This is a genomic window from Acidiphilium sp. C61, assembly GCF_905116885.1.
In the GTDB taxonomy this organism is placed as follows: Bacteria; Pseudomonadota; Alphaproteobacteria; order Acetobacterales; family Acetobacteraceae; genus Acidiphilium.
The window spans coordinates 2392501-2507324 of sequence record NZ_CAJHNI010000005.1; the positions used below are offsets into that span (position 1 = coordinate 2392501).

At 66.3% G+C, this 114824-nt stretch carries 100 protein-coding genes, 3 tRNA genes, 2 rRNA genes and 2 pseudogenes (2 of these 107 only partly in view); 71 read left to right on the forward strand and 36 right to left on the reverse strand.

The window, feature by feature from the left end:
- The 4 genes from HUW10_RS14095 to HUW10_RS14110 form a co-directional block, all read left to right on the forward strand.
- Positions 1-1453 (forward strand): 23S ribosomal RNA (locus tag HUW10_RS14095) (it extends 1285 nt beyond the left edge of the window).
- A 91-nt stretch (positions 1454-1544) separates the two neighbouring features.
- Positions 1545-1659: ribosomal RNA gene (gene rrf, locus HUW10_RS14100) — 5S ribosomal RNA — on the forward strand.
- A gap of 31 nt (positions 1660-1690) precedes the next feature.
- Positions 1691-1767, forward strand: a tRNA-Met gene (locus HUW10_RS14105).
- Between the two features lie 94 nt (positions 1768-1861).
- Entirely contained in the window at positions 1862-2356 is a 495-nt protein-coding gene (locus HUW10_RS14110) for a hypothetical protein (RefSeq protein ID WP_174503295.1), read from the forward strand.
- A gap of 7 nt (positions 2357-2363) precedes the next feature.
- On the opposite strand, the pseudogene HUW10_RS14115 reads toward HUW10_RS14110, so the two are convergent.
- Positions 2364-3248: pseudogene (locus tag HUW10_RS14115) on the reverse strand (IS256 family transposase); the annotation flags it as partial.
- A gap of 15 nt (positions 3249-3263) precedes the next feature.
- On the opposite strand from HUW10_RS14115, the gene HUW10_RS14120 reads away from it, so the two are divergent.
- Positions 3264-4109 (forward strand): thiamine pyrophosphate-dependent enzyme, encoded by an 846-nt coding sequence (locus HUW10_RS14120; RefSeq protein ID WP_201712619.1) that lies wholly within the window; start codon positions 3264-3266, stop codon positions 4107-4109.
- Entirely contained in the window at positions 4109-5074 is a 966-nt protein-coding gene (locus tag HUW10_RS14125) for a PfkB family carbohydrate kinase (RefSeq protein ID WP_174504077.1), read from the forward strand. Before HUW10_RS14120 ends, HUW10_RS14125 begins: the two co-directional genes overlap by 1 nt.
- A gap of 266 nt (positions 5075-5340) precedes the next feature.
- On the opposite strand, the gene istB (HUW10_RS14130) is transcribed toward HUW10_RS14125, so the two are convergent.
- Positions 5341-6096 (reverse strand): IS21-like element helper ATPase IstB, encoded by a 756-nt coding sequence (gene istB, locus HUW10_RS14130; protein ID WP_174502216.1) that lies wholly within the window; start codon positions 6094-6096, stop codon positions 5341-5343.
- An 11-nt stretch (positions 6097-6107) separates the two neighbouring features.
- A complete protein-coding gene (istA, locus tag HUW10_RS14135; protein ID WP_174502215.1) occupies positions 6108-7649 on the reverse strand; it encodes an IS21 family transposase in 1542 nt (513 codons plus the stop codon).
- A gap of 178 nt (positions 7650-7827) precedes the next feature.
- Here istA (HUW10_RS14135) and HUW10_RS14140 point away from each other — a divergent pair, with 178 nt between their 5' ends.
- The 6 genes from HUW10_RS14140 to iolG all read left to right on the forward strand — a co-directional run bounded on the left by HUW10_RS14140 (position 7828) and on the right by iolG (position 13572).
- Positions 7828-8628, forward strand: a complete 801-nt coding sequence (locus HUW10_RS14140) for a 5-deoxy-glucuronate isomerase (RefSeq protein WP_174504078.1) — start codon at positions 7828-7830, stop codon at positions 8626-8628.
- Positions 8625-9452 carry a class II fructose-bisphosphate aldolase gene (locus HUW10_RS14145; RefSeq protein WP_174504079.1) on the forward strand — a complete coding sequence of 276 codons (828 nt, stop codon included), beginning with the start codon at positions 8625-8627 and terminating at the stop codon, positions 9450-9452. The genes HUW10_RS14140 and HUW10_RS14145 overlap by 4 nt, the downstream gene beginning before the upstream one ends.
- Before the next feature lie 148 nt (positions 9453-9600).
- Positions 9601-10563, forward strand: coding sequence for a substrate-binding domain-containing protein (locus tag HUW10_RS14150; RefSeq protein WP_174504080.1), 963 nt, complete (start codon positions 9601-9603; stop codon positions 10561-10563).
- 81 nt (positions 10564-10644) lie between these two features.
- Positions 10645-11712: an ABC transporter permease gene (locus HUW10_RS14155; RefSeq protein WP_174504081.1), complete on the forward strand. Its 1068-nt coding sequence runs from the start codon at positions 10645-10647 to the stop codon at positions 11710-11712.
- Position 11713: 1 nt separating this feature from the next.
- The gene (locus HUW10_RS14160) at positions 11714-12517 is read left to right on the forward strand and encodes an ATP-binding cassette domain-containing protein (protein WP_174504082.1); all 804 of its coding nucleotides are present in this window, start codon (positions 11714-11716) and stop codon (positions 12515-12517) included.
- A gap of 62 nt (positions 12518-12579) precedes the next feature.
- Entirely contained in the window at positions 12580-13572 is a 993-nt protein-coding gene (gene iolG / locus HUW10_RS14165; RefSeq protein WP_174504083.1) for an inositol 2-dehydrogenase, read from the forward strand.
- Between the two features lie 192 nt (positions 13573-13764).
- Here the strand turns inward: iolG and HUW10_RS18345 are convergent.
- The 3 genes and pseudogenes from HUW10_RS18345 to HUW10_RS14175 form a co-directional block, all read right to left on the reverse strand.
- Positions 13765-13866 (reverse strand): annotated as a pseudogene (locus HUW10_RS18345) (IS5/IS1182 family transposase); the annotation flags it as partial.
- Between the two features lie 112 nt (positions 13867-13978).
- Positions 13979-14740 (reverse strand): c-type cytochrome, encoded by a 762-nt coding sequence (locus tag HUW10_RS14170; protein WP_236656403.1) that lies wholly within the window; start codon positions 14738-14740, stop codon positions 13979-13981.
- Positions 14741-14844: 104 nt separating this feature from the next.
- Positions 14845-15522: a c-type cytochrome gene (locus HUW10_RS14175; RefSeq protein ID WP_174504085.1), complete on the reverse strand. Its 678-nt coding sequence runs from the start codon at positions 15520-15522 to the stop codon at positions 14845-14847.
- A gap of 421 nt (positions 15523-15943) precedes the next feature.
- On the opposite strand from HUW10_RS14175, the gene HUW10_RS14180 reads away from it, so the two are divergent.
- Together HUW10_RS14180 and HUW10_RS14185 are read left to right on the forward strand one after the other, a co-directional pair.
- Positions 15944-16183, forward strand: coding sequence for a hypothetical protein (locus HUW10_RS14180; RefSeq protein WP_174504086.1), 240 nt, complete (start codon positions 15944-15946; stop codon positions 16181-16183).
- A 60-nt stretch (positions 16184-16243) separates the two neighbouring features.
- Positions 16244-16531 (forward strand): hypothetical protein, encoded by a 288-nt coding sequence (locus tag HUW10_RS14185; RefSeq protein WP_236656404.1) that lies wholly within the window; start codon positions 16244-16246, stop codon positions 16529-16531.
- Between the two features lie 396 nt (positions 16532-16927).
- On the opposite strand, the gene HUW10_RS14190 is transcribed toward HUW10_RS14185, so the two are convergent.
- The 5 genes from HUW10_RS14190 to HUW10_RS14210 all read right to left on the reverse strand — a co-directional run bounded on the left by HUW10_RS14190 (position 16928) and on the right by HUW10_RS14210 (position 20393).
- Positions 16928-17143 carry a hypothetical protein gene (locus HUW10_RS14190; protein WP_174504088.1) on the reverse strand — a complete coding sequence of 72 codons (216 nt, stop codon included), beginning with the start codon at positions 17141-17143 and terminating at the stop codon, positions 16928-16930.
- Positions 17140-17415, reverse strand: a complete 276-nt coding sequence (locus HUW10_RS14195) for a hypothetical protein (RefSeq protein WP_174504089.1) — start codon at positions 17413-17415, stop codon at positions 17140-17142. Before HUW10_RS14195 ends, HUW10_RS14190 begins: the two co-directional genes overlap by 4 nt.
- A 384-nt stretch (positions 17416-17799) precedes the next feature.
- On the reverse strand, positions 17800-18006 hold the full coding sequence (locus HUW10_RS14200; RefSeq protein WP_174504090.1) for a cold-shock protein: 207 nt from the start codon (positions 18004-18006) through the stop codon (positions 17800-17802).
- Between the two features lie 534 nt (positions 18007-18540).
- The gene (locus HUW10_RS14205; RefSeq protein WP_174504091.1) at positions 18541-19026 is read right to left on the reverse strand and encodes a hypothetical protein; all 486 of its coding nucleotides are present in this window, start codon (positions 19024-19026) and stop codon (positions 18541-18543) included.
- Positions 19027-19508: 482 nt separating this feature from the next.
- Entirely contained in the window at positions 19509-20393 is an 885-nt protein-coding gene (locus HUW10_RS14210) for an SDR family oxidoreductase (RefSeq protein WP_174504092.1), read from the reverse strand.
- 92 nt (positions 20394-20485) lie between these two features.
- On the opposite strand from HUW10_RS14210, the gene HUW10_RS14215 reads away from it, so the two are divergent.
- The 4 genes from HUW10_RS14215 (at position 20486) to istB (HUW10_RS14230) (ending at position 25174) form a co-directional block, all read left to right on the forward strand.
- A complete protein-coding gene (locus HUW10_RS14215; RefSeq protein ID WP_174504093.1) occupies positions 20486-21304 on the forward strand; it encodes a helix-turn-helix transcriptional regulator in 819 nt (272 codons plus the stop codon).
- A 269-nt stretch (positions 21305-21573) separates the two neighbouring features.
- Positions 21574-22614, forward strand: a complete 1041-nt coding sequence (locus HUW10_RS14220) for a LacI family DNA-binding transcriptional regulator (RefSeq protein WP_174504094.1) — start codon at positions 21574-21576, stop codon at positions 22612-22614.
- Positions 22615-22850: 236 nt separating this feature from the next.
- Entirely contained in the window at positions 22851-24350 is a 1500-nt protein-coding gene (gene istA / locus HUW10_RS14225; protein WP_174503341.1) for an IS21 family transposase, read from the forward strand.
- Positions 24347-25174 carry an IS21-like element helper ATPase IstB gene (gene istB / locus HUW10_RS14230; RefSeq protein WP_174503342.1) on the forward strand — a complete coding sequence of 276 codons (828 nt, stop codon included), beginning with the start codon at positions 24347-24349 and terminating at the stop codon, positions 25172-25174. Before istA (HUW10_RS14225) ends, istB (HUW10_RS14230) begins: the two co-directional genes overlap by 4 nt.
- Positions 25175-25237: 63 nt before the next feature.
- On the opposite strand, the gene HUW10_RS14235 is transcribed toward istB (HUW10_RS14230), so the two are convergent.
- The gene (locus HUW10_RS14235; RefSeq protein ID WP_174504095.1) at positions 25238-25891 is read right to left on the reverse strand and encodes a glucokinase; all 654 of its coding nucleotides are present in this window, start codon (positions 25889-25891) and stop codon (positions 25238-25240) included.
- A gap of 221 nt (positions 25892-26112) precedes the next feature.
- Here HUW10_RS14235 and HUW10_RS14240 point away from each other — a divergent pair, with 221 nt between their 5' ends.
- The 8 genes from HUW10_RS14240 (at position 26113) to HUW10_RS14275 (ending at position 34481) form a co-directional block, all read left to right on the forward strand.
- Positions 26113-27411, forward strand: coding sequence for an MFS transporter (locus HUW10_RS14240; protein ID WP_201712621.1), 1299 nt, complete (start codon positions 26113-26115; stop codon positions 27409-27411).
- Between the two features lie 107 nt (positions 27412-27518).
- The gene (locus tag HUW10_RS14245) at positions 27519-28595 is read left to right on the forward strand and encodes a glycoside hydrolase family 68 protein (protein WP_201712622.1); all 1077 of its coding nucleotides are present in this window, start codon (positions 27519-27521) and stop codon (positions 28593-28595) included.
- 281 nt (positions 28596-28876) lie between these two features.
- Entirely contained in the window at positions 28877-29899 is a 1023-nt protein-coding gene (locus HUW10_RS14250) for an ABC transporter substrate-binding protein (RefSeq protein WP_174504096.1), read from the forward strand.
- A gap of 25 nt (positions 29900-29924) precedes the next feature.
- Positions 29925-31481: an iron ABC transporter permease gene (locus HUW10_RS14255; protein ID WP_174504097.1), complete on the forward strand. Its 1557-nt coding sequence runs from the start codon at positions 29925-29927 to the stop codon at positions 31479-31481.
- Positions 31478-32533 (forward strand): ABC transporter ATP-binding protein, encoded by a 1056-nt coding sequence (locus HUW10_RS14260; protein ID WP_174504098.1) that lies wholly within the window; start codon positions 31478-31480, stop codon positions 32531-32533. Before HUW10_RS14255 ends, HUW10_RS14260 begins: the two co-directional genes overlap by 4 nt.
- A 143-nt stretch (positions 32534-32676) precedes the next feature.
- On the forward strand, positions 32677-33297 hold the full coding sequence (locus HUW10_RS14265) for a TetR/AcrR family transcriptional regulator (RefSeq protein WP_174504099.1): 621 nt from the start codon (positions 32677-32679) through the stop codon (positions 33295-33297).
- A gap of 84 nt (positions 33298-33381) precedes the next feature.
- Positions 33382-33942, forward strand: a complete 561-nt coding sequence (locus HUW10_RS14270) for a carboxymuconolactone decarboxylase family protein (protein ID WP_174504100.1) — start codon at positions 33382-33384, stop codon at positions 33940-33942.
- Between the two features lie 17 nt (positions 33943-33959).
- A complete protein-coding gene (locus HUW10_RS14275) occupies positions 33960-34481 on the forward strand; it encodes a redoxin domain-containing protein (protein WP_174504101.1) in 522 nt (173 codons plus the stop codon).
- 43 nt (positions 34482-34524) lie between these two features.
- Here the strand turns inward: HUW10_RS14275 and bhcR are convergent, their stop codons facing one another.
- On the reverse strand, positions 34525-35364 hold the full coding sequence (gene bhcR / locus HUW10_RS14280) for an HTH-type transcriptional regulator BhcR (RefSeq protein WP_174504102.1): 840 nt from the start codon (positions 35362-35364) through the stop codon (positions 34525-34527).
- 160 nt (positions 35365-35524) lie between these two features.
- On the opposite strand from bhcR, the gene bhcA reads away from it, so the two are divergent.
- The 3 genes from bhcA to HUW10_RS14295 all read left to right on the forward strand — a co-directional run bounded on the left by bhcA (position 35525) and on the right by HUW10_RS14295 (position 39087).
- Entirely contained in the window at positions 35525-36715 is a 1191-nt protein-coding gene (gene bhcA / locus HUW10_RS14285) for an L-aspartate--glyoxylate aminotransferase BhcA (protein ID WP_174504103.1), read from the forward strand.
- A gap of 323 nt (positions 36716-37038) precedes the next feature.
- On the forward strand, positions 37039-38796 hold the full coding sequence (locus HUW10_RS14290) for a cytochrome c (RefSeq protein WP_174504104.1): 1758 nt from the start codon (positions 37039-37041) through the stop codon (positions 38794-38796).
- A 12-nt stretch (positions 38797-38808) separates the two neighbouring features.
- The gene (locus HUW10_RS14295) at positions 38809-39087 is read left to right on the forward strand and encodes a high-potential iron-sulfur protein (protein ID WP_174504105.1); all 279 of its coding nucleotides are present in this window, start codon (positions 38809-38811) and stop codon (positions 39085-39087) included.
- Between the two features lie 43 nt (positions 39088-39130).
- Here HUW10_RS14295 and HUW10_RS14300 read toward each other — a convergent pair whose 3' ends face one another.
- Entirely contained in the window at positions 39131-39721 is a 591-nt protein-coding gene (locus tag HUW10_RS14300; protein ID WP_174504106.1) for a heme-binding protein, read from the reverse strand.
- Positions 39722-40105: 384 nt separating this feature from the next.
- On the opposite strand from HUW10_RS14300, the gene HUW10_RS18705 reads away from it, so the two are divergent.
- From HUW10_RS18705 to HUW10_RS14380, 16 genes are all read left to right on the forward strand, one after another.
- Entirely contained in the window at positions 40106-40192 is an 87-nt protein-coding gene (locus HUW10_RS18705; RefSeq protein WP_174504897.1) for a potassium-transporting ATPase subunit F, read from the forward strand.
- Positions 40193-40197: 5 nt separating this feature from the next.
- Positions 40198-40338: a hypothetical protein gene (locus tag HUW10_RS14310; protein ID WP_174504107.1), complete on the forward strand. Its 141-nt coding sequence runs from the start codon at positions 40198-40200 to the stop codon at positions 40336-40338.
- 27 nt (positions 40339-40365) lie between these two features.
- Entirely contained in the window at positions 40366-42063 is a 1698-nt protein-coding gene (gene kdpA / locus HUW10_RS14315; RefSeq protein WP_174504108.1) for a potassium-transporting ATPase subunit KdpA, read from the forward strand.
- Positions 42064-42074: 11 nt separating this feature from the next.
- Positions 42075-44111 (forward strand): potassium-transporting ATPase subunit KdpB, encoded by a 2037-nt coding sequence (gene kdpB, locus HUW10_RS14320; RefSeq protein WP_174504109.1) that lies wholly within the window; start codon positions 42075-42077, stop codon positions 44109-44111.
- Between the two features lie 15 nt (positions 44112-44126).
- Positions 44127-44726: a potassium-transporting ATPase subunit KdpC gene (gene kdpC / locus HUW10_RS14325; RefSeq protein ID WP_174504110.1), complete on the forward strand. Its 600-nt coding sequence runs from the start codon at positions 44127-44129 to the stop codon at positions 44724-44726.
- Positions 44727-44785: 59 nt separating this feature from the next.
- On the forward strand, positions 44786-47395 hold the full coding sequence (locus HUW10_RS14330; protein ID WP_174504111.1) for a sensor histidine kinase KdpD: 2610 nt from the start codon (positions 44786-44788) through the stop codon (positions 47393-47395).
- The gene (locus tag HUW10_RS14335) at positions 47392-48087 is read left to right on the forward strand and encodes a response regulator transcription factor (RefSeq protein ID WP_174504112.1); all 696 of its coding nucleotides are present in this window, start codon (positions 47392-47394) and stop codon (positions 48085-48087) included. The genes HUW10_RS14330 and HUW10_RS14335 overlap by 4 nt, the downstream gene beginning before the upstream one ends.
- A 135-nt stretch (positions 48088-48222) precedes the next feature.
- The gene (locus tag HUW10_RS14340) at positions 48223-49416 is read left to right on the forward strand and encodes a transporter substrate-binding domain-containing protein (protein ID WP_201712623.1); all 1194 of its coding nucleotides are present in this window, start codon (positions 48223-48225) and stop codon (positions 49414-49416) included.
- Positions 49416-50015: an ANTAR domain-containing response regulator gene (locus HUW10_RS14345; protein WP_174504113.1), complete on the forward strand. Its 600-nt coding sequence runs from the start codon at positions 49416-49418 to the stop codon at positions 50013-50015. The genes HUW10_RS14340 and HUW10_RS14345 overlap by 1 nt, the downstream gene beginning before the upstream one ends.
- A gap of 186 nt (positions 50016-50201) precedes the next feature.
- Positions 50202-51083 carry a nitrilase family protein gene (locus tag HUW10_RS14350; RefSeq protein ID WP_174504114.1) on the forward strand — a complete coding sequence of 294 codons (882 nt, stop codon included), beginning with the start codon at positions 50202-50204 and terminating at the stop codon, positions 51081-51083.
- Between the two features lie 71 nt (positions 51084-51154).
- Positions 51155-52408, forward strand: a complete 1254-nt coding sequence (locus HUW10_RS14355) for a substrate-binding protein (protein ID WP_174504115.1) — start codon at positions 51155-51157, stop codon at positions 52406-52408.
- A gap of 144 nt (positions 52409-52552) precedes the next feature.
- Complete coding sequence (locus HUW10_RS14360; protein WP_174504116.1) at positions 52553-53425, forward strand: branched-chain amino acid ABC transporter permease; 873 nt, start codon at positions 52553-52555, stop codon at positions 53423-53425.
- Between the two features lie 8 nt (positions 53426-53433).
- Positions 53434-54444, forward strand: a complete 1011-nt coding sequence (locus tag HUW10_RS14365) for a branched-chain amino acid ABC transporter permease (RefSeq protein ID WP_174504117.1) — start codon at positions 53434-53436, stop codon at positions 54442-54444.
- Positions 54437-55165: an ATP-binding cassette domain-containing protein gene (locus tag HUW10_RS14370; RefSeq protein WP_174504118.1), complete on the forward strand. Its 729-nt coding sequence runs from the start codon at positions 54437-54439 to the stop codon at positions 55163-55165. The genes HUW10_RS14365 and HUW10_RS14370 overlap by 8 nt, the downstream gene beginning before the upstream one ends.
- A complete protein-coding gene (locus HUW10_RS14375) occupies positions 55159-55857 on the forward strand; it encodes an ABC transporter ATP-binding protein (protein WP_174504119.1) in 699 nt (232 codons plus the stop codon). The genes HUW10_RS14370 and HUW10_RS14375 overlap by 7 nt, the downstream gene beginning before the upstream one ends.
- Before the next feature lie 23 nt (positions 55858-55880).
- The gene (locus HUW10_RS14380) at positions 55881-57413 is read left to right on the forward strand and encodes an amidase (protein WP_174504120.1); all 1533 of its coding nucleotides are present in this window, start codon (positions 55881-55883) and stop codon (positions 57411-57413) included.
- 131 nt (positions 57414-57544) lie between these two features.
- Here HUW10_RS14380 and HUW10_RS14385 read toward each other — a convergent pair whose 3' ends face one another.
- Positions 57545-59089, reverse strand: coding sequence for an NAD(P)/FAD-dependent oxidoreductase (locus HUW10_RS14385; protein ID WP_174504121.1), 1545 nt, complete (start codon positions 59087-59089; stop codon positions 57545-57547).
- 203 nt (positions 59090-59292) lie between these two features.
- Between HUW10_RS14385 and HUW10_RS14390 the strand changes: the two genes are divergently transcribed.
- On the forward strand, positions 59293-59934 hold the full coding sequence (locus HUW10_RS14390; protein ID WP_174504122.1) for a 2-hydroxychromene-2-carboxylate isomerase: 642 nt from the start codon (positions 59293-59295) through the stop codon (positions 59932-59934).
- An 8-nt stretch (positions 59935-59942) separates the two neighbouring features.
- On the opposite strand, the gene HUW10_RS14395 is transcribed toward HUW10_RS14390, so the two are convergent.
- The 11 genes from HUW10_RS14395 to HUW10_RS14445 all read right to left on the reverse strand — a co-directional run bounded on the left by HUW10_RS14395 (position 59943) and on the right by HUW10_RS14445 (position 71978).
- Positions 59943-60824: a hypothetical protein gene (locus HUW10_RS14395; protein ID WP_174504123.1), complete on the reverse strand. Its 882-nt coding sequence runs from the start codon at positions 60822-60824 to the stop codon at positions 59943-59945.
- Positions 60825-60961: 137 nt separating this feature from the next.
- On the reverse strand, positions 60962-63592 hold the full coding sequence (locus HUW10_RS14400; protein WP_174504124.1) for an HAD-IC family P-type ATPase: 2631 nt from the start codon (positions 63590-63592) through the stop codon (positions 60962-60964).
- Positions 63579-64595 (reverse strand): sodium:calcium antiporter, encoded by a 1017-nt coding sequence (locus tag HUW10_RS14405; RefSeq protein ID WP_174504125.1) that lies wholly within the window; start codon positions 64593-64595, stop codon positions 63579-63581. Before HUW10_RS14405 ends, HUW10_RS14400 begins: the two co-directional genes overlap by 14 nt.
- Positions 64592-65608, reverse strand: a complete 1017-nt coding sequence (locus HUW10_RS14410) for an AI-2E family transporter (RefSeq protein WP_174504126.1) — start codon at positions 65606-65608, stop codon at positions 64592-64594. The genes HUW10_RS14405 and HUW10_RS14410 overlap by 4 nt, the downstream gene beginning before the upstream one ends.
- 296 nt (positions 65609-65904) lie before the next feature.
- The gene (locus HUW10_RS14415) at positions 65905-66540 is read right to left on the reverse strand and encodes a hypothetical protein (RefSeq protein ID WP_236656407.1); all 636 of its coding nucleotides are present in this window, start codon (positions 66538-66540) and stop codon (positions 65905-65907) included.
- A 145-nt stretch (positions 66541-66685) separates the two neighbouring features.
- The gene (locus tag HUW10_RS14420) at positions 66686-66982 is read right to left on the reverse strand and encodes a hypothetical protein (RefSeq protein ID WP_174504127.1); all 297 of its coding nucleotides are present in this window, start codon (positions 66980-66982) and stop codon (positions 66686-66688) included.
- Positions 66983-67219: 237 nt separating this feature from the next.
- A complete protein-coding gene (locus HUW10_RS14425; RefSeq protein ID WP_174504128.1) occupies positions 67220-68386 on the reverse strand; it encodes an acyl-CoA dehydrogenase family protein in 1167 nt (388 codons plus the stop codon).
- Positions 68387-68400: 14 nt separating this feature from the next.
- Entirely contained in the window at positions 68401-69183 is a 783-nt protein-coding gene (locus HUW10_RS14430; protein ID WP_236656408.1) for an IclR family transcriptional regulator, read from the reverse strand.
- A gap of 218 nt (positions 69184-69401) precedes the next feature.
- Complete coding sequence (locus HUW10_RS14435; protein WP_174504130.1) at positions 69402-69992, reverse strand: carbonic anhydrase; 591 nt, start codon at positions 69990-69992, stop codon at positions 69402-69404.
- Positions 69993-70195: 203 nt separating this feature from the next.
- Entirely contained in the window at positions 70196-70864 is a 669-nt protein-coding gene (locus HUW10_RS18550) for a DapH/DapD/GlmU-related protein (protein WP_174504131.1), read from the reverse strand.
- Positions 70857-71978: a DegT/DnrJ/EryC1/StrS family aminotransferase gene (locus HUW10_RS14445; protein WP_174504132.1), complete on the reverse strand. Its 1122-nt coding sequence runs from the start codon at positions 71976-71978 to the stop codon at positions 70857-70859. Before HUW10_RS14445 ends, HUW10_RS18550 begins: the two co-directional genes overlap by 8 nt.
- A 51-nt stretch (positions 71979-72029) precedes the next feature.
- Between HUW10_RS14445 and HUW10_RS14450 the strand changes: the two genes are divergently transcribed.
- Entirely contained in the window at positions 72030-73151 is a 1122-nt protein-coding gene (locus HUW10_RS14450; RefSeq protein WP_174504133.1) for a glycosyltransferase family A protein, read from the forward strand.
- Positions 73152-73195: 44 nt separating this feature from the next.
- On the opposite strand, the gene HUW10_RS14455 is transcribed toward HUW10_RS14450, so the two are convergent.
- Complete coding sequence (locus HUW10_RS14455; protein ID WP_174504134.1) at positions 73196-75124, reverse strand: DEAD/DEAH box helicase; 1929 nt, start codon at positions 75122-75124, stop codon at positions 73196-73198.
- Positions 75125-75238: 114 nt separating this feature from the next.
- Here HUW10_RS14455 and HUW10_RS14460 point away from each other — a divergent pair, with 114 nt between their 5' ends.
- The 12 genes from HUW10_RS14460 (at position 75239) to HUW10_RS14510 (ending at position 87885) form a co-directional block, all read left to right on the forward strand.
- Complete coding sequence (locus HUW10_RS14460) at positions 75239-76312, forward strand: type III polyketide synthase (protein WP_174504135.1); 1074 nt, start codon at positions 75239-75241, stop codon at positions 76310-76312.
- A gap of 7 nt (positions 76313-76319) precedes the next feature.
- Entirely contained in the window at positions 76320-77021 is a 702-nt protein-coding gene (locus HUW10_RS14465) for a methyltransferase domain-containing protein (RefSeq protein WP_201712624.1), read from the forward strand.
- Entirely contained in the window at positions 77018-78133 is a 1116-nt protein-coding gene (locus HUW10_RS14470; protein WP_174504136.1) for an NAD(P)/FAD-dependent oxidoreductase, read from the forward strand. Before HUW10_RS14465 ends, HUW10_RS14470 begins: the two co-directional genes overlap by 4 nt.
- A 115-nt stretch (positions 78134-78248) precedes the next feature.
- Positions 78249-78800 (forward strand): RNA polymerase sigma factor, encoded by a 552-nt coding sequence (locus HUW10_RS14475; RefSeq protein WP_174504137.1) that lies wholly within the window; start codon positions 78249-78251, stop codon positions 78798-78800.
- Positions 78797-79225 (forward strand): hypothetical protein, encoded by a 429-nt coding sequence (locus HUW10_RS14480; RefSeq protein WP_174504138.1) that lies wholly within the window; start codon positions 78797-78799, stop codon positions 79223-79225. Before HUW10_RS14475 ends, HUW10_RS14480 begins: the two co-directional genes overlap by 4 nt.
- Positions 79222-79866 (forward strand): periplasmic heavy metal sensor, encoded by a 645-nt coding sequence (locus HUW10_RS14485; RefSeq protein ID WP_236656409.1) that lies wholly within the window; start codon positions 79222-79224, stop codon positions 79864-79866. Before HUW10_RS14480 ends, HUW10_RS14485 begins: the two co-directional genes overlap by 4 nt.
- Positions 79867-79954: 88 nt before the next feature.
- Positions 79955-80143, forward strand: a complete 189-nt coding sequence (locus HUW10_RS14490) for a hypothetical protein (RefSeq protein WP_174504139.1) — start codon at positions 79955-79957, stop codon at positions 80141-80143.
- 48 nt (positions 80144-80191) lie between these two features.
- On the forward strand, positions 80192-80458 hold the full coding sequence (locus HUW10_RS18360) for a hypothetical protein (protein WP_236656411.1): 267 nt from the start codon (positions 80192-80194) through the stop codon (positions 80456-80458).
- A gap of 13 nt (positions 80459-80471) precedes the next feature.
- Complete coding sequence (locus HUW10_RS14495) at positions 80472-81875, forward strand: DUF1800 family protein (protein WP_236656412.1); 1404 nt, start codon at positions 80472-80474, stop codon at positions 81873-81875.
- Between the two features lie 5 nt (positions 81876-81880).
- On the forward strand, positions 81881-83134 hold the full coding sequence (locus HUW10_RS14500; RefSeq protein ID WP_174504141.1) for a DUF1501 domain-containing protein: 1254 nt from the start codon (positions 81881-81883) through the stop codon (positions 83132-83134).
- Between the two features lie 87 nt (positions 83135-83221).
- The gene (locus HUW10_RS14505) at positions 83222-84811 is read left to right on the forward strand and encodes a cryptochrome/deoxyribodipyrimidine photo-lyase family protein (protein ID WP_174504142.1); all 1590 of its coding nucleotides are present in this window, start codon (positions 83222-83224) and stop codon (positions 84809-84811) included.
- Between the two features lie 320 nt (positions 84812-85131).
- Positions 85132-87885, forward strand: coding sequence for a glycosyltransferase (locus tag HUW10_RS14510; protein WP_174504143.1), 2754 nt, complete (start codon positions 85132-85134; stop codon positions 87883-87885).
- Here the strand turns inward: HUW10_RS14510 and HUW10_RS14515 are convergent.
- From HUW10_RS14515 to HUW10_RS14535, 4 genes are all read right to left on the reverse strand, one after another.
- On the reverse strand, positions 87828-88868 hold the full coding sequence (locus HUW10_RS14515; RefSeq protein ID WP_174504144.1) for an NAD(P)/FAD-dependent oxidoreductase: 1041 nt from the start codon (positions 88866-88868) through the stop codon (positions 87828-87830). The two genes, HUW10_RS14510 and HUW10_RS14515, sit on opposite strands and share 58 nt — an antisense overlap.
- 138 nt (positions 88869-89006) lie before the next feature.
- Positions 89007-89729 (reverse strand): bacteriochlorophyll 4-vinyl reductase, encoded by a 723-nt coding sequence (gene bchJ / locus HUW10_RS18365; protein WP_307781124.1) that lies wholly within the window; start codon positions 89727-89729, stop codon positions 89007-89009.
- Positions 89726-91360, reverse strand: a complete 1635-nt coding sequence (bchE, locus tag HUW10_RS14530) for a magnesium-protoporphyrin IX monomethyl ester anaerobic oxidative cyclase (RefSeq protein WP_236656413.1) — start codon at positions 91358-91360, stop codon at positions 89726-89728. The genes bchJ and bchE overlap by 4 nt, the downstream gene beginning before the upstream one ends.
- 351 nt (positions 91361-91711) lie before the next feature.
- Positions 91712-92539 (reverse strand): IS5 family transposase, encoded by an 828-nt coding sequence (locus tag HUW10_RS14535; RefSeq protein ID WP_174502765.1) that lies wholly within the window; start codon positions 92537-92539, stop codon positions 91712-91714.
- Positions 92540-92657: 118 nt separating this feature from the next.
- On the opposite strand from HUW10_RS14535, the gene HUW10_RS14540 reads away from it, so the two are divergent.
- The 5 genes from HUW10_RS14540 (at position 92658) to HUW10_RS14560 (ending at position 99340) form a co-directional block, all read left to right on the forward strand.
- Positions 92658-93095 (forward strand): hypothetical protein, encoded by a 438-nt coding sequence (locus HUW10_RS14540; RefSeq protein ID WP_174504145.1) that lies wholly within the window; start codon positions 92658-92660, stop codon positions 93093-93095.
- Positions 93096-93257: 162 nt separating this feature from the next.
- The gene (locus HUW10_RS14545; RefSeq protein WP_174504146.1) at positions 93258-96818 is read left to right on the forward strand and encodes an autotransporter-associated beta strand repeat-containing protein; all 3561 of its coding nucleotides are present in this window, start codon (positions 93258-93260) and stop codon (positions 96816-96818) included.
- 220 nt (positions 96819-97038) lie between these two features.
- Positions 97039-97470 (forward strand): carboxymuconolactone decarboxylase family protein, encoded by a 432-nt coding sequence (locus HUW10_RS14550; protein ID WP_174504147.1) that lies wholly within the window; start codon positions 97039-97041, stop codon positions 97468-97470.
- 79 nt (positions 97471-97549) lie between these two features.
- Entirely contained in the window at positions 97550-98380 is an 831-nt protein-coding gene (locus HUW10_RS14555; RefSeq protein ID WP_174504148.1) for an N-acyl homoserine lactonase family protein, read from the forward strand.
- A gap of 36 nt (positions 98381-98416) precedes the next feature.
- Positions 98417-99340 carry an SMP-30/gluconolactonase/LRE family protein gene (locus HUW10_RS14560; protein ID WP_174504149.1) on the forward strand — a complete coding sequence of 308 codons (924 nt, stop codon included), beginning with the start codon at positions 98417-98419 and terminating at the stop codon, positions 99338-99340.
- A gap of 135 nt (positions 99341-99475) precedes the next feature.
- Here the strand turns inward: HUW10_RS14560 and HUW10_RS14565 are convergent.
- A tRNA-Ser gene (locus HUW10_RS14565) sits at positions 99476-99568 on the reverse strand.
- A gap of 262 nt (positions 99569-99830) precedes the next feature.
- On the opposite strand from HUW10_RS14565, the gene HUW10_RS14570 reads away from it, so the two are divergent.
- Positions 99831-101309, forward strand: coding sequence for an oligosaccharide flippase family protein (locus tag HUW10_RS14570; protein ID WP_174504150.1), 1479 nt, complete (start codon positions 99831-99833; stop codon positions 101307-101309).
- Between the two features lie 16 nt (positions 101310-101325).
- Here the strand turns inward: HUW10_RS14570 and lipB are convergent, their stop codons facing one another.
- Positions 101326-102012 carry a lipoyl(octanoyl) transferase LipB gene (lipB, locus tag HUW10_RS14575; RefSeq protein ID WP_174504151.1) on the reverse strand — a complete coding sequence of 229 codons (687 nt, stop codon included), beginning with the start codon at positions 102010-102012 and terminating at the stop codon, positions 101326-101328.
- Positions 102013-102036: 24 nt separating this feature from the next.
- On the opposite strand from lipB, the gene HUW10_RS14580 reads away from it, so the two are divergent.
- The 5 genes from HUW10_RS14580 to HUW10_RS14600 all read left to right on the forward strand — a co-directional run bounded on the left by HUW10_RS14580 (position 102037) and on the right by HUW10_RS14600 (position 108782).
- A tRNA-Leu gene (locus HUW10_RS14580) sits at positions 102037-102122 on the forward strand.
- A 222-nt stretch (positions 102123-102344) separates the two neighbouring features.
- Positions 102345-104618, forward strand: coding sequence for an NADP-dependent malic enzyme (locus HUW10_RS14585; protein ID WP_174504152.1), 2274 nt, complete (start codon positions 102345-102347; stop codon positions 104616-104618).
- Positions 104619-104795: 177 nt separating this feature from the next.
- Positions 104796-106730, forward strand: coding sequence for an acetate--CoA ligase (acs, locus tag HUW10_RS14590; RefSeq protein WP_174504153.1), 1935 nt, complete (start codon positions 104796-104798; stop codon positions 106728-106730).
- 13 nt (positions 106731-106743) lie between these two features.
- Positions 106744-107589 carry an alpha/beta fold hydrolase gene (locus HUW10_RS14595; RefSeq protein WP_236656414.1) on the forward strand — a complete coding sequence of 282 codons (846 nt, stop codon included), beginning with the start codon at positions 106744-106746 and terminating at the stop codon, positions 107587-107589.
- A gap of 425 nt (positions 107590-108014) precedes the next feature.
- Complete coding sequence (locus HUW10_RS14600) at positions 108015-108782, forward strand: HpcH/HpaI aldolase/citrate lyase family protein (RefSeq protein WP_371808647.1); 768 nt, start codon at positions 108015-108017, stop codon at positions 108780-108782.
- A 176-nt stretch (positions 108783-108958) separates the two neighbouring features.
- On the opposite strand, the gene HUW10_RS14605 is transcribed toward HUW10_RS14600, so the two are convergent.
- The 3 genes from HUW10_RS14605 to HUW10_RS14615 form a co-directional block, all read right to left on the reverse strand.
- Entirely contained in the window at positions 108959-111484 is a 2526-nt protein-coding gene (locus HUW10_RS14605) for a TonB-dependent receptor (protein WP_174504154.1), read from the reverse strand.
- A 79-nt stretch (positions 111485-111563) separates the two neighbouring features.
- The gene (locus HUW10_RS14610) at positions 111564-112853 is read right to left on the reverse strand and encodes an adenylosuccinate synthase (RefSeq protein WP_174504155.1); all 1290 of its coding nucleotides are present in this window, start codon (positions 112851-112853) and stop codon (positions 111564-111566) included.
- A gap of 4 nt (positions 112854-112857) precedes the next feature.
- Positions 112858-113994: an ATP phosphoribosyltransferase regulatory subunit gene (locus tag HUW10_RS14615; RefSeq protein ID WP_174504156.1), complete on the reverse strand. Its 1137-nt coding sequence runs from the start codon at positions 113992-113994 to the stop codon at positions 112858-112860.
- Between the two features lie 150 nt (positions 113995-114144).
- On the opposite strand from HUW10_RS14615, the gene HUW10_RS14620 reads away from it, so the two are divergent.
- Positions 114145-114824, forward strand: the 5' end (the start) of a protein-coding gene (locus HUW10_RS14620; protein WP_174504157.1) for an MBOAT family protein. Its footprint extends 778 nt past the window's final position; only the first 680 of its 1458 coding nucleotides appear in the window; the start codon lies at positions 114145-114147; its stop codon lies beyond the right edge, outside the window.

Sequence of the window (114824 nt, forward strand, 5' to 3'; positions counted from 1 at the left end):
CCAAGGGTTCCTGCGCAAGGTTAATCCGCGCAGGGTGAGCCGGCCCCTAAGGCGAGGGCGAAAGCCGTAGTCGATGGGAAGGGGGTGAATATTCCTCCGCCTGCTGGAAGTGACGAATGCGAGATGTTGTCTGTCCTTATCGGATTGGGCGGGCTTTTTGAGCATTCCGGGAAATAGCTCCAGCGTATAGACCGTACCCTAAACCGACACAGGTGGACTGGTAGAGTATACCAAGGCGCTTGAGAGAACGATGTTGAAGGAACTAGGCAAATTACTCGCGTAACTTCGGGATAAGCGAGACCCGTATGTGGGCAACCATGTGCGGGTGGCACAAAAGAGGGGGTAGCGACTGTTTAGTAAAAACACAGGGCTCTGCGAAGTCGAGAGACGACGTATAGGGTCTGACGCCTGCCCGGTGCCGGAAGGTTAAGAGGAGAGGTGCAAGCCTTGAATTGAAGCCCCGGTAAACGGCGGCCGTAACTATAACGGTCCTAAGGTAGCGAAATTCCTTGTCGGGTAAGTTCCGACCTGCACGAATGGCGTAACGACTTCCCCACTGTCTCCAGCATCGGCTCAGCGAAATTGAATTCCCCGTGAAGATGCGGGGTACCCGCGGTCAGACGGAAAGACCCTATGAACCTTTACTGCAGCTTTGCAGTGGCATCAGAAGAGTGCTGTGTAGGATAGGCGGGAGGCATTGAAGCATGGGCGCTAGCTTGTGTGGAGCCAACCTTGAAATACCGCCCTGCGCGCTTTTGATGTCTAACCGTGGCCGGTTATCCCGGTCCGGGACCCTGCATGGTGGGCAGTTTGACTGGGGCGGTCGCCTCCTAAAGAGTAACGGAGGCGCGCGATGGTGGGCTCAAGCCGGTCGGACATCGGCTGTTGAGTGCAATGGCATAAGCCCGCCTGACTGCGAGAGCGACAGCTCGAGCAGAGACGAAAGTCGGCCATAGTGATCCGGTGGTTCCACGTGGAAGGGCCATCGCTCAACGGATAAAAGGTACTCTAGGGATAACAGGCTGATCTCCCCCAAGAGTCCACATCGACGGGGAGGTTTGGCACCTCGATGTCGGCTCATCACATCCTGGGGCTGGAGCAGGTCCCAAGGGTTCGGCTGTTCGCCGATTAAAGTGGTACGTGAGCTGGGTTTAGAACGTCGTGAGACAGTTCGGTCCCTATCTGCCGTGGGTGTTGGAGACTTGAGAGGATTTGTCCCTAGTACGAGAGGACCGGGATGAACATACCTCTGGTGCATCGGTTGTCACGCCAGTGGCACAGCCGAGTAGCTAAGTATGGACGGGATAACCGCTGAAAGCATCTAAGCGGGAAACCCACCTCAAAACTAGGTCTCCCTGAGGGTCGTGAGAGACCATCACGTTGATAGGCCGGGTGTATAAGCGCGGTAACGCGCTCAGCTAACCGGTACTAATCACCCGATAGAACTTGAATATCTCAACCACCCCCACCATGCACAAACACCAACACAACTCACACAACACACCAAATTCACACCAGTCCATAGTCTACGATAGATTGGACGACCTGGTGGCCATTGCGGGGAGCCTGCACCCGATCCCATCCCGAACTCGGCCGTGAAAACCCCCAGCGCCCATGGTACTGTGTCCTAAGGCACGGGAGAGTAGGTCGCCGCCAGGTCCTCCAATCTATCGTAAAATAAATCATCACCCGCGGGGTGGAGCAGCCCGGTAGCTCGTCAGGCTCATAACCTGAAGGTCACAGGTTCAAATCCTGTCCCCGCAACCAACGGAACCATAATACTAGAACTACTAAAGCCCGTAGCAGAAATGCCGCGGGCTTTTTGCTGTTCAACCGAAGCCTCAGCCGGGCAGTCCGCAAGATGCATGAACGCCGCAAGGTCGCCGCGCAGTTCCAGGCGGTACTTGCCGCGCCCTTCCTCCGGATACAGCGTGATCGCATCGATCAGCGCACGCAGCGCTTCCGCCGCTGCCGCCATTGTGTCAGGGTCGGCCAAAGCCTGTTCCAGCAGTTCAACCCGACGACGATAGATTCGGGGCAGATTTGTGTTCAGGTCGGGCATTGGCTCAGGCGACGCTTCGCGCTGCTGTTCCGCCACGATCTCGTCCTGCTTCGCTTCAAGCTTGCGCAGATCTTCAACGAGGCTTCGGCTCCCGCCAATCTCCTTGATCGTATCCAAGATCGTCTTGATTTGCCGGGCGACCTTGGCCTGTTCAGCTCCCAGACGCGCCCGTCGTGCAGCTTGTTCGCGGTTCGCTGCATTCACCTCGGAGACATAGCTCTCAACGAAACGCTCAACCAGTTCGGGAGGGTCACGTCCGTCGATGTGGTGGAAATTATAGATGGGTTAAGGTGACCGTGGATCATTCGGCTGCGGTGGCGATCTGGGGTGGAAATACCTCGATTGCGTGCGGTGTAAGTTCGGCCATTGGCTCGGTCTGCATGTAGCGATTTTGTGTTTGCCACTCGTCGTTCTGCTCGAGGAGCACGGCGCCCACGAGCCTGATGATGGCGGCTTCGTTTGGAAAGATGCCGACGACATCAGCGCGCCGCTTGACCTCCTTGTTCAGGCGTTCGATCGGGTTGGTAGAGTGGATCTTGACCCTGTGTTGCACGGGGAAGTCCATGTGGGCGAGGACATCGACCTCGCTATCATCGATAAAAGCGGCGAGCTTGGGCCATTTGGCGCGGAGCTGGTCGGCGGTGTGGCGCAGCGTCTGGCTAGCGCCAGCCCGGTCAGGCTGAATGAAGGCTTGGCGGAGCGCCGCCGAGACCATGCTCTGCTGGCCCTTGCCGACATAGGCCAGGGCATTGCGCATCCAGTGAACGCGGCATCGTTGCCAGGACGCGCCCATGACGCGGCGGATTGCGGACTTGAGGCCCTCGTGCGCGTCGGAGATGACCAGCTTTACCTGACGCAGACCGCGGCGCACCAGGCTCTTGAGGAAGGCAGCCCAGAAGGTCTCGGCCTCGCTGGGGCCGATGTGCAGCCCGACGATCTCGCGCTTGCCTTCGGTATTAGCGGCCACGGCGATTATCGCAGCCACCGAGACGATGCGCCCTCCCTCGCGCTGCTTGAGGTAGGTGGCGTCGAGCCAAAGATACGGCCAGTCACCGGTCAGCGGGCGCTCGAGGAAGGCGTTCACCCGCTCGTCGATATCCTTGCACAGCTTGCTCACCGTGCTCTTGCCAATGCCACTCAGCCCCATGGCCTGCACCAGGTCGTCGACGCGTCGGGTGGAGACGCCGCCAAACACCTCTCCGTGCCGCTGGTTTGCGACGCCAAGGCCGGCCTCGCCGCGCTGTCGCAAGCGCTCGGCGACTATCGCGCACCTGTTTCATGGCTGGCTTCGGCGCAAGCAAGGCGGCGGGACTGGAACGACTACGTCGCATCGAACACGGCGCCGCGAAATGGAACGCCGAGCTACGCGCAGGCGATTGGCGCCGTCAACGCGCGCTGCACGCCGCGCGACCGGATCGTCACCGCGGCGGGTGGATTGCCCGCCGAGCTGGCCGCCAACTGGCGGACGCTTGGCATCGGCACGGTCGATATCGAGTTCGGATTTTCTTGCATGGGCTACGAGATCGCCGGCGGCTGGGGGGCAAGGATTGCCCAGGCGGAACTGGACACGGACGCGGAGACCATCGTCTTCGTCGGCGATCGTTCGTATCTTCTGATGAATTCGGACATCTATTCCTCCGTGCTCACCGGCCACAAGCTGATCATCATCGTGCTCGATAACGGCGGGTTCGCGGTGATCAACAAACTGCAGAAAAACACAGGCAACGCCAGCTTCAACACGCTGATTGCCTATTGCCCGACGATTCCGCAGCCCTTCACCGTCGATTTTGCCGCGCATGCACGCGCGCTTGGCGCGGTGGCCGAGCATGTTTCATCACTCGACGCGTTCGTCGCTGCCTTCGACCGCGCGCGTGAGGCCGACCGGACCGCCGTGATTGTCATGCGCGTCGATCCGGTCGAGGGCTGGACCGAGCGCGGTCACGCCTGGTGGGAAGTCGGCACGCCTGCAATCAGCTCCCGCGCTGAAGTGACCGCCGCGCGGGCGGCGATCGAAGCCGGACGTGCAGCCCAGCGCAGGGGGACGTGATGCAACTGCCCTGGCACCGCTCCAACCGTGATCGCTTCGTCGTCCTTGGCCGGGTTGGGATGGATCTGTATGCCGATCCGCCGGGTTCGCGGATCGATCACGCCGGGCGATATGTCGCGGCCATCGGCGGTTCGGCTGGTAATATCGCGGTCGGGCTGGCGCGACAGGGGGTTACAGTTGGGTTGGTGACATGCGTTTCGGATGACGCGGTCGGCCGGTTCTGCCTCGCCGAGTTATGCCGCTACGGCGTGGACACACGCCATGTCAGCATGATTGGCGGAGAGACAAGAACATCCCTTGCAGTAACCGAAACGGTGGCTGTCGACTGCCAGACAGTCCTCTACCGAAATCGGGCGTCTGACCTCTTCCTGCGTGACTCCGATGTCCAATCCATCGGGTTTGCCGATGTCGTCGCCCTTGTCGTGACGGGAACAGCACTCGCGGCCGCCCCCTCCCGCGGTGCCGCCAGGAGGGCGATGGCCCTTGCGCGCGCCGCCGGCGCTCACATTGTCCTTGACATAGACTATCGCGCCTATTCCTGGACCACGCCAGACGAGGCCGCGGACGTGTGCAGGGATGCGGCACTGCTGTCCGACATCGTCATCGGCAATGATCTGGAGTTCGGGCTGCTTGCGGGCGGGCCCGCGCTCGGGATGGATTTCGCCGCGGATCTGGTGAAGCGCGGCGCGATTTTTACCATCTACAAGAAGGGGGCGGAGGGCTCGGTCACCTATGCCGGCGACGCCAGTTTCGTAACCCCGATCTTTCCAGTCACGGCACTCAAACCCACAGGTGCGGGCGATGGCTTCATGGCCGGCCTGCTCGCGGGGCTCGCGCAGGGCGAGGCGCTGGACATCGCCGTGCGGCGCGGATCGGCCACCGCGGCACTGGTCGTCGCTGGCATTGGCTGCGCACCGGCCTCGCCTGACGAGGCAACGCTCAGGCGCTTCATTCAATCCTTCTAACGGACATGGACCGGATCCCTCATGCATACCGCACCGTACGAAAACATGAACCAGCCAATCGTCAACATCGATCATCCGCTGGTGCCGCTGGTCTATTTGCGCATTCCGGTGATGATGAACGGTCAATCCGTTCGATCGTGAACACCGATTCCGGCGATCATGAACACCTGCTCGCTCTGGCCTGAACGGGGCCTGACGGGCGGCCGGCGGTCATGGTGGATCGCTGCCACTGACGGTTGCGCCGTCTCATTTTTCCGTGGGGTTCGTCAAGCGCCCTGATCGGATTGTGTGGTGACGGCGTGACGCTTGCGCAGGCTCGGTCCCTTCAGTTCGATGCGATGGGCGCGGTGCACGACGCGGTCCAGGATCGCATCTCCCAGGGTGGGATCCCCCACCAGGTCATGCCAGCGATTCACGGGCACCTGGCTGGTCACCAGCAGGGAGCCCTTTTCATAACGATCATCAACGATTTCCAGTAGGTCGCGGCGCTGCTCGGCGGTCAGGGGCTCGGGTCCCCAATCATCGATGATGAGCAGGCGGGTGCGTTCAAGGGCCGCCAACATCCGGGGCAATCTTCCTTCGCCGCGCGCCGTCGCGAGTTCGGCAAACAGGCGTGGCGCCCGCCGATAGAGGACCGAGAAGCCCTCCCGGCACGCCTTGTGGCCGAGCGCGCAGGCGAGCCATGATTTGCCCACGCCGGTCGGGCCGCTGATGACCAGATGCTGGCTGTGCGAGATCCATTCGCAACCGGCAAGTTTGTGGAACAGGGCTCGGTCCAGACCGCGCGGTGTCCGGAAGTCAGTATCCTCGACAACCGCATTCTGGCGCAGCCGCGCCTGGCTCAGCCTGCGGGCGAGGCGCTTGTTGTCCCGGCTGGTTGCCTCACGGTCGACCAGCAACCCGAGCCAATCCTCGCGGGTCAGATCGTCAGCCGCCGATTGGTTCTGCATCTCGATGAACGCGTCGGCCATTGCCGTCAGGCCGAGGCCGCGCAGGCGCTCCACCATGGGATGGATCAGCATCTTGTTTCCTTTCAGTGATAGTAGCCGGGGCCACGGATGTTCTCGTGGAACAGGCTGGGTTGTTCGGTCTTGTCCGTGGTCTTCCTCTCCTGAGCATTCTTCAGGATCGCAGCGACCGAGCCGTAGGAGCGGGTTCCGAGTGCCAAGGCACGGGCGCAGGCGGCATCCAGCCGCTCGGGGTCGTAGCGCTTTGCCAATCCGAGGATGCCAATGCAGGAGCGGAACCCCTGTTCGGGATGCGGGCGCGAGCGCAGGATGATTTCGACCAGGGCGGCGGTGTCGTCACCGACCGCAGTGGCTTCGCGCAATATCCGTTCGTGGGTCCAATCGCGATAGCGCCGATGCGAACTCGGCATGTGATCCGCGATTGTGGTCGGCCGGTGCTGGCGGAAGCTGCGCTGGTGCGTGGCCACCAGCTTGCCCCGGTGGAAGATTTCCACCGTCTTCGCCGTGATCCGTGCCTCTACTGTTTCGCGGATCAACCGGAACGGCACCGAGTAAAAGTGCTTGTCGATCTCGACATGGTAATCGAGGTTCACGCGGCAGCGCTTCCAGTCCGCGTATTCGTAAGGCGTGGGCGGCAGTGGTTGCAGGGCCGGGCGGTCGAGCTGCTCATAGAGCGCCCGCCGGTTGGTGCCCCAGCCGCGCATCGGTCGATCGTTCACCTGATCGACCAATTCGCGAATCGCCTGGTTCAATTCAGCCAGCGAGAAGAAGCGGCGGTTGCGCAGCCGTGCCAGGATCCAGCGCTGGACCACCTGCACGCCGACCTCGGCCTTCGCCTTGTCCCGCGGCTTGTAAGGCCGCGCCGGAATGATCGCGGTGCCGTAATGCGCCGCCATGTCGGCGTAGGTGCGGTTCACCGTCGGCTCATAAAAGCACGCGCGCGTGATCCCCGCGCGCAGATTGTCGCTGACGATCTGCCGCGGCGTGCCGCCAATCGCGGTCAACGCGTTAACGTGCGCGCCGATCCAGTCCGCCAGCCCCTGGCTCCAGGTCGCTTCGGCGTAGATGAAGCTCGAGGCACCGAGTACGGCAACAAAGATTTCGGCCCGCCGGATCTCCCCGCTCGCCCCATCGATCACTTCCATGGCGTGGCCAGCGAAGTCGACGAACAGCCGCTCTCCCGCCATATGCACCTGGCGCAGCGTCGGCTTCAGACGACCCACCCATTCCCGGTAGAGATCGCAAAACCAGGAGTAGCTGAACCCGTCCTGGCCGCCGGTGCCGGCCCGGTATTCTTCCCACAGCAGCGACAGCGTCACATTCGGCCGGCGCAATTCACGATGCACCGCCGCCCAATCCGGCACCGGCCGGCGGTCCGGCGCAACATCCGGCAGCGGCGGATATAGCAGCGTCTCAAGCTGCGCGTCGCCAAGGTCTTCAGGCAGAGGCCAATTCAATCCCGCCAGCCGCGCCCGGCTCAGGTAACTGTTCACAGCTCCTACGCTCAGACCCGTACTACCCGCAATCGCTCGCTGGCTCAGTCCCTGCGCAAATCGCAGCCGCAAAACATCACGTATCTTCCGCATCGACAATCTCTCTCCCGGCATTCCCATCCCTCGCTGCTCAGCAAAGGATCGGGATTACCCCTGGTTGAAGACTGTCAGCAGCGGCGCCCCACCATCGCACTCCAGGACACGTTCATGAGCACCCGAACCGGTGTTCACGATCCGCCGGAATCCGCGTTCATGATCAACCGGATTAGGCGTTCACAATCAAACGGAATCGATGTTCACAATCAACCGGAACGCGCAGGTCTATTTCAATATCGTCAAGTTGAATGGCGGCGAACGCTTTGAATCGACAACCCCGGGCTACGAAACCTGCATCGTGCCCGCAACCGGGACAATCGACGTGGCAACTGCCGGCCACACCTTCGCCGATATCGGCAAGCGCCGTTTGAATGTCTGGGACGGTGAGCCCGAAGGTGTCTATGTCGGTGCGGGCGAGACTGCGATCATCACCTGTACGCAAGGACCCGCCGAGATTTTCATCGCCGGTGCGCGCTTTGACAAGGTTTTGCCGCCCTTCGCCGTCCGTGCCGCCGACATCGACCCCGTGCGATACGGCTCGGACGAGACCAAGACGCATCGCAAGATCAAGCACATTCTCGGACAGAAATATCATGACCGGGTTGGCAGGCTGCTGGTCTCCGAACTCTACACCGTCGGGGCCGGCGGATGGTCCGGCTTTCCGAGCCACAAGCACGACACGGATCGTCTGCCCATCGAGAGCCGCCACGACGAGGCGTATAATTTCCGCTTCAACCCGCCACGCGGCTCCGGCTTGCAGATGCTCCAGAGGGAGGATGGCAAGCCTGGAGATGCCTATCACATCGTCGATGGCTCAACGATCCTGCTCGACAAGGGATATCACCCCTGCTGCGCGCTCCCGGGGTACGAGATGTATTACTTCACCATCCTGGGCGGGCTGTCGCAACGGCCGCTGATCCAGTTTTTCCAGCCCAGCCATGCCGATCAGGTTGAAACCATTCCCGGCATCAAAGACATGATCGCCAAGTTCAAATGACAGTCGCGACCCTGCGGGATGTGCTGACGCCATGCCTTGATGACAATACGGCTGTTGCCGGCCTTGTCGTTCTGGGGTGGGAAGATGCCGTGGCGTATGTCCGGGCGGCGGAACATCTGGGCCGCCCGGTGATCTTGCAGGCAGGGCCGGGTAGCCGATCCCATACGCCGCTGCCTGTTCTCGGCGCGATGCTCCGCAATCTCGCTGAAAGGGCGGCAGTTCCGGTCGTGATTCATCTCGACCATGGCGACAGCCTCGATGATTGCAAGCTCGCGTTCGAGAGCGGCTTCTCGTCGGTGATGTTCGCCGGATCTGGCCTGCCATTGGGGGAGAATATCGACAAGACCGGCGAGATCTGCGCCTGGGCCCACGCACATGGCCTTTCGGTGGAAGGCGAACTCGGCTTCGTCGGCTATCAGGATGGCCACGAATCCAGAGGAACGGACCCGCAGGATGTTGGCGGCTTCGTTCGGGAAGCTGCAGTGGATGCGCTCGCTGTTTCCGTCGGCAACCGCCATCTGATGACATCGCCCGGGGCAGAGATCGACCTCGATCGCCTCGCGGCAATCGAGGCTGCTTCGCCCGGCTTGCCTCTTGTGTTGCACGGGGGGTCTGGCATCGGGCGCTCGATGCGGAAATTCGTCGCCGCAAATACGAATGTCTGCCAGGTCAATATCGGAACAGAGTTGCGCATGGCGTTTGGTGCTTCCCTGCGCCGTATCCTGTCAGAGGACATGTCGGCATTCGATCGTATCCGGATTCTGGAGAAGACGATCGCGCCGGTATGTGCTGCGGCGCAGAGCGCCATGACCTCGCTGGTTTAGCTATTTTTTAGCCAAAATTTTCCAAATGAAAAATACTTGAATTAACGGGGAATTTGATGGCGTATTTTACAAAATATTTGAATAATATTTTAGGATATAAATAAAATACCCGCTTCAATCGAGTTCTTCACATGAGAGGATAGCCAAGATGAGTGCACGTAAAATCAATACAAGGCCGAATGTTGTGGTGGGTGCGGTGTGTATGTCAGTGGCTCTTGCGGGAGGAATGCGGGTGGCTTCGGCGCAGCCGCATGAACTGACATTTGCAATGGTCACGCACGCGCAGACAGGTGACGCCTACTGGTCGATCGTTCGCAAAGGTGCTGAAGCCGCCACGAAAAACGATCATGTCAGGCTCATCTACCAGAACAATCCGAACGCCGCCGGTGAAGCGCAGCTCATCACCAATGTGGCTCAGCAACATGTCGATGGCATCGCTGTCACGATTCCCTTCCCTGATGCTGAAATTCCGATGCTGAAGAAAGTGGAGACGGGCGGCATTCCAGTCGTCGGGCTCAATGCGGGATTGAATGTCTGGAAGAAGGCCGGCTTGCTGATGTATGTCGGCGAGGATGAAACGATCGCCGGAGAGGCCGTTGGAAAGCGCCTCAACATGCTCGGCGCCAAGCATGTGCTCGTGGTCGATCAGTTGCAGGGCGCAACGAACCTCGAGGATCGCTACGACGGGATCAAGAAGACCTTCCATGGCCAGGCCGAGGTACTGTATCTCAGCGGTTTCGACATGGCCGTTGCACAGTCGCGGATTGTCGCGAAGCTGCAGCAGGACGACGCCATCGATTATGTGGTGACGCTGGGTGCACCCTTCGCGCCGACGGCGATCCAGGCTGTCAAGATGGCGAACAGCAATGCTAAGGTTGCAACTTTCGACCTCAGCCAGCAAGCGGCGCAGCTGATCCAGCAGGGCAAGCTGCAATTCGCCGTGGATCAGCAACCTTACGTGCAGGGCTACGAGGCTGTCGATTTCCTGTGGTTCTACAAGACGAATGGCGATGTGGTCGGCGGCGGAAAGCCGGTGTTGACCGGCCCGACCTTCGTGACATCGAAGAACGTCGCGGCGGTGTTGAAGTTCACCAAGCGCGGCACCCGCTGATCCTGGCCCGATCCTGAGACTTCCTGCCGGCTGGCGCCGATGAGGGTGCCAGCCGTGCAAAGCCCCGGGATGGGAGGAGAGATGATGACGATGACCAATGGCACGATGACCGGAAACGACGCGTCGCGCGCTCAGCGCCCGCCTGTCGCAAAGCAGGCCTTCTGGCGGAAGACGCTGAAGCGACCGGAGGCCGGCGCGCTAGGTGGGGCCATACTTGTCTTTCTTCTGTTCTTCGTGGTCGCGCCGCCATTCCGGCAGATTGATGCGCTCACGACGGTGCTCTACCAGTCAGCGACGATCGGGGTTCCCGCAGTTGCGGTTTCGCTGCTGATGATCGGCGGCGAGTTTGATCTGACGGCAGGTGTCGCGGTGACGACGTCCTCGCTCGCAGCGTCGATGTTCGCGACACAGGTAGCGGGCAATCTGTGGGTGGGGATCGCGCTCGCGCTGCTGGTCTCACTGGCGATCGGCGCGCTGAACGGCTACCTGCTGATCCGCACGCGGCTGCACAGCTTCCTCGTCACCCTGTCGACCTTCCTGATGCTGCAGGGGCTGAATATCGCGCTCACCAAGGTGGTGACGGGAAATGTCGCGACCGGCGATATCAGCCAGCTTCCCGGCTTTGCCTCCGCTCATGCGATTTTTGCCTCGACGGTCCGCATCGGCAATGTCGATGTCAGCATCGCGATCCTCTACTGGTTCCTGTTCATCCTGGTGGCGACCTGGCTGCTGCTGCGCACGCGCTTCGGCAACTGGATCTTCGCCGTGGGCGGCAGTGACGAGAGCGCGCGGGCGGTGGGCGTGCCGGTGCGGCGGATGAAGATCGCACTGTTCATGCTGGTGGGCCTCAGTGCCTGGTTTCTCGGCATGCACATGCTGTTCGAATACAACGAGGTGCAGTCCGGCGCGGGTGTCGGCAACGAACTGCTCTACATCGCGGCGGCGGTGGTTGGCGGCTGCCTGATGACCGGCGGCTATGGCTCGGCGATCGGCTCGGGCTTCGGGGCGTTCATCTTCGGCATGACGACGGAAGGGGTGATCTATGCCGACTGGGACCCCGACTGGTTCATGTTCTTCGTTGGCGCGACCTTGCTGACAGCGACGGTGGTCAATACCTGGCTGCGCTTGCGGGCGAGCGGAGGGAAGTGAGATGAGCGAGAGATGTGCGCCGATCATCCAGCTTACCGATATCGGCAAGAGCTACGGCAATATCAGCGCGCTGCGCGGTGTGAGCATGACGGTGCGCAGCGGCGAAGTGACCTGCGTGCTGGGCGACAATGGCGCCGGCAAGTCGACGCTGATCAGCATCATTGCCGGGCTGCGCGAGCACAGCGCCGGCACCTACGCGGTGGATGGCGAGGCGGTAACGTTCGGCTCCCCGCGCGAGGCGCTGGATCGCGGCATCTCCGCGGTCTACCAGACGCTGGCGCTGGTGCCGCTGCTGCCGATCTGGCGGAACTTCTTCCTCGGGTCCGAACTGACCATCGGGCGCGGCCCGTTCCGCCGGCTCGACATCTCCGCCATGTGGGAGATCACCGACCGTGAACTGCGCCGGATGGGCATCAACGTCGCCGATCTCGACCAGCCTGTGGGCACGCTCTCGGGCGGGCAACGGCAGGTGGTGGCGATCGCGCGGGCGATCCATTTCGGCGCGCGCGTACTGATCCTCGACGAACCGACCGCGGCTCTCGGCGTCGCCCAGTCCGGCCTCGTGCTGCGTTACATCGCCCAGGCGGCGCGCGAACACGGCACAGGCGTCATCTTCATCACCCATAATCCCCACCACGCCTACATGGTCGGCGACCATTTCATCATCCTCGCCCGCGGCGAGGTCGAACTCGACGCCGCCCGCGACGGTCTCACCCTCGAGAACCTCATGTTCCACATGGCAGGTGGCGCCGGGCTCAACGCGCTCCAGCACGAACTCAACCGGTCGCAACCGGGAGATACATGAATGTGGTGCGCTTCTCATCATTGCTGGCATCAATCACGCTGCATTATCGCGGAGATCGTCGAATGCTGAGGGTTGCCGTTCTCGGCGCCGGCCGTATCGGCCGGGTCCATGCCGCCAATGCCGCCGCCAACCGGCGGGCGGAACTCGTTGCCATCGCCGATCCGTTCGGAAGCGCGGCGGAGGATCTCGCGCGGGAACTGGGCTGTGCTGCGTCGACCGATCCGGAAGCCGTGCTGGCGCGTGCCGATGTCGATGCCGTGGTGATCGGCACGCCGACCGACACGCATGTCACGCTCATGCTCGCCGCGGTGCGCGCCGGCAAGGCCGTGTTGTGCGAGAAGCCGATCGATCTCGACATCGCCAGGGCGGATGCGGCCGTCGCCGAGGTCGAGCAGGTCGGCGGACGGGTGATGCTGGCGTTCAACCGGCGCTTCGATCCGGCATCGCAGGAGTTGCGCCGCGCGATCGAGGCCGGGGAGATCGGCGAAGTGCGTCAGGTGATCATCACCAGCCGCGACCCGGCACCGCCGCCGCGCGCCTATCTCCAACATTCCGGCGGGATTTTCCGTGACATGGCGATCCATGATTTCGACATGGCGCGCTTCCTGCTTGGCGAGGAGCCTGTCGAGGTGATGGCGACGGCGAGCCGGCTGATCGATCCTGACCTGGCGGAAATTGGTGACTTCGACACGGTGATGGTCAATCTGCGTACGGAGTCCGGCCGGCAGTGCCACATCAATTGCTGTCGCGCTGCAGTATATGGCTATGACCAGCGCTTCGAGGTGTTCGGCTCGGCGGGAATGCTGATGAACGACAATTTGCACGCGACCACGGTGCGCCGCTGGAGCGGTGCGGCGACCGACGCGCGCGAGCCGCTGCTGAACTTCTTTCTCGAACGCTATGCCGACGCTTACCACACCGAGTTCGAGATGTTCCGTGCTGCGGTCGAAACCGGCGCGCCGATGCCGGTGACGCCACGCGACGGCCGGCAGGCACTATGGCTCGCCGATTGCGCGCTCGAATCGGCGTTGACCGGCCGCGCGGTTCGCGCCTGAATCGGGACTCCACATCAACCTCTCGCGTACTCCAATCTGGATTTGCGGGGATTTAGAGCATCGTCCGATCAGATAGAATCATCTGATCGGATAAAGATGCTCTATTTATCAACAAGATAGAGCACTACATCCGATCCGGAAGGATCGGAAAGTGCTCTAAGATTCCCATTCGGGTGTGGCTGCGATTCACGCTGTGCGTGGAACGATTTGTATGCTGGTTTTATCGATTTTGGCGAGGCGTCGATTGAGCTTGGGTCCGGCATAGCCGCCGTCGGCAAATACATCCCACGGCCACACTCAATTTAGAGCATCATCCGAGTGGGGCGGCAGACGTGGCGGCAGGGCGATGCGGGCGGCCTTGAAGGCTGTGGCCGCAGCGGGACCAGCTGCGGTGCGGACCTGCCAATCATTTATTCGATCCGAGCAGATGGCCGTTCACCGTGCGTCCATACATCGAGAACTTGCTATCGTGGAATGCCTTCCGTGTTGCCGCGACGCTGTCGGAGAAGCGCGGATCCTGCGGCCGATCGTGGCTGTCGACATATTGCGCGACGTCCCAGGCTTGCTGGACGCTCAGTGTGCCGACGGCGCCCAAGGGCATGTTGGCATAGATGAATTCGGCAGCGTTCTTCACGCTGCCCATGCCGGCGCCCCAGTTGAAGGACTTCGCGCCCCAGAGCGGCGGGAAGACGGTTTGTCCGCGCGCATATTGCCCCTGCCCGCGGGCCCCGTGGCACAATGAGCAGTCCTCGCGATAGACAATCCTGCCGCGAGCATAGTCCGGTGTTTCCGCTGGCGCGGCTAGCCTGGGGTAGCCACGGCCGGCGAGGTGCGCGCCTGTCGGCGCGTTTGTGGCGAGCCAGAAGGAATAAGCTTCGAGCGCGATGATTGTCTTGCTGTCGAGCGCTGGAACTTTGCCGTTCTCGCTGAAGCGGAAGCAGCCCTGCAGCCGCATGCCGAAATTGTTGACCTTGCGGTTCTTTTGCCGGTATGCCGGATAGCCCGTGTAGGCGGCCCACATCGGTGCCGAACCGGCGAGGCGGCCGGCATCCAGATGGCAGTTGCTGCAGTTCAGCGCGTTGCCGATCACGCCATGGGCATAGACCGTGGTATGACGGAAAATATTCTCGCCAAGTTTGACGGCGTCGCCGAACGGGCCTTTGGGCATGTCGGCGCGCGGCGGCGGTGAAAACGAGGGTTGTGTGGGGGTGGTGGCCAGCGCCGCGGCGATCGGCAGTTGAGCGGCGAGAAGTGCGGCGATTGTCCGACGGATCATTGTTTGCCTCCGTCCGCCACAAGGCCGGGCAGGGTGGTCGGGTTCGGCGACAAGCTGGCATAAAAGGCGCTGACCGCAGAAATCTCGGCCGCCGACAGCTGTCTCGTTACATTGCTCATCAGGTGGAGCGGCTCGCCTGTGCGGCTGCCATTCTTCCAGGCAGTCAGTTGCGCCGAGATGTAGGATTGCGGCTGCCCTGCAAGGCGCGGGAACGCGACGCCGACACCGATACCGAAGGGACCGTGGCAGGAATCGCAGGCAGGAACACCTGTCAGTTTGCCGCCCCAGGCACCGTTCATGGCAAGGGCTTCGCCCTGGGTGTTCAGGTTCTTCGTCGGCTCGGGCGTGGCGGGTACCGGCAGCGTCGCATAATACGCGGCGATGGCCGCGCGCGCCTTGGCATCGAGTGGATTTGCCATTGACTGCATTACGGCGTTCTTGCGTTCGCCATGCTTGAAGGCGGTGAGTTGCCGCTCGATATACGATGCCGGCAGGCCTGCCAGGGCTGGAAAGCCGGCGCTCAGGTTGCCCATGCCGTTGACACCGTGGCAACTAGCGCATGTCGCGATTTGTGGCGGTGCCGCTGCAGCGCCGTTTCCAAAGGATATGGAACTGCCGAGGAGAGCCATGCTGATGACAGCAAATCTCGACGATCTCTGATGGCGCATTTGCATCGACGATCTCCTTCGTTTCCAGGATCCCCTAAAATAATATAAATAATCAAATTGCTTGGGAGATCAAATATATCACTAAATTCGATAATTTAGATATAAAAATTATTTGCGCCTAGCGGTGCCTTGAAAACATGGCCTCATCTGCCCCTTCTCAATGGCTCGTGATCTGTTTTGGAGCGGTCGGCGATCGTGTTGGATCATACCAGGCTGCTGCGAATATGTCTTGGCATTCCGCGGGTATGATGAGGTCGACGAGTTGTCCGATTGCGGCCGAAACCGGACTGGCGGCTTTCGGGCAGAGGGCGTAAGACGTCGATATCCAGTCATGGCGTGACAGAGCAGCAGATCGCCGCTGTTCTGAACGCTGGGCTTTGAATGGCGCGTCGAAGCGCCCCCGCGAAATTTCAGGAAAGCATGCAGGATGGTAAAGCGCCGCAAGGAGGAAGAAATCGTGGGTGTGCTCGAGTTCGAAGGCAGGGACAGCGAGGACTCGGAAGTCATGAGCTGGCTGGCCGAGCACAAGGCGCGGAACGGGGGCAAAATCCGGATGAGCCGGGGGAGCACCGGCGTCCGAGTTGCATTCAGCAAAGCGGCAGATATGGCGTTCTGGCAAGAACGGTCGATGCAAGCGAGCAAGGGGAAGCGATCATCGCGTTCCTGAGCCTCGTTCATATCACGGAGGATATCTGCAGTGACAAAGGAAGAGCTGACCGATTGGGCATTGGCGAATGGCTGGCGGATCATCGCCGGCCATCCCAGCCTGACAAAGCCGGGCGCGCCCAACGATCCCATCGTGCGTCTCGTGATGAAGGCGACGGTCGTCAATCTCGAAGTGCGCAAGCCGGCGGGAAAATGGGAAAAAGTGGCTGGTGAGAGCTACGCCGATGTCGTGGCGGGCGCGGAAGACGAGTTGCCGCATGGCCTTGGTTTCGAAAAAGTCCCAAGCATCACGCTGCTGATGCAGAAAAATCGCGACGATATGGTATTCGCGCGGTTCAGCGGCAGATAGCGTGCCTCCCTGGAGCCCGATCACGGGCCTCCGCATTCCCTGCCGCCGCCTCTTGGCATGCGATGATCCATCGGCGCGGCAACGGCCTGTGGTGGCTACCGCCCTTGGCGGCCGTAGCGATTGAATGGCAAAAGTATCAAGGCCACTTACTCGTTGACGTCGGGCCATAACGATACTGTTTTCAGCCTTGTCGACACGATCGTCATACAATCGTCGTGGGTTGGTGGTAGGTGATCGGCCAGGTCGGATGGATTTCTGCCGGGCCGGTTTACGACAACTGACATCTCGCGAAATGGATCAGTGGCGTTCGGCTTGACCCAGAATCAGTTCGACGTCTCTTGCTGGTTCGAGTGTCGTCCGTGATGCCCCAACGACCCGTATCGAGGTTTGAGGACGTCAAACAGGGCTGCGTGCGATCGATTTGATGGCGTCTCGGACTTTCCCCGAAGACCGTTCGATCTCCCGATCCTGTGTCTCGATCTCGGCCTTCACTGCCTCCTCGCTGTCCGGACCATCGACGATCGACTTCAGGATCTTGCGGCGGGAACTGCGGCTGCCATCGGCATAAGTCACGTCGAACATGACCATTGCTCTATCGATGCGGCGTTTCATTGCTTTACCGCATCTTCGGAGAGTTCTGTCGCATCGGCATCAACTGGAGCAGGTGTTCCCGTCGTCTGGGGCGCGATATCACTGTCCAGGCCAGCCTTGCGCCGGAACACAGCATCTCGCCTTTCCTGATCTTTGGCTTCCTTCTTCGCCTGCTTAAGACGATTGCGCTCTGCGCGTTGCCCGCTGTAATTCTGCCTGAAGACCACTTGTATTTCCCTTAATCTCCGGAACAAGACATCAATTGGGTCGATCCGACCCAATTCAGCGCTCATGCTCGGGAGCTATCTGGCTGTTGTTGAACTGCGGCGTAGAGATGCCGGCGTTTCGAAACTCAATGCTGATCATGGACGCCAGGATACATACTGGATCTCAATGATCCACAACCTTCCTGACCGACAGCGTGACGGCATTATGCAGAATGATCCGGGATATTCTACAGCACGTTCCGATCCATCTGATCGGATGATGCTCTAGTCACGATCCCAAATCCACGAAGTATCAGCGAGGCATATGCTGCCGGGCGTTCGTTGGTCCGTGGCCGATCATATGAATCCGGGGAGACAAAGCTGAGGCGCTGCAAATGCTCGTTGCACGACTAGCTTCGGACCATCAGAAACACCCCATCGGCTAGCCGATGGGGTGCGATAGACATCAGCTCAGGCGGCCTTCAAATTCACGGCCGACATTTTACCCTGCTGGCCACGCTGCAATTCGTAATTCAGCTTTTGTCCTTCATTGAGGCTGCCCAGCCCCGCGCGTTCGACATCCGACACGTGGACAAACACGTCCTTCGAACCGTCGTCCGGCATGATAAATCCATAGCCTTTTTGGGAATTGTACCATTTAACCGTGCCCTGGGACATGGCGTATCTCCATCGTTTCGGCGGTCCGCAGGATGCAGACCTATTTACCTTCCAAGAGGGGAAACCGACGGATCAGCGCCGCATGTGAGGGTACACAAACCCCGGCAAGAAAAGTGCCGGGCCAGACTATGGGCGCATAGGGGCAAAAACACAACACTGGTTCAGGAAGGGACTTCGAGGGGCCGCTGTGTGCCTTTATGCCTGAGGTCGGGTTCGAGTTCCGATATCATCGTCTGCCGGTCGCTTCCATGTGACCGGCCCCGATGAATGGTCCGAGATAAAAGTTGAAGCATTTCCCCCTCCATCGCCACGGCCGGCCGTCGGTGAAGCGAAGCGGCGGAGGAGGGCGGCCGTGCTGCCATCATCTGGCGAAGCGGCCTGGAAAAACCGCATCGGGAGTCCGTATACGTCCTAGCCAAAAAACGCGACGTTAGAGCATGTTCCGACCCTTTCGGATCGGATATAGTGCTCTACCATATTGTTAAGTATAGCATCCTTATCCGATCAGATGACTCCATCTGATCGGATGGTGCTCTAGACGCCTTGCTGATGTACGCAGCGATCCATAACTCCGGCGATCTGTCGGGCCCCATTCATATTGAGGGTCCAAGTCACCGGATGGGTGAACATGATTCGCAAATGTGCGCGCTTGCTGTTCATGAGCGAGTCAAAAGTCTTCTCGCTGATATTATCCGTCTTGACCAAATGCTGTGTGGCGACACGCGCAGATTGACTGGAATCAACGCCATTGACGTTTACAATCATTTGCAGGTTTTTGCCTTTTCTGGACAGATGCCACTGCGGCTTGTAGGCATACATATGTACCCCTGCATGGTCGAACCGGAATCCGAACGCGCCACCATCCCTGAAGGTTTCTTTCATCACGCAAAATTTCTGTGACGGGCTATTGCCCCCCATTTCGGCCGACCAGGCACCGATATGAGCGAGTTCGCGCGATGCAAAAGCCGCTTGCGTGGCGGCGAGCAAAGACGTGGTGGCAACGGCGGTCAGCGCGAGCATCCGCAAGGCAGAACAATGCTTCAATTTTCAAGGTCCTTACGATTGAGAAAAGAGAAAGTCGAATGCAACTTTTAGTTAAGTTATATAGCATGTCACGAAAACGTGTATATGCCTCGGCGTATCGTGTCGTCAATCGAGGGTGACTGGGATATGGTGGATGTGCGGCCGTCGACGATTTTGAGATTGCCCTGTCGCCGGCTTCGGTGTTTGGAGCACTTTCCGATCCTTCTGGTTCGGATTTATACCCAATCTCATAAGCCTTGACTCATGAGATTGGGTATGTGTGCGGGTTGGCGGGCGGCGCGCGCGAACGCAAAGACCCGATACTATGGGTCGCGATCAGCGAGACACGGTATTAGAGCTCTATCATGCTGATAAACCGAGCATCTTTATCCGGCTTGATGATTCCGTATGGTCGGGTGATGCTCTAGCGGCTGTGTCTGCATCGGGAGATGGCAACTATGGCCGGCGTCTGAGGCAGGTCAAACATCAAAATAACCCGGCCTGCTGATATCGGCGATCAGACCGATCTGGGTAGGCTTCCATCCCAGCCATTGCTGCGTGAGCGCACTTGAGGCAGCGCCATCCATTCCAGCGAACATCGCCATCACACCGAAATGAGCGGCGGCCTCTTCCTGCGGGATCGAGACAACCGGTAATCGCAGATGGCGACCAATAATCTCTGCAATGTCGCGTGCCGTCACACCCTCATCCGCGACGGCGTGATAGCTGGTACCGGCCCGGCCTTTCTCCAGCGCCAGCCGGTATAATCTCGCCACATCCAACCTGTGTGCGCCGGACCAACGGTTGCTACCATCGCCAATATAGGCGGAAAAGCCTTTCTCCTGCGCGATATTGAGAAGGTAGTTGACCAAGCCGCATCTGCCATCGGCGCCATGCACCTGCGGCAGGCGTATCGCCATGGCGCGCACGCCGCGCGCAGCGAGGGCCAGACCTGAGGCTTCGGATACGCGTGGCAAGCCTGGCATCACGGCATCCTGTTCCGTGGCGAGCCGTCCCGGCGCCACAAGCAACGTCCCGGAGGTAACAATGAAAGGTTTGTCCGATCCGGCCAGAACGTCGCCCATCGCATCGATGGCGTGTTTATCGATCTTTCCGTTCTCCGCGAATTTCGAGAAATCGTGAATGAAGGCAAGATGGATGGTGCCATCCGTTTCCTTGGCACCTTTGCGCAAGCTCTCGAGGTCTTCAAGGGAACCGCGATGAACTTCAGCGCCCAAAGCCTCAAGCGCCTTTGCATTATCGTCGGAGCGGGCGAGGCCGAGCACCTCGTGCCCGTTCCCGATCAATTCCCTGGTTGTGGCGGTGCCGATAAAGCCGGAAGCACCGGTGACGAACACACGCATGAGACCTCTCCTGTTAAAACAGGAAAGATATTGCTAGACCATTTATCGGGGTAAAGTAGTGATCTTATAATGGTATAATGACCAACAGGATAATGGGCACGAACGCGCTTGGAAATTATCTGAAGGACCGTCGCGCGAGGCTCGATCCTGCCGCTTTCGGCTTTACACCGGTACGGCGGCGCACACCGGGGCTACGCCGGGAAGAAGTGGCGCAGCGCGCGAATGTGAGCACCACCTGGTACACCTGGTTGGAGCAGGGGCGCGGCGGAGCCCCCTCCGCCGATGTGCTGGACCGCATCGCCCGCGCCATGATGCTGACCGATATCGAGCGCGAACACCTGTTTCTGATTGGGTTGGGCAGGCTGCCGGAAGCCCGCTATCGTGCGCCTGAAGGGATCACCCCACGCTTGCAACGCGTGCTCGACACGCTTGACCATAGCCCCGCTTTCATCCGGACGGCGACCTGGGACGTGATTGCCTGGAACAAGGCCGCCGCCGCGGTGATGACCGACTACAGCACGCTGCCCGACGGGCAACGCAATGTGTTGCGCATGATGTTCCGTGATTCGCGCGTTCGAGCAGCCCAATCCAACTGGGAAAGCGTTGCGCGCTATGTGGTGGCGTCGTTCCGCGCGGATGTGGCCCGCGCCGGCGCGGCACGTGACGTCCAGTCACTTGTCGATGAGCTGAGTGCGACCAGCCCCGAATTCGCGGCATTGTGGGCCGACAACGATGTGCAAGCGCACGGCGATGGCGTGAAAATCTTGCATCATCCTCTCGCCGGTCCGCTCTCGATGGAGTTCTCGGGGTTCGCGGTAGACGGTCGGCCCGATCTCACCATGGTGATCTACAATCCCGCAACGGCCGAAGATGCTGACAAGATCGGGAGATTACTCAAATCAAAGCCATAGAGCATCATCTGATCAGATGATGCTCCTGCGCCCTCGCTCGTGTCATGTGGGTTGCTGGCCCCTCGGTTCCGAGCGCCCTTTGCATCGGCAGGGGGCATTTCGACATAGTGGACACCGCGGTGCTATTGAAATCCGAGGTCATGCGCGTGGAGCGCTCCTGTTCCGGATCCGCTTCCGGGTGGGCGCCGCCCGGCGCCGGGCCTGGTTGGCAGTGCCCACTGCAATCGTGTGGAAAAACGAAATAGGGTAACGCTTACGTGTCAAGAAAAATGTCTGATATCGCCCGTCTTGCCGGCGTCTCCGAGGCGACTGTCTCACGGGCATTGCGGGGCAGTACGCTCATCAGCCAGGCGACACGCGAGAGAATTCGCGAAATTGCAGAAGCTGTCGGCTATACGGTCGACAACACGGCCCGGAACCTGAGGCTGCAAAGAACCGGCACAATTACCGTCGCCGTTCCTTTGCACCATGAAGTCGATCAGGGGATATCGGATCCGTTTTTCCTTGAAATGTTAGGCTTCCTGGCCGATGAGCTGGCCGATCGCGGCTATGATCTCCTGCTGCGAAAAATCGGCGCCGCCGAACCGAACGGGCTCGCCAATCTGGTGATCGAACGGCGCAGCGACGGCATCCTGCTCATCGGGCAGAGCAATCAGCACGCGCAGATCAAGGCGATGGCCCAGCGCTACAAGCCGCTGGTGGTCTGGGGCGCCAATATGGGGGATGAGTCCTACATAACCGTGGGGTCCGATAACCGCGCCGGGGCGAGGATGGCGGTCGAGCACCTGCTCGCACTCGGCCATCGTCGAATCGCCTTTTTCGGCGACCGTGAACTGCCGGAAGTGGCCGCGCGTTTCGACGGCTATCATGAGGCTCTCGCCAAGGCCGGCGTGAGCCTGGATCCTGCCCTGGAGTGCCGCGTGACGTTCAGGAAAGCGGGGAGCCACGTCGCGATCAGCGAATTCCTCGCCAAAGGGACGCCATGTGATGCGGTGTTCGCCGCGTCCGACCAGCTGGCGGGTGCCGCGATCAACATCTTCGATCGTCATGGTCTGAATGTCCCGCGCGACGTTGCGGTCGTCGGGTTCGATGACCTGATGCTGGCCGCGGCCTACACGCCCGCCCTGACGACAGTTCACCAGGATCTGGCGGCCGGGGCCCGCCTGATGGTGAGCAAGCTCTTCAAGCGGATGGCGGGGGAAGAGGTGCGTTCCAGCATCGTGCCGGTGCGTCTGATCGTCCGTGCATCCTGCGGCGCAAGTGTTGCACCTCGTCCGCGCCGCCGCCGGGGAAAGCTTGCGACAGCCTGATCGGAAAGGCGTTGTGCAAACGTTTGCGTAAATTTCCGAGTTTTTGGACAAGTGCCTAATTAATAAGGCATTTTCTGTCCGAAATTATCTTGCAATCGATTGTTGTGTTAGATAAGATGTACGCGGCGGTGGAAAAGTAGGCCATGTAGCGGCGGCATAATGCTGCTGCGTGGCGGGGCAAAAGCCGGCCACTTGTAGAGTTGCCTCTTTCGGAATGGAGGGAGAGGCGACGGGGGATGTATTCGGTGGAGGTTTATGCGGCGGTTCGGCAATTTGTATTTGTCGAGGGGCGGAGCCGTCGGGAGGCTGCGCGTGTTTTTGGTCTGAACCGTGAGACGGTAGCGAAGATCTGCCGGTTCTCTGTGCCTCCAGGATATCGGCGCGAGCGGCCTGCTGCGAAGCCGAAGCTTGGGCCTTTCATTCCGGTGATCGACGCGATCCTGGAGGCTGATCGGGGGGCGCCGGTGAAGCAGCGTCACACGGCGCAGCGGATATTTGAGCGTCTGCGCGACGAGCACGGCTATACGGGCGGCTACACGGTGGTGAAGGATTACGTCCGTCCGGCCCGGCTGCGGCTGCGCGAGGCATTCGTGCCGCTGTCTCATCCGCCGGGGCATGCGCAGGTGGATTTTGGCCAGTGCATTGGCTTCATCGGCGGTGTGCGGACGGTGATGCACGTCTTCTGCATGGACCTGCCGCACTCGGATGCCCCGTTCGTGAAGGCATATCCGGCGGAGACGACGGAGGCGTTTCTGGACGGCCACGTGTCGGCCTTTGCCTTCTTTGGCGGGGTGCCGCTGTCGATCCTCTACGACAACACGAAGCTGGCGGTGGCGCGGATTCTTGGCGATGGCCAACGGACGCGGACGCGCGCCTTCACGGAGTTGATCAGCCACTACCTGTTCAGGGACCGGTTTGGCCGCCCTGGCAAAGGTAACGACAAGGGTAAAGTCGAGGGTCTGGTGAAGTATACGCAGCGGCGCTTCATGACGCCGCTGCCGCATGCGGTGAGCTTCGATGCCCTGAACGCGGCGCTGGAAGCGCGCTGTCTGGCGCGGCAGGATGAGCATGCCGGACGCCATGAAGAGACGATTGGCGAGCGGTTGCTGCGCGACCTCGCGGCATTGAGGGTGTTGCCGGCGGGACCGTTCGAGCCCTGCGAGAAGAAGCCGGCGCGGGTCTCGTCGACGGCGCTGGTCCGCTACCGGATGAACGACTACTCGGTGCCGGCGAGCTATGCCTTCCGGGACGTATTGGTCAAAGGTTTCGTCGATCGGGTGCTGGTCGTGGCCGGAGCTGAGGTCATCGCTCGCCACGAGCGGGTGTATGGCCGCGGCGAGTTCATCTTCGATCCGCTGCATTATCTGGCGCTGATCGAGCAGAAGCCTGGGGCGCTGGATCAGGCGGCCCCCTTGCAGAACTGGGCTCTGCCGGAAGGGTTTCAGAGGATCCGGCGACTCCTGGAGGCGCGGATGGGGAAGCGCGGGAAGCGGGAGTTCATCCAGATCCTGCGGCTGATGGAGGTGTTTCCGCAGACGGTTGTCTCGGCCGCGGTGAATGATGCGATGCGGCTTGGCGCGATCGGTTTTGACGCGGTCAAGCAGCTGGTTCTGGCACGGGTCGAGCAACGGCCGGCACAGCTGGACCTGACGCGCTATCCCTATTTGCCGGCGGCGCATGTGCGGATGACCTCTGCCGCGGACTATGGCGTCCTGCTGAGCCGAGACGCGGCATGAGCGGCGCGATCGAGACGCCGCAGGTGCTGCTGGCGCATCATCTGAAGGCGTTGAAGCTGCCGACCTTCCTGCGCGAATATGCCAAGGTCGCTGCCGAGTGCGCGAAGGATCGCGCGGATCATCCGAAATTCCTGCTGCGGCTGGCGGAGCTGGAACTGCTCGATCGCGAACGCCGGCTGGTGGAGCGGCGGATCCGTGCGGCGCACTTCCCGGCGGTCAAAAGCCTCGATACCTTCGACTTCACCGCGATCCCGTCGCTGAACAAGATGCTGGTGCTCGATCTGGCGCGCTGCGACTACATCAATGCCCACGACAACATCATCGCTCTCGGGAATTCCGGCACCGGCAAGACGCATGTCGCTCTGGCTCTTGGTCTGGCGGCCTGCCAGCGCGGACTGTCCGTGGGGTTCATGACGGCGGCTGGCCTGGTGCACCAGCTGATGGAGGCACGGGACGAGCGCCGTTTGCTGAGACTGCAGGCGCAGCTTGCCAGTCTCAAACTCCTGATCATCGATGAACTGGGTTACGTGCCGTTGTCGCAGACCGGTGCAGAATTGCTGTTCGAGGTGTTCAGCCAGCGGCACGAGCGCGGCTCGACCATCGTCACCTCAAACCTGCCCTTCGAGGATTGGACGAGCGTCTTTGGCGCCGAACGGCTGACCGGCGCGCTGCTCGATCGTCTCACGCACCACGTCCAGATCCTGGAGATGAACGGCGAAAGCTACCGCCTGAAGCAATCCCGCGCCCGGCGCCGGAAAGATATCGAAAAGACCGGTGACGACCTGCCTCATGATCCTGAGACCGGCGAAATCAACGACAGCTGATACCCACCGCCAAGCAGGCTGCGGATATGAGAACGGCCCCTGCAGGGGCCGTTCTCATATCCGTCACGTCACAATCCAGTGGCTGGTTTTTACGCCGCCACGCCGGCCTGGTTTTGATCCGCCGTTGACACGTTCGATTGAAACGCGGGGATATCGGCTGCGGAGTCTTGTCAGCAGATAATCCTCGAACCGGTCGAGAGGCGCGAAATCGATATGTCCTCCCTCGCCACTGACGATGAAGGTCTGGCCGGCTTCGCGGAGAATATGCGACACCCCAAGCCCCGTCCCAGGGCCGATGACGCTGATCACTCCGCTTTCAGGAAGCGGCCTGCCCGGGCCGGTGAGATGCGAAAACCCCTCGGGCGGAAGATGTGCAACCGCATGGCCAACGGCAGAGAAATCATTGAGAAGGATGATTGTGTCGAGGCCAAGCTCGTCGCGCAGATGCGCGGGTTGAATCAGCCAGGAGCTGTTAGTCAATTTCACGACATCTCCGGATACCGGCGAGGCGACGGCGATGCTCGCGTCCCTTGGTAGCGGCGTATCCTGGCTGCGGGCGAAGGCCTCCCAGCAGAGACGAAGCGATGCGAAATCGTTTGTCTGCAGCGTGACCGGCGGTGAAAGCGACGCAACTTTCCTTGCGTGCAGCTGCGCCCGCGCGAAGCGCGCATGCGTGCCGCCGATATCGGCAACGACGATTTCCAGCGTGTCTTCCATGGCGTTTCCCAATTCATCCGGACAAACAAACAAACTGTAGTGCAATCGATTGCAGGCGTCGAGTGTTTATGCCATATCTCTGGGGTGTCATCCGATCGGATGGCGTTCTCGGATTGGATAAAGATGCACTGCCTATCAACGATATTGAGCACTCTCCGGTCCATCGGGGTCGGGTCGTGCTCTAACAAGGCCGCATAGGCCATATGGGTGGAACGAGAGACGTGACCGAAGTCGCAAATGGCGAGAAGTCAAAGCCAATTCTGTCATTTTGGCGCATTTTATTGATGAATTTCGGCTTTTTGGGTCTGCAGTTCAGCTTCGGCTTGCAGCAGGGAAATATGGGCCCGATTTACAGCTATCTCGGGGCCAGTCAGGCGGTGTTGCCGTTGCTCAATCTCGCGGGCCCGGTAACGGGCCTGCTCGTGCAGCCCTTGATCGGGGCGCTCTCCGACCGGACGCGAACCCGTTGGGGGCGTCGCGTGCCGTATTTTATTGTCGGCGCGCTGATCTGCAGCCTCTGCTTGTTTGCGATGCCCTATAGCGGCTCGATCGCAGTCGCTGCGGCGCTGCTCTGGATTTTGGTGGCGGCCAACAATGTCACGATGGAGCCATACCGCGCCTATGTTTCCGACCGCCTGTCGGCCGATCAGCGCGAATTGGGGTTTCTCACGCAAAGTTCCTTTACCGGTCTTGCTCAAACTCTCGCCTATGCTGCGCCAGCCGTCCTGGTGATCCTGGGCGTCGGCCGCAACGCGGTGGCCGCCAACGGGATACCGGTTGTCACCCATATCGTCTTCGTGATCGGGGCGGTGGTTTCGATTTCGACCATTCTCTGGTCGGTTCTCGCCGTCCCCGAATTGCCAGCCCCACCGGTCGAGGCACGGCATTCGACGTTCGGTGAGATATTCAGCGCCATTCGGGAAATGCCCGGCCCGATGCGCCGTATGGGGTTGATGAGTCTTTTTCAATGGTATGCGATGAGCTGCTACTGGGGCTATGTCATCTATTCAATATCCGAGACCGTATATGATACGAATATTGCTGCATCCAGCGGGTTTCGCAGCGCAGTTCTGACGAATGGCGACATTGGCGCATTCTACAATCTGATTGCGGCCGTTGCCGCCTACGCAATGGTGCCCGTCAGCCGCAGGTTCGGCCCTGACAAGGTCCATGCGCTGTGTCTGGTCGCCGCAGGCCTGACGATGCTCGCCATCCCCTTCATCCACGATCGCGACTGGCTTTTCGTCGCTGCGATCGGCGTCGGCCTGGGATGGGGAAGCATCATGGGAAATCCCTATGTCATGCTCGCGGACTCGATCCCAGCTGCCCGCACGGGCGTCTATATGGGGATCTTCAACATGTTCATCGTCATTCCGATGATCCTGTTCAGTATCACGATGCCTCTGATCTACAGCACGCTCTTCCATGATCATGCGCCCGACGCGTTGTTGTTCGGCGGCGTGCTGATGTTCCTTGCGGCAGGGTCCACGATGTTGGTGCGCCCTGGCGTCCGCTCCTGAGCTCTTGGAATGGAAACAATATGTCTGTCACTCAAATAGTCGAAATGGCTCGCGGGCCGAGCCTGTGGCGTCCAGACCATGTCGCGGCGGTCGCCGTGCGGGAGGACATGGTGCCGCCGGTCATCGGGGCAGGGGATGTCGTGCCGGTCTTGCCCGGCATGGACGTATGGGACATGTGGCCACTCGCCCGTCGCGATGGGATGACGGTCGACATTGCGGGGGCCACGTTGTGGTTTGCCCTGGCCGCTCCCCGCTACCCGGACCCGATCGAGCGCCATGGTCATGCGCGCATACATCTGCTGATCCTGCGCGACGGAACATGGCATGATGGCGGGCCGGTATTCCAGAACGGTTTCGCGCCGGGCAGCCGCGACTGGTCCGGTTCGGCGATCCTCGATGAGGACAGCGGGCGTGTCACACTATTCTTCACCGCCGCCGGCCGGGCCGGCGAGGCGCGCCTCACCGTCGAGCAGAGGCTTTTCAAGACCAGCGGAATGCTTGACCGGTCGGGCGCATATCCGTGCATCGTCCAATGGTCGGCGCCGTACGAATTCGTTGTCAGCGATGACAGGATTTACACCCTCGTCAATCAGGCGGAGGGCGTGCCCGGCGAGCTCAAGGCGTTTCGCGACCCGGGATATTTCCGTGATCCGACTGATGGCAACGAATACGTCCTGTTCGCGGCGTCGTACAAGCCATCGTCGCACAAGAACAATGGCATGATCGGCATTGCCCGATCCGAAGATCGTTCGATGATGCGCTGGACCCTGCTGGATCCGTTGATCACGGCGGATGGTGTTTGCAACGAGCTTGAGCGCCCTCACGCCGTGTCATATCGCGGGCAATACTATGTCTTCTGGTCGACGCAGGCGAGCGTGTTCGAACAGGGCGGGCCGGTGGGGCCAACCGGGCTGTATGGCATGGTCGCACCCTCCCTGTTCGGGCCGTACCGGCCAATCAACGGCTCCGGGCTGGTGCTGGCGAATCCGCCATCGGAGCCCACTCAGGCGTATAGCTGGTGGGTCATGGGCGATCTCTCCGTGACAAGTTTCGTCGATTATTGGGGGCTTCGGGGACGGAAGCTGGCCAATCATCCGGAATTGGCCAGATCACAGTTCGGCGGTGTGCCCGCCCCGTTTCTGCAACTCCGCCTCGACGGCGATCGTGCGTGGCTCGAGGGGTGAGCCACGATCCGAACCGCGTCGGGCATTGCCGGCGGCTGCACTTTTCGGGCGGTTGGAATCATGGAGACGCGGAAGTCGGCTGTTGGGGCCGGCGCTGTGCTCCCCGACCGCCCTTGCGCCGGCCATTGGGGGCGCGATTTGATGACACTACAGTGAAACTTGCCATAGCGAGTGACATCTTCTTGAGCCACGTGCCGGTGCCGATTGTCCGCCTGCATTCCGCCCTATAGACGCTCGGCGGTGTTGTTGACGAAACCGACAGGCGGGGCAGGGAGAGCGTGATGCAACGGCTGATTGCGGCAGGGTTCGGCGTGGCCATCATCGTCATCGCGGCGGTTCTGCTCTGGCCCGCATCGACCGCCGGACTCGTGCTCTACGCCGCGCTCGACTACGCGCCCGCGATGGGCAAGGCCTTCACGAAAAAAACCGGAATCCCCGTCCGCGTCATCCGCCTGTCGACCGGCGCGCTGCTGGCGCGGATCACCGCCGAGGGCCATCATCCGGACTGGGACATCGGCTGGTTCGACGGCGCGACCGCCGCCGTCTCGCTCGATCAGGCCGGCCTCCTGGCCCACGGGCTGCGTCCGCCGGTGCAACTGACCGCGACCGGCCGCTCCATGCTGCCGCCCGACGGTGCCTATGTCCCCACCGGCTTCACACTGGCCGGCGTGTTCGTGATGAACAAATCATCCACCCTCCCGCCGCCGACGACCTGGGACGATCTCGCCGCGCCGCCCTATCATGGCGTCGTCGGCATGAACGATCCGGCGATTTCCGGGCCGACCTACCCCGCGCTCGCCGGCATGCTCAAGCACGCGGGCGGCTGGCCGCAGGGCAAGGGCTTCATCACCGCGCTCAAGGCCAACGGGCTCCAGGTGTTCGCCAAGAACGACGCGACGCTGGCCGCCCTGCGCAACGGCACGATCAAGCTGGCGATCGTCCAGTCCTCCGCCGCCGTGAACGCGGCAAGCAACATCGATCACGATCTCACAGTCATCTATCCGCGCCCCGCCTACGTGCTGCCGAACGTCATCGTCCTGCCGAAGGGCTTGCATGGCCGCGCGCTGCGCGAGGCGAAGGCCTTCATCGCCTTTGCCGAAAGCCCCGCCGGTCAGGCCATCCGCAAGCACGAGGGCGAGGGCGACAGCTATTACTGGCCGGTCACCGCGCGTTCCGCACCCCGCCACGCCCTGCCGGCGCTGACGACGCTCGATCTCGCAACGCTCGACGCGACGCGCTGGGGGGCGCGGGAGAAGTCCGTGCTGGCCTGGTTCGCGCACGCGATCGATGGGGCGGGATCTTGACCGCGGCGCACGGAGCCGGCTGCCGATGAAATTCGGCGCCGCCGGCCTGCGTGCCGCGATCATGGCAGGGCTGATCGCGACCTTCTTCGTCTACCCGCTGGTCCGCCTGCTGGTCATGCCGTTCCTCTCCGGTCACGGCGCGGCCGGGAACTGGCCGGCCTTCGTCGTCTCCCTGCTGCTCTCGGTCGGCACCGCGATCATCGCGGCACCGCTCGGCGCGGTCTTCGCCCTCTTCACCACGATGGCAGAGGGCCCGGTCGCCCGCGCCGCCACGCTGACGCTCTGGGGCCTGTTCCTGACGCCGAGCTACATGCTGACAACCGGCTGGATGATCATCTTCAGCAGTCACGCCCTGCGCGCCACGCTGGCCGGGCAGGCCTTCTTCGGCGTCGGCGGCCTGCTGATGCTGTACGTGGTCAAGGCGCTGCCGTTTTCTGCCCTGGTTGCGCGGGCGACCCTCGCCGCCGCCGATTCCGCCCCGGCCGAGGCCGCCGCGATCCACGGCGTCCCCTTCATCCTGCGCGTCCGCATCGGCCTGCGCCTGCTCGCCCCTTCGATCGCGGTCGGCTTCGCCATCGCGGTGATCGAGACGATGCAGGAATTCGGCATCCCGGCGACGCTGGGCGTGACCAGCCATGTGCCGATCCTGACCTACGCGATCTACCAGCACCTCGCCGAAACCCCCACCGATTTCGCCGGCGCCTCGATCCTGTGCTGGCGCCTGATCGCCGTCGCCGCGGTGTTCGGCGGCCTCGCCATGGCCTGCCGGCGGCAGGGTGCGGCCATCCAGCACGGCCGCATGCGCCCGCCCGCGCGGCAGCGGCCAACGCTGCGGCGCGAACTGGCCTTCGCCGCGCTCACTGGCCTGTTCGCCCTGGTCGGCATCGTCATCCCGGTCGTGGCATTGTTCGTCCGCGCACTCCAGCCGCTGGCGGCATCCATGCCGCATGCTGGCGCGGTGCTGCGCTCGCTCGGCTTCGGCATGGTCGGCGCGACGATGTCGCTCGGCGTCGCCGTGTTGATCCTGCGCCTGCGCGCCGCCGGCGCCCGCCGCATGATCGCGGTGCTCGACGTCGCCCTTGTCGCCAACATGGCGGTGCCCGGCCTCGTGCTCGGCGCGGGCTACATCGTCGCCTTCAACAACGATTTTCTCCCGCTCTACGGCAGCCGGCTGTTGCTGCTGATCGGCTACACCGCCGGCATGGCGCCGCTCGCCCTGCGCATGATGCAGGGCGCGTTGGATGATCTCGACCCCAATCTGGTGGCGGCCGCGCGGCTGCACGGCCTGCCGCGCCTGACGCGGCTGGTGGATATCGAGGGCATGCTGCTGATCCGCCCCTTCACCTACGCCTACCTGCTGGTCGCCGCCGCGATCATGTTCGAATTGCCGGTCTCCGAACTGCTCTATCCGCCGGGGGCCACGCCGCTCGGCGTCGCCATCGTCACCCTCGACCAGATGAGCGACTACGCCGCCTCGGCGCGGCTCGCCCTGTTCGGCCTCGCGGCAATGGCGGGGCTCGCCCTCGTGCTCGCGGCCGGCGTCACCCTGCTCGCCGCGCCGCGGCGCCTGCGCCCGGCATGAGCGCCGCACTCGCCATCGAAGGTGTTGCCGTGCAGCGCGGTGGCCGCCTGATCGTCGAGGAGGCGGCGCTGAGCCTGTCCCCCGGCGAGTGCGTCGTACTCGCCGGCGAGTCCGGATCGGGCAAGACCAGCCTGCTGCGGGTGATCGGCGGGCTCGACCGGCCGGCCCGCGGCACCATCCGCATCGCCGGCGTCGTGGTGGACGATGCCGCCGCCACCTTCATCCGCCCCGAATTGCGCGGCCTTGGCATGGTGTTCCAGGATTTCGCGCTGTGGCCGCATCTCTCCGTGCTGGAGAACGTGGCGGTGGTGATCCGCGATCGCGTCGGACGGGAGCGCAAGGCGCTCGCCCTGCTCGACCAGTTCGGCGTCGCCTCCTGCGCCGGCCGCCTGCCGGCAACCCTGTCCGGCGGGCAGCAACAACGCGTCGGCCTCGCCCGCGCGCTGGCCGCAGCACCTCGCCTGCTGATGCTCGACGAACCGTTCTCCAGCCTCGATGTCGAAACCAGGGAAACCCTGCGCACCGAACTGCGTGCGCTGATCGTCGAAACCGGGCTGGGCGCGCTCTGCATCTCGCACGATCCGGCGGACATCGCCCGCCTTGCCGACCGTGTCGCCCTCCTCGAAGACCGTCGCCTGACGTCCTGCACCACGCCGGATGCCATGTTCGCCCGGCCGGCAACCCCCTATGCGGCACGTCTCGCCGGGCTGTGCGGCGGTGTCGAGGTGGAGGTGCGGCAGGCGGGGAGCGACGCCGCCATCGTCCTCGGCAGCGCGCTGCTCGCCATTCCCGGCGGTGGCGCCCGCCTCGCCGGTGCCGCGCAGGCGCTGCTGTTCTGGCCGCGCGGCGCGCTGGCCCTCGCCGCCGAGGGCGTGCCGGCCACCTGCATCGGCGCGCATTTCGAGGCCGGGCACTGGCAGGCGCTGCTGCGGCTCGACGGCCTTGCCGCGCCGGTTCCGGTCCAGTGTACAAGCCCGCCGCCGCGCGGCGCCGTCGCCCTGAATGTCGCTTCCGACCGGCTCCACCTGTTCCCGTCCAGCCCGGCCGGATAATCGCGTTCGGCCGCGCGGTTGGGCGTTAGAGCACTTTCCGATGCTTTCGGATCGGATGATGCTCTGGCAGGTTGCCGGCACAGCGCCCCCCTCACGCCCCGCCGGAGTTGACCGACCGGTCTGTTTCTGCTCTATCCAGACGCATGCGCGCTGCCTCGATCTCGACACGGGACACCTTGATCGACACGGCGACCGAGCTTTTCCTCGGTCGCGGCTTCGGTCTTGTCGGCACGAACGAACTCTGCGCGGCGAGCGGGATCAACAAGGGTACGTTCTATCACTTCTTCCCCTCGAAATCGGCGCTGATGGTCGCGGCCATCGATCGGTACAGCGAGCGCTTCGCCGCCGAATTCAACGATATCGCCCTGTCCGGCGCGCCGGCGTCCACCCGGCTCGAACGCTTCTTCGATGTGCCGGCAAAGGCGAACCGCGCGTGGAAAAGCACGCATGGGTTCGCCCAAGGGTGCCTGATCGGCAATATCAGTCTCGAACTCGCTGTGGTCGATCCCGACGTGCAGCACGCCATCAAACGGGCAATCGCGCGCTGGAGCATGCCCATCGGCCATGTCATCAACGCGTTGGTCGCAGAAGGGACATTGCAGGACATCGATCGTGCCGCAGCCGCGGAGATCGTGATCGCCCTCATGCAGGGCGGTATCCTGCTTGCGAAAGTCCACAACGACCCGTCCAGGATCACGATACTCGCGCCCGGCGCCCTGTCGCATCTTCGCGCCTTGGCCTCGTCCCGACCTCCAGCTTCATGAAGATGCGACAAGCTGGCGAATGGGACCTTTTCTTACCCCTCGAATCAACTGATCGGTCAGTTGATATCTAACCCGGAGATTCCCATGCCCAACATGCCTCAGCTCGACCCGAAAGCCGCGTCCGGCGCGACGAAGGAAGCCTTCGATGAAGCCACCCGCCAGTTCGGCGGCGTGATCAACCTGTTCCGCGTTGCCGGCAACGCCCCCAACGTCCTCAAGGGCTTTCTTGCCCTGAACAGCAACATCAATGACGGCATCGAGCTCAGCGGCAAGCAGGTCGAGCAGGTGGCGATGCTCGTCTCCGCGCTCAACAGCTGCGATTACTGCGTCAACGTCCACATGAAGGTGGGCACCATGCAGGGCGCGACCGAGGCCGAAATGCTGGATGCGATGGAAGGCAAGGCCGCCGACCCCGCCACCCAGGCCCTGCTCGACTACACGAGCGAGGTGGTGCGCCACCGCGGGCAGGTGAGCCCCGAAACCCTCGCCCGTGCCCGCGACGCCGGCTTCTCGGACAAGGCGCTGCTGGAGACCGTCGGTGTTATCGGCCTCTACACCCTGATCCAGTATGTGCGGCACGTTGCCGATCCCGAGCACGATTTCCCCGCGGTCACCCAGTTCAAATCCGACCGCCTCGCCGCCTGAACAACAGGAGACAGATCATGCAGACCACACCCAAGCTTCATCCCGGGCAGCCCTTTACGCCCGTCACCTTCAAGCAGCTCGACGGTGCGGACGTCACCTTCGGCGCGCCCGGTTCATGGCAGGCGCTTTTCGTGATCCGCGGGCAGCACTGCCCCATCTGCAAGACCTTCCTCGGTGAAATCGAGGCGCAGCGCGGCGCCCTCGCCGAGCTCGGCGTGTCCGTCGCGGCCGTCTCGGCCGACAGCGAAGCCCAGACCCGCCTGACCGAAGCGGCGGCGAAGCCCGGCTTTCCGCTGCTCTACGGCATGGATGAAACGGCGATGAAGGCGCTCGGCCTCTACGTGTCCGAGCCCCGCTCCGCCGAGGAAACCGACCATCGCTTCCCCGAACCCGGCCTGTTCGTGGTCAACCCCGAGGGCGAACTGCACCTCGTCGACATCTCCAACGCCCCGTTCCTCCGCCCGAATCTCGACCGTCTGGTCGCCGGGCTGCGCTTCGTGATCGGCAAGAGCTACCCTGTCCGCGGCACCTTGGCCTGATCGCGGTTCACCTTACCCAGCAGGCGGGCGAAAGGCGCCCGCCTCATTCCCGCCGCCGGCCGCCGATGCCCGCTGTCACCGCCTGCGCCGCCTCCATCACTGATGACGCAAGGCCGGCAATCGCCGAATCGGGCATCCGCGACGATGGCCCCGAGATCGACAGCCCGGCAATTGCCTCGCCATGCATGTCGAAGATCGGGGCGGCGATGCACCGCATGCCCTCGTCCCGCTCCTCCGCATCCACCGTATAGCCGCGCGCCCGCGTCGCCGCGAGATCGTCCATCAGCGCGTCGTGCGTGGTCAGCGTGTGGGCGGTGAAGCGTGCAAGCCCATGGCGGGCGATGATCGCGGCGCGCCGCCCCTCGTCCATCTCCGCGAGCAGCGCCTTGCCGATCCCCGACGCATGCATCGGCGCCGTCGTCCCCGGCGGAAAGAAAGCCCGCATGTTGGCATGGGTCTCGACCTGGCTGACGAACAGTATCAGCCCGTTCCGCTCGATCCCGAGATTCGCCGTCTCGCCGGTGCGTTCCGCGAGGTCCCGGAGCGCCGGCCGCCCCCGCTCGACCAGCGAGGTCCGCCGTAGGAAGCGCGAGCCGATCAGGAAGGCGCCGGCGCCGATATGCCAGGTCTGGCTCAAGGCCTCGAAATCGACGATGTCGCGCGCCTCCAGCGTGAACAGGACGCGATAGACGCTGGCCGGCGACTGGCCGAGCGCCGCGGCCAGGTCGGAGAGCGTCGCGCTGCCCATCTTGCTCAGCCGCTCCAGCACCTCCATGGCGCGGTCGAGCGACTTGATCTGGTTCTGATTGGTCGTGTCGGCCCATGCGCGCGGGCGTCCGCGGGCGCGGCGTTCGGTGCCGGCAGGCTCGGGCGGCCTCGTCATCGGTCCTCCTGGTCGGGCAGTTGCCCCATGATGAAAAAAACAACCCGATGATTCAATTCAACTTTCTGCTGAAATCACGATTTTGAAAAATATTTTCAAAAAAATTGCGTGCTGTCGAGCGTCTCCCTATATTTTTCCCAACCGACGAAGGATCCGCCCGATGAGCCTGCAAAACCCTGTCTTCATCCCGGGGCCGACGAACATTCCCGAAGCGATCCGCAAGGCGTGCGACATGCCGACCATGGATCACCGGTCGCCGGCTTTCGCGCCGATCCTGCAAGCGGCGCTCGCCGGCTGCCGCGGCGTGATGAAGGCGGCGCACGGCGAGATCTTCATCTTCCCCGCGACGGGAACCGGCGGGTGGGAAACCGCGATCTCCAACACGCTCAGCGCCGGCGACACTGTTCTCGCCGCCCGCAACGGCATGTTCAGCGACCGCTGGATCAAGATGTGCCGGCGCTTCGGCCTCGAAGTCATCCAGGTCGACGTGACATGGGGCGAGGGGATTCCGCTGCCCCGCTTCGCCGAGCTTCTGCGCGAGGACAAGGCGGGCCGGATCAAGGCCGTTCTCGCCACCCACAACGAAACCGCGACCGGTGTCGTCTCCGACATTGCCGGCCTGCGCCGGGTGATGGACGAGGCCGGCCACGATGCGCTGCTCCTCGTCGATGGTGTGAGCTCGATCGGCTCGATGCCGTTCGAATTCGATGACTGGCGCGTCGACGTCGCGGTAACCGGCTCGCAGAAGGGTTTCATGCTGCCCCCGGGCCTCGCCATCACCGCGTTCAGCGACAAGGCGCTCGCCGCCAGCCGGGATGCGAAACTGCCGCGCAATTTCTTCAATATCGACGACATGCGGGCCACCAACGCCGCCAACGGGTATCCCTACACGCCGCTGGTCGGGCTCCTGAACGGGCTCGCGCTGTCGAGCCGGATGCTACTCGATGAAGGGCTCGACAACGTCTTCGCCCGCCACGCAAGGATCGCCAATGGCGTGCGCGCCGCGGTCGCCGCCTGGGGCCTGGCACCATGCGCCGCAGCACCCGAACTCTATTCGAACTCGGTTACCGCCATTCGCGTCCCGCACGGGTTCGACGCCGCGCGCATCGTCACCCACGCCGCCGACCGCTACGGCATGGCATTCGGCGCGGGGCTCGGCGATGTCGCCGGCCAGGTCTTCCGCATCGGCCATCTCGGCATGCTGACCGATGCGATGGCGCTCTCCGGCCTTGCCGTCGCCGAGATGTGCATGGTCGATCTCGGTCTCGACATCCGCCTCGGCGCCGGCGTCGCCGCGGCCCAGGCGCTCTACCGGCACGGCAGCGCGCAGATGAAGGAAGCCGCCGACTGACCCGCCTCACCGGCCCACGCGACCGGCAGGGTACGTGCCGGTTTCGCCGCGTCGGACTCTGCATACATATAAAATGAATTGAAATCGTAACGAAAAATCGTGCAGTGGCGATCCGGTCACGATTCCGTCAGAATTAGAGCATCGTCCGATCAGATGGAGACATCTGATCGGATAAAGATACTCGGTTTCTCAATATGATAGAGCACTACATCGGATCCTTGAGGATCGGAAAATGCTCTAATGCCTTTTTCCCGTGACTGACCAATCCCGCCGTTGAAACCGGGTCGCGCCGTTCCTCATGGAATATGAGGAAGGAGATGCGGATGCCCGGAATGCCCCACCCCAGCACGAGACTCATCCTTGGCGGTCTCGCCGCCGCCCTCGTCGCCGCCCTGGCCACAGCCTTGTGTGTCACCGCCAGCGCCACTCCGCCCGCCGTACAACCTGCCGCCGTAGCCGGCGTGGCAAGCTGGCCTGCGGCGGCAACCGATGTCGCGGCGACGCCTCGCCCCGGCATGGCGGGCACCGCTCTGCCGCTTCCGGTCAACATGCCGAAAGATCCCCGAAAGGCGGCAATGGTGCGCAGGGGATTCTTCCTCGTCGTTGCCGGCGACTGCCTGCCCTGCCACAGCGTTGCCGGCGAGCCCGCTTTTGCCGGCGGCCGCGCGGTCGGCACACCCTTCGGCACCGTCTTTTCCCCCAATATCACGCCGAGCAAACGATTTGGCATCGGAGCATGGACCGACCGCCAGTTCTGGCGCGCGATGCATGACGGCATCGAGCCCGGAAGCTCGCTCGTCGTGTTTCCGAAATACGAATACCCGGTGATGCCCTACACCGCCTATTCGAAGCTCAGCCATGCCGACGTGATGGCGATCAAGGCCTATCTCGACACTCTCGCGCCAGCCGCGATCCCTGACCGGCCGGACACGATGGCCTTCCCGGCGGATCTGCGGGCCGGCCTGCTCGCCTGGCGGCTGATGTTCTTCCATCCGCATGCGATGAAATATCAGCCCGGCTGGAGCCGCAATGTCCGGCACGGCGCCTATCTCGTGCAGGCGCTCGAACATTGCAGCGCGTGCCACACCCCGCGCAATCTCGCGATGGCGACGATCCCCTCGCGCCAACTCGCCGGCGGCCATATCATCGACCAGGGCTGGTACGCGCCGAACATCACCGACTCGAAATCGGACGGGATCGGCGCCTGGTCCCGGCGGGCACTCCTCGCCTATCTGCGCGAGGACGGCGACATGCGCCAAGGCGCGCCCTTCGGCAAGATGAAAACGGTGGTCGATGACAGTCTGAGCCGGCTGCCGAAGCGCGATGTCAACGACATCGTCGACTATCTGCGGACGGTGCATCCGCAGCAGAGCGCGTCGGCGGGGCCGGTCCTCGCCGCCTCGCTCGCGCGCGGGAAACACCTCTATCACGCCGAATGCGCCCGCTGCCATGGCGACGATGGGCGAGGCGTCACCGCCAACATTCCGAATCTCGCGCATAATGAGGCCGTCTGGAACGGCCCGGCCGACGACCTGGTCAGCATGGTCCTCGGCGGGTTCCAGCCCTGGCATCCGGGCCAGTCCTCCATGCCGCGTTTCGGCGCGATGCTCTCGGATGCGCAGATCGCGGCGATCGCCAATTATGTCCGGACCAGCTGGGGCAATCGCGGCATTGCCGATGCCACGGCGAACACCGTCGCAGCACTGCGCCCGCTCAAAACGATCGAGGTCGATCTCGATACCGGCAGCATGACGGCGACCCTGTCGCAGGGCGGCAAGGCCCGCCGGTTCACCGACATCTCGGGCCGGATCTGGATCGATGGCAACCGCACCGATTGTCGCATGACCGCTTCGCTCTCGGCCCAGTATGGCAGGCGGCCGGTGCGGCTCGCGGGCGCCTGCGCCGCCCAGGGCAACCGGCTGATCGGCCGTGCGACGATCGGCGGGGACACGCACCCGATGACCCTCGATCTCAGACAGGTCTACCGCCATGACCGGCTGGTGGCCGTGGCCCTTACCGGCGGGCTTGGCGGCGGGCGCAAGCTTGCGGCGCGCATCGCGCTGAGCACCGCGAATTACTGACGGGAGCGTATCATGACCCTTTCAGCCCCAACCCGCCGTCATGCCATTCTTGCCGCCGCCGCGGGCCTCGCTGCCCTGGCAACCCGCGCGCGGGCGGCGGTCGGCACGATGGTGCCCAGCGTTTCGAAGGGAGCGGTGGGCTATGTCGACAGGTCGCGCCATGGCGAAGTCTGCGGCGCCTGCGTCTGGTTCAAGCCGCCAGCACCGGGTTCGACGGCGAGCCACTGCCACCTCGTCGCCGGCCGGATCAGCCCGGCGGGCTGGTGCGAGGCATGGATGAAGCGGGGCTAGAGCACTTTCCGATCCATCCGGATCGGAAAGTGCTCTAGCCGTCCTATCGGCGCTCGACGGGAACGGCGACTTCGTTGCGGCGCAGCCAGGGCAGTGTCCAGGGCGGATCGTAGAACCAGGCGACGACGCGTCCCTCCGGCTTCCAGGGGGAGTGCGCCAGCGTCGCGAGCAGCCTCTCGCTGTGCGTCGCGACCGCATGCGCGCCAGGACTGCCGGAAAAGCGCAGCACCGCCATCGTCACGGCAGGAACCTCGACGAGGTGGACCATCGGGTCGCGCGGGCGAGGGGCGGTGGCCATCGTCATGCCGGCCGGCATGAAGAAGCGGATGGTCCAGCTGCCGTTGCCGCCCTGCTGGGCGACCGGCGAGGTCATCGCGATCCTGCTGCCGCCAGCGCCATCCTGCTCGACCGGCGCAGTCATCGCGATCTTGCCGCTGCCGCCACCCGGTTTCGTGTTGGCGCCGAAAATATAGGCGGCGAGCCGACGAAATCCGGTCGAGCGGGAGTCGATCTCCCCGCCCGAGACGGTCGTCTCCGCCGCAAGCCGCGCTGCGTAGGCGCGAAGCTGCACCGCGCCCACCTGTCCGGTGACGCTGTAGCCGGGCTGCGGCGTGCCAGACCGGATTCCGAACACGGTACATCCTCCAAGGAACAGGAGCGTGGGCAAAGCGGCAATCTTGCGCATGGTGAGAGAGGACATGGTGTATCGGACCGGATGTGCAATCAGTGGGGGCGGAATACGATATCCGCATATCATGGAGCACCTCTGCCCGACAGGACGGAGTCGTCCGATCGGATGATGCTCTATACGATTTCTATACACTCTCGCCCGAATTCGGCCTCGAATCTTTACCGTCCCGCCGCCCATACTCCGGATCGCTCAGCCACCGGACCACAAGGCACATTCGGGATCACGCATCATGCCAGACCTTCTTTCACTCTGCCTCGCAGCCGCGATGTTCGCCGCCTTTCTCCTCTATGTGAACGCCTGTGACACAATCTGACGGACGCAGCCAAGGTGATCGATCTCTGGCTCTCCGGCGTCGTCGCCATGCTGGTCCTCGCCTATCTCGTCTGGACCCTGCTGCGGCCTGAGGATTTCTGACCGCAATGGATGTCGCGGCGAACATCACCGGCCTCGTCTCCGATGCCCTGATCTGCCTCGGCAGCGCCTTCGCCATCGCTCTCGCTCTCCTGTGGATCTGGCAGGTGGCCCAACAGCTTGTCCGCCGCCATCGGCAGGACCGGTAGCGCCACGGAAACGGAACTTTCCCCATCATGACCCTGCACGGACTCGGGTTCATCGCCCTCGCGCTCGCCCTCGTCTTCGCCTGCGCCGTTTCGCTCGGCGCCTGGCTCGCCCGTCTCTATCGCGGCGAGCTTCGCTTCCTCGCGGCGATCGAAGTGCCGCTCTACCGGCTTTGCGGCATCGATCCCGCCCGCCAGATGAGCTGGAGCGCCTATGCGGTGGGCCTGCTGCTGCTCGGCCTCGTCCATTTCCTGCTGCTCTACGCGATCCTCCGGCTCCAGTATTTCCTGCCCTTCAACCCCGAACACATCACGGGCATGAGCCCGAGGCTCGCCTTCAACACCGCGATCTCCTTCGCCACCAACACCAACTGGCAGGCCTATGCGCCCGAGAGCCAGATGTCCTATGGCGCACAGATGTTCGGCCTCGCCGTGCATAATTTCCTCTCCGCCGCCGCCGGCCTCGCCGCGGCGGGTGCGCTCATGCGCGCCTTTGCCGGCGGTGGCCTCCGCACGCTTGGCAATGTCCATGTCGATCTGGTCAGGATCACCCTCTATCTCCTGCTGCCGGTCGCCTTCATCGCCGCGATCCTGCTGATCGCCTCCGGCGTGCCGATGACGCTCGCTCCCGCTGCCCATGTCCACGCCCTCGCGGGCGGGGTGCAGACCATCGCCCGCGGGCCGGTCGCCCTGCAGGAGGCGATCAAGGAATTCGGCACCAATGGCGGCGGCTTCTTCAACGCCAACGCCGCGCATCCGTTCGAAAACCCGACCGCCTGGACGAACCTTCTGGAAATCTGGCTGATCCTCGTCATCGGCTTCGCCCTGCCGATCGCCTTAGGCCATGTGGCGGGGCGGCGGCGCGATGGGCGGGCGCTGTTCGTCGTGATGGCGGTGATCCTCGCCTGCGGCATGCTCGGCGCCTATGCGGCGGAGGCGGCGAACAACCCCATCCTCGTCCATGCCGGGCTGGCAGCGCATCCCGGCAACATGGTCGGCAAGGAGGCGCGCTTCGGCATCGCCCAATCCACCAGCTTCAACATCGCCGCAACCGGCACCTCAACCGGCGCGGTCAATTCGGTGACGGACAGTTATCTCCCGCTCGGCGGGCTGGCGGCGCTGTTCATGATGCAGCTCGGCGAAATCGCGCCCGGCGGCGTCGGCTCGGGGCTGTATGGCATCGTGCTCTTTGCCCTGCTCGCGGTGTTCGTCGCCGGGCTGATGGTCGGCCGGACGCCGGAATATCTCGGCAAGAAGATCGAGGCGCGGGAGATGAAGCTCGCGATGCTCGCCCTGCTGGTGCAGACGCTGGTCATCCTCGTCGGTGCCGGAGTCTCGCTGTCGAGCGCGTCGGGGCTGGCCTCGCTCGCCAATGCGGGGCCGCATGGCCTCACCGAAATGCTCTATGGCTGGACCTCGGCCACCGAGAACAACGGCAGCGCCCTGGCCGGCCTGTCGGCCAACACAACGCTGCTCGATTACGGGCTGGGCATCGCCATGCTGCTCGGCCGCTTCGCGGTGATGATCCCGGTGCTCGCGATCGCCGGCTCGCTCGGCGCCAAGCCGCTTCTGCCGCATTCCGAGGGCACGTTCCCGACCGACGGCCCGCTGTTCATCGGCCTGCTGATCGGCGTCATCGTGATCCTGGTCGGGCTGCAATTCATGCCGGCCGACCTGCTCGGCCCGATCGTCGAGCATTACCTGCTGCTCGCCGGCAAGACCTTCTGAGGAGCGCCGCCATGCCCCGCAACGCCGAGACGATCGGGCTGTTCGATCGCGATATCCTGCTCCGCGCGATGGGCGATGCCCTCGCCAAGACGAACCCGCGAACGCTGATCCGCAACCCGGTGATCTTCGTCACCGAAATCATCGCCCTGCTGACGAGTTTCGTCGGCCTTCATGAACTGGTCTCAGGCCGCGCCGCCGCCTTTTCGATCGTCATCGCGATCTGGCTGTGGATCACGGTGCTGTTCGCGACCTTCGCCGAAGCCGTCGCGGAAGGCCGCGGCCGGGTGCGGGCGGAAAGCCTGCGGCGCGCGCGCAGCGACACGATGGCGAAGCGGCTCGATGATCCGGCGGACCGCGCCGCCTTCACCCTCATCCCGGCGCCGCAATTGCGCCGGGACGATCTCGTGCTCGTCGAGGCCGGAGACCTCGTTCCCGCCGATGGCGACATCGTCGAGGGCATCGCCAGTGTCAACGAAAGTGCCGTGACCGGCGAATCCGCCCCCGTCATCCGCGAGGCCGGCGGCGACCGCTCGGCGGTGACGGGCGGGACCGAGCTGGTGTCGGACTGGCTGGTCGTCCGCGTCACCGCCGAGCCGGGTTCGAGCTTTCTCGACCGGATGATCGCCCTCGTCGAAGGGGCGGCGCGGCGCAAGACCCCGAACGAGATCGCGCTCGATATCCTGCTCGCCGGCCTGACCATCGTGTTCGTGATCGTGGTCGTCACCCTGCCTGGCTTCGCCGCCTATGCGCACGCCCGGCTCGGCATTGCCGAACTCGCGGCGCTGTTCGTCTGCCTGATCCCCACCACGATCGGCGGGCTGCTCTCGGCCATCGGCATCGCCGGGATGGACCGGCTGGTGAGCTTCAATGTCATCGCGACCTCGGGCCGCGCCGTCGAGGCGTCCGGCGATGTCGACACGCTGCTGCTCGACAAGACCGGCACGATCACCTTCGGCAACCGCATGGCCTCGGCTTTCCATCCGGTGCCGGGTGTGGAGGTGCGGCGCATGGCCGCGGCGGCGGCCTTGGCCTCGCTCGGCGACGAAACCCCGGAGGGGCGGTCGATCGTGCGGCTGGCGCGGGAGGAATTCGGCGCCGATCCGCTGCTGCCGGAGGGGGCGGTCGTCGTGCCATTCAGCGCGAATACAAGGCTCTCGGGCATCGATGCCGGGGAGCGACGCTGGCGCAAGGGGGCGGTCGACTCCGTTCTCGACCTCGTGGGCGGCGCCGCGCCGGAAGCGTTCGCCGCGGCGGTGGACCGCGTCGCGCGGGCCGGCGGCACGCCGCTCGGCCTGGTGGCGGAGGGTGCGCTGCTCGGCGTCATCGAGCTGAAGGACATCGTCAAGCCGGGAATCCGGGAGCGGTTCGAGGCGCTGCGGCGGATCGGCATCCGCACCGTGATGGTCACCGGCGATAACCGCGTGACAGCGAGCGTGATCGCCGCCGAGGCCGGGGTGGACGACGTGATCGCGCAGGCGACGCCGGAGGACAAGCTCTTCTACATCCGCAAGGCGCAGGCCGAGGGGCGGCTGGTCGCGATGTGCGGCGACGGCACCAACGACGCCCCGGCGCTGGCGCAGGCGGATGTCGGCGTCGCGATGCAGACCGGCACGCAGGCGGCGCGCGAGGCGGGCAACATGGTCGATCTCGACAGCGATCCGACGAAGCTGATCGAGATCGTGCAGATCGGCAAGCAGCTGCTGATCACCCGCGGCGCGCTCACCACGTTTTCCATCGCCAACGACATCGCGAAATATTTCGCGATCCTGCCGGCGATCTTTGCCGCGCGCTACCCGCGTCTCGGCGCGCTCAACATCATGGGCCTCGCCTCGCCGCAAAGCGCCATTCTCGCGGCGGTGATCTTCAACGCGCTCATCATCGTCGTGCTGGTGCCGCTGGCGCTGCGCGGTGTCGCCTTCCGCCCGATGGGGGCGGCGGCGCTGCTGCGGCGCAACCTGCTGATCTACGGGCTCGGCGGCATCGTCACACCTTTCGTCGGGATCAAGCTGATCGACCTGATCCTGAACAGCTTCCACATTTTCAGCTGATCGAGCGAGGCCGTCATGTTGCGCGAACTCCGCCCCGTGGTTTCCCTTGTCGCCGTCTTCACCCTGCTGCTCGGGCTGGCGGCGCCGCTCGCGCTCACCGCGCTGGCGCAGCTCGTCTTTCCCTTCGAGGCGAATGGCAGCCTGATCCGCGTGCATGGACAGGCGGTCGGCTCGGCGCTGATCGGGCAGGATTTCCACGGCGCGCGATGGTTCCACTCCCGCCCCTCGGCACTGACCGCAACCGATGCGAAAGGCCACATCATCGCGACACCCTATGACGCGGCCGAATCCGGCGGCTCCGATCTCGGGCCGACCAGCCGGGCGCTCATCGCCCATGTCGCCGCGCGGATCGCCGCCTATCGCAAGGCCTACGGCCCGGGGCCAGTGCCAGACGACGCGGCGACCTCCTCGGGCTCGGGCCTCGATCCGGACATCTCGCTGGCGAATGCGCTGCGGCAGGCGCCTTCGGTGGCACGGGCGCGAGGGATGAACGCGGCGATGCTCCTGCGCCTCGTCCGTCGCCTCGCCACGCGGCCGGCCTTCGGCGTGATCGGCACCGCGCATGTCGACGTGCTGCGGCTCAACCTCGCCCTGGCGGCGCGCCCGCCGGCATGACGCGGCACGCTCAGGCACGGGGGCTTGCGCCCCTGCTGGGGATGGCGTGATCATTCCGCATGGGATCCGCATCGCCCGAGACCCGGCCCGATCCTGACGCGCTGCTCGCCCGCGCGAACGGCGACGGGCGCGGGCAGCTCAAGATCTTTCTCGGCGCGGCCCCCGGGGTCGGCAAGACCTGGGAAATGCTGGCTGCCGCGCGGCGGCGCTTCGAGACCGGAACGGATGTCGTCGCCGGCCTGGTCGAGACGCACGGGCGCGCCGAAACCGCCGGCCAACTCGGCGACGTGCCGCTGCTGCCGCGGCGCATCGTCCCCTATCGCGGCCGGCTGCTGGAGGAATTCGATCTCGATGCCGCGCTGAAGCGGTGCCCGGCGCTGCTGCTGGTCGACGAACTCGCCCATGCCAACGCCCCCGGCCTGCGCCATGCCAAGCGCTGGCAGGACGTGGCGGCACTGCTCGATGCGGGGATCAATGTCTGGACCACGTTGAACGTCCAGCATCTCGAAAGCCTGAACGACCAGGTGGCGCGGATCACCGGCATCCGGGTGGCGGAAACCCTGCCCGACACGGTGCTCGGCCTTGCCGACGAGATCGAACTGATCGACCTGCCGCCGGAGGAATTGCGAACCCGGCTGAAGCAGGGCCTGGTCTACCGGCCGGATGTCGCGCGGCGGGCACTGGGCGGCTTCTTCCGGCCGGGCAATCTCGCCGCCCTGCGCGAGATGGCGCTGCGGCGGGTGGCGCAGCATGTCGATCGCGACATCGCCGCCTATATGCGCGCGCAGGCGATCGCCGGGCCCTGGCCTGCGGCGGAGCGGGTGATGGCGGTGGTCGAGGCCGGCGCGGCGGCCGAGCAGGTGGTGCGGCACGCCGCGCGTCTGGCCGAGGCGCTGCGCGCGCCGTTCTTCGCCTTCCATCCCGAGCGGGCGGTCACCGGCCCGGCCGTGCAGCCGGCGCTCGATCTCGCGATCCAGCTTGGCGGCACCGTCGAGACGACGACGAACGCGGATGTATTCGCAGCCCTGCTGGACGCCGCGGCGCGGCAGAACGTCGCGCATATCGTGATCGCGCGTGGCGATGGAGGGTGGCGGTGGCGGTGGCGGCGCAGCCTCGCGGCACGGCTTGCCCGCTTCGCACGCGCCTATGCGCTGCATGTCGTGCCCGATCCGGCAGCGCATCGCCCGGCCCCGCCGCATCGCGCGCCGCCGCCGAAGCTGGTGCCCTTCGGCCTGAGCCTCGCCATCATGATCCTGACGACCCTCGGCGGCTTCGCCCTGCGCGGCGTGCTGCCGGCCGAGGCGATGGGCTACGTGTTCACCGCGATCGTCGTCGGCATGGCGAGCCTGTATGGCCGCAGCGTCGGCATCTTCGCCGCGCTGACCGGCTTTGTGCTGTGGAACTTTTTCTTTCTCGCCCCGCTCTACACGTTTTCGGTCACCAACCCGCGCGACGTGACCGCGCTGTTCGCCTTTCTCGTCGTCGGCGTGCTCACCGGCTCGCTGGCCGGCCGGGTGCGGGCGGAAGCCGAGGCGGCGCGCATGCGGATCGAGGCGCTGCGACGGATCACCCTGTTCGGCCGCGCTTTGGCGCAGGTCTCGGACGAGGCGGGGCTGGCCGCCGTGGTGGAAGCGGAGGCGCGGGCGCTGGCTGGCGAGGCGGTGCTGCTCATCGCCCGGTCGGATGGCCTGCCCGCCGCCGCCGGCTTCGACGAGGCGGCGCTGGCGGCGGCGGAATTCGCCTGGCGCAACCGTGTCGCCACCGGCATGGGCACGACGACGCTGCCGGGTTCGGCCTGGCGGTTCCAGCCGCTGGCGACCGAGGCCGGGGCGATCGGCGTGCTCGGCGTGCGGCCCGAAACCCCGCCCGCCGAGCCGGTGATCCAGACGCTCGGCGCGCTCGCCGACCAGGCCGCGCTGGCCGCCGAGCGGCTGCGCCTGGCCACCAGCGCGGCCGAGGCGCGGGCGCACGAATCCACCCAGCGCCTGCGCACGGCGCTGCTCTCCTCGCTCTCGCACGACCTGCGCACGCCGCTGACCGCGATCCGCGGCGCGGCCGAGACGCTGGCGGACGCCGATGATAACCTGCCGGAGGCAACGCGGCGGGACCTGCTGGCCAGCATCGTCCAGGATGTCGGGCGGATGACGCGGTTTCTCGCCAACATCACCGGCATGGCGCGGATCGAGACCGGCGAGATCGTCGCCCGGCACGAGCGGGTCGATCTCGCGCCGGTGGTGGAGCACGCGGTCGCGCGGGTGAGGGAGGCGTTCCACACCGCGGTCAACATCCCCGACGACGCGGCAACCGTGCGCGCCGACCCGGCGCTGCTGGAGCAGGTTCTGGTCAACCTGCTGGAGAACGCGGTGAAATACGGGCCCGAGGGCGGGGCGATCTCGGTGTTCGCGCGCCGCACCGCAGACAGCGTCGTGCTGTCGGTCGCCGATGAGGGGGTAGGGATTCCGCCCGAGGATCTGCCGCATGTGTTCGACAGTTTCTTCCGCGTGGTGCGCGGCGACCGCGTGGCGCCCGGCACCGGGCTGGGGCTGGCGATCGCGCGAGCCTTCGTCGAGGCGATGGGCGGGACGATCGCCGCCGAAAGCCCCCGGCGCGACCTGCCGGCGGACGGGCTGCCGGGGACGATCATCCGCGTGGAGCTGAAACAGCCATGACCGGGGCGAAACGCATCGAGACCGGCCGCGTGCTGGTGGTGGACGACGAGCCGCAGATCCACCGCTTCCTCAAGCCGGCGTTGGAGGCGGCGGGATATGTCGTGCTGCGGGCAGACCGGGGGGTGGAGGCGTTGCGGCTGGCGGCGACGCTGGTGCCCGATGTGATCCTGCTCGATCTCGGCCTGCCCGATCTCGATGGGCAGGAGGTGATCGTGAAGCTGCGCGAATTCTCCGAGGTGCCGGTGATCGTGCTCTCCGCGCGCGACCAGGAAGCACAGAAGATCGCCGCGTTCGATGCGGGGGCAAACGACTATGTCGAGAAACCCTTCGGCCTTGGCGAGCTTCTCGCGCGCATCCGCAACGCCTTCCGCCTGATCGCCACCGGGCAGGGCGTGCCGACCGAGGTGATCGCATTCGAAGGATTGCGGATCGACGAGGCGGCCCGCAGTGTGCGCCTCGATGGCGCGGAGATCCATTTCACGAAAACCGAATTCCGCATTCTCGCTGCCCTGGTGCGGCATCGCGGCAAGCTGGTGACGCATGACGACATCCTGCGCGCCGGCTGGGGCGGGGTGCACGATTCCGACCGCACCTACATCCGCATCTATATCCGCAACATCCGCCAGAAGCTCGGCACCTTCGCCGACAACCACATCCGGACCCGGCAGGGGCTCGGCTACATCGTCGAGTAACCCCGCCTTGCGATCAGCGTCGCGTTGCCTGAGCGGGGCGGGCGGAAGGCGGGGGATGTCCGCTTGCATCGCAGGATCGACACCTGCACTATCGGCGCCGGACAGTCTTGTCCGTCCAGGTTCAAAGAGGGTTGCTTGCAGAACGATACGCTCGCCAATAATCGGGATTCATGGCGGGTCGGAATCCTGTTTTCACGCTCGGGCGTGATGCGGATTCCCCAATCCGAGCATTTCTTCGGCACCGCGCTGGCCATCGAGGAGGTGAATTCCGCCGGGGGCATTCTCGGCCGTCCCGTCGAGCCCATCGCTTACGATCCCGGTTCGAACCCCGTGGCCTATCGCGAGCTTGCCGAGCGCCTGCTCATCGACGACGGCGTGCAGATCATTTTCGGCTGTTCGACCTCCGCCGAACGCAAGGCGGTACTGCCATCGATCGAGCGCTGGAACGGTCTGTTGTGGTATCCGTCATTATACGAAGGTTTCGAATACTCGCCGAACATCATCTATACGGGTGCGGTTCCGAACCAGAACAGCATCCAGCTTGCCAGGTATCTCGCCAGGCAACACGGATCGCGGATCTTCCTGATCGGCTCCGACTACATCTACCCGCGCGAATCCAACCGGGTGATGAAGGAACTGGTCGATGCGGCGCAGGGCGAAATCGTCGGCGAGGAGTATTTTCCCCTCGTGCTGGCCGATCGCAGCTTCGGTGAAACGCTCGATCGGCTCTGCCGTATCCGGCCGGACGCGATTTTCTCCACGCTCGTCGGCGAAGCCGGTATTTCATTCTATCGCCAATATGCCGAGACGAAGCTGTTCGCCGCGGGCATCCCGATCGCCAGCCTGACCATGGCGGAGGGCGAACTCGCCGAGATCGGCGGCGAGCGTGCCGCGGGGCATATCACGGCGGCGCCCTATTTCTCCACCGTGGAAACGCCGGCGAACCGGCAGTTCAACCAGCGCTTTCGGGCGAAGTTCGGCGAGTCCCGCCCGATCAGCATGTATGCCGAAGCCGCCTATTGCCAGGTGCATCTGTTCGCGCAGGCCCTTGCGGCTTGCGGCACCACCAACCCGCAGGTGCTCGCCCGGGAAGCGCTCGGCGCGGAGTTTCACGCGCCCCAGGGGCTGGTGACGATCGATCCCGACAACAATCACGCCTATGTCACCCCGCGCATCGGAATCGCCGCGGCGGATTGCACGTTCAGGATCGTCCACGAGGAGGCCGAGCCGGTCAAACCCGACCCCTACCTCGTCAGCTACGATTACGATCTCGACGGCTTCGCCCCTCGCGGCCCGGGGCAGGCCGGCGCAAGGGAACTCCCGGCGTGATGGACCTGCGGATCCTTCGCGAGCTGCGGGACTTGCGGGTTCTCATCGCGCATCCGCATGACGGGGATGGCGACGAGCTGGTGCGCCAGCTCCGGCGCATCGGGTGCGATGTCAGCCATGTCTGGCCCGCGGCGGCGAAGGCGAGCGAACGCGCCGATGTCGTCTTCTTCCTCGTCGAGCACGAATCCGCGACGCATCGCGGCTTCAATTACGACGACACGAGCCTGACCCGGATTGCCGTCGTCAACGCGGAAAGTCCGCTGACATTGCGCGCCCTGATGGATGCCCGCGTGCATGCGGTGATCATGAAACCGATCCGCCCGATCGGCATCCTCACCAACCTCGTGCTCGCGCGCGCGCTGCAATCCTACGAGGCGAAGCTGTCCTCGAAAGTGGCCAAGCTCGAGGAGACCATGAAATCGCAGCGCCTCATCGCCAAGGCCACCCGGATCATCATGGCGAAGGAGTCGATTTCCGAAAACGAGGCCTACACCCTCCTTCGCCGCCAGGCCATGAAGAAGCGCGTATCGATGGCCTCGATCGCCGATGCCGTTGCCCGCGCCGAGGAATTGCTCGAAGGCATCCGCAACGCGCCCTGATGTTCCAAATTTTTAGTTGACAGCGGTCGCATGGGCAGAACAACATGATCGCTGCCCCGGCAATGGATGCCGGGGAACGGCAAGCAGGGTTGCTTGCCACCATATCAAGGGCAAGTCAGCCCTCGTCCCGCTTCCGTCACGTCACGGGGGCCGGCCGAGGGCTATTTTTTTGGGGAGTGCTGTCTGATGGCGGAGCAGTCCGGAAGCCACAACATGGTGCGGGTGGCATGCCTCCAGATGGAGCCGCATGTCGGCGACAAGGATGCCAATCTCGACACCAGCCTCGGGCTGATCGAACAGGCGGCGGCAAATGGCGCGAAATTGCTGGTGCTGCCGGAGCTGTGCAATTCGGGCTATGTGTTCAGGAGCCGCGAGGAGGCGTTCTCCCTGGCCGAACCGATCCCCGATGGCCCGACGGTCCGCCGCTGGGAAGCCGCGGCGTCGGCTCACAATGTCTATATCGCCGCCGGAATCGCCGAGCGCGACGGCGACAGCCTCTATAACGCGGCGGTGCTGATCGGACCTGCCGGCTATATCGGGACGTTCCGGAAGGTGCATCTCTGGAACGAGGAAACGCTCTATTTCGAGCCGGGGGATCTCGGGTTTCCGGTCTTCCATACCCCGATCGGCCGCATCGGCATGGCGATCTGCTATGATGGCTGGTTTCCCGAAACCTATCGGCTGAACGCGCTCGCCGGCGCCGACATCGTCTGCGTGCCGACGAACTGGGTGCCGATCCCCGGCCAGGCGGAGGGGCGCGAGGCGATGGCGAACATCCTTGTCATGGCCGCGGCGCATTCGAATTCGCTGTTCATCGCCGCGGCCGACAGGGTCGGCACCGAACGCGATCAGCCATTCGAGGGGCAGAGCCTGATCGTCAGCTACACCGGCTGGCCGGTCGCAGGGCCCGCCAGCCGGACACGGCAGGAGATCATCTACGCGGATGTGAATCTCCAGGATGCCCGCCGCGGCCGGAACTGGAACGATTTCAACCAGGTCCTCCGCGATCGGCGGACGGATGTCTACGATGAAATGCTCGGCGCCGACGTGCCGCGAGGATGGTACTGAGCACCAGCGTCCAACGATAATAATATGAAAATCAACGGGATACGCCAGCCCACAACCCTAAGGAGGATAACATGAGTGAAAAGCCGAATTCCGTTTCCGGCGTGAACCGCCGCTCCGTTCTGCTGGGCAGCCTTGGCGCCGCCTCCGCTCTCGGCGCGCCTGCGATCATCCGCAGCGCCTATGCCGCGGCACCGATCAAGGTCGGCGTGATCTCGCCTCTCACCGGCGCATGGACGGTGTATGGCAAGGCGCATTCCGAAGGGTTCAAGCTGGCGGTCGATGAAATCAACGCTGCCGGCGGCGTGCTCGGCCGCAAATTCGAAATCATCATGGCGGATTCCAAGACCGAGCCGCGCATCGTCGCCGAGCAGGCCAACCGGCTGATCCGCGAGGAGGGCGTCGACTTTCTGGCCGGCACATTCTCGAGCGCCGAGCGCAACGCGGCGGGCCCCGTCGTCACCGCGGGGAACAAGGTGCTGCTCTACCCCACCTTCTATGAAGGCCAGCAGCAGAAATATTTCCCCGGCGTCTGCAATCCCAACATCTTCATGTTCGGCCCGGTGCCGAGCCAGCAGGTCTGGCCGCATCTGCCCTACATGATGAAGAATCACGGGAAGAAATTCTTCATGGTCGGTTCGGACTATGTCTGGCCGCGGGTGACCAACGCGGTGACGAAAAAGCGCCTGGTCGAGCTGGGCGGCGAAGTCGTCGATGAAATCTACATCCCGTTCAATACGCCGCAATACGACTCGGTGCTCTCCAAGATCCGCAATTCCGGCGCGAATGTGATTTTCCTCACCCTCACCGGCAGCGACACCATCAATTTCCGCAAGCAGTTCGTCTCTGCCGGCATGAAGAAGGACTTCACCCTCTGGACGGTGGATGACGAGGAAGTCGTCACCAGCGCGCTCGGTCCCGAAGCCTCGGCCGGCACCTATGTCAGCTTCGACTATTTCATGTCGATCAAGCAGCCGAACAACGATGCCTTCCTCAAGAAGTTCCGCGCGAAATTCGGGCACAATGCGCTGATGGATACGGTGGGCGTCGCGATGTACAATGCCGGCCACATGGCGGCGATGGCGATCGCGAAAAGCGGCAAGGTCTCGACCGAAGGGCTGCGCCATGGTCTCGCCGGCCTGACCTTCGACAAGGCGCCGCAAGGCAGCATCACGATGCGCGCGATCGATAACCAGGCGGTCCTGCCCTCGTATCTGATGCGCGTCCGCGACCACTGGAGCGGAACCGGAGACATGTTCGAGCAGGTGCAATACCTCCCGGATGTTACACCGGCGACGGCCAGCTGCGCCCATCTGCCGCTGAACTGACGCCGTGCCGCGCGGGCGGGCGAGCCAGCCGCCTGCCTGCCCGCGCGCCTCGGATGTCCTGAACGCCGGCCCCGGCGCGCCGCGAGACTGTCCGCGCGCCCGGCGGCCGGAACGAGAAGAGGTTTCGACAACAATGTATCGATCATGACCCACGAAACGGTGTTTCACGCCATCCTGTCCCTCGCCATCCAGGGCACGCTCATCACCTTCGTCTATGCGCTCGCCGCGCTCGGCCTCGCGGTCGTTTTCGGGCTGATCGGGGTGATCAACATGGCCCACGGCGCGATGATCACGCTCGGGGCCTATTTCACCTGGGCCTGCCTCTCGGCGGGATTGCCCTTTGCCCTGGCCGTTCTCGTCGCGGTCGCCGGCGTCGGCCTTGTCGGCCTGATCGTCGAGCACGCGCTGATCCGCCATTTCTACGACAAGCCGTTCGAGACGCTCCTGCTCACCTGGGGGCTTTTCCTGATCCTGACCGAGCTGATCAAGATCGCCTTCGGCAGCGACATCCGGACGATCCCAACTCCCCTGCCCAGCGCCATCGCATTCCTTGGCTTTCACATCCCCGAATACGAAGCCCTCGTCGCGCTGCTGAGCGCGGCACTGCTCGGCGCCATCGGCCTCGTCTTCTACAAGACGTCCTACGGCATCAAGATCCGCGCCCTGACCCAGAATCGCGAGGTCGCCGGCCTGCTCGGCCTCAATGTCGCGGCGACCTACAAGATCGTCTTCGTCGCCGGCGCGATGCTCGCGGGGCTCGCCGGCGCGCTGATGTCCCCGATCCTGAGCATCGACCCCACGATCGGCAACATCTATCTCGTCCGCTCGTTTTTCGTCGTGATCGTCGGCGGCATCGGCCAGCTCCTCGGCGGCACGCTGGCCGGCAGCTTCCTGATCGGCGGCTCGCAGACCATCTTCGGGGCCTTCTCCAGCCAGGTGATCGCCCAGACCGTCGTCTTCGCGCTTGCCATCGTCGTGCTGCGGTTCCGTCCCACCGGAGTGTTCAAGGAAAAATGAGCAACGCGATGTCAAACACCCGACCGGTCGCACCCGCGCCGCGCATCGATCTGCGCTCGGAATCAGCCGCGGCGATCGTGGTTTTCGCCGCCCTCGCACTTCTGCCCCTGATGATGGGCGGCTATGTCATCTACGTCCTGCCGCAATATCTCATCTATGGCGTGCTCGCGATGTCGCTCGGCATGCTCTGGGGCTATGCCGGCATTCTCAGCTTCGGCCAGGCGGCCTTCTTCGCCCTCGGCGCCTATGCGATGGGCCTCGCGATGAAAGCCAGCTTCGGCGCCAGCGATGGTTATCTCGGGCTGCTGGCGGCAATCGTCATCGGCGCCGGGCTTGCCTTCCTCGTCGGTTATTTTCTGTTCAGCGCCGGCGTGCGGGATATCTATTTCGTCCTGATCACCCTCGCCCTGTCGATCATGGTCCAGCAGATCGCCATCAGCCAGTCCTCGCTCACCGGCGGGTTCAACGGGATGTACATCCCGCGGATGGACCTCGCGCTCGGCCCCTTCGGCAGCGTGTCGCTCGCGCATGACCGCGCGATCTATTATCTGGTCCTGCCGGTCACGATCGCGATCTATGCCGGGCTGCGGCGCCTCACGCGCAGTGATTTCGGCAAGGTGCTGGTTGGCATTCGCGAGAACGAGGGCCGGACACTGTCGCTCGGCTTCGAGACCTCCTGGTACAAGACCATCGCCTTCACCATCTCGGGCGCGGTCGCGTGTCTCGCCGGCGCCCTGTACGGGGCACACGCCGAATTCGTGTCGCCTTCGCTCGCCAGCGTCGCGTTTTCGACCGAAGTGGTGATCTGGGTTGCGATCGGCGGCAGGCAGTCGCTGCTTGGCGCGTTGCTCGGCGGCCTCGGCGTGGCCGCGCTGTCCAACTATCTCGATGGATTGTCGCCGGTCTTCTGGCAGCTCATTCTCGGCGGGATCTTCGTCGCCGTGATCATCGCCTTCAAGGGCGGCATCGCCGGCGCGCTCGGCCGCCTCGTCGCCCGCAAGGATGGCACCCATGGCTGAGTTTCTCGGGATCACGAAGCTGACCAAGCATTTCCGCGGGCTGGTGGCGAATGAGGATGTGGATTTCACCCTCGGCAGCGGCGAGGTCCGCTGCATCATCGGGCCGAACGGTGCCGGCAAGACCACCTTCATCAGCATGATTTCCGGCCATGTCGCGCCGACATCGGGCCGCATCGCGTTCAAGGGGCGCGACATCACCGGCATGAGCGTTCCAGGGCGGGCGCGGCTCGGCATCGGCCGCAAGTTCCAGACCCCGTCAGTGTTCGACAATCTCACGGTCGCTGAAAATATCGAGCTCGCCTCGATCGGCAAGCACGCGGAAGGCGCAGACCGGCGCGCCCGCATGGGCGAGGTGCTGCAACTGACCAGGCTCGAGGCGTTCGCATCGAACCCGGCGCTCACCCTTTCCCACGGGCAGCGCCAATGGCTCGAGATCGGCATGCTGCTGGCCAATCGTGCCGAGCTGCTCCTGCTCGACGAGCCGACGGCGGGGATGAGCGCTGAGGAAACCCACGCGACCGCCGCACTTATCAAGACGCTCGCCGCCGAATTCGGCATCGCCATCGTCATCATCGAGCACGACATCAACTTCATCCGCGATCTCGGCGCGCCGGTTACCGTGCTGCATCTCGGCCGGGTGCTGATGGAGGGCGATTTCGCCGCGATCAGCGAGAACGAGGATGTGCGCAACGTCTATCTGGGCGGAGAGTGGGAATGCTGAGCGCGACCGGCCTGCATGTCGGCTACGGACCGATCGAGGTCATCCATGGCGTCGACTTCACGGTCGAGACCGGCGAGATCGTCGGCATTCTCGGCCGCAACGGCATGGGCAAGACGACCCTGATCCGCGGCCTGAACGGCTCGCTGCCGGCGCGATCCGGGCGTGTCGTGCTCGATGGGGAAGACATCACCCATCTGCCGATGCATCTTCGCTCCCGGCGCGGCATCGCGACCATCGTCCAGGGTCGCGGCATCTTTCCGAAGCTCACGGTCTGGGAAAACCTCGAAATGGGGCGGATTGCCGGCGGCGGTCAGAAGGCAAGCCGGCTCGACGAGGTGATCGGCTATTTCCCCCGCCTCGGCGAACGCCTCAAGCAGCTCGCCGGTTCGATGAGCGGCGGCGAGCAGCAGATGCTCGCGATCGGCCGCAGCCTGATGAGCCATCCGAAGGTCCTGCTGCTCGACGAGCCTTCGGACGGCATCATGCCGATCCTCGTTCAGCAGATCGCGAAAATCCTCGCGGAAATCAATCGCAAGGAAAAGATGACGATCGTCATCGTCGAGCAGAACGTCCCGATGGTGTTCTCGCTCACCTCGCACTGCATCATTCTCGAGAAGGGGCGCATCGTCGCCGAAGGCAATCGCGACGATATCGCCGACAGCGAGATCATGAAGGAATATCTCGCGCTCTGAAGCGCGTTTTTTGGGAGGACTGAATGACACTTCACACCGTCAAGGTTCCGTCGCTCGCGACACTGCGCGACGTGGCGGCCGAGCTAGGCATGACGTTCGACGAGACCGATCTCGCCGGCCACCACGAAGCGATCGCCTCGAGCATCGCCGCCCTGCAACTCGTCGACCGCATGCAGGACGAACTGCCCGAGGTCCGCTATCCCCGGCTGCCCGGCCAGCGCGTCGCCCCGGAGGACAACCGGCTCGGCGCATGGGCGGTCAAATCCGTGATCGAGGGCGCCGCCACCGGCCCGCTCAAGGGCAAGACGGTGGTGATCAAGGACAATGTCTGCGTCGCCGGCCTGCCGATGTCCAACGGCGCATCGACGCTGGAAGGCTACATGCCCGAGATCGACGCAACCGTCGTGACCCGCATCCTCGATGCCGGCGGCACCATCGTCGGCAAATCGGTCTGCGAATATTTCTGCTTCTCCGGCGGCAGCCACACGAGTTCGAGCGGCCCAGTTCACAATCCGCACCGGCATGGGCACTCGGCCGGCGGCTCGTCCTCGGGCAGCGCCGCACTCGTGGCATCGGGCGAGGTGGACATGGCGCTCGGCGGCGACCAGGGCGGGTCGATCCGCATGCCGTCTGCATTCTGCGGCACCTATGGCATGAAGGCGACGCACGGGCTCGTCCCCTATACCGGCATCATGCCGATCGAGCTTACCCTCGATCATACCGGACCGATCACCGCGACGGTCGAGGACAATGCCCGCCTGCTCGACGTCCTTGCCGGACCCGACGGGCTGGACCCGCGCCAGTATGGGGGCGATCGGGCATATAATCATGTCGAGGCGCTCGGCCAGGGCGTGAAGGGCATGCGGATCGGTATTGTCCAGGAAGGGTTCGGCCACGCCCAGTCCGAGGCTGCGAGCGATGCCCTCGTCCGCGCCGCCGCCGAGCGCTACGGGGCGATGGGCGCCGAGGTCGAAACCGTATCGATCCCGATGCACACGGTCGGACCGGCGATCTGGCTCGCCGTGGCCGCCGAGGGCGCGACGATGCAGATGATGCACGGCAACGGTTTCGGCTTCAACTGGCAGGGGCTTTACCTGACCTCGCTGATGGATCGCCACGCCGCGTGGCGCGACCGGGCGGATGAACTGTCGGACACTCTGAAGAACACCATGCTTCTCGGTCAATACATGACCAGGACCCATGGTGGCCGCTATTACGCGAAAGGGCAGAACCTCGTCCGCCGGCTGCGCGCCGCCTACGACGCCGCCCTGCAACGGTTCGATCTCCTGCTGATGCCGACCGTCCCCATGGTTGCGCCGAAGCTGCAGGACGCCGATGCCCCGGTCCCCGAGATCCTGCAACGCGGCTTCGAGATGCTGCCGAACACCTGCCCCTTCGATTGCACGCATCATCCGGCGATGAGCATTCCCTGCGGCAAGGTGGACGGGCTACCGGTCGGGATGATGCTGATCGGGCGGCATTATGACGAGCGGTCGATCTACCGCGCCGCCGCCGCTTTCGAGAGCGGCGTGGACTGGACCGCCATCTCGGCATAGAGCGCGGTCCGATCCTGATGGATCGGATGATGCTCTATGATATCGACAAGGAGCGTATCGTTATCCGATCGGATGCCCCCATCCGATCGGATGATCCGCCGCGCAGCGGCCCGCGTCCGGACGCGTTCCCCTCAGTCCGCACCGGCCATCGGGACGAGCGGCGAGGTTTCGGTCACCTGCCGATAGGCCCGGTCATAGGTCCGGGTCGACGACGATGATGCTTCCTCGTGATATTCGGCGTCCTGATTGACCTTCCACAAATCATAGACCTGCTTTCCCGCCAGGATGTTTTCGGTGGCCAGTATGGCCGTCATCATCGCATGGTCCTGATTGTTGTATTTGTGCATGCCGTTTCTGCCGATCAGGTGCAGGTTCGGGCAGGTCTCCTCAAGATCCGTCCTGATCGTGTCGACATGTTTCTGGTAGTGGTCGTCATAGACCGGATAGGCCTTTCTCTGGCGGACGACGGTGCCTTCCCGAATGTCTTCCCGCGTCGCAAGGCCGAGCCTGACGAGTTCGCTGGTGGCAAGCTCGACCAGCGCCTCATCCGTCGAGGCCCAGAGCCCGTCGCCCTCGAAACAGAAATATTCCAGCCCATAACAATTCAGCGCCGGGTCGGGGACCATGTCCGGCGACCATGACTTGAAGTTCTGGATCCGCCCAACCTTCACGCTCGGATCATGGATATAGATCCAGTTGTCGTCGAACAGCGAGCGGTCCTTGAGGATCAGCGCGACGGTGAGAAAGTCGCGATATTTCAGAGCGTCCGCCGCCGCCAGCGTGGCCTCGTTCAGGCCCGGCCGGATGGCATGGCACAACTCGCGCATGGGCATCGTCGAAATCACATGGGTTCCGTGAAACGTGTGGCGATTGCCGGCCGGGTCCTCGGCGACGACCCTCCATGACTTTCCATCTTCACGGCTGATTTCGACGACCTTCATGCCTTTGACGATCTCGCCGCCCTGACGTTCGATCTTCGCCGCCGCCGCTTCCCAGAGCATGCCCGGCCCGCGTCGCGGATAGCGGAAACTGTCGATCAGGGTCTTGATCACCTTGTCGCGCGGCTGCTTCCCCGATTGCGGAAGGAGCGCATGCTTGATCGCCTGCGAGAGCGACAATCCCTTGATCCGCTGCGCCGCCCAGTCTGCCGAAATCTTGTTGCAGGCCATCCCCCAGACCTTTTCCGTGTAGGTGCGGAAGAAGATCCGGAACAGGCGCTTGCCGAACTTGTTGGTTACCCAGTCTTCGAAATTGGTGGGATTGGCGATCGGGAACAACCGCGCTTTCGCGTATGACAGAACGCAGTGGACTGCCTCGAAAACGCCCAGCTTGAGCAGCGCGTCCATGGCGCGCAACGGGTAATCGAACAATTTCTGGCGATAATAAATCCGCGATTTCCGTGGTCGGACAAGAAACCCTTCGTCGAGGATTTCGTCCCACAATTCCTCGATTTCCTGCGATTTCGAGAAGAATCGGTGCCCGCCGATATCGAACGCGAAGCCTTTGTAGGTCTCGGTGCGGGAAATGCCCCCGACATAAACCGGATCCTGTTCCAGCACGGTCACGGCGAGGCCGTTGCGGCTGAGCAGATATGCGGCGGTCAGGCCAGCTGGTCCGGCACCGATACAAATCACTATTTCTTTTTTGGTATTTGATAAAAAATTAGAATAGGACATAAATTATTAACCTTATCGAGATATTAAATACAGTAATATACAATCTTTTTTACGATATTCAGAAAGATATTCTTGGTCAATAGCCGGACGTATCGATTCCAGATACGGTATCCTGTTGTGCCGAACGATGATATCTCAACCGCAGGGCCGGAAAGTTCCAGCCCTCCAGAGGCTGTGGGGTCCACGCAATGAAAGGGTGCGAGATGAGCGAGCCGGTCATGGTGTTCTGGTCGTTCCGCAGCCCCTATTGCTACATCGCGCTGCCGCGCCTCATCGCCTTGTCGCAGGCGCAGGGCGTCGCGCTGGAGATGCGGATCGTGCATCCGGCCGCCTTGCGCAACCCCGACTATTTCCGGACCATGAACCCTCTCGCGCGTCCCTATTTCCTGCGCGACAGCGCGCGCGAGGCCGCGGCGCGCGGCATGAAGTTCCGCCGCCCCGTGCCGGACCCGGTCGCGCAGGATCCCGCAACCCTCGCCATCGCGCCGGCGCAGCCTCTCGCCCGCCGGCTCGGCCGGCTGGGCGTTGCGGCATCGCGGCGCGGCGCCGGCGTTGCCTTCTGTCTCGAGGTCTCCCGTCTGCTCTGGGATGGCGAGGTCGAGGGCTGGGATACCGGCGATCATCTCGCCCGCGCCGTGGCCCGCGCGGGGCTCGATCTCGCCGCGCTCGATGAAGCGGTCGCCGCCGATCCCGACGGGCACGAGGCGGTGCTGGCGCAGAACGATCAGGACCTGCGCGCGTCCGGCCACTGGGGCGTGCCGACGATGGTCTGGCGCGGCGAACCGTTCTTCGGACAGGACCGGATCGACACGCTGGCCTGGCGCCTGCGCGGCGATGCCGGATAAGGGGCGGCCTATCGCAGTTGCAGGTCGAACAGGGCGATGTTCAGAACAAGCCCGGGCAGCAGAAACTGGAACAGCCGCGCCATCGCCAGCACCTCGTCGATCGGCGCATCACGTAGCGCTGCCGCGCGCAACCCCTCGGCGTCAAGCCCCGCCGGATTGGGCACGCGATGACGGATCTGCGCCAGTGCGGCGTCATGCACGTTGCGACACGCCGCGTCATATCCGGGTGTCGCGACCAGCGTCCTGATCCCGCCCCAGGCGGCGGCGAAATAGCTCGGCCAGCGCGCCAGCGCCCGGTAGTCGGTGTTGACGAAGGGCAGGCCGAGCGTCGCCTTCACATCCTCATAAACGGCCCTCGTCGCCGGATCGGCATGATGCGCCTCCATCAGCACGAACGGACAGGCGACATCCGGCGCGTGGCGGCCGGTGAAGGGGGCCGCGTCGACCGCGACATCCGGCGCCAGCGCGCCGCCTTCGAGCAGCAGCCGCACCAGTGTCGCGATCAGCAGATAAGGGTAGTTGCCGTGGGAAAAGATCTCGATCATGTCGCGGATGGAGGCGATTTCCGCCGGCGCGTAGCCGACTTTGTCCAGCGTCCCGCGCAGCCCGGCCGGTGCGAGGCGTGCGGCCTCCCGCTCGGCCAGCGCGCGCAGGTCGCGGCATTCGCCGACGAAGGCGGTGCTGGTCACGATCGGCTCGAGCCCCCGCCACAAATGGCGGAAGAAATGCGGGTAATGGGCGTAGGCCATCGTCACCACCCCCATCCAGGGCACCTGCAGCGCGGTCTTCATCGCGGTGTAGAACGCCTTCCGCTCGCCAGCGGCCAGGTATTCCGGCAGCGGGTGGATGGCGGGGATCGGGGTCGGCAGCCCTCGTTCAAGCGTGATCATCAGCGTTCCTCCCGCCCGCGCGAACGGATCTGAAATGAGTATTCTTGCGGCCTTGAAAGGGGCGCGGGCACAATTTTCGTTTTCGGACGCCAACGGAATACGGCACGTTGCTCTAAGGTCAAGAGGTGGCCCTCAGGTCAAGGGGTGGTCCGCCCGGTGGTGCGGCGCGCCCATTTGGCCAGTTCGAGGGCGATGTAGATCACGCTGGAGGCGGCGATCGTTACCGCGAGTTCGCCGGGGCTGAGCGGTGACGCGCCGAAGGCGCGGTTGATCCCGGGCGTGTAGATCACCGCGATCTGCAAGGCGACGGTGAGAAGCACGGTGCCCAGCAGCGGCGGGTTCGCGCCGAGATCGGCATGGAACGGTCTTGCGTGCGCGGCGCGAACCGCCATCAGCTGCCAGAGCTGCACGAAGGTCAGCACGGCGAAGACCATCGTCTGCCAGTGTGCATCCTGCATCCGGCGGGCGACGGCCTCGGTCAGCAGCGTGATCGCCGCCATCAGCAATGCGCTCCACAGTACCTCGATGGCCATGAAGCCGGCGAGCAGACGCTGGCGTGGCGGAAGCGGCGGGCGGGCCATGATGTCGGGCGCGGCCGGTTCGGTGGTGAGGGCGAGGCCGGGCAGCCCGTCGGTCACGAGGTTGATCCAGAGAATCTGGATCGGCCGCAGCGGCATCGGCAGGCCGAAGAAGGGGGCGAGGAAGATCGTCAGGATCTCCGCCGCGTTGCAGGCGATGACGAAGCGCACGAACTTGCGGATGTTGTCGTAGATCCGCCGGCCTTCGCGCACGGCGGCGACGATGGTCGCGAAATTATCGTCGAGCAGCACGAGGCTCGCGGCCTCGCGGGCGACATCGGTGCCGCCGCGTCCCATCGCCACGCCGATATCCGCCTGTGCCAGCGCCGGTGCGTCGTTCACCCCGTCGCCGGTCATCGCCACCACCTCGCCATTGTCCTGCAGCGCGGTGACGATGCGGATCTTCTGCGCCGGATCGACCCGGGCGAACACCGCGACCTCCCGCACCCGCCGCCGCAGTTCCCCCTCGTCGAGCGCCTGCAGCGCGGCACCGGTCATCACCGCTGTCTCGCCGGCGGCAGCATCGAGGATGCCGATCGAGCGGGCGATGGCGGCGGCCGTGAGCGGGTGGTCGCCGGTGATCATCACCGGGCGGATGCCCGCCGCGATGCAGGTGGCGACGGACGCGGCGGCCTCGGGGCGCGGCGGGTCGATCAGCCCGGCGAGGCCGAGACATTCGAGCCCGCCTTCCATCTCTGAAGCCGCCATCGCTACCGCTGTCCCCGGCTTGTGACGCCTGCGGGCGACGGCCAGCACCCGCATTCCATCGGCCGCCATGGCGGCGGCGGCGCGCATGAGGGAGGCGGGATCGGCCGGCACCGCACCGGCCGGGCCGGTCATTTCGGTGCAAAGCGGAATCACCGCCTCGGGCGCGCCCTTGGTGTAGCTGACCAGCGCGCCGTCCTCGTCGCGGTGCAGCGTGGTCATGCGCCGCCGCGCGGCGGTGAAGGGCAGTTCGGCGCAGCGCGCGTGGCGGGCGCGCTCGGCGGCCGGATCGAGCCCTGCCGCGCTGGCTGCGTCCAGGAAAGCGGTTTCGGTCGGGTCGCCCTGCTTCGTGCCGGCGGCATCGGCGGTGGCGTCGTTGCACAAGACCAGCGCGCGGAGCAGCGCCGTCGCATCCGCATCGCCGGGCGGGCGCCAGGCTCGCGTCATGCGCATCCGGTTGAGGGTCAGCGTGCCGGTCTTGTCGGCGCAGATGGTGGTGACGGCGCCGAGCGTCTCGACCGCGGGGAGGCGGCGGATCAGCGCCTGCGCCCGCGCCATCCGCGCCGCACCGCCGGCCAGCAGCACGGTGACGATGGCGGGCAGCGCCTCGGGGATCGCCGCCACCGCGAGGCTGAGCGCGGTCAGCAGCATCGGCAGCGGCGCCTCGCCGCGCAGCAGCCCGGTGGCGAGGATCAGGACGCAGACCGCGAGTGCGGCGGCGGCGATCTGCCGGCCGAACCGGGCGAGCTGGCGTTGCAGCGGAGTGGGGCCGGGGGCGGCGCCGCCGATGAGGGTGGCGATCCGGCCGAGTTCGGTGCCCATGCCGGTCGCGGTCACGATGCCGGTCGCGCGGCCGCCGAGCACCGAGGTGCCCTTGTAGGCCATGCAGCTTCGCTCGGGCAGCGTCGTCCCTGCTGCCATCGGGGCGACCTGTTTCAGCACCGGGGCCGATTCGCCGGTCAGCGCGGCCTCGCCGGTGTGCAGGCCTGGCGCCTCCAGCAGCCGCAGATCCGCAGGGACCGTGTTGCCGGCTTCGAGCAGCACGAGATCGCCGGGTACGAGGGACGCCGCCGGCAGCGTGATCGTCCGGCCCTGCCGCCGGACCGTCGCGACCGGGGCGGCGAGGCGGCGCAGCCCGGCCACCGCGTCCTGCGCGCGGGCGGCCTGGATGAAGCCGACCACGGCATCGAGGATGACGATGGCGAGGATTACCGCCGTGTCCTCCAGCGCGCCGATCAGGGCGGAGAGCGCCGCCGCGCCGATCAGCAGCAGGACCATGACATCGGTGAACTGGGCAAGCAGCAGGGCGAGCCGGCTTTGCGGCTTCGCGGCCTCGATCGCGTTCGGCCCGTGGCGGCGCAGCCGGGCGGCGGCCTCGGCATCGTCGAGCCCGCGGGCCGCATCGCCGCCGAGGGCTGCGATCACCGCAGCCGCGTCGCGTGCGTGCCAGGCGGGCGGCGGCGTGGTGGGGTCAGCGCGCGCCATAGAGGAACAGCACGTAGGCGTTGAGCAGATACATGGCGAACAGGCCGAAGCTGATCCAGCCGACGGTGCGGAACAGCCGGTTCTGCGGCCGGTAGAGCAGGCCGGCGATCAGCAGGCCCGACATCACCACGCACGACATGGCAGAGACCACGTGGATCGGCGATGCGTGATCGAGGATCGGGCCGTGGCGGTAGAACAGGTCGTCGATCCCGAGGACCAGCATGTTGAACATGTTGCTGCCAAGGATGTTCGCCATCGCGAGATCGACGGCGCCGATCCGCGCCGCGACGATGCTGACCACGAGTTCGGGCAGCGAGGTGACGGCGGCGACGAGCAGCGTGCCGACGAAGGTCTGCTGCCAGCCCATCGCCCCGGCGAGGGCGACCGCGACGAAGGGCAGCGCGCTGCCCGCCGCGACCACCAGCGCCGCGGCCCCGGCATAGGCGCGCAGGGCCTCGGCGAGCGGAATGCCGGCCTCGCGCGCCATCGGCGGGTGCAGTGCCTGATCCTGCTGTTCATAGATGAAGATCGCCCGCGCCCCGAGCCCGTAGAGCAGGAAGATGATCGGCGTCGAGCCGCCGATGCCGAAGAGGGAAACTGCGAGCCCCTCGCCATGCAGCGCGAGGGTGAGGCCGGCGAAGCCGATCAGCAGGATGCCGAAGGCGGATGACAGGATGTGGCCCTGCCGCACCCGGCGATAGACGCTTTCCTCGCGCAGCATGAAATCGAGCACGATCAGGATGGCGAGATTGAAGATGCAGCTGCCGAAGACGTCGCCCACCGCGGTATCCGGCGCATCGGCGAGGCTGACGGCGCTGATGCCGGTGCTCAGCTCCGGCAGCGAGGTGATCGAGGCGACGAGGATGAGGCCGATCCAGCCGCCGGAGAGATTGGTCCGCGCGGAGATAATCTCGCCGTTGCGCGACAGCGCCGGGCCGGCCAGCCCCACCAGCGCGGCGCAGAGACCGAAGCCGAGCCAGAGACCGGCGAGGTGCGGCGTCATGGCGCGGGCCCGCCGCGGCGGCGGCGCAGCAGGTCGAGGGCGAGGAGGGTGAGGGTCATGGCCAGGGGGCCGAGGATGAAGCCGGGCGGGCCGAAGACGATGAGGCCGCCGATGATGGCGATGAAGACCGGCACGGTGGGCAGCCGCAGCCGGTCGCCGACCAGGATCGGCCGCACCACGTTGTCGATCTCGCCGACGATGAGCGCGCCCCACAAGGCGAGGATCAGCGCCTTCGTCTCCTGGCCTTCGAGGGCGAGATAGGCGGCTTCGGGAATCCAGACGACGAAGGTGCCGAGCACCGGGACGATGGCGAGCAGGCTCATCACGATGCCCCAGAACAGCGGCGCGCCGAGGCCGAGCGCCCAGAACATCAGCCCGGCCAGCGTGCCTTGCAGCGCCGCGACCATGACGGTGCCGTAGACGATCGCCTGCACGGTGCCGCCGATGCGGGCGAGGAGGCTCTCGACCTCCGCCGCATCGAGCGGGAGGGTCCGGCGCAGCGAAGCGATTGCGGCGGCGCGGTCGCGCAGCGCGTAGAACAGGATGTAGAAGGCGAGGACGATCTCGATCACCTGCGCCACCGAGCCGCGCAGCAGGGCGGCGCCGGCATTGCCGAGCATCGCCACCAGCCGGCCGAGCAGGCCGGAGAGATCGAGCTCCGCCGGCAGCCAGGCGAGGGCGGGCAAGCGGAGCGGGCCCTCGGCCGCGAGCCGGGCCTGGATGAAGGCGGCGCCGGCGATCGCGCCATGGGCCAGCCGCTCGACCACCAGCGTCGCCGGCGCGCCGACGACGAGGATCGCCACCAGCACGGTCAGCCCGGCGGCGAGGCCGCGATGGGGGATGCGCCGTTCGACCCGCGCCTGCAACGGGGCGAACAGGATGGCGAGCACCAGCGCCCAGGTCAGCGCGCCGAGAAAGGGCAGCGCCAGCGCGGCGCAGATCGCGAGACCGGCGGCGGCGGCCAGCGCCAGGGCGATGAGGCCGGCGCGCTCCTCCGGCGGCGGGTCAGCCATCGGCCGGTCTGATCCCGGCCTGTCTGATCCCGGCCGGTCTGATCCCGGCCGGTCTGATCCCGGCCTGTCTGATCCCGGCCTGTCTGATCCCGGCCGGTCTGCTACCGGCTGGTCAGCCATGCGCCGTCATGGCCGCGCGCCGCGTCCGCTCCCGTTTGCCTGCTCCGCCCTCGTCCTGCCGGCGCGCCATACGGCGGATATGGGCAAGCGTCCGGTCAGGCGCAGTTACCTAATCGGGTAGGGTGGTCGCGGATGATCTGCTCTATCTTGTCGTTTATCAGGTCATCTTTATCCGATCAGATGATTCCATCTGATCGGATGATGCTCTTGCCCTGCGGCGGGTCGCGCAGCCGCTCGCGCCGGCGCAGCCAGGCGGGCGGGCGGAAGCGGCGCGGGAGTTTTGCGACTGATTCGTCCGTGCTGGGCGGCAGGACGGGTTCGGGTTTGGGGCGGGGGGTGCGCCTTGCGCGCGGCGCGAGGCGGAGCATCGCCGGGAGCTTCAGGCCGAGGCTGCGGCAGAGCGGGCGGAGGATGCGGCCAAGGCGGGGTTCCTCGCCGATGCGGCGCTGCAATGCGGGATCGGCGAGCAAGGCGCGGAGCAGGCCGGCGGCGGCGGCGGCCTCGGGGACCGGCGCCAGCAGCCAGGCGGGGCGGCGCGGCAGGATGGGCTTGCAGCCGTTCTTTTTTTGAACCGTCTCGTCACTATGCCCCGTATTGTCGCCATGCTGCGGGCGCGGGTGGCGACGGGGGCGCGGCGGCGGCGCAGGAGCGGCGCAGAGGCGGGCGAAATGCCGCGCATAGCGTTGCAGCCGGGTCCAGAGCAGGGCGCCGAGCGGGCCGCCATCCGCACCAAAGGCGCCGGCGGCGGCCCGGCGCGCCACAGCACCGCACAGCACGTCGATCAGGATCCGGAAACGTAGTGCGACATCCATGAACGGAACAGGAACATACTTGCCCCGGGGTGGGCAATGTTTTTGCTCCTGTTTCGCTCCGCTCCCCGCTTTTTTCCGGCCTGTTTCGGGCTGGCGATCCCGGGCGGAGCGCGGCATTGCGCCGGTCCGCGAGCGGGGTAGGGGATCAGAACATGCGCCCGTTGAGGAAGCCGAGGGCGGGGAGCGGGCGCCAGCCGCGCGGCAGCTGGGCGCGGGTCATCGCCCGGATCGTGTAGCGCGGCACCGGCTGCTCGCAGCGCTGGAGGAAGCCGAGATAGGCGCGGACCTGCTGTTCGCGCCAGGCGCGGTCCGCCTCGGCGCTCGTGTGGCTCGGGTGGATGTCCGCCACCCGCACCACCCTCCCGATGGTCGCGATCACGGCCCAGGAACGGTCGTCGGCGCGGGAGGGGGATTTCTCGAAGCTGCTGATCTTCTCCGGCATTTGCAGCAAGACTGACACGGCGCGGGGGGCGACGGCAAGCGATTCTGCGGCCCAGCGGCGAATGCCGCGGATCAGGTGCAGCGGCGAATGCCGCTGATCAGGTGTGGCGGCGAATGCCGCGGATCAGGTGCAGCGGCGAATGCCGCGGATCAGGTGTGGCGAACGCCGCGGATCAGGTGTGCCCCATGCTGAGGAGCAGGTGGGGCGGACCAGGTGGAGCGGATCAGGTGGGGCGGATCAGGCGGCGCCGGTCATTTCGCGGATCATGTTGCGGGCGATCAGCAGCTGCTGGATCTGCGTCGTCCCCTCGTAGATGCGGAACAGCCTGACATCGCGGTAGAACCGCTCGACCGCGTATTCCTGCATGTAGCCGGCGCCGCCATGGATCTGCACCGCGCGGTCGGCGACGCGGCCGACCATCTCGCTCGCATACATCTTGCAGCAGGCCGCCTCGGTGGAGACGTTGCGGCCGGCATCCTTGCGGCGCGCCGTCTCCTCGATCATGCAGCGGGCGGCGAAGGCCTCGGCCCGGCTGTCCGCCAGCATCGCCTGGATGAGCTGCTTCTCGGCGATCGGCTCGCCGAACTGCCGGCGGTCGAGGGCGAAGGCGAGGCTGTCGCGGATCAGCCGCTCGGCGGCGCCGACGCAGACCGCCGAGATGTGCAGGCGCCCGCGGTCGAGCACTTTCATCGCGGTCTTGAAGCCCTGGTTCTCCCGCGCCGGACCGCCGATGATGGCGGATTCGGGCACCCGCACATCCTCCAGGATCACGTCGGAGGTGAGCGATCCCTTCTGGCCCATCTTGCGGTCCGGCCGGCCGAGCGAGAGGCCGCTGGAGCCGGCCTCGACCAGGAAGGCGCTGACGCCGGATGCGCCTTTCACCGCTGTGTTGGTGCGGGCGAAGACGGTGAAGAGATCCGCGCGCGGGGCGTTGGTGATGTAGCGCTTGGTGCCGTTGAGGATGAAATCGCCGCCGTCGCGCCGGGCGGTGGTGCGCAGGCTGCCGGCATCCGAGCCGGCATCCGGCTCGGTGAGGGCGAAGGAGGCGATCATCTCGCCGCTGGCGAGCTTCGGCAGGTAGTGCGCCTTCTGCGCCTCGGTGCCGTCGATGATGATGCCCTGCGCGCCGATGCCGTTATTGGTGCCGACCAGCGAGCGGAAGGCGGGCGAGGCCTGGCCGAGGATGAAGGCGGCCTGCACCTCCTCCGCCATCGACAGGCCGAGCCCGCCATGGGCCTCGGGGATCGACATGCCGAACAGGCCCATCTCGCGGATTTCGGCGACCAGTTCGGCGGGGATGTCGTCCTCGTCGGCGACGCGGTCTTCGGCGGGGATCAGCCGCGCCTTCACGAAGCGGTCCAGCGTGTCGAGGAACTGGGCGAGGGTTTCGGAATCCAGGGCCATGGCGCTCTCTTCTGTCAGGGGGAAACCGCGGCGACGCGGCGGACGAGGTCGATCAGGCGGGGGGCGATGTCCGCCTCGATCCGCGCTGGGGTGAGGGACTGGGCGGGGCCGCCGCAGTTGAAGGCCATGATCGGCGTGCCGTCGCGCGGGATGAAGGGGATGGCGACGGCGTTGACGCCGGGTTTCCAGTCGCCATACGAGGTGCAGTAGCCGAGCGCCGCGTGCTGCGCTATTGCAGCCTCGATGCCGGGGCGGATCGCAGGCCAGGCGGCGCCCTCATGCGCGCGGATCTCGTCGAGCAGGCGGGCGCGGGCTTCGGGCGCGTGGGCGGCGATGCAGGCGCGGCCGAGCGCGCTGGTGGCGAGGCGGATATGCGCGCCGACCTCGATCGCCAGCGTCACCGCGTCGGTGCCCTTGCAGCGCTCGATATAGACCATCGACATCCGGTCCCGGCTGGCCATCGCCACCGGCATGCCGGAGTGATCGGCCAGCGCCTGCATGAACGGGCGGGCGAGATCGCGCAGCTTGAGGCCGGCGAGGCAGGAATAGCCGAGCGAGAGCACCGGCGGGGCGAGGCGGTAGCGCGCGGTGTCGGCGTGGTGGGAGAGGTAGCCGAGCCGGTGCAGCGTGTAGGTGAGGCGGGAGATGGTGGATTTGCTGAGCCCGGTGCGGGCGGCGAGCTCGCCATTGCCGAGGGCCTCGCCCTCGCGGCGGAAGGCGCGGAGGATGTCGAGCCCGCGGGCGAGGGCGACGACGAAATCGCGGTCCTGTGCGGGGCCGGGCCCGGAATCGGCCAAGGGATTGGCCAAGGAATCGGCTGCGTGTGCGGGGCGTGGGCTGCGCGGTCTCATGGCGCGGCGCCCTGGCGGACGGACGGCATGGGCCGGGCTTAGGCTGGGGCGGGGTTTTCTGTCAAGTTTGCGGAAAAATATTCCGCAGAGCGGAATATAAAAGGCGAGGGAGGTCCCGCCGCCCGGTATGGCGGCGGGGTCTGGTGTGGATCAGGCTGTGTGGATCAGGCGGGACGGCCGAGCGCGGTGGCGGCGGCGACCTCGTTGAGGCGGCCGGTGCGGACGTCGAAAATATAGCCGTGGATGGCGATGTTGGCCGGGACCAGCGGATGCGCGCGGATGTGCCGGACATCCTGCACCACGCTTTCCTCCTGGTTGCGGATCGAGAGCCACTTGATGAAATGGCCATCGGCGCAGCCGCCGCCATGCTGCGGGTTGGACCAGGTCAGCGTCGTCATGTCGAGGCTGGCGGTGTTCAGATTGTCGTCCAGCAGCTCGGCCATGCGCTGGTCGGTGAAGGTTTCCATGCCGCAATTGGTGTGGTGGATCACGAACCATTCGGTGGTGCCGAGCAGCTTGTGCGAGATGACGAGGGAGCGGATGGCATCGTCGGTCGCGCGGCCGCCGGCATTGCGGATGACATGCGCGTCGCCCTCGGCGAGGCCGGCATAGCGGGCGGGGTCGAGCCGCGCGTCCATGCAGGTGAGGATGGCGAAGTGGCGCGCCGGGGGCATCGGCAGGTCGGCCTTCGCGCCGAAGCTGGCGGCATAGTCGGCATTGGCGGCGAGGATTTCGGTGACGGTCTTGGAGGACATTGGGGCTGCTTTCGGGTCCGGGTGGCGGTTACGCTCAGGTCGTCGCCGGAACGTTGCGATGGCGAGACGGGCGGGAGATATGCCACCGGGAGGGGAAGTCAACCGCGGGGGCGCGGTTTGTCTGGCATCAGCCGCCGCCGCGGCGATTTGGGTTAGCCGCCGTTGCGGTTGTTTCGCATCAGCCGCTGCTGCGGCGATTTGAATTAGCCGCCGTTGCGGCGGGCCAGTTCGCGCAGCGGGCGGGCGGGGTTGCCCATTACCCGCGCGCCGGGCGGCACCGGCCTCGTGATCACCGAGCCGGCGGCGATGAAGGCGCCGTCGCCGATCCGCAGCGGACGTGCCGCGTTGCCATGCACGATGCTGGTGCCGATGCCGATGAAGACGTCGCTGCCGATCTCGACCCAGCCGGCGATGCGCGCGGAGCAGATGGTGGTGTAGTCGCCGATCGTGGTCTCGTGGCCGATGCAGCTCAGCGGCTGGATCTGGACGTGCCGGCCGATCCGCACGCCGGGGCCGACATAGCAGCCGCCGCCGATGAAGCTGCCCTCGCCGGCGACGAGGTCGCGGGCGAGGGAGGGCCATGCGCCGATCAGCCAGGCGAACCGCCCGCCCGCCGCCTCGATCCGGGCGACCAGGCGGCGGCGATGCGCCGGGGTGCCGATGGTCACGTTCACCGGCACGTCGCGAAACGAGCGCTGCCAGGTCTCGAAATCGATCACCGGCAGGCCGCCGAGCGTGGCGGGCCGGGTTTCGGGATTGTCGTCGATATAGGCGATGACGCGCAGGTCGCGGTCGGCGAGGATCTGCTCGACCTCCTCGCGGACGGCGGCGGCGTGGCCGGTGGCGCCGTAGAGGATGACCGGGTTACTCATGGGCGTCTCCCGTGGCGAGGGCGCGCAGGATGCGCGCGATGTCCGCCGCGCCGATATCCTCGGCGATCGGCAGGCCGAGGATCCGCGCGGCGAGGCGCTCGGTCTCGGGCAGGGGTGCTGCGCCGTGGGCGCGGAAATACGATTCGGCCTGCACGCCGAGACCATACCACCGCCGGGTCTCGATCCCGGCGGCGGCGAGCGCGGCCGCCACCGCGTCCGCCTCGGCGCGGGTGTCCGCCCGGAACAGCGCGTAGCAGGAGGCGATCTCCGGCGGCAGGATCAGCCTGTCGGCCAGGCCATGGGCGGCGGCGGCGGCGCGGTAGTCGGCGGCGACGCGGCGGCGCGCGGCGATCCGCCGGTCGAGCCCGTCGAGCCAGGCGAGGCCGATCGCGGCGTGGTATTCGCTGAGCTTGCCGTTGAACCCGGCGGTGCGGCTCTCGCGCGTGTAGATCATGCCGAAATTCATCGCCTGTGCGGCGCGGACCAGCCCCTCGCGGTCGGCCCAGAGCACGGCGCCGCCCTCGCCGGTGCTGAAGGATTTGGTGGCGTGGAAGCTCAGCGCGACCGGCACCGCGCCCACCGCCGCACCGGGGGCGGCCAGCGCCGCCTCGAAGGAGGCGGCGGCGTCGATCACCACCGGGATGCCGGTGCGCGCCTGGAAGGCGGACCAGTCGTCCTGCAGGGGCATTTCGCCGAAGGGGGCCACCGGCAGCACCAGGCCGAGGTGCTCGGTGTGCAGGCCGGGCGGCAGGTCGTCCGGCCGCAGCCGCCAGCTCGCCGGCGCGAGGTCGCAGAACAGCGGTTCGTAGCCGGCGGCCAGGGCGGCGAAGGCGGTTGCCACGAAGGTGTAGCCGGGGATCAGCGCGAGGGTGCGGCCGCCGCGCGGGCGGCCGGCATGGGCGAGGATCGCCGCTTGCAGCGCCGCGGTGCCGGAGGCGGCGGTGACCAGCGTCTCCGCCCGGCCGGCCAGCAGCAGGGCGAGCCGCGATTCAAGCTGTTCGTTCAGCGTCCCGCGATTGGTGTAGATCCGGCTGGCGTCGAGCCCGGCGAGATAGGGCAGGAGGGACTCGACCGGCGGCAGGACGGGCCTGTAGACAGGCAGCGTGGTTTTCAAAATGCGTCTCTGTTTTCAAAACAATCAATTTGTCAAAAATGGTCACATTCAATGTATAAGGTTTTCGTATCGTCCCGCAATCGTCCTCTCTATCTGTGGGCCTGTCTGGACAGTTTCTACCGGCTGACCCGGAGTGCGGCGGCGGTGACGCTGATCGATTCCGCTTCCGATGACATGCTGGTGCGCGAGGTGGTGCGCGGCTTCGAGCGGCGCGGCCTGCTGCGCGAGGTCGTTTGGCTGGAGACCAACGAGATCGGCGGCGTGATCGGCGAGATCGCGAAGCGGCTGACGCCGGAGGACGAGCTGTTCGGCTTCGTCGAGGCAGACACCGTGATCCTGCCCGGCGCCTTCGAGTGCTGGCTCGGCCACATGACCTGGCTGATGCGCGAAGATCCGGGGCTGGCGATGCTCGGCTCCAGCGTCGATACCGGGGATTTCGTCGATCCCGTGCAGGCGCTGCGGCTGGAGCCGGACCGGCCGCCGCAGGAGGTCGGCGACATGATCTATTACGGCGATCCGGGCCGGCGGGACCATCGGCCGGACACGCCGGAGCAGCTGGTGTTCGCGCCGCACAACCCGCCCGGCCGGCTGCTGGTGCTGCGCCGGGAGGCGATCCTGCGGGCCGGCCATGCCAGTGATTCGGACCTGCACGACAATCTGCGCGCGCTCGGCTACCGCACCGGGATCAGCACCAGGGTGAGGCACCGCCATCTCTCGCTGCTGAACATCTTCGATTATCCGCGCTACAACATGACGGCGCGGCACGACTACATGCGCGGCGCCACCTATCGCGGGCAGGCGGAGGCGCGCGGCTTCTCGCGCGCGGCGGCATCGTGGACGCGGGAGCCGGACATCCACCTGCTCACCGGGCGGGGGCGGATCGAGCCCGAGATCGACGGGCCGTGGTACCGGTTCCGGCTGGCGGAGGCGGACGGGCCGGTCTGGCTGGCGTCGCGGCGGGGTTTCGCGCTCGACACCGCCGACCAGCGCCCGCTCGGCATCGCGATCGACCGGCTGCTGCTCGACGGCGAGGACATGCTGCGCAGCACGGCGCTGGCGGCGGGCTGGTACGCGCCCGAGGACGGGTGGCGCTGGACCGCCGGGCGGGCGGAATTGCCGCCGGCGCGGGAGGTGGCGCTGCGGCTGACCGGGGTGGTCGACTACGAGGCCTGAGCGGCGCCGGCCGCCGCTTCAGGCGTGCAGGTCAGGCGTCCGATTCAGGCGTCCGGTTTCGCTCGCGGCTTCGCGCCCGGTTTCGCACCGGGTTTCGCGCCCGGTTTGGCATGCGGTTTGGCATACGGGTTGGCATGCGGTTTCGCTCCGGCCTTGAACGCTGCCTTGCCGGCCACCTTGCCTGCCACCTTCTCCCTTGGCTTGTCCCTTGGCTTGTCCCACGGTTTTTTGGCTTGCGCGCCATCGGCGTCGGCGTCGGGTCTTGTGTCGGGTCTGGCGCGCGGTTTGGCGCCCGGCTTGAAGCCGCCCCTTCCGGCGGGGCGGAAGCCGGGCCGCGCCGGCGGGCGGCCGGGCTGCGTCGCGGGGGCGGCGTCGGCCGGCTCGATCGCAAGGTCGGGGCTGGCGCCGGCATCGAGGGCGGCGGCGAAGGTGCCCGCGCAGTCGGCCGCGATCTCGAACTTGGTTTCGCGATCGAAGATCCGGATCGCGCCGATATCGCGCCGGGTCAGCCCGCCGATCCGGCAGAGCAGGGGCAGCAGCCATTTCGGGTCGGCGCGGCCCTGGCGGCCGATCGCGGCGCGGAACCAGACCATGTCCCGCCCATCCCGCTCCTGCCCATCGGGATCGTTGCCGAACCGGGCGCGGGCGGGGCGCGGGGCTTCCGCCGGCTGCACGGTGATGTCCTCCGGCGCCGGCAGGCGGGCGCGGTAGAGCCGGATCAGCGCCGCCGCCACGGCCTGCGGCGCGTGGGCGGCGAGCAATTCGCCGGCGAGGGCGATGTCGTCGTCCAGCGGGGCTTCGGTGAGCAGCGGGTCGGCGAGCAGGCGGGCCTGGTCGCCGGCGCGGATCGCCTCGGCCGAGGGCGGGTCGTCCCAGATCGCCTTGATGCCGGCCGAGGCCAGCAGCGCCTCCGCCCGCCGCCGCCGCGGCGAGGGCACCAGCAGCAGGCACAGCCCCTTGCGCCCGGCGCGGCCGGTGCGGCCGCTGCGATGCAGCAGGGTCGCCTTGTCGGTCGGCAGGTCGGCATGGATGACGAGGTCGAGATTCGGCAAATCGAGCCCGCGGGCGGCGACGTCGGTCGCGATGCAGACCCGGGCGCGGCCATCGCGCAGGGATTGCAGGGCGGCGTTGCGCTCGGTCTGGCTCAGCTCGCCGGACAGGGCGACGGCGGCGAAACCGCGCTCCTGCAGGCTTCCGAACAGCCGGCGCACCGCCTCGCGCGTGGCGCAGAAGACGAGGCAGGGGCCGCGATCGTGGAAGCGCAGCAGGTTCACCAGCCCGTGCTCGATCTCGTCGACGGCGATGCGGATGCCGCGATATTCGATGTCGGCATGCGGCTGGTTGCGCTGCTGGGTGTCGATCCGCAGGGCATCGCGCTGGTATTGCCGGGCGAGGGCGGCGATCTCGCGCGCGATGGTGGCGGAGAAGAGCAGGGTGCGGCGCTCGGCCGGGGCGGCGCCGAGAATGGCGTCCAGCTCCTCGCGGAAGCCGAGATCGAGCATCTCGTCCGCCTCGTCGAGCACCGCGACGCGCAGCGCCGACAGGTCGAGCGCGCGGCGGTTCAGATGGTCCTGCAGGCGGCCCGGCGTGCCGACGACGATGTGGCAGCCGGCGGCGAGCGCGCGCTGCTCGCGCCGCGGGTCCATCCCGCCGACACAGGCGACGACGCGGACTCCGGCATGGGCGTAGAGCCAGGACAGCTCGGCATGGACTTGCAGGGCAAGCTCGCGGGTGGGGGCGATCACCAGCGCCAGCGGGGCGGCGGCCGGGGGCAGGTGGTCGTCGTCCAGGATCGTGGCGGCGAAGGCGAGGCCGTAGGCGACGGTCTTGCCGGAGCCGGTCTGCGCCGAGACCAGCAGGTCGCGCGCCTCGGCCTCGGGTTCCAGCACGGCGCTCTGCACCGCGGTGGGTTCGGCATAGCCCCGCTCGGCGAGGGCCTGAAGCAGGGCGGGGGTCTCGATGTAAAAGGGCATGGCGGCTCATAGGGCATCGGGGCTCCGGATGAAACATCCGGGCGGGCAGGGATGCAATGCGCGGCGGAGGGGATGGCTTCTTGCCGGCGGCGTGCGGCGCCACATCTATCCTGCATGGCCGACGTGTTCATCAACCGGATCGGCACCGCGGTGCCGGCGCATGACATCCACCGCGATTTCACCGCCTATGCGGCGCGGCGTCTCGAACCGCGGGCGGCCGCGCTGTTCGCCCGGATGGCGGGGCGCGCCGGGATCGAGCATCGCCATTCCGTGCTGGCGCCGGGCGCGCTCGCCACCGGCGGGGCGGATGCGCAGGAGTTCTACCGCCCCGGCGGTTTTCCCGACACCGCGGCGCGGATGGCGGTTTTCGAGCGCGAGGCGACGGCGCTGGCGCTGCGGGCGGTGGCGGATGCCGCGATCGACCCGGCCGCGATCACGCATCTGATCGTCGCCTCCTGCACCGGCTTCGCCGCGCCGGGGCTCGACCTGCATCTCGCCGCAAGGCTCGGGCTGCGGGCGGATCTCCAGCGCACGCTGGTGGGGTTCATGGGCTGTTCGGCGGCGGTGCCGGCGCTGCGGCTGGCGCGGCAGACGGTGCTCGCCGAGCCCGGGGCGGTGGTGCTGGTGGTCAATCTCGAACTCTGCACGCTGCATTTGCAGGAGACCGCCGATCTGGAAACCGCGCTCACCTTCCTGCTGTTCGGCGATGGCTGCGCCGCCGCCGTGGTGAGCGGCGCGCCGCAGGGCCTCGCACTGCACGATTTCCGCTCGGCCACCATTCCCGACACTGCCGAGCTGATCACCTGGCGGATCGGGGCGCAGGGGTTCCTGATGCACCTCGCCGGCGCGGTGCCGGCCGCGATCGCCGCCGCCTTGCGCGCGGCGCGGGAGGGGCGGGACGCGGCGGGGCTGCTGCGCGGCGACGCGATCGACGCGATCGGGGACTGGGCGGTGCATGCCGGCGGGCGCAGCGTGCTCGACGCGGTGGAGGCCGGGCTCGGCCTGCCGGGCGAGGCGCTCGCCGCCTCGCGCGCGGTGCTGGCGGCGCATGGCAACATGTCCTCGGCGACGGTGCTGTTCGTGCTGCGCCGGCTGCTCGATGCCGGCGGGCCGGCCGGGCGGCGCGGCATGGCGATGGCGTTCGGCCCCGGCATGGTCGCCGAGACGTTCAGGTTTTCGAGAGTGTGAGGGCGGGATGATCGACCTGTCGCGGCGGCAGATGCTGCCCGAGGTGATGGACGACCCGGAGCTGGACCCGGCGATCTATCGCCGTTGCCTCGCCGATCTCGCGCGGGTGAACCGGGTGACGATGACGCATCGCGCCACCCTCGCCTGGCTCGACCGCGCGCTGCGCGCCGGGCCGGGAGGCCGGACATTCACGCTGCTCGACCTCGCCTCGGGGCATGGCGACAAGCTGCGCGCGATCGCCGCCCTCGCGGCGCGGCGGGGCTGGCGGGCCGAGCTGATCGGCGTCGATCTCAACCCGCGGGCGACCGCGGCGGCGATGGCGGCAACGCCGCCGGACGCGCCGATCCGCTACGTCACCGCCGATGCGCTGCGCTACACCCCGCCGACGCCGCCGGATTTCATCGTCAGCAGCCAGTTCACCCATCACCTTGCCGATGCAGAGGTGATCGAGCTGCTCGGGCGGGTCGCGGCGATGGCGCGGCAGGGCTGGCTGATCGCCGACCTGCACCGCCATGCCGTGCCGTATTACGGGTTCCGCTGGCTGGCGCGGCTCGCGGGGTGGCACGAGATCGTCCGCCGCGACGGCACCGCCTCGATCGCCCGCGGCTTCACCCGGCGGGACTGGCAGGCCTGCCTCGACGCCGCCGGGGTCAGGGCGCGCATCGACTGGACGCTGCCGTTCCGCCATCTCGTCTCCTCGCTGCCGTGAGCCGGGCGGCGCCGGTGCTGGTGGCCGGCGGCGGGCTGGCCGGGGCCGCCGCCGCCTGCGCCCTGGCCGGGGCCGGTGTGGCGGTGACGCTGGTCGAGCGGGCTTCGGCGCCGGTTCACAAGATTTGCGGCGAGTTTCTCAGCATCGAGGCGCAGGAGATGCTCGCTTCCCTCGGCATCGATGCGGCGGCGCTGGGCGGGCACCCGATCGGGCGGGTGCGGCTGCTCCGGCGCGGGCGCGAGGTGACGGCGCGGCTGCCCTTCACCGCGCTCGGCCTGACCCGCAGGACGCTCGACGCCGCCTTGCTCGCCCATGCCGAGGCGCGCGGGGCGCGGGTGCTGCGCGGGGTCGCGGTGCGGCGGCTGGATGCGGGGCAGGGGCGGCTCGGCCTCGATCTCGGCGACGGGCGGCGGCTGGAGAGCGACAGGCTGCTGCTCGCCACCGGCAAGCACGATCTGCGCGGCGCCGGGCGCGCGGTGCGGGCGGCGGGCGATCTGGTCGGGTTCAAGACCTATTTCGCGCTGGCGCCGGCGCAGCGCGCGGCGCTGGAGTGGCATGTCGAGCTGCATCTGCTCGATCGCGGCTATGCCGGGCTGCAACTGGTCGAGGGCGGGTGGGCCAATCTGTGCCTGCTGGTGCGGCGCGACCGGCTGGCCGAGGCGGGCGGCGGGTTCGCGCCCCTGCTGGCGGCGCTGTGCGGCGAGGCGGCGACGCTGGCCACCCGGCTCGACGGGGCGAAACCGCTGCTCGACCAGCCGCTCGGCATCGCCCGCGTGCCCTATGGCTTCCTGCACCGGCCGCGGCGGGACGATCCGGCGGGGCTGTTCCGCCTCGGCGACCAGGCCGGGGTGATTCATTCGTTTACCGGCGATGGCATGGCGATGGCGCTGCACGGGGCGCGGCGCGCCGCCGCCGCGGTGCTGGAGGGGCAGGACGCCGCGACCTATCACCGCCGCCTCGCCGGCGAGCTTGCCGGGCAGATCCGCCTCGCCTCGCTGCTCTACCGCGCGCAGCGCCCGGCGATCGGCCAGCGTCTGCTCTTCGCCGCCCTTGCCCGCGCGCCGGCCGGGCTTGGGCCGCTGGTGCGGCTGACCCGGGTGCGGGCGCGGTGAAAAATGCCGCCACGGCGGCGACGGAAACAGGACACTCGCGCGTGAAAGGGGCTGGATGTCGACCGGATGGGCCGGTCGGCGCGGCAATTGGCGCAGGGTGGGCTTCCGTGAGGATATGACAGACCCGGAAGGCGACCCGGATGAGGCGCTGCTGGCGAGGATCGGCATGGGCGAGGAGGCGGCGTTCCGCACGCTGATGGCGCACAAGCTGCCACGGGTGCACGGGCTCGCGCTGCGGCTGCTGCGCGACTCGTCGCTGGCCGACGACGTGGCCCAGGAGGTGTTCCTGCGGGTCTGGCGGCAGGCGCGGGCCTGGCGGCCGGGGGCGGCGCGGTTCGACACCTGGATGCACCGCGTCGCGCTCAATCTGTGCCTCGACCGGTTGCGGCGGCGGCGGGAAGTTGCCGTCGCCGAGCCGCCGGAACAGGTGGACCCGGCGCCGGGGGCGGATTTCATGCTCGCGCGCGATGCCGAGGTGCTGCGCGTGGAGCGCGCGATTGCCGCCCTGCCGGCGCGCCAGCGCGAGGCGCTGGTGATGCAGGTTTATCAGGGATTGTCGAATATCGAGGCCGCCGCGGCGCTGGGCATCAGCGTCGAGGCGCTGGAAAGCCTGCTTGCCCGCGCCCGCCGCGCCCTGCGCCAACAGCTCGAGGATCTGCGACCATGACGCCCGACCGCTTCGCCGCCCTTGCCGCCGCCTATGGCGGCGCGATCGACCGCTGGCCCGAGGCCGAGCGCGATGCCGCCCGCGCCTTTCGCGAGGCCGATCCGGCGGCTGCGGACGCCATTCTCGCCGCCGAGGCCGTGCTGGATGCGGCGCTGGCGCGCTGGGCGGTGCCGGCGCCGGGGGCGGCGCTGGCCGGGCGGATCGCCCGCGATGCCGCGCGGCGGCGGGCCTTGTGGCGGCGCGGCCGGCTCTGGCTCGCCGGGCTCGGCCTTGCCGGCGCGCTGGCCAGCGGCGGGGCGATCGGCGCCGTGCTGGTCGCCCGCCTCGTGCCGGCGGGCGGGGCGGCCTGCTCGCAATCCCTCACCGTGCTCGGCGCGCCGGTGCCATCCTGCGGCAATGCCGCCAACTGGAGTGATACGCTGTGACCACCAGCCGCTTGCAGATCGGCCTCGTTGCCTCGCTGCTCCTCAATGCCCTCATGATCGGCGCCTTCGGCGGCGGGCTCGCGGTGCTGTCGCACCGGGGCGGCTGGCACAGGCCGCCGCATCGCCATCCCGGCCCGATCCAGACCGCCGGCCACGCCCTGAAGCCGGCGGACCGCGCCCGCTTCCGCGCCGCGATGCTCGCGGTGATCCGCAACAATCGCGACCTGATCCGCGACGCGCGGCTGCGCCGCCAGCAGGCGGGGGCGCTGTTCGTCCGCCCCGATTTCGACCGCGCCGCGATCGCTTCATTGCTGGCGAGGGCGCGGCGGGATCGCGCCGTACTGCTGGCGAAGCTCGACAATACGGCGTTGCGTTTCGCCGCCACCCTGCCGCAAGGCGAGCGGCGGAAACTGGCGAGCGGCCTCGCCGAACACGGCGAGCTGCAACGGCGGGGCGGCCGTTTTGCTCCTCCTCCGCAGGGCAGCATTTCTGCCCCCCCGCCGCATGGCGGCAATTTTGCTCCTCCTCCGCAGGGCGGCAATTTTGCCCCTCCTCCGCAGGGCGGCAATTCTGCCCCCCCGCCGCAGGGCGGCAATTTTATCCCGCCGAAGGGGCAAAAATCTGTGCCGCCGCAGGGCTGAAGGGGCGACGGATTTCAGGCGCCCGCGCGTTGAACCGAATACAGACCCCGCGCGGTCGAAGCGTCACAGATCATCGAGGAACTTGCCCATGCTGTCTCGTACGTTCCGTTTTATTCCCCCTCAGGATGCACGGCCGGGCCGGGCGGCGCGGATCGCCCGGCGGGCGGTGGCCGCGATCCTGCTCGCCGGGCTCGCCGGCGGGCTTGCGGGATGCGTGGTCTATCCCGGCGGGCCGCGCCATGGCTGGTGCTACTGGCACCCCTATCGCTGCCGCTGATCGCGCCGATCCCGCCTCGTTGCAACGCTCAAGGACAGGGCTGACGACATGACACACAAGTTCAGCACCATCGCTTCCCGGCGCCCGGCGCGGGCCGCGCTCGGGCTTGCGCTCGGCCTCGGCCTCGCCGCCGTGCCGCATGCCGCCCTCGCCTGGGAACATCCCTGGTGGGGGCCGCGCTTTGCCATCGGCATCGCCGTGCCGGCGCCCGTCTATCCGCCGCCCGTCTATGTCGCGCCGCCGCCGCGCGTCTGGGTGCCGGGGCATTACAACTGGCGCGGCAGGTGGATTCCCGGCCACTGGCGCTGGCGCTGAGCGGGCGGCGGCGATGACCCTCGCATACGCCCAGGCGAAAAGCCTGACGCCTGCCCAGGCGAAAAGCCTGACGCCTTCTCAGGCGAAAAGCCTGACGCCTGCTCAGGCGATGATCCGCTTCGGCCTGGGCGGGCGGCCGGACCAGGCGCCGCCGGCCGATCCGCGCGGCTGGCTGCTCGGCCAGCTCGACGGGCCGGACCCCGCGCTGGCGACACCCTCCTTCGCCGGCCTGCCGAGCGGGGCCGCCGCCCTCGCCGCCCTGCGCGACGACCGGATGACGCGCAAGCGTCTGGCGCGGCAGGGGCTCTCGCTCAAGGATCATTTCAAGCCGCGCGTCCCGGAGATGTTCCGCGCCGATGCCGCTGCCCAGCTCGGCTGGGCGCTGCGCACCGACGCGCCGTTCCGCGAGCGGCTGGTGTGGTTCTGGGCGAATCATTTCACCGTGTCGATGCGCCAGGGCGGCACCGCCGCGCTGATCGGCCCGTTCCTGCGCGAGGCGATCCGCCCGCATGTCACCGGCCGGTTCACCGACATGGTGCTGGCGGTGGAGCGGCATCCGGCGATGTTGCTCTATCTCGGCAATGCCGGGTCGGTCGGGCCGGATAGCCGGGCCGGGGTGCGGCGGCATCGCGGGCTCAACGAGAATCTCGGCCGCGAGTGCATGGAGCTGCACACGGTGAGCCTGCGCGCCGGCTACAGCCAGCAGGACGTCATCGCCATGGCGAAGCTGCTCACCGGATGGTCGGTCGATCCCAGGGCGGAGCCGACCGGGTTCCGCTTCCACCCCTTCGCCCATGAGCCGGGGCCGCAGACGCTGATGGGGCGCAGCTTTCCGCCGGGCGAGGCGGGCGGCATCGCGGCGCTGCGGTTCCTGTCGACCTATCACACCACCTGGACGGCGCTGGCGACCAAGCTGGTGCGGCATTTCGTCGCCGACCAGCCGCCGCCAGAGGCGGTTGCGCATGTCGCCGGCGTGCTGGCCGGCACGCAGGGCGATTTGCGGGCGGCCTCGGCGGCGCTGGTCGATCTGCCGCAGGCGTGGATACCGGGGCGCAAGATCAAGACGCCGGTCGAGTATTTCGTCTCGGTCGGCCGCGCGCTCGGCGAGACCGAGGCGAAGGTGCCGGCGGCGCTGGGGATGCTGCGGCGGCTCGGCCAGCCGCTCTGGGCGGCGCCGCTGCCCAATGGATGGTCGGATCTCGGCGGCGACTGGAGCGGGCCGGACGCGGTGCTGGCGCGGATCGACTTCGCCTATACCATGGCCGGGCACAGTCACGACCGTGCCCCCGCCGCCATCGCCACGGCCGCACTCGGCGCGCAGCTGCGCCCGGACACGCTGGCGGCGGTGAGCACCGCCGGCTCGCCGCGCGAGGCGCTGTCGCTGCTGTTCGCTTCTCCCGAATTTCTCAGACGGTGACCGACATGAACCTCTCCCGCCGCGCGACGCTGCTGGGCCTCGCGACCGTCGCTACCCTGGGCCGGACCCGGCTCGCCCTCGCCGCCGCGCCGACCGATTCGCGCTTCGTCGTCGTGCTGCTGCGCGGCGCGCTCGACGGGATGGAGGCCGTCATTCCGCATGGCGACCCCGATCTCGCGCGGCTGCGGCCGGGCCTCGTGCCGCAGGCGGCGTTGTGGCACGATCTCGGCGGGTTCTACGCGCTGCACCCGGCGCTGGCGCGGTTCCACACGCTCTACGCCGCCGGCGAGCTGCTGGCGGTGCATGCGATCGCCGGTCCGTACCGGACGCGCAGCCATTTCGAGGCGCAGGACCTGTTGCAGACCGGTGTCGAGCAGATCGGCATGAATTCGGGCTGGCTCAACCGGCTCATCGCCGAGCTGCCGGCGGATGGCGATCCGGGCGGGATCGGGCTGGCGGCGGGGATCGGCACGCCGCTGATCCTGCGCGGGGCAGCGCCGGTGGGCGCCTATGCGCCGGTTGGCTTCGCGCAGCCGGATCAGGGGCTTTATGCGGCGATCGGCCGGCTCAATGCGGGCGATCCGGTGTTCGGCCCGGCAATCGCCCGCGGGCTCGGGTCGCGGCGGTTCGACCAAGCGACCTTCACCGCCGGAGCGGCGCCGGCGATGGAGGATGAGCATATGATGAACCCGGCGGGGCCTGCCCATCCGGTCGGTCGTCCAGCCGATCGCCTGGCCGGTCACCCGGCCGATCGCTATGGGTTTCCCGAGCTTGCCGCCCGGGTGGGCACGCTGCTCGCCGCGGCACAGGGGCCGCGGATCGCCGCCTTCCAGCTCGAAGGGTGGGATACGCATGTCAACCAGATGCAGCTGCTGCCCGGCCCGCTCGGCGGCCTCGATCGCGGGGTGGCGGCGCTGAAGGCGGCGCTGGGCCCGGCCTGGGCGAAGACGGCGGTGCTGGTGATCACCGAGTTTGGCCGCACCGCGCGGGTCAACGGCACGCGCGGGACCGATCATGGCACCGCGACGGTCGCCTTTCTTGCCGGCGGCGCGGTGCTGGGCGGGCGGGTGAAGGCGACCTGGCCGGGGCTGAAGGACCGGCAGCTGTTCCAGAACCGCGATCTCGCGCCGACGGCGGATCTGCGCGCCCTGGCCAAGGGCGTTCTGGCGGCGCAGTTCGGGCTGGGGCCGGCGGCGCTCGGGCGGATTTTCCCCGAGAGTGCGGCGATTGCGCCGATGGGCGGGTTGCTGCGCGCCTGAGCGGTCCGGTTGGCCCACCCCGCCTTGTCCGCCCCGCCTTGTCCGCCCCGTCTTGTCCGATCCGCGCGGGCGATTATTTCGGGCGGGATGGGAAGTTCTGTTTCGGTTGTCTGGTTCAAGCGCGACCTGCGGCTTGTCGATCACGCGGCGCTGACGGCGGCGGCCGCCGCGGGCGCCGTGCTGCCGCTGGTGATCGTCGAGCCGGAATACTGGCGGCTGCCGGATGTGTCGCACCGGCAATACGCGTTCCTGGCCGGCTGCATCGAGGATCTGGCGGCGGCGATCGCGGCGGCGGGCGGGCGGCTTGTGGTGTGTGTCGGCGCGGCGGTCGAGGTGCTGGAGGCGCTGCGCCGGCGGTTGGGCGGGTTCGCCCTGTGGTCGCACGAGGAGACCGGCAATCGCTGGACCCATGCGCGGGACCGGGCGGTGCGGCGCTGGGCGCGGGCGCAGGGGGTGGCGTGGACCGAGCTGCGTCAGTTCGGCGTGATCCGTGGCCCGGCGCTGGATCGCGACCGCTGGGCGGCGCAGTGGGACCGGATGATGGCGGCACCTTTGCTGCCGCAGCCGCGCGGCATCGCCTGGGCGGCGCCGCCGGAGGGGCTGGCGGCGGCAGGTGTTCCGGCGGCGGCGTCCCTCGGCCTCGCGCCGGACGGGTTGCGGTGCGGCCAGGCGCCGGGGCGGGCGGCGGCGCTGGCAACGCTCGGCTCGTTCCTCGCGACGAGGGGCGAGGACTATACCAGGGCGATGTCATCGCCGGTGTCGGGCGAGGCTTCGTGCTCGCGGCTTTCGCCCTATCTCGCCCATGGCTGCGTCTCGATCCGCGAGGCGGCGCAGGCGGCGTGGCGGCGGCAGCGCGAGGTGCCGGCTTCCAGCCGCTGGGGGGCGGCGCTGCGATCGTTCATCGCCCGGCTGCACTGGCATTGCCATTTCATCCAGAAGCTGGAGGCCGAGCCGGAGGCGGAGTGGCGGCCCTTTGCCCGGATCTATGAGGGGATGCGGCCGCCGGCCGACCCGGCGCGCCTCGCCGCCTGGGCGGAGGGGCGGACGGGGTATCCGTTCATCGATGCGGCGATGCGCTACCTCGCGGCGCAGGGATGGATCAATTTCCGCATGCGGGCGATGCTGATGTCGTTCGCGAGCCATGACCTGTTCCTGCCCTGGCAGGAGAGCGGCCTCGTGCTGGCGCGGCTGTTCACCGATTACGAGCCGGGAATCCACTGGCCGCAATGCCAGATGCAGTCCGGCGAGACCGGGATCAACACGGTGCGGGTGTATTCGCCGGTCAAGCAGGGACACGACCAGGACCCAGCGGGCGGGTTCATCCGCCGCCATGTGCCGGAGCTGGCGGCGGTGGCGGGGGCGCTGGTGCATGAGCCCTGGCGGCTCGACGCGGGCGAGCGGGCGCGTCTCTGCCCGGACTATCCGGCGCGGATCGTGATCCATGAGGAGGCGGCGCGGGCGGCGAAGGCGGCGCTGTTCGCGCGGCGGCAACTGGTCGAGGCGCAGCGCGAGGCGGATGCGGTGCAGCGCCGCCACGGCTCGCGCCGGGGCCGGGGTCGGGGCCTGGCCCTGGCCCGGCCGCAACGGAGCGCCCGCGCCAATGCCGCGCCGGGGCAGCTTTCGTTAGATCTCGATCCCGGTCCCGATCACGATCAGGGGCGCCCGGCCGGCGGCTGAGACGCGGCGGCGGGCGGCGCACGAAGTTGCTCGACAGGATGGGGCGCGCGCGGCATAATCCAGAGTTGAATTGGATCATTTCATTTTAGCCTTGGCGCGCGTTCCGATCCTGACGGATCGGATTTCGCGGTCTAGAGCACGTTCCGATCCTTTCGGATCGGATGTCGTGCTCTATCGTGTTGATAATTAGAGCATCTTTATCCGATCAGATAATTCCATCTGATCGGATGATGCTCTAACGTGATGATAACCTGAGCGTCTTTATCCGATCGGGAGATTTCATCTGATCGGATGAGGCTCTAACGTATTATTTGGACGATATGAAGAAAAAGCAAACTAACAATATTAAAAATACAAATCGAGACGAGTCGAAAGACGAGAAGGCGCTCCCGCCGGGCGATGCCGGGGACCGGGGAGGGGATGTCGCGCCGGCAGCGTCATCCGACGAGGCGACGGTGCGGCGGCCGGTCGGATATCTGGAGCGTTGCGATTACGAAATCATTTCCGGCTGGATCTGGGATCCGGAGCGGCCGGACGAGCCGTTGGACATCGACCTTGTCGAGGGCGGGGTGACGCTGTTCCGGGTGCGGGCCGATCTCTACCGGCCGGATCTGGAGCAGGCGGGATATGGCAACGGGCGACACGCGTTCTCGATCGTCGGGCTCGACATGGTGCTGCCGCATTCGCGGCACCTGGTGAGCATCCGCCGGGCATCGGACGGGCTCGACCTGCTGGGCTCGCCGCACTGGATCGTGCGCTCGCCGCCGGCTCTCGACGAGCCGGCGCGGCGCTTCATGACCGAGGCCTTCGTGCAGGCCAGCCTCGCCGCGAAGGCGCCGGCCGAGCTTGCCGGCGGGATCGGCCTCCTGTTCAGGCTGCTGAACCATTCCCTCAACGCGCATGACCGGCTGGCCGAGGCGGCGGGGATGACGGCGGCGGCGGCGCGCGAGGGGCTGGTGCCGCGCGCCGAGCTCGACGGCCGGACCGGCGGCATCATCGACGCGCTGGGCCAGGCCTATCCGCTGCTGATCCTCGGCCCCGCGGGTGCGGCCGAGACGGCGCCGGAGGTTTCGGTCATCATTCCCGCGCATAATCATTTCGATCACACCTATCGCTGCCTCGAGTCGATCCGGGATCATTTTCCGCGCCGCTCCTGCGAGATCGTCATCGTCGATGACGGCTCCACCGACGAGACGCTGTTCTGCACGCTGGTGCTCGCCGGGCCGGTGCGGGTGGTGCGCACGCCCGCGCAGCTCGGCTTCGTGGGGGCGAGCAATGCCGGCGCGCGGGAGGCGCGCGGGCGGTATCTGCTGTTCCTCAACAACGACACGCTGGTCCGCGAGGGATGGCTGGATGCGCTGGTCGACACGTTCGAGCAGGTGCCGGGGGTCGGCATCGCGGGGTCGCGGCTGCTGGCCGAGGACGGCACGCTGCAGGAGGTGGGCGGGATCGTCTGGCGCCTCGGCGACGGGTGGAACTGGGGACGCGGGGCCGATCCGGCGGAGCCGCGCTTCCTGCATCTGCGCGATGCCGACTGGGTGTCCGGCGCCGCGCTGATGATCGAGCGGGTGCTGTTCCAGACGCTGGGCGGCTTCGATACCCATTACGCGCCGGCCTATTACGAGGATGTCGATCTCGCCTTCAGGGTTCGCCAGCTCGGCCGAAGGGTGGTGGTGCAGCCGGCGTCGGAAGTGGTGCATCTCGAAGGCGTCAGCAATGGCGTCGATGTCGCCGGCAGCGGGCTCAAGCGCTACCAGCTTGTCAACCAGCGCAAGTTCCAGGCGCGCTGGAAGGACGTGCTCGCCGGGCACGGCTTCAATGGCGAGTGCCCCGACCTCGAGGCCGAGCGGCAGGTGCGCCGGCGGGCCTATTTCATCGACGACACCGTGCCGACGCCCGATCTCGATGCCGGATCGAACGCGGCGGTCGCGCATATGCGCGCGTTGCTCGCACTCGGCTACAAGGTGACCTTCGTGCCGGCCGATAACATGCAGGATCACCAGCCCTATACCGGCGATCTGCGCAAGGTCGGCATCGAGTGCCTGCACGCGCCGTTCGCGCGGTCGGTCGAGGAGGTGTTCCGCGATGCGCTGGTCGCGCCCGACCTCGTCTATATCCACCGCTACTCGAACGCCGCCAAATACGCGATGCTGACGCGGCGTTATTTTCCGAAAACCCGCATCGTCTACAACGTCGCCGACCTGCATTTCCTGCGCCTCGAACGCCAGGCGGCGGTGGCGCCGGGCGATGCGGCGACGGTCGGGCTGGCGGCGCAGAAGGCGGGGGAACTCGCGGTGATGCGGGTGGTGGACGCGGTGATCGTCCATTCCTCGGTCGAGGCGGAGATGCTCGACACGCTCGCGCCGGAGATCGAAACCCATGTGGTGCCATGGGCGGTGCGGCCGCGCCCGGCGCCGGTGCCGTTCGCGCAGCGGGCGGGCATCGCGTTCGTCGGCGGCTTCGGGCATCCGCCCAATGTCGACGCCGTGCGGCATTATGCCGAGGATATCCTGCCATTGGTGCGCGAGAGCCTGCCGGCGGCGACGAGCCATATCGTCGGCAGCCGGATGCCGGAGGCGGTGAGCCGGCTGCACGGGGGCGGGCTGGTGACGGTGGGCTATGTGCCCGATCTGGCGGAAGTGCTGCACCGGGTGCGCTGCACCGTGGCGCCGCTGCGCTTCGGCGCCGGGATCAAGGGCAAGGTGCTGGAGAGTTTCGCGCACGGGCTGCCCTGCGTGATGAGCCCGGTCGCCGCCGAGGGGCTCGATCTGCCGGCGCCGCTGGACTGGCTGGTTGCCGGTTCGGCGGAGGAGTTCGCCGCCAAGATCGTCCGCGTGCATGAGGACGAGGCGCTGAACCGCCGTCTCGCCGAGGCGGGGCTCGCCTACATCGTTGCGCGCTACAGCGAGGTGGCCACGCTCGCGGCGCTGGGTCGCGCGGTCGATGTGTTGGCGGCCTCAAACGCGGGGTCGGGGGCGGGGGCGGCGGTGGGGGCCGCGCCGGCGGGCCCGCCGCGTCAGCTGGCGGCGAGGCGGGCGAGAACCGCCTCCGCGGTCTCCAGCCCGGAGAGATAGGCGGCCTCGACCTTTCCCTGCGCCGTCCAGTCGCCGCAAAGGGCGAGGCGGTTGGCGGCGTCGATCAGGCGGGGCCGCTCTGCGACCGCCGGGGCGTTGGCGTAGCGCCAGCGATGCAGGTCGAGATGCACCGGCGCGAGCGTTTCGCCGAGACAGGCGGCGAGGGCGTCGAGCATCGCGGCGCGGATGGTCGCGGGATCGTCCTCGAGATGGTCGTCCGCCCAGGAATTGCGGCTGATCGCGACAAGGCCCGGCCCGCCCTCGTGCCCCGGCCGCGCGGCGCAGAGCGAGATCCAGCTCAGCACGCCATCGCGCACCAGGGCGGCATCGAAGCCTGGATCGAGCGGTGCGGCGAGGCCGAGCATCAGCGAGAAGGCGCCCTGCATCCGCGCCGAGGCGGCGGTGGCGCGCAGCATCGAGGTTTCGGGCAGCAGGGCGGCGGCCTGCGGCGCCGGCAGGGCGAGGACGACGAAGGCGAAGGGGCCGAAGCGCTCGCCCGCCTCGCTCTCCAGCGTCCAGCCCGCGGGCGCGGGGTGGAGCGCCGCGATGCGGCAATTCTGCCGGATGTCGAGCCCTTCGGCCCAGTGCGCGGTGAGGCGGCTCATCCGGCCGATCGGGACGTAATGCGCCGGGGCATCGCCCCAGTCGCGCCGGTGGGTGATGGCGGCGGCCTCGATCTCGGCGAAGCGGCAGGCCCAGGGTGTCACGATTCCCGCCGCGCGCAGCCGGGCGAGTTCGGCTGTGAAGCGCGGGTCGCGGGCGGTGAAGAACGGCGCGCCGAAATCGAAGGCGAAGCCCTCGCGGCGGCGATGCGCGAGGCGGCCGCCGGGGCCGCGCGCCTTGTCGAACACGGTGACGGCGCAGGTGCCGGCAAGGCGGCGCGCGGCGGCGAGGCCGGCGGCGCCGGCGCCGATCACGGCGACGGCCGGGCCTGGTGTGGCCGGGCTTGGGGTGGCCGGGCTTGGTGTGGAACAGTCGGTCACGTCGCGATCTCCTGCGGGGCCGCGGCGGGCGCGGCCGGGTGGCTCGGGGCAGGGAGGGTAGAGCATCATCCGCGCCGCGGGTCCATTACCTCCGATCGGGCCCCTGTGATCTTTTGCTCGCGCCCTGTTTCCAGGAGGTCAGCCGCGCCCGATCGTGAAGACGCAGGCAGGCTGGCCGGCGGCGCGGCAGGCTTCCTCTCGCACCACGAGGCGGCGGTCGACCAGCGCCTGGAACAGCACCTCGAAGGTGCCGGCGTGAAACGCGCAGCCCGGATTGCATGCGCCTGGTTCCTCGATCCTGGCGGTGCCTGGCATTTCGCTCCCGGCGGAGCCTGGCAGTTCGGTTCTGCCGGTGCCGGACAATTCAGGTCTGGCGGTGCCGGGCATTTCGCTCCCGGCGGTGCCCGGCACCGCGATCGGGTTGGTCGCGAGGGTCAGGCGGAGGCCGCCGCGCCAGGTGGCGTCCAGCCCGTCCGGCATGCCGAAGGTCCAGGCGTGGCGGCGGATCGCCGCGACCAGCAGGCGGGCGGCGAGCGGCGCCGGGGCTGCGCGGAGGGCGAGGCGGACCGGGCGCGGAATCCGCCGCGCGAGGAGATAACGCCCGGTCGCAGCACCGGCCGCGCGCAGCACGACCCCGCCCGGCCCGGCGCCGAGGCAGGCGCGCACCGCGCGATGCAGCGCCAGCACATCCGCCGCCGGGACCATCGCGGCGGGCGGATGGGCGAGATAGGGTTCGGCGCCGGCCGCGCGCGCGACACGGGCGACGCAGGCCGGCCCGCCCGAGGCGGCGAGGGCGGCGAAGACCTGGAGGATCGCGTTCGGCCCGATGCGCGGCCCCGCCGGATTGTCGGGCGCGGTCAGGGCGGTGGTTCCGCGGGGCTGGGCGCCTTGCGATGGGGCTTGTTATTGTCGTGCGTTGCACGCGTTTCGTTATCGTGCGTCGCACGCGTTTTATTGTTGTCCAATGCACGCTTTTTATTGTCATGCATGGTGCGCCATTCGACCTGTTCCGCGCCGGCCTTGCTTCGCGCGCCGTCGAAATGGAAATCGACCTTGCGCTTCGATTGCGGCCCCCAGTAGCCGACCCGGCCGAGATCGTAGAATTTCCGCTCGAAGCCGGATTTCATGAACGCCTTGAGGCAGCCGAGCAGGTAGCGCCGCCGCGCGCCGGAGCCGGCCCAGGGGTAGGAGAAGAACGCCTTGCGCATGTAGAAGCGGCGGTAATTGTGCATCACCCGGTCGAGCAGTTCGGCGCGGTCCATCGCCGCGGGGCGGATGATCGGGGTGACGAAATTGTATTTCTCGTAGTCGAACACTTCGACCTTGTCGGCCAGTTCGCGGAACAGGTCGGAGAAGGGCCAGGGCGTGTACATCGACCAGTTGGCGAGATCGGGCGCCCAGTCGCGCGCCATGCGGTAGGTTTCCTCCAGCGTTTCGCGTGTTTCGTTCTCGAGCCCGACGATGAACTGCGCCTCGACCACGATGCCGGCGGCGCGCAGCAGGGCGATCGCCTTGCGGTTCTGCTCGATCGTGGTTTCCTTGTTGAAAAGGTCGAGCTTCATCTGGGCGGCGGCTTCGGTGCCGAGGGAGACGTGGATGAGCCCGGCGCGGCGGTAGAGCGGCAGCAGCGCCTCGTCGCGCAGGATGTCGGTGACGCGGGTGTTGATGCCCCAGAGCAGGCCGACATCGCGCGCGATCAGCTCCTCGCAGAAGGCGACGAATTTCTTGCGGTTGACCGTCGGTTCCTCGTCGGCGAGGATGAAGAAGCCGACGCCGTGCTCATCGCGCAGGCGCACGATTTCATCGACCACTTTCACGGGGTCGCGGTAGCGGTAGTCGCGCCAGAATTTCCATTGCGAGCAGAACGAGCAGGTGAAGGGGCAGCCGCGCGCCATGTTGGGGATGGCGACACGGGTGCCGAGCGGGATGTAGCGGTAGCGGTCCCAGTCGAGGATGCCCCAGTCGGGGGCGAGGGCGTCGAGATCCTTGACGGTGGGGGCGGCTTCGGTGGCGACGACCTTGCCGGCCTCGCGGAAGGCGATGCCCCTTATGTCGTGGCGGGTTGCCGCGAAAGTCCCCGCCGCCACGGCACGGGCGAGATCGACGATGATCCCTTCGCCCTCGCCGCGCACGATCACGTCGATCCAGGGGGCTTCGGCGAGAACCTGGCCATACATGAAGGTGGCGTGCACGCCGCCGAGCACCGTGAGCGCGCCTGGATGTTCCTCGCGGGCGATTTCGAGCAGGCGCTCGGCCTTGTAGATCGAGGGGGTGATCGCGGTGCTGCCGATGATGTCCGGCCGCTCGGCGCGGAGGATGTCGCGCAGGGCATCGTCCGACAGGTCGTTGGTCATCGCGTCGATGAAGCGGAGATCGGTGAAGCCGGCGGATTTCAGCGCGCCGGCGATATAGGCGGCCCAGGCGGGCGGCCAGTTTCCGGCGATCTCGGCGCCGCCAGAATGATAGTTCGGATGCAACAGCAGGATCCGCATTCATCCCTCCCCGTGACTTGATGTGTCAAGTTATAGTGACAGTTGAAAATGTCACTTTGATATGGATCAAGCGGATGGGATGAGTGGTCGGGAGGCGGGGTGTTGCGTGGCTGGGTAAAATATACACATCGAAATACAATATAAAATAAAAATATAATAAATGCTTATATTGTATAAGTATAAAATCGTGCTGTCCTCGGGAATAATATGAATGGTGGAAAAAACGAAAAATTCCGCGTTCGGGTCAATTTGCAGGATATATCATGAATCGAGTGTTTGGATTGAAGTGGTCGGCCGTGAAAGCCATGATCGTTCCCGTGCCTGAGAGCCCGAATCTGAATGGTAGTGTGGCTACCTGTGTCGGGCGATTTTTCGTGTGATCAGGCGGATATGTGCGAGGAAGAGCCATGCGGTGGCGCTGATAACGGTGGCTTCGAAATCCTTTGCGAGGCGCCGGCATCTGCCGAGCCAGGCAAAGGTTCTCTCTACCACCCAACGTCGCGGCAGAAGTTCGAACCCGCTGGCGGCGTCGGAGCGCTTGACGATCTGTATGGTCCATGTGCCGATTTTGGCGAGGCGTCCATTGAGTTTGGGACCGGCATAGCCGCCGTCGGCGAATACGTGCCGCAACCAAGGATACAGGGATTTGACGGATTTGAGCACGTCGGGCGCCCCATCCCGATCCTGAATACCGGCATGATGAACGATCGCACCGACGAGGTGGCCGATTGTATCGGTGACGATGTGGCGCTTGCGTCCCTTGATCTTCTTTCCGGCATCGAACCCGCGCGGCCCGCCAGCCTCGGTGGTCTTGACCGACTGGCTGTCGATCACACCGGCTGTGGGAGACGCCTCTCGTCCGGCTATTTCCCGCGCCTGCATGACCAGGACGTGATTGATGCGATCGAACGTGCCGTCGCGACAGAAGCGGTAGAAATAGCCCTGCACAGTGGTGAACGGCGCGAATTCCTTCGGGATCTGCCGCCACTGGCAACCGGTCGACAGCATGTAGAAGATGGCCTCCACAATCCTTCGCAGTGCCACCGTTCGGGGCCTGCCTCGATGCGGCGGCAAGGGCATGAATGGTTCGATCAAGGCCCATTCGGCGTCGGTGAGGTCGCTTGCGTAGCGCAATCCGGCCCGGCAATATCGTTGCCGAGCGGTTTCAGTCCAAGCCATTGCGAATCCGTCTGTTGTTGCAAACCGGCAGAATCACAACCTACTGAAATCGCTCAACTATCTTTTTCGGTCCGGCTCTTAGACGCTCACGAAGCGAGGGCGGGGCAGGCGGCGGGCTATGTCGGGTGTGGTCGGGGCAATTGGTTTGGCGGCAATCATGTCGGTCACCTCAACAGCCCATGCGCAGATTTATGTTGCGAATTCTGGCAACAATACAATTGGTGAGTATACAACAAGCGGCGCAGTTGTTAACTCCAGTCTTGTAAATGGATTTAATGAACCGATAGGTATTGCGGTTTCTGGAAATAATATTTTTGTAGCAAATAGCCAAGGTAATACAATTGGTGAGTACACAGCCAGTGGTGGTGTGGTTAATTCTAGTTTCATAACGGGAGTTAATAAACCATCAGATATTGCAATTTATGGAAATAATATTTTTATAACAGATCAGGGTAATGGAATAATTAGTGAATACACGACTAGTGGACAATTGATTAATGCACATCTTATAAAAGGATTGAGTTCTCCGTTTTTTTTAGCTGTCGTAAAGCAGTAGTTTCAAAATATTGCAAATACATCTGGTAATATATTTTCTGATCTTGGCTCTACTCTCAATCCCGAATTCGATGGCGGTACGCCGACGAATCCATCCAGCGCTGGCACAACGGGTAATTTCACGATCACGGGCAATGGCGGCACGATCGATGCTGCCGGGAATGTGCTGACCTTTGCCGGTGTCTTCTCTGACGCCAGCGGCAGTACGCCAGGCTATCTGGTGATCTCCGACTCCGGGCAGGGAGGAGCTGTTATTCTTGATCCTACTGCCGCCAACACGTTTACCGGTGGCGTACAGGTCCAGGCCGGGGCAACCCTTCAGATTGCCAACGGTGATGCCCTTGGCGCCGGCACGGTCCAACTTCTTGGCACCGCCACAACGCCCGCCGTGCTGAATGTCACCAGCACGACGACGATCAGCAACGCGATCCAGGTTCAGGGTGACCCGACCTACACCGTGGCTTCGGGCCAGACTGTGGCACAGGCCGGACAGGTCTCGGACGTGACCGGACAGGTCGGTGACGTGGTCGTTCAGGGTGGTGGCACGCTGCTCCTCCAGCCCGCTGCCGGGGCGACCAACACCTATACGGGCGGTACGGATATCGAGAATGGCACGCTGCAGGTCGGCAACGCGGGAGCTTTGCCGGCGGGTTCTGCCAGCGCCGTTCCCGGCACGGCGGTCAGCGGCGCGGTCGAGATCAACACGACCGGCGCAATGGATCTGAACAATATCAGTCAAACCATTTCCATGCTGGGTGACGGCAGCAATGGTGGCGGCAATGTCATCCTTGGCTCGGCAACACTGACCATCCAGAACGGAGCCACCAGCGCTTCAACCTACAGCGCTAGCACTCCCTACTCCAACACCTTCTCTGGTTATATCACCGGCACTGGTGGCATTACGATCGCTGGCGGCTACCAGGCTCTGAGTGGGAACACTGCCTATCAAGGAGCGACGACGGTTGATGCAGGCTCTACGCTGGCGTTGTCGGGTAATGGCTACATTGCAGGCTCTTATGGAGTATTAGATTCAGGCACCTTTGATGTTTCGGGATTGAATGGTCCTGGAGGATCGTATGCCCTCGCTCCTATCCAGTCTCTGTCTGGAGCTGGTGCTGTAACCCTCGGGAACAACATTCTTCAACTGAATGGTGCCAATGGCAACTTCTCTGGATCTATCGGTGGCAGTGGTGGCCTGACGGTTAATGGCGGTACTGAAACGCTGGCGGGAGTAAATGCCTACACGGGAGTGACGACGATCAATGTAGGCTCTACTCTGGCGTTGTCTGGCAGTGGGAGTATTGCCTCGTCTTCTGGTGTTGCCGATGGCGGTACGTTTGATATTTCGGCCGTGAGCGGGAGCACGACGGTCAATGCGATCTCTGGTGCTGGTAATGTTGTGCTTGGCGGCAATGGGCTGACGGTCGCCAATGCCACTGGCAGCCTGTCGGGTGCCATCAGTGGCACCGGCGGCAGCCTGACGATCGCCGGGGGCACGCAGACACTGGCGGGAACCAACACCTACACGGGCGGTACGACGGTTGATGCGGGCTCCACGCTGGCGGTGTCGGGCAGTGGCAGCATTGCTTTCTCTTCCGGCGTTGCCGATTCAGGGACGTTTGACATCTCGGCTGCCAATGGTCCTGTGAGCATCAAGTCGCTGTCTGGTGCTGGCGGGGTGACCCTTGGCAGCCAGACGCTGCAGCTGACCAACGCCAGCGGGTCTTACTCCGGTGCCATCAGCGGCAGCGGTAATATAATTGTATCTGGTGGCACCGAGACGCTGAGTGGAGTTAACACCTACACGGGTGGAACAGCGATCACGGCCGATACACTTGCGTTGTCAGGCAGTGGGAGCATTGCCTCATCCGCTGGTATTACGGATGCCGGTGCGTTTGATATCTCTGCCCTGACTGGGAACACGACGGTCAATGCGATCTCTGGTGCGGGCAATGTTGTGCTTGGCGGTAATGGGCTGACGGTCGCCAATGCCACTGGCAGCCTATCGGGTGCCATCAGCGGCACCGGCGGCAGCCTGACGATTGCCGGTGGTACGCAGACACTCTCGGGAACCAACACCTACACGGGTGGTACGACGGTTGATGCTGGAGCGGCGCTGTCGTTTGCCTCTTCCTCGTCCCTGGGCACTGGTGCCCTGAACCTGGTGGGGAATGCCACGACGCCGGCGACAGTGTACGTGACGGGCACGACGACGATTGCCAACCCGATCTACATGACCGGCGACCCGGACTACAACATTGCCACGGGAACGGCGACCACGATCTCCAGCGTGATAGCTAATGGCGCCTCTGCCGGTGATCTCGTGCTGAACGCAGCCTCTGGCTACGCTGGTACGCTGGTTCTGACCAACCAGAACACCTATACGGGGCTGACGACGATCGATGCCGGGACGCTGGCTCTGACCGGAACAGGCAGCATTGCCGACTCTTCTGCGGTGACGAACAACGCCATTTTGGACATCAGCCAGACGACGGCGCCGGTGAGCCTGGCGGGGAGTTACACCCAGTCGAATACAGGCTCGCTGGTTGTTCGTGTGTCTCCAAGTGTTGTTGCCGGCAGCGGCTTTTCGCAGATTGATTCAGCGGGCTCGGCCGCTTTGGCTGGCAATCTGGCGGTGCAGACGACGGCTGGAACCTATACGATCGGCAGCCACTACGACGTCATTCATACCGTCAATGGCGTCGCTGGTCAGTTCACGTCACAGAGCCTGGGATATTACGGACCTTACATCGTCCCCAGCGTGCAGTATCAGCCGAGTGACGTTTACATTGTGCTGAACCCGCAGCCTGCGCTTGTGGAGAGTGGCCGGGCCTATGTGGCGAGCCGGTTTGCGATGAACGAGGCGCTGTTCCAGGCGGCGGATGCCACGCTTGGCGGCTATTCCGGGTTTGGCCGTACGGATGGCTCGGTTTCCCATGGCGCGTGGATGCAGGGGCTGGGCGGGTTTGGCACGGCGAACGGGTTCAGCTTCCACACGGGCGGGTTTGTCGCCGGGCGTGGCTTCGAGGTGAGCCCTCACTGGTCGGCGGGAGTTGGCGTTCAGTCGCTGTTCACCGACACGAGCGGGATGTATGGCACGGTGAACGACACGCAAGCCGGTGTGACGGGTTACGGGATCTATCACCGTGGTCATGTCCGTGTGTCGTTCAGCGAGTCGTTTGGCGACCTGATCAACAATTTCAAGCGCTCGGTGCCGCAGCTTGGGATTGGCGCGCGTGCTGGCGGGTCCGGCCTGTATGACGTGACGGCGGCGCGCCTGTCGTATGACTGGCATCGTGGCCGCTTCTTCGTGGCGCCTGCCGCGGAGGCCGCCTATGTCCACACCCAGGCGAATGCCGTCTCCGAGACGGGGGGCGGCGCTCTCGGCCTGACCTACGCGGCGCTGAACACGGATGTCGGCCGTATCGGCGGAAGTGTCACGGCGGGGATGGAGTTGCACCGGCGGTATGGGACGGTTGAGCCGTTTGTGTCCGTTGGCGGCTATGGAAGTGTGGGTCAGCGTCATTACACGAATGTGGAGCGTCTCCAGCAGGCGACATCTGTCCAGGCGGCGAACGTGTCGGCCTCTGCGGGATATACGGGGGGTGTCGGTGTCCGTGTGATCGGGAAGGGCCACTGGCGGGGCGATGTCCACTGGGGTGGTTCGTGGGGTGACAGCACGAACGTCCAGAACCTCGGCGTCGACGTGAACTACGCCTGGTAGGTCGCGGCTGGAGCGAAGGCTCTGGTTGTCAGCACGATAGAGCATGTTCCGATCCATCCGAATTGGAACATGCCCTACGGCATTATCCGAGCGAGCGGCGGCCATGTTGGCACGCTGTGCGATGATTGACAGGCTCGTCGGCCGGCCGGTAGCCTCGGCTGCATGATACGGGTGACGCGGCGGGAGATGGTAGCGGCCCGAAAACAGGGGAGATGACACCGTGTCCGACAACAGGGATGACGAACGCCCCGACCAGGCGCTGTTCGAGCGCGGCCTGCCGATCCGGCGCGATGTGCTCGGCCCCGCCTATGTCGATGCCGCGATGGAAGGGGCCGACGACTTCATGATGGCGTTCCAGCGCGCGACCACCGCCTGGGCGTGGGGGTGGGCCTGGGGCGATACGACACTCGACCGGAAGACGCGGAGCCTGCTCAATCTCGCCATGCTGACCGCCCTTGGCCGCGCGCCGGAAATCAGGCTGCATGTCAAGGGCGCGTTGCGCAACGGCCTCTCGGTCGAGGAGATCAAGGCCACACTTCTGCATGCCACGGCCTATTGCGGGATTCCGGCGGGGCTCGACGCGTTCAAGGCGGCGCATGAGGTGCTGGTTGCCGAAGGCGCGCTGACGGACGGGGCGGCGCGCGGAGCCTGAGCATGGCATCGATCGCAGGCGGCGGGTTCAGCGGGATCGAGCATGGCGACAGCAGGCTTGGCAGCAGCGGGCGCGTGCCATGACCGGCGGGCCGGCCTACGAGATCCACGCGCTCCGCTACGGCACGCATGTGCTGCGCGCCGATCAGGTGGCGCTGGGCAGCGCGCCGGAGGCGGGCGGCGGCGTCATCGATTATTTCGTCTGGGCGATATGCGATGGGTCGCGCTGCATTGTCGTCGATACCGGGTTCGGCAGCGCGGCGGGACAGCGGCGCGGGCGCACGATGCTCGCCGATCCGGTCGATCTTCTGGCGGCGATCGGCATCGATGCGGGGGCGGTGACCGATGTGGTGCTGACCCATCTGCATTACGATCATGCAGGCAATTACGACGCTTTCCCGAAGGCGACATTCCATTTGCAGGACCGGGAAATGGCGCACGCGACCGGGCGGCACATGGGCAGGGCGATCACCCGCGGGCCTTACGAGTGCGATGAGGTGGTCGGCATGGTTCGCCAGGTGTTTGGCGGCCGGGTCCGGTTCCATGACGGCGATGCGGAGATCGCGCCCGGGGTCAGCATCCACAGGATCGGCGGCCACGCGCCGGGCTTGCAGGTCGTGCGGGTGGCGACGGGACGCGGCAAGGTGGTTCTCGCGTCGGACGCCTCGCATTTCTATTCGGGCTACCTGCACGGCGCGGTCTTCCCGATCCTGTTCCATATCGGCGAGATGCTCGACGGGTATCGCCGCATCCGGGAACTGGCGGATGGGACGCTGCATGTGATTCCCGGGCATGATCCGATCGTCCTGCAACTGTTTCCGGCCTCGACGCCGGCGCTCGCGGGGACGGCCGCGCGGCTCGACCTGCCGCCCGATGCAGAGCTGGCGCGCCGTCTGCTTGGCATCGACTGACGATTCTCCCCGGCTTCATCCAGAGAGGCATCCGCCATGTTCTTCGCACCACCCCAGGTGATCGACACGGAAATTTTCGCCCGCCTGCCGGACGCGCTCAACCAGGCGGGAGCGGAGAACGAATGGACACGCGGCCAGCCGCAGGGCATGCCGGCGCGCTCGATGCTGGAGGGGCCATCGTTTGACCGCGATGGCACGCTCTGGTGCGTCGATATCGTCAACGGGCGGATTCTCACCGTCTCGCCGGGCGGCGAATTCGCGGTGGCCGCCGCGTATGACGGCTGGCCCAACGGCCTGAAGATCCATCGCGACGGCCGGGTGTTCATCGCCGACTACAAGCACGGGATCATGCTGCATGAGCCGGGCAGCGCGCGCGTCGTGCCGTATCTCGAACGCGCCGGGCTCGAACGGTTCAAGGCGGTGAACGATCTGTTCTTCGCCGCCAATGGCGATCTCTATTTCACCGATCAGGGCATGACCGGACTGCACGATCCGACCGGAAGGCTGTTCCGGCTACGCCCGAGCGGGGAGATCACCTGCCTGCTCGACAATGTGCCGAGCCCTAACGGGCTAGTCATGAATGCTGACGAGACGGCGCTTTTCCTCGCGGTGACAAGGGCGAACGCCGTCTGGCGGGTGCCGTTGCTGCGCGATGGAACGGTCGGCAAGGTCGGCAATTTCGTGCAGCTCTCCGGCGGCGGTGGTCCGGACGGGTTGGCGCTGGATGCCGAGGGGCGGTTGCTCATCGCGCATTTCGGGCTGGGGTCGGTCTGGGTGATGAGCCCGCTGGGCGAGCCGATGCAGCGCATCGTCTCCTGCGGCAGCACGCATGTCACCAATCTGGCCTTTGGCGGGCGCGACAATCGCACCCTATTCATCACCGATGCCGGATCGGCCCAAATCCTGGCCGCGCGGCTTGAGCACCCCGGCAAGCCGATGTTCTCGCACCGGCCGGATTAGCGCATCATGCGATCAGGTGGAGTCATCTGATCTGATAATCAACGAGATAGCACCACATCCGATCCGGATGGATCGCGACGTGCTCTGGCCCGGGTAGGCAGACGCAGATCGAGAAAAAATTCGTGGATGTAGGAGTGGCGGAGGGGATGGGATTCGAACCCACGAGACGACTCTACATCGTCTAACGGTTTAGCAAACCGCCGCCTTCGGCCACTCGGCCACCCCTCCGCCGGGGTCACGGCGTATGCAAGGGTGTTCTTAGTGAGCCGGGGCGGGTTCGTAAAGGGTGTAACGCCCGGTTGTCCCGGTGGATGGGCAGAAATCTTTTCAGGATGTAATCTTCTTCCATGACGATCTGCGGATATCGCGCCCCGCTCTTGTTCACCCGGGTCTTGTTCGCCCCGGTCCTGTGCGCCCCGGTCCTGTGCGCCCCGGTCCTGCGCGTCCCGGTCCTGTGCGCCGGCTTCCGCGTGGCGGCGAGGGGGCAAGGGTGAGCCTGCAGCGCGGCGCGGCAAGGGGGACCGCGTGGAACCTGATCACCGTGCTCGGCGAGCGGAGTTTCGGCTTCGGCGTGCTGGTGATCCTGCTGCGGCATGTCTCGGTGCGGGATGTCGGGACGGTTGCCCTCGCCTCGGCGATTTCCGAACTCGCCCGCATGGTCACCGCCGGCGGGGCGGGCGAGCAGGTGGTCGCCGCGCCGGGGGACCGGGTGGTCGAGGCCGGGGCGTTCTGGGCGCAGCTGCTCCTCGCCGCGCTGGTCACCTGCCTGCTGTTTGCCGCCGCCGCACCCATCGCCGCCTATTACCGCGCGCCAGCCCTCGGCTGGGTGACCCGCGCGCTTTCGCTCAACATCCTGCTCGGCGCCTTCCTGATCGTGCCGGCGGCGCGGCTGTCGCAGGCGTTCAGGTTTCGCGCCCTCAGCCTCATGTCGGTCGGCAGTACGATTCTGGGCGGGGCGGTGGCGCTGGCGCTGGTGTTTCGCGGCTACGGGCTCGCGGCGCTGGTGGTCCAGCGCATGGTGGGGATCGCGTTCTACGCGCTCGCCTCGTCGATCGCCGCGGGCTGGCGGCCGCCGGCGCCGCCGCGCTGGACAGCACTTGCCGCCGCCCTGCGCTTCAACCTGCCGATGATGGGGGCGGCCTTCGTCGATTACCTCGCCCATACCGGTTATGTCGTGCTGGTGGGCATGCGGGTGCCGGTGGTGGCGGTGGGCGAGTTCAGGATCGCCCAGCGGCTGGCCGAGGTGTTGCAGGAACTCGCGATCCTGCCGGCGAGCAAGGTGTTCCTGCCGATTTTCGTCGCGGTGCGCGAGGAGCCCGCGCGGCGCTTCGCGGTGGCGCTGGCGCTGATGGACAGTCTGGCCATTCTCTCGCTCGGCGCGGCGGCGGTGAGCGGGGCGGTGGCGGGGCCGCTGGTGGCGCTGATGTTCGGCGCGCGCTGGGCCAGTGCGGCGCCGGTATTCGCGGCACTCAGCCTGATCGTGCCGGCCTCGACGATCTATGCCTTCGTCAAGCCGATGCTGACGGCGCTGCGCCGGCCGGGGCTGGTTTCGGCCTTCGCCGCGATGAATGCCGGCACGATCGTGCTCGCCGCCTGGATCGCGGCGCCGTTCGGGCTGGTGCCGCTCGGCTGGGCGCTCTCGGCGCGCGGGCTGCTGGTGGCGCTGCTGATGCTGCCGGCGCTGTCGATCGGGATCGGCAAGCCGGCCTGGCCGCTGCTGCGGCTGATGGTCGCACCGGTTGCCGCATTGATCGCCGCCCGGCTCGGCACCGCGGCGCTGATGGCGGAACTGTCGCTTGCGTTCGGCTTAGCGCCGGGGCTGCGGTTGCAGCTCGTCATCGGCGGCGGGGCGGCGGGGGTGATGTTCGTCGCGGTGATGCTGGCGCTCGCGCCACGGCGGATGACCGGCATGGCGCGGCGGCTGACCTCGGCCTTTCGCCGCGCGCCGGCGGTGCCGGTCGCGGGCTGAACGGCGGCGGCTTTCTTCAGGCGGGTGTGGGCGTTGTGCCGAAGACCTCGGCGAAGGCATCGGCCAGGGCTGCATCGACCGCTTCCATCGGGGCGGCGATGCCGAGTGCGGCGAGCGAGGTGACGCCGTGCGCGCTGATGCCGCAGGGCACGATGCCGCCGAAGCGGCCGAGATCGGGGGCGACGTTGAGGGCGATGCCGTGATAGCTCACCCAGCGCGACACCCGCACCCCGATCGCCGCGATCTTGAACTCGCGGCCGGCAGCATCGGCGACCCAGATGCCGACCCGGTCGGCGCGGGTTTCGCCGCGCACGCCGAATCCGGCCAGGGCCGCGATCAGCCAGGATTCGAGCCCGGTCACATAGCCCCGCAGGTCGCGCGGCGGGACCGTGCCATGCGGACGCGACAGGTCGAGCATGACATAGGCGACGCGCTGGCCCGGCCCGTGATAGGTCCACTGGCCGCCGCGGCCGGTGCGGAAGACCGCGGCGTCGCCGGGGCGCAGCAGATCCGCCTCGCGCGCCGAGGTTCCCGCCGTGTAGAGCGGCGGATGCTCGACCAGCCAGACGCGCTCGGCCGCCTCGCCGGCGTTGATCGCCGCCGCGCGGGCCTGCATTTCCGCCAGTGCGGCGGGATAATCGGTCAGGCCGGGCGCTTTTGCCCATTCGATGTGGTCCTGGGTTGTTGATACGGCGCGCGCCATCGGCTATAGCGCTCCCGCTGCGAGGCGGTCGTGGCGGAATGGTAGACGCGCAAGCTTGAGGTGCTTGTGGGGGAAACCCTGTGGAAGTTCGAGTCTTCTCGACCGCACCAACGCTCCGGGATTTGCCCGGAGCGGCCCGAGAGGCCCGGAGCTTTGAAGCCCGGAGCTTTGAAGCCCGGAGTCGTGGAGACCGGAGTAATGGCCCCCGAAGCGGTTGGCCCCGAAACGCGCCAAATCTGACAAACTCGTCATCGCTATCCTGCCATGTGAATGCCCGGTTGTCCGGGCGACCCTGATCGCGCATTCTGGTCCGACCCAGGGAGGGACCGGATATGGATGAAGCGCTACGCAAGGCCGCACTCGATTACCACCGCCATCCGCGGCCGGGCAAACTCGCGATCACGCCGACCAAGCGCATGGAGACCTCGCGCGACCTGGCGCTGGCCTATTCGCCGGGTGTCGCGGCGGCGTGCCTGGCCATTCGCGACGATCCGGACACCGCGTTCGACTACACGATCCGCGGCAATCTCGTCGCCGTGATCACCAACGGCACGGCGGTGCTCGGCCTTGGCAATATCGGCGCCCTCGCCTCCAAGCCGGTGATGGAGGGCAAGGCCGTCTTGTTCAAGAAATTCGCCGGGATCGACACGTTCGACATCGAGGTCGACCAGCCGGACCCGGACAAGTTCATCGAGGTGGTGGCGGCGCTGGAGCCGAGCTTCGGCGGCATCAACCTCGAGGACATCAAGGCGCCGGAATGTTTCCGCATCGAGCAGACGCTGCGCGAGCGGATGAACATTCCCGTGTTCCACGACGACCAGCACGGCACCGCCATCATCGTCGGCGCCGCCGTGCAGAACGCGATGCTCGTGCAGGGCAAGACGATCGACGATGTCAGGATCGTCACCTCCGGCGCGGGGGCGGCGGCGATTTCCTGCGTGCGCATCCTGATCGCGCTCGGCGCCAATCCCGAGAATATCGTGATGACCGATATCGAGGGGGTGATCTACAAGGGCCGGCCGAACCTGAACGAGACGCTGGAGCCCTTCGCCCGCGACACCGCGGCGCGGACCCTGCCGGAGGTGCTGGACGGGGCGGACATCTTCCTCGGCCTCTCCGCGCCCGGCGTGCTCAAGCCCGAATGGCTGGACAAGTTCGCCGCCAATCCGCTGATCCTCGCGCTGGCCAATCCGGAGCCGGAAATCCGCCCCGAGCTGGTCGCCGAGCGGCGGCCGGATGCGATCGTCTGCACCGGGCGGTCGGATTTTCCGAACCAGGTCAACAACGTGCTGTGCTTTCCCTTCATTTTCCGCGGCGCGCTGGATGTGGGGGCGACCGCGATCACCGAGGGGATGAAGCTCGCCGCCGTCACCGCGATCGCGGAACTGACGCGGATCGAGGCGTCCGAGACGGTGGCGGCGGCCTATGGCGGCGTCGCGCCGGTGTTCGGGCGGGACTACATCATTCCCAAGCCGTTCGACCCGCGGCTGATCCTGCATATCGCCCCGGCCGTGGCGCGGGCGGCGATGGATGAGGGGGTGGCGCGGCGGCCGATCGCGGATTTCGACGTCTACCAGCACGATCTCGAACGCCTCGTGTTCCGCTCGGGCCTGCTGCTGCGCCCGGTGATCGAGGTCGCGCGCTCGGCCAAGGTGAGGATCGTCTATGGCGAGGGCGAGGACGAGCGCACGCTGCGCGCGGCGCAGAGCGTGATCGATGACCGGATGGGCACGCCGCTGCTGGTCGGCCGGACGGCCGCGATCATGCAGCGGATCGCCGCACTCGGCCTGCGGATGAAGCCGGAGCAGGATTTCCGCATCATCGATTTCGAGCGCGAGCAGGGGCTGTTCCGCCGGCTGCTGGAAAATTACCAGCATATCGTCAACCGCCGCGGCGTGCCGCCGGATGCGGCACAGCGCCAGCTCTCGCGCCGGCCGACCGTGGCCGCCGGCATGCTGCTCGCCGCCGGCGAAGCGGATGCGGCGATCTGCGGCGGGCTCGGCGACTGGTCGCGCCAATTCCGCTACGCGATGCCGATCATTCCGCGCAAGCCGGGGATCAAGCGCGTATCGGCGATGACCGCGCTGATCCTGCAGAGCGGCAACCTGTTTTTCTGCGACACGCATGTGAACGAGGACCCATCGTCGGAGGACATCGCCGAGATGACCCATCTGGCGGCGGAGATGGTGTCGCATTTCGGGATCACGCCGAAGGTGGCGCTGCTGTCGCACTCGAATTTCGGGGCGTCGAACTCGGCTTCGGCGCGGAAGATGCGCCGGGCGCTGGCGCTGATCCACGCGCAGGACCCGGAGCTTGAGGTCGATGGCGAGATGCACGCCGACGCGGCACTGTTCGAGCCGATCCGCACCCGCTCGGTGTGCGACAGCCGGCTGACCGGCCCGGCCAACCTGCTGGTGATGCCCTCGATCGACGCGGCGAATATCGGCTTCAACCTGCTCAAGGCGGCGGGCGAGGCGGTGACGGTCGGGCCGTTCCTGCTCGGCCTGTCGAAGCCGCTGCATATCGCGATCCCGAGCGTGACGGCGCGCGGGCTGGTGAACATGAGCGCGGTCGCGGCGATGGAAGCCGCGCTGAGGGCAGGTTAGCGCTGGCGTCCCTGAGCGCGCATGCGGGATCGGCTGGACGATCCCGCCTGCGCGCACGGGCACCTTGATCCCGTGCGCGCATGCGGTGGTTTTTCGCAGCGCAATACTTTCGGTTCCCGCACAAACATGTCATAGGGGAAAAAAAACGAGCCTAATAAATTTGATGAGGAACCGAGCATGTCGCATCCCGAAATCATTCCCGTGAAGCCGGAAATCGCCGCCGGCGCGCTGATCAACCGCGCGAAGTATGACGACATGGCCCGCCGTGCGGCGGAGAACCCGGAGGCGTTCTGGGGCGAGGAATGCAAGCGGATCACCTGGATGACGCCGCCCACCCGGATCAAGAATGTCAGCTTCACCGGCGACGTCTCGATCAAGTGGTTCGAGGATGGCGTGCTGAACGCTTCCGCCAACTGCCTCGACCGGCATCTGGCGACGCGCGGCGACCAGGTCGCGATCATCTGGGAGGGCGACGATCCTAACGACCAGAGGCACGTGACGTATCGCGAGTTGCACGCCGAGGTGTGCCGCATGGCGAACGTGCTGAAATCGCTCGGCGCGCGCAAGGGCGACCGGGTGACGATCTACATGCCGATGATCGTCGAGGCGGCGGTGGCGATCCTCGCCTGCGCGCGGATCGGCGCGATCCATTCCGTGGTGTTCGGCGGGTTCTCGCCGGACAGCCTCGCCAACCGCATCCAGGATTGCGACAGCTCGATCCTGGTCACCGCCGATGAAGGCCGGCGCGGCGGGCGGAAGGTGCCGCTGAAGGCGAATGTCGACGCGGCGGCGAAATCCTGCCCGATGCTCAAGAAGGTCGTCGTGGTGAAGGCGACCGGCGGTGCGGTGGACATGCAGGACGGCCGCGACGTGTGGTATCACGAGGCGGCGGCGACCATGCCGCTCGACTGCCCGCCGGAGCCGATGAACGCGGAAGACCCGCTGTTCATCCTGTATACCTCGGGCTCGACCGGCAAGCCCAAGGGCGTGCTGCACACCACCGGCGGCTACATGGTCTGGGCCAGCTTCACCCATCAATACGTGTTCGATTATCACGAGGGCGAGGTGTACTGGTGCACCGCCGATGTCGGCTGGGTGACGGGGCACACCTATATCGTGTACGGCCCGCTCGCCAATGGCGCGACGACGCTGATGTTCGAGGGCATCCCGAACTATCCCGACACCAGCCGCTTCTGGCAGGTGGTGGACAAGCACAAGGTCAACATCTTCTACACCGCGCCGACCGCGATCCGCGCGCTGATGCGCGACGGCGAGGGGCCGGTGAAGAAGACCTCGCGCGCCTCGCTGCGGGTGCTGGGCTCGGTCGGCGAGCCGATCAACCCGGAAGCGTGGCTGTGGTATTACCGCGTGGTCGGCGACCAGCGCTGCCCGATCGTGGATACGTGGTGGCAGACCGAGACCGGCGGCATCCTGATTTCGGCGCTGCCCGGCGCGATCGACCAGAAGCCCGGCTCGGCGACGCTGCCGCTGCCCGGCGTGAAGCCCGTGCTGGTGGATGGCGACGGCAACGTGCTGGACGGGGCGACGGAGGGCAATCTCTGCCTCGCCGACAGCTGGCCGGGGCAGATGCGCACCGTCTATGGCGATCACGAGCGGTTCATCCAGACCTATTTCTCGACCTTCCGCGGCTTCTATTTCTCCGGCGACGGGGCGCGCCGCGACGAGGACGGGTATTACTGGATCACCGGCCGGGTGGATGACGTCATCAACGTCTCCGGCCACCGGATGGGCACCGCCGAGGTCGAGAGCGCGCTGGTGGCGCACGCTGTCGTGGCCGAGGCCGCGGTGGTGGGCTTCCCGCACGACATCAAGGGCCAGGGCATCTATGCCTATGTCACGCTCGTCGCCGGCCAGGAGCCGACCGAGGAGCTGCGCAAGGAGCTGGTGATGTGGGTCCGCAAGGAGATCGGCCCGATCGCGGCGCCGGATGCGATCCAGTGGGCGCCGGGCCTACCGAAGACCCGCTCGGGCAAGATCATGCGCCGCATCCTGCGCAAGATCGCCGCCAACGAGACCGACAGCCTGGGCGATACCTCGACCCTCGCCGATCCGGGGGTGGTGGACGACCTCGTGCGCAACCGGCTGGGCTGAGCGGCCGCCGGCGGTGGGCGGGACGATCGGGCACGAGGCCGGCCGGGTCCATCGGGTGATGGGCTCGGGCGGCGTCGGGCTGCATGTGCGCGAATGGGGGGCGGAAACGGCGCCGCCCATCCTGTTCATCCATGGCTGGTCGTCCTGCTATCTCGCCTGGCGCGGGCAGTTCGACAGCGCGCTGCGCGAACGGTTCCGCCTCGTCTGCATGGATTTGCGCGGGCACGGGTTTTCCGACCGGCCGCTCGACCCCGAGCTGTACCAGACCGGCGCGCATTGGGCGGATGACATCGCCGCGGTGATGATCGCGCTCGGCCTGCGCCGGCCGGTGCTGGTGGCGGCGAGCTATGGCGGCTATGTCGTCGGCGATTATCTGGCCCGGCATGGCACGCGGAATGTGAGTGCGGTGAATTTCGTCGGCGCCGCGGTGATTTCCTCGAATCCGCCGGTGCATATCGGCCCCCGGTTCATCGAGGGCGCGGTGATGGCGGCGAGCGATGATCCGGCGGTGATGATCGAGGGGGCGCGCAGCGTGATCCACGCCACCACCCACCTTCCGCTGCCGGCGGCGGATGCCGAGCGGGCGCTGGCGGGTTTCATGCTCACCCCGCCGGCGGTGCGCGCCTTCCTGCTGATGCGCACGCTCGACTTCACCGACACGCTGGCCGAGCTTGACCGGCCGGTGCTGGTAACCCAGGGCGAGGAGGACGATATCGTGCTGCCGGCGATGGCGCGGCATATCGCCGAGACGGTGCCGCAGGGCCGACTCTCGCTCTATCCCGAATGCGGGCACACGCCGCAATACGAATTCGCCGAGCGGTTCAACCGGGAACTCGACGCCCTCGCTACCGCGGTCTGAGCCGCGCCGCAGACATTCAGGTTATGCGATAAGTTCATGGCGGCTTCATGCCGTCACCCCTTTTCCGGGGCGTTCCGAATATTATCTGATAGGAAGGCCGGTTGATCCCGGCCACGTGTTTCGGCAGCGATGCCGTTTGCCATCCGGTCCTGACCGACCGGATAGGGGTCTTCGGATCCCGACGTCTCCCAGACGTGAAGCCTCCCTGTTGACTGCCCCGCCGGTGATCCGGCGGGGCTTTTTTGTGTCATTTCAATGAATCCTAGCCTCGTCGATCGACGATCGCAATCGCGCGATGGGGACCGGCGCGGTTTCGCGACGAAGTGTTGCAGGGCCGACACGCTGCGGGGGCGGCGCGGTTTGTCTCTCGCGCCCACGGCGCGGTTTGTCTCCGTCGCCGAGCTATGGAATGCTGGCGGCAAATGATGCGGGAGGACGCGATGACGCTGCAACAACACTGGAACGCCGGCCGCGCCGTGCTGAATGGCTGGCTGTCGGTTCCGGCCGGCTTCGCCACCGAGCTGATGGCGCGACAGGGCTGGGACAGCCTGACGGTCGACATGCAGCACGGGCTGGTGGATTATTCCGGACTGGTGCCGATGCTGACGGCGATGGCCAGCGCAGCGGTGGTGCCGATGGTGCGGGTGCCGTGGTTCGACCCGGGAATCGTGATGAAGTCGATCGATGCGGGCGCGCTCGGCGTGATCTGCCCGATGATCAATTCGCGGGCGGAGGCCGAGGCCTTCGTCTCCTGCCTGCGCTACGCGCCGCGCGGCCGGCGCAGCTATGGGCCGATCCGCGCCGCCCTCGTGCATGGCGCCGATTACGCGCGCCGCGCCGATGACATGGTGACCGGCTTCGCGATGATCGAGACGCGGGCGGCGCTGGAGGCGATCGACGAGATCGTGTCGATCCCGGAGCTGGACGCGGTCTATATCGGGCCGAACGACCTCGCCCTCTCGCTCGGCGAGGCGCCGCGGTTCGATCCGGAAAATTCGCCGGTCTATGACGCGATCCTGCACATCCTTGCCCGGGCGAAGCATCACGGCAAGCGCGCCGCGGTGCATACGGGCTCGCCCGCCTATGCGCGCAAGATGGTCGCGGCAGGGTTCGATCTCGTCACCGTCGGCTCGGATGCCGCCTTCATCGCCCAGGGGGCGGCGGCCGCGGTGCAGGCGTTCCGCGGCGGCTGAGCCGCGCCATGGCGTATTGATATTCCGAGCATCTTTATCCGATCAGATGATCCCATCTGATCGGATGATGCCGTAGAGCACTTTCCGATCCTTTCGGATCGGATGTAGTGCTCTAGCATATTGATATTCCGATCATCTTGATCCGATCAGATGATCCCATCCGATCAGATGATGCTCTAGAACTTCACCTTCACCCCCGCATAGCCGGCGATCGGTGCTGCCGTGGAATAGGCGCGGTTGTCGGCGGCATAGGCCGGGCCGAGCACATAGGCGATGCCGGCGGGGTTGGAGAAGCCGCCATAGACGTAATAATGCGCGTCGGTGAAGTTATCGACCTCGCCGAAAAGGGTGACGCGCGGCGTGAGCCGGTAGCTGGTGGTGAAGTTCAGCACGACGAAGCCGGGCAGCTTCGGCTGCTGGTTCGACTGGTCGCCATGCAGATACGTCCCGGTCTGCGCGTTGGCCGACAGGCCGAGCTTCCAGGCCGTGGTCGCCTTGTAATCGGCGCCGAACTTGAACAGGTTCTCCGGCACGCCGGCCAGATGATCGCCCGGGCGGACCGTGATCACCCCGCCGATATTCGAGGGGCTGTGCGAGGCGACCCGGAAGCTGCTCTGATACGTCGCCTCGATCAGCGAGTCGTTGAAATACGCATCCCATTTCGGGAAATCGAGCCGCAGGGCGAGATCGGCGCCCTGGCGCAGCACGCCGCCGATATTGGCGAAATAGCCGTTGGTGTTGTTGTTGAGGTTGGTGGCGAGGAACTCGACGTCGTCGTTGGCGCGGATGTGGTAATAATCGAGATTGTAGGTGAGCGTGCCGTTGCCGCCCACCAGCAGCGCCCCGCGGATGCCGGCTTCCAGACTGTCGGTGACGGTCTGCTTCAGGTTGGGATCGAAGGTGATGAAGTTCGACAGGGTGCAGGGGTCGGTCGGGTTGGCGCAGGTCAGCTCGGCCGGGGTGGGCGCGGCATTGGCCTGCGAATAGCTGCCATAGAGCGAGGCGAGCGGGGTCAGCCGGTAGCTGAAGCCGAGGCTCGGGTTGAAATGCTCGTAATTGTGGTGCCCGCTGAGATCCGCCGGGTTCTGCACCTGCCCGGCGGCGAGCGCGCTGGCGGCCTCGGTATTGTGCAGGTCGATCTGGGCGATGTTGAGCCGCCCGCCGAGCGTGAGGGTGAGGCGGGGGGTCAGGTCGAGCGAATCCGAGGCGTAGAGGCCGTAATAGGCGTTGCGGATGTTCTCGGCCGAGGGCAGGGCGCCCGGCTCGTCGGTCTGGTAGCCAAGACCGCTACCCGGCGGCGGGGCGTAGACGCGGGCGGCGTTGAGCAGGCCATCGAAATTGGTGGCGGAGAAGGTGGTGAAGCCGCCATCGAAGCTGGCGCCGGCGATCAGGTGGTTCTTCAGCCCGAACAGCACGTCCTTGCGGCTGAGCTGGGCGGTGGCGCCGTAGCCGTCGGTGTTGGTGCTGTTCACCGCGAGCGAGCCGTAGCCGATGAAACCGGACGGCACGGCGAAATAGGGCACGGTGCCGCCGCCGAGCAGGGTCGCCGGGTTCGACGAGCCCAGCCCGCAGAGATGGCTGGTCGAGCCGTCGGTGCATTGCGCATCGACTGGCCCGTTGCCGTTGATCAGGTGCTCGCGCAGATGGTCGTAATAGAGGACGGCCTGGATCGAGCTGTGATCGTCGATCTGGTCGTTCAGGGTGGCGGCGACGCGGCTATAGGTGTCCTCGATCGAGTTCGGGCCGGTATATTCGGCGTTCGGCGCGATCGCGAGCAGCTTCGCCGGCACCGTTGCCGGGCCGTTGAGGAAGGAATGGCCGAACATCGCGTTGATGTGCAGCTCGGCATGCGGGCCGCGCCAGCCGAGATCGGCATAGGCGCTTTCGAGGGCGGAGGATTGCAGGTCGCGCCAGCCGCCGGAGCGCGCGCCCTGCACCGCGATATAGGCGGCGGTGTCGCCGTGGCTTATGCCGTACTGGCCGTTGCCGCGCAGCGTGCCGAAGGAGCCGCCGGAGAGTTCGACCTCGCCACGATGATAGGTGAAGCCGTTCTTCATCTGCACGCTGAGCGCGCCGCCGAGGGCGTTGAGGCCAAAGAGCGGGTTGGCGTCCTCGACGCTGATATGCGCGATCGCCGCCTGCGGCAGCACGCTCCAGAGGGCGAGGTCGCCGAAGGGGACGTTGAAGCGCGCGCCATCGACATAGACGCTGATGCCCTCGGGCGTGCCCTGGATCGGCGAGAGGGTGAAGCCGTGATAGATGATGTCCGGCTGGTAGGGGTTGGCCTGGCTGTTTTGCAGGTTGACGCCGGAGGCGGAGCGGCCGAGGGCGGCGACGACGCTCGGGTTGCCGCCGACATTGATCTGCCGGCTGTCGAATTGCTGCACGAGGGCGGGCCATTTCGCCGCGTTGATCGCAGCACCGGCGAGCGGGGCGACATTGACCCGGATGGTGCGGATCGTGATCGGCGCCTTTGCCGTGGCAGGTATCGGCGCTTTTGCCCCGGCAGCGGGTGATGTGGCCGGTGATGTGGCCGGCGGTGTAGCGGGGGCGATGGGGGCGACGATCAGGGGCGCCTGGGCGGCGGCGCCTGGTGCGGCCTGCGCCATCGCGACACCGCCGGCGGCGAGCGACGCCGCCAGCACCGCCATGCCGTGCCGGGCGAGGCGCAGCGCGCGGGGGTAGGCGTGTTTCGTCGTCATCGTCGTTTCCTCCATGTCCGGGGCGGTCGTTGCCGCCGCCGCGCCGCCTGTCACGGCGCGGGATTGTGCCGCGTTGCGCTCAGTCGGCGAAGGGGTCCTGCATCAGGATGGTGTCGTCCCGCTCGGGGCTGGTGGAGAGCAGGGTCACCGGGCATTCGACCAGTTCCTCGATACGGCGGACATATTTGATCGCCTGCGCCGGCAGGTCGGCATAGGAGCGGGCGCCGCGGGTCGAGCCGGACCAGCCCTCGATGGTTTCATAGACCGGCTCGGCCCTGGCCTGCGCCGCGGCGCCGGGCGGCAGATGGGGCAGGGTTTCGCCGTCGATCCGGTAGCCGACGCCGATTTGCAGCGTGGTCATGCCGTCGAGCACGTCGAGCTTGGTCAGCGCGAGGCCCTGGATGCCGCCGACCTTGACCGCCTGGCGGACCAGTGCGGCGTCGAACCAGCCGCAGCGGCGGGCGCGGCCGGTGATGGTGCCGAACTCATGCCCGCGCTCGCCGAGCAGGCGGCCGATCTCGTTGTCCTGCTCGGTCGGGAAGGGACCGGAGCCGACGCGGGTGGAATAGGCCTTGGCGATGCCGAGCACGCGGCCGGCCGCATCCGGCCCGACGCCGGCGCCGGCGGCGATCTGGCCGGCGACGGTGTTGGATGAGGTGACGAACGGGTAGGTGCCGTGATCGACATCCAGCATCACCGCCTGCGCGCCCTCGAAGAGGATGCGGGCGCCGGATTTCTTCGCCTCGGCCAGGCGTTCCCAGACCGGCTCGGCGAAGGGCAGGATCTGCGGCGCGAGGGCGAGGAGCTGGTCCATCAGTTCGGCCTTGCCGAACACGGGCGCGCCGAGGCCGGCGAGCAGCGTGTTGTGGTGCAGCAGCAGCTCGTCGAGCCGCCAGTCGAGCGTTTCGGGTTCGGCGAGGTCGCAGACGCGGATGGCGCGGCGGGCGACCTTGTCCTCATAGGCGGGGCCGATACCACGGCCGGTGGTGCCGATGCGGCGCGCGCCGCGGGCGGCCTCGCGCGCGGCGTCGAGGGCGGCGTGCAGCGGCAGGATCAGCGGCGCGTTGTCGGCGATGCGCAGGGTTTCGGGGGTGACGTTCAGCCCCTGTTCGCGCACCCGGCCGATTTCGGCGAGCAGGGCCACCGGGTCGACCACCACGCCATTGCCGATCACGCCGAGCTTGCCGCGCACGAGGCCGGAGGGGAGCAGGGAGAGCTTGTAGGTCTGGTTGCCGACCACGAGCGTGTGCCCGGCATTGTGCCCGCCCTGGAAGCGGACGACGACATCGGCGCGGGAGGCCAGCCAGTCGACCACCTTTCCCTTGCCTTCGTCGCCCCATTGCGCGCCGATGATGGTGACATTTGCCATGGCGTTATCCTTCGAGCGGAACGGCGCGTCCGTCGCGCCAGAGATGGGAGCAGGACAGGCGGCGCGCCTCCTCGGCGTCATCCGCCGCGGCGGCGAGGCCGCGAATGGTGGCGAAGCCCTCGGCGCGGGCGCGCGCACCGGCATCGGCCGGCGTGAAGGCGGGCAGGAACAGCCGCGGGCGCAAGGCAGGGCGCGGGGCGACGGCGAGGATCGTGTCGGGATAGAGGGTGATGCCGGTCGCCGATTCGCCATTGTCGCAGAGATAGCGCCCGCCGCGGCCGAACTCGGCCTGGCGGCCGGGCGCGAAGATCGTGAGCGCGACGCCGGTATGGTAGCGATAGCCGCGGAACTCGACCGGGTCGATGGTCAGGCGCAGCGCCGGCATCAGGGTGCGGATGGCGGCGACGGTCGCGCTCAGCCGGTCAGCGAGGGTGCGGACCGGGGCAGGCAGGTCGATCGCGGCGAGGCGACCGATCGCGGTGTCGGCGGTGCCGGCGGCATCGAGCAGGGCGAGCAGGGTCGGCGCCAGCGCGCCGCCATGGGCGGCGATCTCGGCGGCGTCCTTGCGGTCGAGCGCGCGGACGAGGGCGGCGTGGGCCGACGTGTCGCCCAGCAGAGCGGGGATCAGCGGCGGCATGGTGAGGTCGACGCTGACCTCGCCGATGCCGGTGGCGGCGAGGGCGGCGGCGGCGGTGACGATGATTTCAGCGTCGGCCTCGGGCACGTCCGGCCCGATCAGCTCGATGCCGGCCTGCGCGACCTGGCGCTCGGGGGCGAGCTGCGAGCCGCGCACCAGCAGGCATTGCCCGGCATAGGCGAGGCGCAGCGGCCGTGCGGCGGCGGCGAGCCTCGTCGTGGCGATGCGGGCGATCTGCGGCGTGGTGTCGGCGCGCACGCCCATCATGCGCTGCGATTCGGGGTCCATCAGCCGGAAGGTCTGCTCGGCCACGGCGCCGCCGCTGCCGGCGAGCAGCGTGGTCTCGAACTCCACCAGCGGCGGCTTGACCCGCTGATAGCCATGCGCGCCGAAACTCGCCGTCAGCGTTTCGGTCAGCCGTGCCTCGGCCTCGGCGTCCGGTGGCAGCAGGTCGGTGAAGCCCGCGGGCAGCAGAGCGGGGTGGGGCGGCAGGTCGTCGGTCATGTCGATACGGGTTCCGGCGCGGCGTGGGAAAGGCCCGGAGGGGCCGGGCTTGCGCGGCCTATAGCATCCGGTGCGGCCGGGGCCAATTCGGGGTGGAAATCGCCCGCGCCGCGTGGCAAGGTGATTTCAACCTAAGCGGGTATTTCGATCGTGCTTTTCAACTCGCCCCTTTTCGTCTTCGGGTTTCTGCCGGTCTTTCTCGCCGGATTCGCCCTGGCCGGGCGGATTGCCGGGGCGCGGGCCGCGCTCGGCGTGCTGCTGCTGGCAAGCCTCGTGTTCTACGGGTGGTGGAAGCCGCTGCTGCTGCCGCTGCTGGCAGGATCGATCCTCGGCAATTACCTGCTGGCCGATGCGATGCGGCGGTCGCGCCGGACGCGGCGCTGGCTGATCTTCGGGCTTGGCGCGAACCTGCTGCTGCTGTTCTGGTTCAAATATGCCGGTTTGCTGGCGGCGAGCGGGGCGGCGCTGCTCGGCCTGCCCGCGCCGGCGCTCGGCATCCTGCTGCCGCTCGGCATCAGCTTCTTCACCTTCCAGCAGGTGATGTATCTGGTCGATACCGCGCGCGGCGAGGTGCCGGCGTGCGGCTTTCTCGACTATGCCTGTTTCGTCGCCTTCTTCGCGCATCTGATCGCCGGGCCGATCGTCCGGCCGGGGGAGATCATTCCGCAATTCGCCCGCCATCGCGGCCGGGTGCGGCAGGAGGATCTCGTTGCCGGCATCGAGATCTTTCTCCTCGGCCTCGGCAAGAAGCTGGTGCTGGCGGACAGTCTCGCCCGCTTCGCCGATCCCGCTTTCGCGGCGGCATCCGCAGGGCATTCGCTGTCGCTCGT

Excerpts from the sequence above, each read along its gene's own strand:
- HUW10_RS14180 (WP_174504086.1), top strand. The coding sequence starts at position 15,944 with ATGGTAAAGCGCCGCAAGGAGGAAGAAATCGTGGGTGTGCTCGAGTTC.
- HUW10_RS14160 (WP_174504082.1), top strand. The coding sequence starts at position 11,714 with ATGAGCGAGAGATGTGCGCCGATCATCCAGCTTACCGATATCGGCAAG.
- HUW10_RS14380 (WP_174504120.1), top strand. The coding sequence starts at position 55,881 with ATGACACTTCACACCGTCAAGGTTCCGTCGCTCGCGACACTGCGCGAC.
- HUW10_RS14605 (WP_174504154.1), bottom strand. The coding sequence starts at position 111,484 with ATGACGACGAAACACGCCTACCCCCGCGCGCTGCGCCTCGCCCGGCAC.
- bhcR (WP_174504102.1), bottom strand. The coding sequence starts at position 35,364 with ATGACGAGGCCGCCCGAGCCTGCCGGCACCGAACGCCGCGCCCGCGGA.
- istA (WP_174503341.1), top strand. The coding sequence starts at position 22,851 with ATGTATTCGGTGGAGGTTTATGCGGCGGTTCGGCAATTTGTATTTGTC.
- HUW10_RS14350 (WP_174504114.1), top strand. The coding sequence starts at position 50,202 with ATGGCGGAGCAGTCCGGAAGCCACAACATGGTGCGGGTGGCATGCCTC.
- HUW10_RS14355 (WP_174504115.1), top strand. The coding sequence starts at position 51,155 with ATGAGTGAAAAGCCGAATTCCGTTTCCGGCGTGAACCGCCGCTCCGTT.
- HUW10_RS14465 (WP_201712624.1), top strand. The coding sequence starts at position 76,320 with ATGATCGACCTGTCGCGGCGGCAGATGCTGCCCGAGGTGATGGACGAC.
- HUW10_RS18360 (WP_236656411.1), top strand. The coding sequence starts at position 80,192 with ATGACACACAAGTTCAGCACCATCGCTTCCCGGCGCCCGGCGCGGGCC.
- bchE (WP_236656413.1), bottom strand. The coding sequence starts at position 91,360 with ATGCGGATCCTGCTGTTGCATCCGAACTATCATTCTGGCGGCGCCGAG.
- istB (WP_174503342.1), top strand. The coding sequence starts at position 24,347 with ATGAGCGGCGCGATCGAGACGCCGCAGGTGCTGCTGGCGCATCATCTG.
- HUW10_RS14425 (WP_174504128.1), bottom strand. The coding sequence starts at position 68,386 with ATGGCCCTGGATTCCGAAACCCTCGCCCAGTTCCTCGACACGCTGGAC.
- bhcA (WP_174504103.1), top strand. The coding sequence starts at position 35,525 with ATGAGCCTGCAAAACCCTGTCTTCATCCCGGGGCCGACGAACATTCCC.
- HUW10_RS14415 (WP_236656407.1), bottom strand. The coding sequence starts at position 66,540 with ATGGATGTCGCACTACGTTTCCGGATCCTGATCGACGTGCTGTGCGGT.
- HUW10_RS14345 (WP_174504113.1), top strand. The coding sequence starts at position 49,416 with ATGGACCTGCGGATCCTTCGCGAGCTGCGGGACTTGCGGGTTCTCATC.
- kdpA (WP_174504108.1), top strand. The coding sequence starts at position 40,366 with ATGACCCTGCACGGACTCGGGTTCATCGCCCTCGCGCTCGCCCTCGTC.
- kdpC (WP_174504110.1), top strand. The coding sequence starts at position 44,127 with ATGTTGCGCGAACTCCGCCCCGTGGTTTCCCTTGTCGCCGTCTTCACC.
- HUW10_RS14460 (WP_174504135.1), top strand. The coding sequence starts at position 75,239 with ATGGCCGACGTGTTCATCAACCGGATCGGCACCGCGGTGCCGGCGCAT.
- HUW10_RS14400 (WP_174504124.1), bottom strand. The coding sequence starts at position 63,592 with ATGGCGCGCGCTGACCCCACCACGCCGCCGCCCGCCTGGCACGCACGC.
- HUW10_RS14330 (WP_174504111.1), top strand. The coding sequence starts at position 44,786 with ATGGGATCCGCATCGCCCGAGACCCGGCCCGATCCTGACGCGCTGCTC.
- HUW10_RS14420 (WP_174504127.1), bottom strand. The coding sequence starts at position 66,982 with ATGCCGGAGAAGATCAGCAGCTTCGAGAAATCCCCCTCCCGCGCCGAC.
- HUW10_RS18550 (WP_174504131.1), bottom strand. The coding sequence starts at position 70,864 with ATGAGTAACCCGGTCATCCTCTACGGCGCCACCGGCCACGCCGCCGCC.
- HUW10_RS14600 (WP_371808647.1), top strand. The coding sequence starts at position 108,015 with ATGCGGGAGGACGCGATGACGCTGCAACAACACTGGAACGCCGGCCGC.
- istB (WP_174502216.1), bottom strand. The coding sequence starts at position 6,096 with ATGCTGATCCATCCCATGGTGGAGCGCCTGCGCGGCCTCGGCCTGACG.
- HUW10_RS14190 (WP_174504088.1), bottom strand. The coding sequence starts at position 17,143 with ATGAAACGCCGCATCGATAGAGCAATGGTCATGTTCGACGTGACTTAT.
- lipB (WP_174504151.1), bottom strand. The coding sequence starts at position 102,012 with ATGGCGCGCGCCGTATCAACAACCCAGGACCACATCGAATGGGCAAAA.
- HUW10_RS14295 (WP_174504105.1), top strand. The coding sequence starts at position 38,809 with ATGACCCTTTCAGCCCCAACCCGCCGTCATGCCATTCTTGCCGCCGCC.
- kdpB (WP_174504109.1), top strand. The coding sequence starts at position 42,075 with ATGCCCCGCAACGCCGAGACGATCGGGCTGTTCGATCGCGATATCCTG.
- HUW10_RS14275 (WP_174504101.1), top strand. The coding sequence starts at position 33,960 with ATGCAGACCACACCCAAGCTTCATCCCGGGCAGCCCTTTACGCCCGTC.
- HUW10_RS14195 (WP_174504089.1), bottom strand. The coding sequence starts at position 17,415 with ATGAGCGCTGAATTGGGTCGGATCGACCCAATTGATGTCTTGTTCCGG.
- HUW10_RS14370 (WP_174504118.1), top strand. The coding sequence starts at position 54,437 with ATGGCTGAGTTTCTCGGGATCACGAAGCTGACCAAGCATTTCCGCGGG.
- HUW10_RS14270 (WP_174504100.1), top strand. The coding sequence starts at position 33,382 with ATGCCCAACATGCCTCAGCTCGACCCGAAAGCCGCGTCCGGCGCGACG.
- HUW10_RS14475 (WP_174504137.1), top strand. The coding sequence starts at position 78,249 with ATGACAGACCCGGAAGGCGACCCGGATGAGGCGCTGCTGGCGAGGATC.
- HUW10_RS14480 (WP_174504138.1), top strand. The coding sequence starts at position 78,797 with ATGACGCCCGACCGCTTCGCCGCCCTTGCCGCCGCCTATGGCGGCGCG.
- HUW10_RS14555 (WP_174504148.1), top strand. The coding sequence starts at position 97,550 with ATGACCGGCGGGCCGGCCTACGAGATCCACGCGCTCCGCTACGGCACG.
- HUW10_RS14495 (WP_236656412.1), top strand. The coding sequence starts at position 80,472 with ATGACCCTCGCATACGCCCAGGCGAAAAGCCTGACGCCTGCCCAGGCG.
- HUW10_RS14615 (WP_174504156.1), bottom strand. The coding sequence starts at position 113,994 with ATGACCGACGACCTGCCGCCCCACCCCGCTCTGCTGCCCGCGGGCTTC.
- HUW10_RS14360 (WP_174504116.1), top strand. The coding sequence starts at position 52,553 with ATGACCCACGAAACGGTGTTTCACGCCATCCTGTCCCTCGCCATCCAG.
- HUW10_RS14125 (WP_174504077.1), top strand. The coding sequence starts at position 4,109 with ATGCAACTGCCCTGGCACCGCTCCAACCGTGATCGCTTCGTCGTCCTT.
- HUW10_RS14455 (WP_174504134.1), bottom strand. The coding sequence starts at position 75,124 with ATGCCCTTTTACATCGAGACCCCCGCCCTGCTTCAGGCCCTCGCCGAG.
- HUW10_RS14365 (WP_174504117.1), top strand. The coding sequence starts at position 53,434 with ATGTCAAACACCCGACCGGTCGCACCCGCGCCGCGCATCGATCTGCGC.
- HUW10_RS14245 (WP_201712622.1), top strand. The coding sequence starts at position 27,519 with ATGGTGCCGCCGGTCATCGGGGCAGGGGATGTCGTGCCGGTCTTGCCC.
- HUW10_RS14235 (WP_174504095.1), bottom strand. The coding sequence starts at position 25,891 with ATGGAAGACACGCTGGAAATCGTCGTTGCCGATATCGGCGGCACGCAT.
- HUW10_RS14250 (WP_174504096.1), top strand. The coding sequence starts at position 28,877 with ATGCAACGGCTGATTGCGGCAGGGTTCGGCGTGGCCATCATCGTCATC.
- iolG (WP_174504083.1), top strand. The coding sequence starts at position 12,580 with ATGCTGAGGGTTGCCGTTCTCGGCGCCGGCCGTATCGGCCGGGTCCAT.
- HUW10_RS14210 (WP_174504092.1), bottom strand. The coding sequence starts at position 20,393 with ATGCGTGTGTTCGTCACCGGTGCTTCCGGCTTTATCGGCACCGCCACA.
- acs (WP_174504153.1), top strand. The coding sequence starts at position 104,796 with ATGTCGCATCCCGAAATCATTCCCGTGAAGCCGGAAATCGCCGCCGGC.
- HUW10_RS14155 (WP_174504081.1), top strand. The coding sequence starts at position 10,645 with ATGATGACGATGACCAATGGCACGATGACCGGAAACGACGCGTCGCGC.
- HUW10_RS14395 (WP_174504123.1), bottom strand. The coding sequence starts at position 60,824 with ATGATCACGCTTGAACGAGGGCTGCCGACCCCGATCCCCGCCATCCAC.
- HUW10_RS14405 (WP_174504125.1), bottom strand. The coding sequence starts at position 64,595 with ATGACGCCGCACCTCGCCGGTCTCTGGCTCGGCTTCGGTCTCTGCGCC.
- HUW10_RS14410 (WP_174504126.1), bottom strand. The coding sequence starts at position 65,608 with ATGGCTGACCCGCCGCCGGAGGAGCGCGCCGGCCTCATCGCCCTGGCG.
- HUW10_RS14610 (WP_174504155.1), bottom strand. The coding sequence starts at position 112,853 with ATGGCAAATGTCACCATCATCGGCGCGCAATGGGGCGACGAAGGCAAG.
- HUW10_RS14170 (WP_236656403.1), bottom strand. The coding sequence starts at position 14,740 with ATGCCCAAAGGCCCGTTCGGCGACGCCGTCAAACTTGGCGAGAATATT.
- HUW10_RS14335 (WP_174504112.1), top strand. The coding sequence starts at position 47,392 with ATGACCGGGGCGAAACGCATCGAGACCGGCCGCGTGCTGGTGGTGGAC.
- HUW10_RS14310 (WP_174504107.1), top strand. The coding sequence starts at position 40,198 with ATGGATGTCGCGGCGAACATCACCGGCCTCGTCTCCGATGCCCTGATC.
- HUW10_RS14490 (WP_174504139.1), top strand. The coding sequence starts at position 79,955 with ATGCTGTCTCGTACGTTCCGTTTTATTCCCCCTCAGGATGCACGGCCG.
- HUW10_RS14375 (WP_174504119.1), top strand. The coding sequence starts at position 55,159 with ATGCTGAGCGCGACCGGCCTGCATGTCGGCTACGGACCGATCGAGGTC.
- HUW10_RS14505 (WP_174504142.1), top strand. The coding sequence starts at position 83,222 with ATGGGAAGTTCTGTTTCGGTTGTCTGGTTCAAGCGCGACCTGCGGCTT.
- HUW10_RS14390 (WP_174504122.1), top strand. The coding sequence starts at position 59,293 with ATGAGCGAGCCGGTCATGGTGTTCTGGTCGTTCCGCAGCCCCTATTGC.
- HUW10_RS14450 (WP_174504133.1), top strand. The coding sequence starts at position 72,030 with ATGTATAAGGTTTTCGTATCGTCCCGCAATCGTCCTCTCTATCTGTGG.
- HUW10_RS14260 (WP_174504098.1), top strand. The coding sequence starts at position 31,478 with ATGAGCGCCGCACTCGCCATCGAAGGTGTTGCCGTGCAGCGCGGTGGC.
- HUW10_RS14585 (WP_174504152.1), top strand. The coding sequence starts at position 102,345 with ATGGATGAAGCGCTACGCAAGGCCGCACTCGATTACCACCGCCATCCG.
- HUW10_RS14290 (WP_174504104.1), top strand. The coding sequence starts at position 37,039 with ATGCCCGGAATGCCCCACCCCAGCACGAGACTCATCCTTGGCGGTCTC.
- HUW10_RS14540 (WP_174504145.1), top strand. The coding sequence starts at position 92,658 with ATGTCGGGTGTGGTCGGGGCAATTGGTTTGGCGGCAATCATGTCGGTC.
- HUW10_RS14200 (WP_174504090.1), bottom strand. The coding sequence starts at position 18,006 with ATGTCCCAGGGCACGGTTAAATGGTACAATTCCCAAAAAGGCTATGGA.
- HUW10_RS14535 (WP_174502765.1), bottom strand. The coding sequence starts at position 92,539 with ATGGCTTGGACTGAAACCGCTCGGCAACGATATTGCCGGGCCGGATTG.
- istA (WP_174502215.1), bottom strand. The coding sequence starts at position 7,649 with ATGCCGGGAGAGAGATTGTCGATGCGGAAGATACGTGATGTTTTGCGG.
- HUW10_RS14435 (WP_174504130.1), bottom strand. The coding sequence starts at position 69,992 with ATGTCCTCCAAGACCGTCACCGAAATCCTCGCCGCCAATGCCGACTAT.
- HUW10_RS14265 (WP_174504099.1), top strand. The coding sequence starts at position 32,677 with ATGCGCGCTGCCTCGATCTCGACACGGGACACCTTGATCGACACGGCG.
- HUW10_RS14140 (WP_174504078.1), top strand. The coding sequence starts at position 7,828 with ATGTTCACAATCAACCGGAACGCGCAGGTCTATTTCAATATCGTCAAG.
- HUW10_RS14510 (WP_174504143.1), top strand. The coding sequence starts at position 85,132 with ATGAAGAAAAAGCAAACTAACAATATTAAAAATACAAATCGAGACGAG.
- HUW10_RS14220 (WP_174504094.1), top strand. The coding sequence starts at position 21,574 with ATGTCTGATATCGCCCGTCTTGCCGGCGTCTCCGAGGCGACTGTCTCA.
- HUW10_RS14500 (WP_174504141.1), top strand. The coding sequence starts at position 81,881 with ATGAACCTCTCCCGCCGCGCGACGCTGCTGGGCCTCGCGACCGTCGCT.
- HUW10_RS14560 (WP_174504149.1), top strand. The coding sequence starts at position 98,417 with ATGTTCTTCGCACCACCCCAGGTGATCGACACGGAAATTTTCGCCCGC.
- HUW10_RS14150 (WP_174504080.1), top strand. The coding sequence starts at position 9,601 with ATGAGTGCACGTAAAATCAATACAAGGCCGAATGTTGTGGTGGGTGCG.
- HUW10_RS14110 (WP_174503295.1), top strand. The coding sequence starts at position 1,862 with ATGCATGAACGCCGCAAGGTCGCCGCGCAGTTCCAGGCGGTACTTGCC.
- HUW10_RS14145 (WP_174504079.1), top strand. The coding sequence starts at position 8,625 with ATGACAGTCGCGACCCTGCGGGATGTGCTGACGCCATGCCTTGATGAC.
- HUW10_RS14215 (WP_174504093.1), top strand. The coding sequence starts at position 20,486 with ATGGGCACGAACGCGCTTGGAAATTATCTGAAGGACCGTCGCGCGAGG.
- HUW10_RS14385 (WP_174504121.1), bottom strand. The coding sequence starts at position 59,089 with ATGTCCTATTCTAATTTTTTATCAAATACCAAAAAAGAAATAGTGATT.
- HUW10_RS14205 (WP_174504091.1), bottom strand. The coding sequence starts at position 19,026 with ATGCTCGCGCTGACCGCCGTTGCCACCACGTCTTTGCTCGCCGCCACG.
- HUW10_RS14175 (WP_174504085.1), bottom strand. The coding sequence starts at position 15,522 with ATGCAAATGCGCCATCAGAGATCGTCGAGATTTGCTGTCATCAGCATG.
- HUW10_RS14255 (WP_174504097.1), top strand. The coding sequence starts at position 29,925 with ATGAAATTCGGCGCCGCCGGCCTGCGTGCCGCGATCATGGCAGGGCTG.